Source organism: Phenylobacterium sp. (genome assembly GCF_030680185.1).
In the GTDB taxonomy this organism is placed as follows: Bacteria; Pseudomonadota; Alphaproteobacteria; order Caulobacterales; family Caulobacteraceae; genus Phenylobacterium.
This window is the reverse complement of the sequence record NZ_JAUXVZ010000035.1, coordinates 1-110,017: the sequence shown is the minus strand read 5'-3', so window position 1 is coordinate 110,017 and position 110,017 is coordinate 1. Positions and strand designations below refer to the sequence as shown.

Below are 110,017 nucleotides of genomic sequence, written 5' to 3'. Positions count from 1 at the left end.
AGATTGCGCGACAGGGCCTCGGCGGCCAGCAGCTTCTGGTCGATCACCTCGTCCAGCACCCGGCGGAAAAGATCGGAGGAAATGTCCAGGGGCTCGCCCTCGCCGATCAGGCCCTGGGCCACCGCCTCGCGCTTGACGTCAGAGGCCCAGACGGCTTTGCCATCGACCCGGGCGACGGCTTCATCCCCAGGCTGGGGCGGGCGATCGTCGCCCCCGCGATCGCCACAGGCGGCCAGGCTCAGGCCGACGACCATCATAAGGGCCGCCAAGCCTCCGAAACGAGAGGGCTTTTCAACGATCATAGGCTGCATCCCATGGGCCCGGGACGAGACCGCGGGCGCAGTCCGTCCCTAGCCATTTCCCTCGCGGGATGCAAAGGTTGCCGCGATCATCGCCAGGCGCCCGCATCACAAGTGGGCCGCCGGATCGCATTCATTTGGGAGAATTTTGTATGCGCGAAGCCGTTATCGTTTCCTATGCCCGCACGGGGCTCGCCAAATCGGGCCGCGGGGGCTTCAACATGACCCCGACCATGAGCATGGGCGCGCATGCGGTGAAACACGCCGTCGAGCGCTCGGGAATCGACGCTTCTGAGATTGAAGACTGCATTATGGGCAATGTGTCCCATGGCGCGGGCAATCTCGGGCGCCAGGTGGCCCTCCTCGCCGGCCTGCCGATCACCACCTCGGGCTCCACCGTCAACCGTTTCTGCTCCTCGGGCCTGAACACCATCGCCACGGCGGCCAACTATGTGCGCAACGACGGCGCCGACGCGGTCGTCGCCGGCGGCGTCGAGTCGCTGTCGATCCCCGGCGGCGGCGGCGGTCGCGACAACATCGACCCGGCCCTGGTGAAGCAGTACCCGGCCATCTTCATGCCGATGATCGACACCGCCGACATCGTCGCCGAGCGCTACAACATCAGCCGTGAGTACCAGGACCAGTACTCGCTGGAATCGCAGCAGCGTATGGCTGCCGCCCAGCAGGCGCAGAAGTTCAAGGACGAAATCGTCCCGATGAAGACCAAGATGAAGCAGGTCAACAAGGAGACGAAGGAAGAGACCATCGTCGACTACACGGTCGATCGCGATGAGTGCAATCGTCCCGACACCACCCTGGAAGGCCTGGCCAAGCTTCAGCCGGTCCGCGGCGAAGGCAAGTTCATCACCGCCGGCAACGCCAGCCAGCTGTCGGACGGCGCCGCCGCCGTGGTGATCATGGAAGCCAAGGCCGCCGAGAAGAAGGGCCTGAGCCCCATGGGCGCCTTCAAGGGTTGGGTCGTCGCCGGTTGCGAGCCCGACGAGATGGGCATCGGCCCGGTCTTCGCCATTCCGCGCCTGCTCGAGCGTCACGGCCTGAAGGTCGACGACATCGACCTGTGGGAGCTGAACGAAGCCTTCGCGTCGCAGTGCCTCTATTCCCGCGACCAGCTGGGCATCGACCCTGAGAAGTACAACGTCAATGGCGGCTCCATCGCCATCGGCCACCCCTACGGCATGACCGGCGCGCGCCTCGCGGGCCACATCCTGCAGGAAGGCAAGCGTCGCGGCGCCAAGAACGTCGTGGTGTCCATGTGCATCGGCGGCGGCATGGGCGCGGCCGGCCTGTTCGAAGTTTACTAAGACCTGACCACCGGATCCTCGGGGCGACAGCTGCGGCTTTCGCCCCGAGGACTTCCTTTACCGGTCCTGCGGTAGTTTTCCGTCTTCGTTCGTCTGTCCCGAACGCACCAGGCGCTTGGGATGACGATCTCGTCGATAGAACGCCACGAGGCCGTCATGAAGATCGCCACCGCCTTCAGCCTCGCCGATTGCGCCGAGCAGGCCGCATTCGAGACGTCCCGCGACCTGCACGGTCAGCTTGGGGGCGCGCCCCAACTCCTTGTTCTCTACGCCACCGAACACCGCGCCGAGCCCGCCCTCATCGCGGCGCTGAGCGCGCATCTGCCCGGCGTCCAGATCGTCGGCGGCACCTCCTGCGGGGGGGTGATGACCCAACAGGGCTTTCATAGCGGGCCGGATGGCGCAGTGGGCGTTCTGGGCCTCATCGACGCCGAGGGCGCCTATGGCGTCGGATCGGCGGCCCTGGGCGAGGACGCCCATGTCGCGGGCGCCGCGGCGGTGGAGCGCGCCCTGGTCGCCGCCGGGCGGGACTTCGAGATTCCCACCCTGGTCTGGTGCTGTCAGCCGCCGGGCTGCGAAGAAGGCGTGCTGGCCGGCGTTCAGTCCGTCATTGGCGCCCAGACGCCGATCATTGGCGGAAGCTCCGCCGACGAGGCGATCGCCGGCGCCTGGCGCCAGTTTTCCAGCGATGGCGTGCTGCAGGACCATGTGGTGATCGCCGTCCTCTTCCCCAGCAGGGCACATGGCGCCGCTTTCCAGAGCGGCTACGCCCCCACGGGCAAGTTTGGCGTGGTCACCCGCGCCCATGATCGCCAGGTTCTGGAGATCGACCATCGGCCCGCGGGCGAGGTCTATGGCGGCTGGACCTGCGGCGCGGTCGGCGGCGCCGGCGCCATCCTGGCCAAGAGCACCCCGACCCCGCTGGGACGGGTCGCCGCCGAGGTCCAGGGCGTGCCCATGTTCGTCCTGTCCCACCCGGCCCTGCTGGGCGTGGCCGGCGACCTTTCCCTGTTCACCGACATCAGCGAGGGCGACGTCGTGCACCTGATGCGCGGCTCTCCGGAATCCCTGGTCAAACGGGCCGGCCTGGTGGTCGAGGACGCCTGCGCCATGGGCGGATGGGCCGGCGCCGAAAGTCTGGGCGGCCTGATCATCTATTGCGGCGGCTGCATGCTGCATGTTCGCGACCAGATGGATGCGGTGGTCGAAGAGGTACGCCGCGCCATGCCCGGCGCGCCGTTCCTCGGCGCCTTCACCTTCGGCGAGCAGGGCGCGATCGTCGACAGCTGCAACCGGCACGGCAACCTGATGGTCTCGGCCCTGACCTTCGGCTGATGATGCTCGACCTGGATAAAGAACAGCTCCGCGAGGCTCTGGCCTCGGCCAAGCAGATCGAGGCGTCCCTGCGTGAGCGCCTGCGCGAGCAGGACCTGGTGCTCAGCGGGCTCGAGGCGCTCCAGGGCGAGGAGGATCCGGCTGTCTTGCAGGCGCGGGTCTTCGACCTGCTGAGCCGCAGCGTGGCGTTCAATCTGGCCCTGGTGCTTGAACCCGAGGGCGAAGGCTTCGTCTGCACCGCCGCCACCGATCAGGCCGCCGTGGGCGCGCGCTGGCCCGGCGGCGGCTTCTTCAGCCGCGTGGCCCACGGCCGGGCCGCCGTGACGCCCGACAATCGCCGCGTTCCCGAATGGGGCCAGTGCGACGGCCTCTCGCCCCTGCCCGGGGCCGGCATCTACGCGCCCATCCTGGCGGCGTCCGGTCCCGGCCTGCTGGTGCTCTGCTCTCACCAGCCCGGAGCCTACAGCGCCCGGGACGGCGCGCTGGTCTCACGGCTGAGCCTGCTGGTCTCCCAGACCCTGGCGGCGGCCCAGCGCCGACGTCTTTCCGACGCCGCGCGCTCGGCCGACATCGCCCGCAAGGCCGCCGTCGAGGCCAGCGAGGCCAAGTCCCGCTTCCTGGCCAATATGAGCCATGAGATCCGCACGCCGCTCAATGGCGTCACGGCGGTGGCCGACCTGCTCGCCATGACCGAACTCGCCCCGCGGCAGCAGGAGATGGCCCAGCTGATCGCCCAGTCGGGGCGGATGCTGGAGCGGCTACTGAACGACGTGCTGGACTTCGCCAAGATCGAGGCCGGCCAACTGGACATCGAGCGCGAGCCCTTCGATCTCGGGCCTGCGCTGCACGCCATGATCGATCTCTTCGCCGCCAAGGCCGACGCCAAGGGCCTGGGATTCCGCGCGCATATTGATCCAAACGCAGCCGGCGTGTTCGAGGGCGACAGCCTGCGGGTGCGCCAGATCCTCGGCAATCTGCTCAGCAATGCGGTGAAGTTCACCGAGGCCGGCGAGGTGGCGCTCCATGTCTCGGCCGAGGATGGCCCTGAGGATGCGCTGATCACCCTGCGGGTCACCGACACGGGCTGCGGCTTCACGCCAGAGCGCGGCGCGCGGCTGTTCGACCGGTTCGAGCAGGGGGACGACTCGATCACCCGGCAGTTCGGCGGCACGGGTCTGGGCCTGGCGATTTCCCGTTCGCTCGCCGAGATGATGGACGGCGCCATCACCTGGCGCTCGACGCCCGGCCAGGGCTCAACCTTCGAGGCGACCTTCCGCGCTCGGCGGGCGCCAGACGCCGGACGGGCGGGGCCTGAGCCCGCAGCCCCCCGCCATGACCCGGACCTGAAGGTGCTGGTGGTCGAGGACAATCCCAATAATCGCCGGATCGTCGCCATGATCCTCGAACTGGTCCAGGCCCAGGCGACCTATGCCGAGAACGGCCAGGAGGGCCTGGACGCCTTCGCCCCTGGACGGTTCGACATCGTCCTGATGGATCTGCAGATGCCGGTCCTGGACGGTCTGAGCGCCATTCGGCGGATTCGGGCGCTGGAGCGGGTCGCCGCGGCGCCCCCGGTCCCCATCATCGCCCTGTCGGCCAACGCCATGACCCATCACGTGGCCGAGTCTCTGGCCGCCGGCGCCACCGCCCATGTGGCCAAGCCGATCCTGCCGGCCCGCCTGATCCAGACCATGGTCGGCCTGGTCCAGGATGGCGCCGGTCACAGGCCTGCCCAAGCCGCAGGCTGAGGCCCCTGTTCTGCGCTGTATGGCGCGCCTGCGTTGACACTGGGAGGGCCGCTGCTTAAGTCTCGGCCTCGCTCAAAGAGCGGGACTCCGGGCAGGCGAAGGTCAGACGGCGCGCCGTGCGAAACGCCCGCGACCCCGCATCGACTGCATTCTCGGACGCCCCCACACATGTTCTTCCAACGGCTCTTCGGCTCCGCACCCGACCGCAAGGTCAAGGCCTTCCAGGCCCGGGTCGCCAAGATCAACGCCTTCGAATCCCAGCTGGAGGCCCTCTCCGACGAGGCGCTGCGCGGCAAGACCGAAGAGTTCCGCGCCCGACTGGCCAAGGGCGAGACCCTCGACCAGCTCCTGGAAGAAGCCTTCGCCGTCGTGCGCGAAGCCTCCAAGCGCACCATCGGCCTGCGGCATTTCGACGTGCAGATGGTCGGCGGCATGGTTCTGCACCGAGGGGGCATCGCCGAGATGCGCACGGGCGAGGGCAAGACCCTGGTCGCCACCCTGCCGGTCTATCTCAACGCCCTTGAGGGCAAGGGCGTCCACGCGATCACGGTCAACGACTATCTCGCCCAGCGCGACGCCGAGTGGATGGGTCAGATCTACCGGTTCCTGGGCATGAGCGTGGGCGTGATCGTCCACGGTCTGTCGCAGGGCCAGCGTCAGGCCGCCTATCAGGCCGACATCACCTACGGCACCAACAACGAGTTCGGCTTCGACTATCTGCGCGACAACCTCGCCTATGAGATGAGCGAGATGGTCCAGCGGGGCCATAACTTCGTGATCGTCGACGAGGTGGACTCCATCCTGATCGACGAGGCCCGCACGCCGCTGATCATTTCCGGCCCCACCGAGGATCGGAGCGAGTTCTACAAAACCATCGATGTCCTAGTTAAGGAGCTGATCAAGGACCCCGAGAACTTCGACCTCGACGAGAAGCAGCGGCAGGTCCTGCTGACCGAGGCCGGTTCCGAACGCATCGAAGAGATGCTCGAGCAGAGCGGCCATCTGGTGGAGGATTCCGCCGGCCTCTACGACCCGGCCAACGTCTCGGCGGTTCACCATGTGAACCAGGCCCTGCGCGCCAACGTCCTCTACACCCGCGACAAGGACTATATCATCCGCGCCGGCGAGGTGGTCCTGATCGACGAGTTCACCGGCCGCATGATGCAGGGCCGCCGCCTGTCCGAAGGCCTGCACCAGGCCATCGAGGCCAAGGAGGGCGCCCGGGTTCAGCCCGAGAACCAGACCCTGGCCTCGGTGACCATCCAGAACTACTTCCGCCTCTACAAGAAGCTGTCGGGCATGACCGGCACCGCCTCGACCGAGGCCCAGGAATTCGGCGACATCTACAAGATGGAAGTCGTCGAGATCCCCACCAACCGGCCGGTCAGCCGGGAGGACGAGGACGACGAGGTTTATCGCACCGCCGCCGAGAAGAACCAGGCGATCCTCAAGCAGGTCGAGGAATGCTACGTCCGCGGCCAGCCGATCCTGGTGGGCACGGTCTCGATCGAGAAGTCCGAACTGCTGTCGGAAATGCTCAAGACCCACGTGTTCGAATACCAGGGCAAGAGCCAGACCGGCATTCCGCACAACGTCCTGAACGCCCGCTATCACGAGCAGGAGGCCCTGATCGTGGCCGACGCCGGCGTGCCGGGCGCGGTGACCATCGCCACCAACATGGCCGGCCGCGGCACCGACATCCAGCTGGGCGGCAGCATCGACCTGCGCCTGGCCAAGTGGCGCGATGAGCAGCGCGGTTTGGGCATCGAGCCCGACGCCGAGGCCGCCCAGGCCCGCCGCGACGAGATCGAGGCCGACATCGCCGATCTGAAGGCGAAATCCCTGGCCGCCGGCGGCCTCTATGTGCTGGGCACCGAGCGCCACGAGAGCCGGCGGATCGACAACCAGCTCCGCGGCCGGACGGGCCGCCAGGGGGACCCGGGCCGCTCGAAGTTCTTCCTCTCCTGCGAGGACGACCTGCTGCGCATCTTCGCCGGCGACCGGCTGGACTCGATCATGCGCACCTTCGGCGTCCAGGAAGGCGAGGCGATCACCCACAAGTGGCTGAACGGCGCCATCGCCACGGCCCAGAAGCGCGTCGAGCAGCGTAACTACGAAATCCGCAAGAACCTGCTCAAGTACGACGACGTGGTGAACGACCAGCGCAAGGCCGTGTTCGAGCAGCGCCAGGAGTTCATGGAGGCCGAGGACCTTACCGAGGTCATCGCCGAGATGCGCGCCGACACCATCGAGGACATGGTCAACCGCCATATGCCGCCCAAGGCCTATGCCGAGCAGTGGGATGTGGAAGGCCTGGACGAGCGGGTCCGCGAACTGCTGGGCCTGGAGCTGCCGGTCCGCGAATGGGCGGCCGAAGAGGGCATCGCCAACGAGGAGATCCACGAGCGGATCACCGCCGCCGCCGAGGCCCGGGCGGCCGAGCGCGAGGTGACGTTGAGCCCCGAGCGGATGCGGGTGCTGGAAAAGAGCTTCCTACTGCAGACCATCGACCTGCAGTGGCGCGAGCACCTGATGCACCTCGATCACCTGCGCAACGTCATCGGCCTGCGCGGCTACGGCCAGCGCGATCCGCTGAACGAGTACAAGACCGAGGCCTTCTCCCTGTTTGAGAAGCTGCTGACCGACCTGCGCCACAACGTCACCAAGTGGATGATGACCGTGGAGATCCAGGTGGAGGTTCCTGCGCCGCCCGCCCCGCCCGAGCGCCTGACCGAGGTTCACCTCGATCCTCTGACCGGCGAGAATGCGGCCACGGCCGGGGCCCTGCCCTCGGGCCTGGCGCGGGATCAGCGCGAGGCCCTGCCGATCTCGTCCCTGCCTGCAGGCTGGGAGCAGACGGGCCGCAACGCCCCCTGCCCCTGCGGCTCCGGCAAGAAGTTCAAGCACTGCCACGGGGCGCTGGTCTAGATGAACGCCCCCTTCCTGGAATGCCGGGGCCGGTGCCCCGTGTGTGAAGAGGAGGTCGTTTTTTCGTCGCCCGATTCCTGGCTGCGCGACGGGCTGAAGTGTTCGGCGTGCGGCTCCATCCCGCGGGAGCGCGCGCTGATGCGCGTGCTGGCGGAACTCGCCCCCGACTGGCGCCAGCTGGCGATTCACGAGAGCTCCGGGTGCTCGGTGTCCAGCAACCGCCTGCGCGAACAGTGTCCCGGCTATGTGGCGACCCAGTACGACCCGGCCACGCCCTGGGGCCAGACCCATCCGCACGGCTATCGCAGCGAGGACCTGGAGGCGCAGACCTTCGCCGACGAGACCTTTGACATCGTCGTCACCCAGGACGTGTTCGAACACATGTTCGCGCCGGACCGGGCCATTTCCGAGATCGGCCGGACCCTGAAGCCCGGGGGCTTCCACATCTGCACCGTGCCCATCGTCCGCAAGGCCGCCCCCTCGGTTCGTCGGGCGCGCCGGCGTGAAGACGGCTCAATCGAGCACTTGGCGTCCCCCGAGTATCACGGCAATCCCATGGACCCGGACGGCTCTCTGGTCACGGTCGACTGGGGCTATGACATCGCCGACTACCTGGATCAGGCGAGTGGCCTGTCGACCACGATCCACACCATTGACGACCTGAGCCATGGCATCCGGGCGGCCTATATCGAGGTGCTGGTTTCGCGGAAGGCATTCGCCTCCCAAGTCACCCTCGACGGCAGGATTGACGCCCGGCCGAGATCCCGTCCTGGGGCGTTCAAACGCTTGGTCCACCGCCTGCGGGGCTGAGCCCCCGACCCAACGGCGAGTTGCAATTGTAGTTACAATGTAACACTGTGCGCATAAGCCGGGGGGACGCCAATGCTGCAGCTCGAATTCTGGACGGGGCGGATGCGCCTGCTGGGCCTGATCGCGGTGGCGATCAGCATCCTGACCTGGACGGCGGAGCTGACCGGCATGGTCTATGTCTGTCCCTATTGCCGGACCCAGCGGACGGTGATCGGCCTGCTTGGCCTGCTGATGCTGACCCCCAATCCCGGCTTCTGGATCACCCGATATCTGGGCTCGATCCTGGCGGTGTTCGGCCTGGTGGTGGGATCGACCCAGCACTTCAACGGCTGGCGCAAGGTGATGAAAGGCGAGTTCGTCCTCTCGCCCAAGGTCTATGACGACGCCTTCCTGCTGTCGGGCGCCGCCATCTTCATCATCGTCGCCCAGATCCTGCTGCTCTACGCCTATCGCAAGCCGGCGACGGCGGAGAACCTCACCCCCGCAGGGTGACGAAGGTCTCGCTCTCGATCAGCCATTGACCACGAACCTTGGTCCAGGCGGCCAGGTACCAGCCGGCGATGTGCTCACCCTGGCTGCGGGAGACCGCCACCCAGGTCCCGCGCTCGGCCGCGCGCTCGCCGGCGGCGTCCAGTTCCACCGCCTCAGGCGTGCGGACGAAGGCTGTGAAGTCCGGGTCGGCGAACTGGGCGGCGAAGGCGGCGATCACCGCCTCGACGCCGCTGATCACCCCGCCATCGCCGACGATCACCGTCACGCCGGGATCGAAGAAGGGCCGCAGGCGGGCGGCGTCCCTGGCGGCGATCAGCTTGTTGGTCAGGCGGCGGCGGGCAAGGATGGCGTCCTTGGGCGTCGTCACGGCTCGACCACCACCGTGCCGACCTTGGTCCCGGCCTCCACGGCCTCGTGGGCCGCGGCGCAATCCTCCAGCGAATAGGTCCCGGCGACCGACAGGATGGCCTGGCCCGTGCCGATCCAGGCGGTGATATCGGCCTGGGCGCGGCGCCGCGCTTCGTGCGGGCTGACCGGCAGGTAGACCCCGTGGATCGAGAGGTTCAGCCCCATCAGCACGCCAGCGGGGATCGCCGGCTCGCGGGACCCCTTGGTGGCGTAATAGGCCACCGAGCCATTCAGGCTAACGCTGGCCAGGGTGGCCGCGGCGTTGCCGCCGAAATCCACCTCGACCACGTGATGCACGCCCTGGCCGCCGGTCAGGTCGCGCACCCGGGCGGCCACATCCTCGCGGCGATAATCGATGGTGTGGTCGGCGCCCCCGGCCCGGGCCCGCTCGGCCTTGTCGGCGTTGAACACCGTCGCGATCACCGTCGCGCCGGCCCATTTGGCCAGCTGCACCGCATAGTGGCCTACGGCTCCGGCCCCGCCGGTCACCAGCACGGTGCGGCCCTGGACCGGACCTGCGAGGAACAGGGCGCGGTGGGCGGTCATGCAGGGGATGCCCAGGGTGGCGCCCTGCGCAAACGACACCTCGTCAGGCAGGGTCCGAACCAGGTCCACGTCCAGCTCGATATATTCCGCCGCCGCCCCGAAGGCCCGGCCGTTGCGCTGGCCGTTATAGAACCAGACGCGGCGCCCGACCCAGGCCGGCGACACGCCCGGCCCCACCGCCTCGACGACGCCGGCGCCGTCGCTATGGGGGATGATCTTCGGATAGGCCATGGGCGCGCCGGACGCGCCGCCCCGCATGCCCACATCGGACGGATTGACCCCTGAGGCCTTCACCGCGATCAGCACCTGGCCCTGGCCAGCCTGGGGCTTGGGCTGTTCGCCCAGTTGCAGCACCTCGCGGGCGGGGCCGGTTCTGTCATACCAGACGGCGCGCATGTGACCTCCAGGATTGCTGTTGGCCCCTGGATGGCCCGCGGTGGCGAGGGATACAAGCCGGGCCTTCCGCCACGGCGCCCCTTCGTGGGGACGGCGGGCTCGTCTATGAACAGGGTTCACCTGCCGACGGAGACGAGACCATGGCCCAGCCCGACCTCTTTGCGCCCCTCAGCTTCGCCCACGGCCCGGCCATGCCGAACCGCTTCATGCTGGCGCCGCTGACCAACACTCAGAGCCACGAGGACGGAACCCTCTCGGATGAGGAGTTCCACTGGCTGACGATGCGGGCCAAGGGCGGCTTTGGCCTGACCATGACCTGCGCGGCTCACGTCCAGAAGATCGGCCAGGGCTTTCCCGGCCAGCTGGGCGTCTTCTCTGACGACCATCTTCCTGGCCTGACGCGCCTGGCCGCGGCCATCAAGGCGCAGGGCAGCGTGGCGGTTCTGCAGCTGCATCACGCCGGCAACCGCTCACCCCAGGAGCTGATCGGCCAGGCGCCGGTCTGTCCTTCGGACGATCCCGAGACCGGCGCGCGGGCGCTGACGGAGGCCGAGGTCGCCGAGCTGATCGCGGCCTTCATCGCCGGCGCCGAGCGCTCCAAGGCGGCCGGCTTCGACGGGGTCGAGGTGCATGGCGCCCATGGCTACATCCTCTGCCAGTTCCTCTCGCCCGAGCTCAATCGCCGCACCGACGCCTATGGCGGCTCGGCCGAAAACCGCGCCCGGATCATCGTCGAGATCGTCGAGGGCATACGCGCCCGCTGCGGCGAGGACTTCCTGCTCGGCCTGCGCCTGTCGCCTGAACGCTTTGGCCTGGAACTGGCCGAGATCCGCGACCTGGCCGCCCAGATGCTGGTTCATCCGGCCCTGGACTTCCTCGACATGTCGCTGTGGGACGTGCGCAAGGAGCCGACGGAAGCCGCCTTTAAGGGCCGCAGCCTGATGTCCTATTTCGCCGACCTGCCCCGGGGCGAGGTGCGCCTGGGCGTGGCTGGCAAGATCATGACCGCCGCCCAGGCCCGCGAGGCCCTGGCCGCCGGCGCCGACTATGTGCTGATCGGCCGGGCCGCCATTCTGCACCACGACTATCCGCAGAAGGTCCAGGCCGACCCGGATTTTGCGCCCATCGCCCTGCCGGTGACCCGCGCCCATCTGGCGGCCGAGGGCCTGAGCCCGCGCTTCATCACCTATATGAACAACTGGCCGGGCTTCGTGGCCCAGGACCAGACGGAGGACGCCCTGTGAGACAAGACGCCGAGTTCGACATCATCGTCTATGGCGCCACCGGCTTCACCGGCCGGCTGGTGGCCGAGCACCTGGCCAAACGCTACGGCGTGGACGGCGACGTAAAGTGGGCCATGGCCGGACGCAGCGCCGACAAGCTGGCCGCCGTCCGCGACGAGATCGGCGCGCCAGCCGACACCCCCCTGGTGGTCGCCGACGCCGACGACAAGGCGTCGCTCAAGGCGATGGTCGAGCGGACCAAGGCGGTGATCACCACCGTCGGTCCCTATCAGCTCTACGGAAACGACCTGGTCGCGGCCTGTGTGGAGGCCGGAACCGACTATCTCGATCTCTGCGGCGAGCCGGTGTGGATGCGCCACATGATCGACGCCCATGAGGCGAAGGCGAAAGAGACCGGCGCGCGGATCGTCTTCTCCTGCGGCTTCGACTCCATTCCCTTTGAGCTCGGCGTCTTCTATCTGGCGCAGGAGGCCAAGGCGAAGTTCGGCCATGCCCTGCCGCGGGTGAAGGGGCGCGTGCGCAAGATGAAGGGCGGCTTCTCGGGCGGCACCGCCGCCAGCCTGAAGGCGACCATGGCGGCCCTGTCCAAGGACCCCAGCCTGCTGGCCCTGATGATCGACCCCTTCGCCCTGACGCCGGGCTTCAAGGGGCCTGAGCAGCCCCGGGGCGACAAGGTGGAGGAGGACGGCGACCTGGGCGCCACGGTCGGCCCGTTCGTCATGGCGGCGATCAACACCCGCAATGTCCATCGCTCCAACCTGCTGACCGGCCACGCCTATGGCCAAGACCTCGTCTATGACGAGATGGTGGTGGTCGATCCCAACGCCCCGCCGGCTCCGGCCCTGGGCGCCGAGGGCGGCCCCAAGCCCGGCGAAGGCCCCAGCAAGGAAGAGCGGGAGACCGGCTTCTTCGACGTGCTGTTCATCGGCCTGGGCGAGGGCGGCGAGCAGATGCGCGTGGCCGTCACCGGCGACAAGGACCCCGGCTATGGCTGCACCTCCAAGATGATCGGCGAGGCGGCCATCTGCCTGATCAATGAGGCGACCGACACCCCGGGCGGTGTCTGGACGCCGGGCGCGGCCATGGGGATGAAGCTGGTCGAGCGCCTGCGGGCCAATGCGGGCATGACCTTCGAGGTGGAGGCCTAAGCGGCGGCCACGACACGGCGCGGCGGCGGGCCGCAGGCGATGCAGGTTGATTTTACGACGTAAATGTAACAGTGAGGGGGTCACACCCCTGCTGATCAGCCAGTCCTGCGAGCCCGATGCCCCGCATCCTTTCCGAGTCCGACGTCGCCGATTTCCGTGACCGGCTGTGCGAGGTGGCCGAGCAGCTGTTCGCGCAAAAGGGGCCAGAAGCGGTGACCATGCGCCAGCTGGCCTCGGCGCTCGGGGTCAGCCCCATGACCCCCTATCGCTATTTCAAGGACAAGGACGACATCCTGGCCGCGGTGCGCACCGCCGGCTTCGACCGGTTCGCCGAGGCCCTGGAGGCGGCCTACGCCCAGCCCGGCGACGCCCGGGCCAAGGGGGCTGCGGTGGGCGAGGCCTATGTCACCTTCGCCTTCGAACATCCTCAGACCTACAAGCTGATGTTCGACATGTATCAGCCCAACGAGGTCGACTATCCGGAGCTGGCCCGCGCGGCTGGCCGGGCGCGGCAGACCATGAGCCAATATGTGCGCAGCCTGGTGGAGTCCGGCCATCTGGCGGGCGACCCGGTGCGGATCGGCGAGATGTTCTGGGCTTCGACCCACGGCTGCATCGTGCTGGAAATGGTCGGCAAGCTGCCGTCTGGCGGCGCACGCAAGCTGATCGCCGAGGTCATTCCGGCCATATCGCGGGGGCTGCGCCCGGCCGCCTGATCGGCCTTGACGCGCCCAAGGTCAAGCCGGGCACCCTCGCCCCATAAGAAGCCATGAGGGAGCGCGCCGTGAGCCAGGTGAAACCGTTCGAAGTCCGTTGGGACGAGGCCCGCGTCGGCGCCGTGCTGGACAAGGTGGCCAACTATGAGTGGCCGCCGATCCCCGAGGTCCCCGACGGCTGGGCCTATGGCTGCGACGGGGCCTGGCTGAAGGGCCTCTGCGACCACTGGACAGGCGCCTATGACTGGCGCGCCGCGGTGGCCGAACTCAACCGCTTCCCGCAGTTCACCGCCCGGGTGGAGGATTTCGACCTGCACTTCGTCCATGTGGTGGGCGAGGCTGGCGGCAAGCGCCCGCTGCTGATGTCCCACGGCTGGCCGGGCTCGCACTACGAGTTCTGGGGCGTGATCGAGAAGCTGGCCTTCCCGTCGCGGTTTGGAGGCGATCCGGCCGACGCCTTTGATCTCGTCATCCCCTCCCTGCCGGGCTTCGGATTCTCATCCAAGCCCTCGCGCCCCATGGGCCAGCGGAGCACGGCGCGGCTGTTCAACACCCTGATGACCGATGTGCTTGGCTATTCGACCTATCTGGCGCAGGGCGGCGACTGGGGGTCGATGATCACCTCCTGGCTGGGGCTCGATCACGCCGCCCACGCCCGAGCCATCCACCTGAACATGATGGCCTTCCGCGCGCCGGGCGGACCGCAGACGCCGGAAGAGACCGCCTGGATGACCCGTCAGGCCGGCATGATGGACGTCATGGGCGCCTATTTCCGGCTGCAGGCCTCCAAGCCCCAGTCCCTGGCCTGGCTGGGCGCCTCGAACCCGGTGGGCCAGGCCGCCTGGATCGCCGAGCGGTTCCACGACTGGTCGGACCTGCGGACCAAGCCCTTCGACGCGGTCTATTCCCGCGACCAGCTGCTGACCAACATCATGCTCTATGTGATGACCGACAGCTTCGCGACCGGCGCCTGGTACTATCGCGGCATGCTGGAGGAGGGCGGTGTCGCCCTGCAGCCGGGCCAGCGGTGCGAGACGCCGACCGCCTTCGCCAACTTCCCCGGCGAGGCCCTCTACCCCGCCCCGCCCCGCTCCTTCGCCGACCGCGGCTACAATATCGTGCGCTGGACCGACATGCCGAGCGGCGGCCATTTCGCCGCCATGGAAGAACCTGATCTCTTTGTGGACGACGTGCGGGCGTGGGGTAGAACGGCGGGATGATCGCCCGCTACGACTTCGCCTCCGACAACACCGCGCCGGCTGCGCCAGAGGCCATGGCCGCAATGACCGCCGCCAATTCGGGCTTCGCCGCCAGCTATGGCTCGGACGAGACCACGGCCCGGGCCGCCGACCTGATCCGGGCGATGCTGGACGCCGACGCCGAGGTCCGCTTCGTCACCTCCGGCACGGCCGCCAACTCCATCTGCCTGGCGGCGCTGGCGCGGCCCTTCGAAGGGGTCCTGGCCCACCGGGACTCCCATGTCGCCACCGACGAGACCGGCGCCCCGGGCTTCTTCGGCCACGGCCTGGCGATCCAGGGCCTGGAGGGGCCTTCAGGGCGGATCGAGCCGGAGGCGCTGCACACCGCCCTGGCGCGGGCCGAAAGCGCCCACGCCCAGCCGCCTGCAGCCCTGTCGCTGACCAACGCCACCGAGTACGGCACGGTCTATGCGGCCGCCGACCTTGCGGCGCTCACCGGGCCTGTCCGTGAGCGCGGCTATGGCGTCCATCTGGACGGCGCGCGGCTGGCCAACGCCGCGGCGGCCGGCTTCGACCTCAAGACCATCGCCGGCCTCGGCGTGGATCTGCTGGTGATCGGCGGGACCAAGGCGGGCATGACGCCGGCCGAGGCGATCGTCATCTTCCGCAAGGACCTCATTCCCCGCTTCGACGCGCGCCTGAAGCAGTCGGGCCAGTTGCCGTCCAAGAGCCGCTTCTACGCCGCCCCCTTCGTCGGCATGCTGGAGAGCGGCGCCTTTGTGGACCGCGCCGCCCACGCCAACGCCATGGCCAGGCGCCTGGCCGAGCTCATGCCGCTGCCCCTGCGCCACCCGGTCGAGGCCAACGCCGTCTTCGTGGAGATGGACGAGCCGACCCTGAAGCGGCTGCAGGCCAGTGGCTGGTTCGTCTATCGCTTCATCGACGGCTCGGTGCGGTTCATGTGCTCCTGGGCCACGACGCCTGAGGCCATTGAAACCCTGATCGCAGCCCTCAAGGACGTCCTTCCCTAAGAGACGTCATCGGCCGCCAGCCAGGCCAGGATGTCGGGCCAGTGCTTGTGGGCGAGATAGTGTCCCACCCCTGGGACCACGCGCACCTCCGCACAGGGGCGGCCCAGCCAGGCCAGCATGCGCTCGGGCGAGCCGCCGGGATCGTCGGCGCCGTACCAGACGCTGATCGGCGCGGTCAGGCGCTGCAGGTCCAGACGCTGGGTGTGGGTGCAGAGCATCAGTTCGCGCGCCGCCCCTTTGGAGCTGCGGCTCAGGCACTCGCTCATATAGTCGTAGACGTAGGTCATCACGTCGGGATGACTGCGCAGATAGGCGCCGTCGCTGGGCGCCGAGGCCGCCGTGCGCACCATGGTCTCCACCTGCCGGAACGAGAGCCTGCGACGCAGCAGGGCATAGAGCGGCCCGACCGCCCAGGCTGACCGCGCCATGCGTCGGCGCAGCAGGATGACGGGATGGCTTCGGTCACGCTCTGTCTCGGGCTCGACGCCGGTCGGGCGACCCGAGGCCAGCAGAAGACGCTCGGCCCGCGGCCCCAGCGCGTCGGCATAGGCCAGGGCGAACGCCACGCCGTTCATGAACGCCGCGATGCGCACCCGCTTCAGGCCAAGCGCGTTCGTCAGGTCGACGAGATCCTCGGCGATGGTGGCGAAGCTGGGCTCCGGCTGGGGATCGGAACGGCCCGTGCCCGGGCGTTCGGCGCAGATGATGTGGAGGCCCAGGTCACGGGCGAGCCGGTCGGTGCCCCGCGGCAGGAGACTGGAGCCCAGGCCCTGGTGGACCATCATGCAGGCCTGCCCCCCGGGATCTCCATAGGCCCGGTAGGCGAGCGCGCGGCCGTCGGCCAGGCGGTGGGTCAGCACAGGTGGCGCAGACGCCAGGGCGCCGGCCTCGGTGGCGGCGATGGTGGCCGGCGCCGCCGACTGCAGCGAGGACGACAGCGCGCTGAGTTGAGCCAGGGCCCGGACCAGGTCGCTCTGGCGGTTGAGGCCCATCTTCTCGAACACCGCGCGCAGCTGGTTGCGCACGGTGTTGAGCGAGACGTTCAGGTCCTCCGCCGACTCCTTCAGCGTCAGGCCGTCCTTCAACCGCGCCGCCAGCCGCGTCTCGGCCGGGGTGAGGCCAAAGCTTTCCCGGATCGTGCGCCAGAGGTGGTCGGTGGCCTCCACCGCCGGGAAGATCAGGGCCGCCGAGGCGCGATCGGCGCCTGGAATATCGATGATCATCTCGGCCGGCGTCGCCGACAGCGGCGCCATATAGGCGAAGTGCGGATCGTCGTCCTCGGCCTGGACGAACTTGACGATCACCTGATTGGCGCGGGACTCCGCCAGCCGCGCCCGGGCATGGGCCAGAGCCTCATGGTTGGACGGATTGAAGAAGCGCAGGCCCCGGCTTTCGACCACCCCCAGGCGATCGCGAAACACCGCCTCGCCCGCGCTGTTCCAGCCGACCACCCCGCCCGTCGGCGACAGCAGGATCACGCCGAGGTCCGGCTTGCCCCCAGGCTGAGCGTCTTCCAGGCCCCGGAGATTGGCCAGGGCCGCGTCGGCCTCCGGCCCGCCCTCCGGCGCGGCCCCCACGGCGGCGATGATCTCCTCCCACCGCTCCGGCCGCGCGGCTACGGCGTAGATGGTCTCGATCAGCTGAGCAGCGTCAGCTTTCGGCGCGGCGGAAGGGGACAAGGGCGATCAGACTATGGCTTGGGGGCCGTCCAGATTACACGGGTCGGCCTGGCGGCCAAGCTTGTGATCGCCCTCGGCTTGGAACGGCGGGCGTCAGGCCGGCGTCGGCGTCCGGTGACCCATCATCCGCGCAAGGCGCGCCTCGATGATCTCTTCAGCTTCATGCACGATCCGGCTGACCAGTTCCTGGCAGGTGGGGATGTCGTGGATCAGGCCTTGGATCATGCCGGCCGACCAGATGCCGTGATCGGGATCGCCGGTCTCGTAGACCACCCGACCGCGGGTCCCGGCCACAAGTTCGCGCACGTCCTCGAACTTGGCGCCAGAGCGCTCCAGCTCGACCACCTGGCGGCTGATGTCATTGCGCGCCACCCGGCTGGTGTTGTGCATGGTGCGGAAGATGAGGTCGGTGGCGCGCTCGTCGTTCTCGACGATCTGACGCTTCACGTTCTCATGGATCGGGCTTTCGACGGTGCACATGAAGCGCGTGCCCATATTGATGCCCTCGGCCCCTAGGGCCAGGGCGGCGGCCAGGCCGCGCCCGTCGCCAAAGCCGCCCGAGGCGATCATCGGGATCTTCACCTTGTCGGCGGCGGCCGGGATCAGGATGAGGCCGGGAATGTCATCCTCGCCCGGGTGGCCGGCGCACTCGAAACCGTCGATGGAGATCGCGTCCACGCCCATCCGCTCGGCCGACAGGGCGTGGCGGACGGCGGTGCACTTATGGATCACCAGGATGCCGTGCTTCTTGAATTCCTCGACGTGCTCGGCGGGCTTGTTGCCGGCCGTCTCGACGATCTTGATCCCCGAATCGATAATCGCCTGGCGGTACTCGGCATAGGGCGGCGGGTTGATGGCCGGCAGGATGGTCAGGTTCACGCCGAAGGGCTTGTCCGTCAGGGCCCGACAGCGCTCGATCTCCTTGACTAGGTCCTTAGGCGTCGGCTGTGTCAGCGCGGTGATGAAGCCCAGGCCGCCGGCGTTGGCCACGGCGGCCACCAGCTCGGCGCGGCCGACCCACTGCATGCCGCCCTGCACGACCGGATGCTCGACGCCGAACATCTCGGTGAAACGGGTCTTCAAGGCCATTACGTCCTCCCAAACATTTGTTTGAGACACTCAAGCCGCTGAACGCCGTTCAGGCAAGCCGTGCCGTGAGACGCCTTCGCAATCGGCCGTGGGCGGGCGCCCCGCGCCTCAGAGACCCGAGCGGCCGATGGCGTAGAAGCGCTCGGAGCGGGCCGCCCGCAGCTGGTCCGGGGTCAGGCCTTCGAGGGCGTCGAGTTCCTCTTCCAGCACGTCGCCCGCGATCTGCAACATCGCGGCCGGGTCGGAATGGGCGCCGCCGGGGGGTTCGGGCACGATGCGGTCGACGATCTTGCGCTTCAGCAGGTCGTGGGCGGTGATCTTCATCGCCTTGGCCGCTTCCTCGGCGGTGCGCGAGCCGCGCCAGAGGATGGAGTTGGCGCCCTCCGGGGAGATCACCGAATAGACGGCGTGCTCCAGGATCAGCACCCGGTTGCCCGCCGCGATGGCGATGGCGCCGCCGGACATGCCTTCGCCCGTGATCAGGCACACCATCGGCACGCTGAGGGTCAGGCACCGCTGGGTCGAACGGGCGATCGCCTCGGCCACGCCGCGCTCTTCGCTGCCCACGCCAGGATATGCGCCGGCCGAATCGATGATGCTGATGACCGGCATGTTGAAGTTCTCGGCCATGTCCATCAGGCGGATGGCCTTGCGGTAGCCTTCGGGCCGAGCCGAGCCGAAATTGTGCTTCACCCGGCTGGCGGTGTCGTGACCCTTTTCGTGACCCATGATCACCACGGGCCGGCCGCGGAACCGGCCGACGCCGCCGACCAGCGCCTGGTCGTCGGCGTACTTGCGGTCGCCCCGCAGCTCGACAAAGGCCTCGATCAGGCCTTCGGCATAGTTGACGAAGTGCGGTCGCTCAGGGTGTCGAGCCACCTGCATTTTCTGCCAGGGGTCGAGATTGGCGTAGGCCTTGACGCGAAACTCCGCCGCCCGCGCCCGCAGAGCGGCGATCTCGGCGTCCATGGCGCCGCCTTCCGCCGTCTCGGAAAGGCGCTGGAGTTCCTCGATCTTGGCTTCGAGCTCGGCGATGGGGCGCTCAAACTCGAGATAATGGGCTGCCATCGAGGTGTCTTGTCCTTGGCTGTGCGCGAAGCGCCGGAAGTTAGGCGGGAACCACCCCCGTCACAAGGGCGCCCGCGTCCCAGGGGAATGGGCGGCGCCTATAGGGCGTTCCAGCGGAGGGTCAGGGCGGGCCGGCCACGTCCGGCGGCGCGGTAGTGGGCTGGGCCTCGGTATCGGGTTCGGGCTCAGGCTCCGGTAGCGGCCGGGACACATCCTCGGCCGCGTCATTGACGGAGGCCGGTGGCGGCTCGACCGGGACCGCAGCGTGCGGCGTCTTGAGGCCCAGGGATTCCAGGGCGCCCTCGCCTTCGTGGCCGAAGAAGCTGCGGATGCGGAGGTCCTGTTGCGGATAGGGGATTTCGATGTTGGCGGCCCGCAGGGCGTCGTCGATAGCCCAGGTATAGGCCGCCAGCATGCCGTTCGGACGCTTGGCCGCGTTGAGGTCGGGCCAGACCAGCAGTTCGAAGTTCAGGGCCGAATCGCCGAAGCCCACCAGCCACACCTGCGACTTGTGCGCGTCGCTCTCGGGCAGGGTGAACGGCAAGGCCCGGGCGGCGGCCAGCACGGCGTCGCGCACCTTGTCCTTGTCCGCCCCATAGGCGACCGCAAAGGGAATGTGGATCCGGCGGGTCGCCCCGTGCAGGGTCCAGTTCACCAGCGTCCCTTCGATCAGATGCGAATTGGGGACTATGATGTCGACATTGTCGTTGTTGCGGATGCGGGTGGCCCGGGGGCCGATCTCCTGCACCTGACCGCGCTGGCCGCCTTCCAGTTCCACATAGTCGCCGATGTTGACCACCCGGTCGAAGATCAGGACCAGACCGGAGACGAACTCCTTCACCACCCCCTGCAGACCCAGGCCGACCCCTACGCCGATAGCGCCGGCGAAGATGGCCAGGGACGAGAAGTCCAGGCCCACGGTCGACAGGCCGGCGATCATGCCGACAATGACCACGCCGTAGGTGACCAGCTTCTCGACGATGAACAGGGCCGAGCTGCCATAGCGGGCCCGGGCGCGAACCCGCCGAAGGCCCTGGCCCGCGGCCCAGGCCAGGATGAAGGCGACGATGATCACGACGGCGCCTGCGATCACCCCGCCCAGGGTCACCGGCGTCCGGCCGATCGTGAAGAGGATGAAGGTCTCAAGACCCGCGAGGTCGGACTGCATTCAGCTTACGCCCCAATGGGTGTTTGGTTTCCACCACCTCGCGCAGGTGATCGCTGGCGAGGTGGGTATAGATCTGGGTCGTGGCGATATCGGCATGGCCGAGCAAGGTCTGGACCACCCGCAGATCGGCCCCGCCCTCCAGCAGGTGCGTAGCGAAGGCGTGGCGCAGGACGTGGGGGCTGACCCGCGCCGGATCGACGCCGGCGTCCCGGGCGGCCTCGTCCAGCAACTGGCCCAACCGCCGCGGCGTCAGCCGGCCGCCCTTGCCGCGGGAGGGAAAGAGCCAGGGATTGGCCAAGTCGCCCTTGGGCAGGAAGGTCTTGCGGACCTCCAGATAGGCCTTCACCGCCGTGCGCGCGGCGGCGTTCAAAGGCGCCAGCCGCTCCTTGCCGCCCTTGCCCTTGACGATCAGATAGGCCGGATCGCGGGCCAGGATCGCCAGAGGCAGCGCGGTCAACTCCGAGACTCGCAGGCCCGAGGCGTAGAGCAGCTCGACCATGCAGGCCAGGCGCAGGCCCTGGGCGCCGTCCCGGGCTGCGGCCGCAGCGATCAGGGCGTCCACCTCGGCCCGGCTGAGCACCCGGGGCAAGGGTCGGCCTTTGCGGGGCGCGTCTACCCGACGGGACGGATCATCGGCCCGCCAGCCCTCCCCCAGGACGAAGCGGTAGAACTGACGCACGCTGGCCCGGCGGCGGGCCGCCGTCGCGGGCGCCAGGCCCCGGGCGCCGAGCTCAGCGAAATAGGCTTCGATATCTTCGGCTGCGGCGTCGGCGAGGCTGGTCCCCTGCCCGGCCAGGAAGCCCTGGGCGTCGGTCAGGTCCTTGCCATAGGCCGTCAGGGTGTTGCGCGCCGCCGCCCGCTCGACGGCCATCATCTCCAGAAAGGCCTCCACCCAGCCCTCGGCGGTGTGCGCGCTCATCGCAGGGCCAGCAGGCCTTCCACCGCATAGGCCTGCGCATGATCGGCGAGACCGGCCGCGCTCAGGGCGGCGATGATGCGCGCCCGGTCGGCGGGCGCAGGCCCGCCGAGGCCGGCCTCGGCGCTGGTCCACAGGGCCAGCAAGGCGGTCTCGCCCTTGAGTCCTGCGCGCGCCGCCTGCTCCATGACGAAAATCCGGGCGGGCGGCGCCTTGGGCGCAGCGACGGAAAAGGCCGCAAACTCCCCCCGCGCCTCAGGGTCGAGCGGCGTGCCCAGGGCGCTCAGGATCAGGGCCGCGTCCTGGGCGCGGCGGCGGTCGCGGGCCTCGCCGACGCCGCCGCGCTCGACCAGGCGATCCAGGGTCGGCCGGTCGTGGCGGCCGGACGCTGCGGCGATCAGGGCGTCCAGCAAGGCGAGATCGAGCACCTCGGCCTGGGGGATCTCGTCCTGGATCAGGGTCGCCCGCACGTTTTCGGCCAGGGCCAGATCGCCCTGGGCCAGGACGGCGATGGCTGCGGCCACAGGTCCCTCAGTGGCGATCACCGGCCAGCGGGCCATGGGCTGTGGCGCCTCGCCCGACAGGGCCCCCGCGATGGGGGCGGCGGGTTCGACCTCGGACAGGTCGAGGCTGAGATTGCGCGACAGGGCGTAGTCCAGGCTGTTGCGCAGGGACGGCGCGCCGGGGTCTCCCGAGCCGGCCAGTCGGGCGCCCAGCAGGCGGCCGAACACGGCGTCGCGCTCCACATTCTGGGCCAGGTCCAGGGTGAGCTGGGCGGCGGGCGCGCCGGCCAGGGCCTGGCAGTAGGCGCGCAGCCGCAGCCAATAGATCTGGTCGCGATCGACGCTGAGCCCCTGGGCCACCTGGCAGGCGCCGGCGTCATCGTCCGCCAGCAGGGCCGCATCGGCGGCAGCCCGCGACAGGCCCTCATGGCGTTCGACCCCCGCCGTGCGGCCCAGGATGCTACGGGCGGCGGAGACCTCTCCCAACGCGATCAGGGTCCGGAGCCTCGCCGCCGCCGCATCCGGATCATCGCCCGCGCCCTGCGGTCCCCGCGCGCCGGTGGCCAGAACCGCCCGGGCCAGGGCCGAGGCCGCGGGGCTGAGGGGGCGCTCGGCCAGCAACGGGATCACCGTCCTGGCGGTGCTCGCCGAGGCGTCCAGCCAGAGATCGGGACCCAGGCCGGTGTCGCGCCCGCCGGCCGAGAACAGGTCCGGCGCCTGCAGGGTGGTGGCCGTCACCGTCTCGCTCGAAATCTCAGCGGGGGCCTGGGCCAGGGCGGAGAACGGCAGGACCAGGGCGCAGGCGGTCAGAACGGCGCGAATCCGGAAGCGGGCGGTTTGCATGGGACCACCTTAGGGCAGCCTGCGCGGGCGTCATGATCCTTCACGCAGAATTTTGGGTGACGGCCCCGGCGTAAACCGAGCTTCACTGGATTTGAGGAACTCAGGAGAGCCGCCGATGACCGCGTCCGTCGAACCGACCCGTGAAGACATGCAGCGCGTTCTCGCCCGCCAGAAGGCCGCGCAACTGGCCGAAGGCCCGCCCTCGGCCGAGCTGCGCGCCGCGCGTCTGGACCGCTGCATCGATCTGCTGATCGATCATGCCGACGCCATCGCCCAGGCGGTCAACGACGACTTCGGCTCGCGATCCAAGGCGGTCACGGGCCTGACCGATGTCGCCGCCTCCATCGGCCCGCTCAAACACGCCAAGGCCAATCTGCGCAAATGGATGGCCCCGGAGAAGCGCAAGACGACCCCGGCCATTCTCGGCCTGTTCGGCGCCAAGGCGCACCTGCAGTTCCAGCCCAAGGGCGTGGTCGGCGTGATCAGCCCCTGGAACTTCCCGGTCAATCTGACCTTCGGGCCCCTGGCCGGCATCCTGGCGGCCGGCAACCGGGTCATGATCAAGCCCTCGGAGTTCACGCCCAAGACGTCCGAACTGATGAAGGCCATGTTCGCCAAGGCCTTCAGCGAGGACGAGATCGCCGTCTTTACGGGCGGCCCGGATGTGGGTCGGGCCTTCTCGGGCCTGGCCTTCGACCACATGATCTATACCGGCGGCACGGCGGTGGCGCGCCACGTGATGCGCGCGGCGGCCGACAACCTGGTGCCGCTGACCCTGGAACTCGGCGGCAAGAGCCCGGTGATCCTGTCGGAAGGCGCCGATATCGGCCTCGCCGCGGCCCGGATCATGGCCGGAAAGACCTTGAACGCCGGCCAAATCTGCCTGGCGCCCGACTATGTGCTGACGCCCGAGACCAAGATCGGCGAGTTCATCGAGGAAGCCCGACAATCGGTGACGCGGATGTTCCCGACCCTGCGCGACAACCCCGACTACACCGCCATCATCGCCCAGAACCACTATGAGCGGATCACGGGCTATATCGAAGACGCCAAGGCCAAGGGCGCCCAGGTGGTCGAGCTGAATCCCGCCGGCGAGGACTTCAGCCAGCAGCCCTATCGCAAGATCCCGCCCACCCTGATCCTCAATCCCACCGACGACATGGCGGTGATGCAGGAGGAGATCTTCGGTCCTGTCCTGCCGGTGAAGACCTATCGAAAAACCCAGGAGGCCATCGACTATGTGAACAGTCGCGAGCGGCCCCTGGCGCTCTACTGGTTCGGAACCGACGAGGCCGAGAAGGGGCGGGTGCTGACCCAGACGACGTCAGGCGGCGCCACGGTCAACGACGTCATCTTCCATGTGGCGCAGGAAGAGCTGCCGTTCGGCGGGGTCGGCCCATCGGGCATGGGCTCCTACCACGGTCACGACGGCTTCAAGGAGTTCAGCCACCGCAAGTCGGTCTACACCCAGCTGAAGAAGGACATCGGTCCCCTGCAGCGGATGCGGCCGCCCTATGGTCCGGGCATCACGAGCTATTTGAAGGGCGCCATCAAGCGCTGATCTCCAGGGCCTTCGCCGCTCCGAGATCGAGGATCGGATGGGAGTCGTCCTCAGACAGGGGGATGTGGATGATGCAGCGGACACCCTCCGGCGCAAACGCGATCTGAGTGCGCCCATCGCCGTCCTGACCAAAGCTGCGGGCGATCAGGCGCATGCCGAAGCCCTCGCGGCCCGGGGGCGCGGCGGCGAGGACGGGTCCCCCGCGCTCTTGCCACAGCAGGGTCATGCGCCTCTGGCCCATGCCGTCGTGGGCGAGATTCCAGGTCAGGCTCACCTGACCGCCGCCCACCGACAGGGCGCCATGCTTGATGGCGTTGGTGGTCAACTCATGCAGCACCAGCGAAAGCGGCACCGCCTGCTGCGGGCTGAGCATGACGCACGGGCCGTCGAGGTGGAATCGCCCGTCTCTGGGCTGGAGATGGGCGCCGAGCGCCCGCTCGACGATGGTATGCAGGTCCGCCCCGGCCCAGCTGTCATTGACCAGGACGTTGTGGGCCTCGGCCAGGGCGATCAGGCGGTCGGTCAGGACCTGGCGCGTGCCCAGGGCGACCCCCTCGGCGCGGAGGGTCTGCTCGACGATGGACTGGACCGTCACCAGGGTGTTCTTGATCCGGTGGTTGAGCTCGTTGAGCAGCAGGATCCGCTGCTCCTCCGCCAGCTTGGCGGCGGTCTCGTCCCGCAGGACCTTGATCAGTTCGGATCGATCCCCAAGGCGCATGGTCACGCCATTCGCCCAGAAGCGCTGGCCGTTCTTGCGGCGGTGCCAGCGGGTGTCCTCGGCCCGGCCGGCGCTGAGCGCCAGGCTAAGCTCATCCTGAGGCACGCCAGCAGCGACGTCGGACTCCACGAACAGCTCCTGAAAGCTGTGGCCCACCACCTCATCGGCCGAAAAGCCAAAGATATGCTCGGCGCCTCTCGACCAGGCGACGATGCGCCCCTCCGGCGTGAGGGTGAGCACGGCGTAGTCGCGGGCGTTCTTGATGATCAGATAGGCGAGATCAGGATCGATCATGGGGTCCGGGGGGCTGAGGCGGCGCGCCGACAGGAACGTTCGAGTTCGCGAAAGGTGACGGCCGCGGCCCCTCTTCCCCTCACCGGTTGGCGTGGAGCGGGCGGCTCGTGTAAAGCCTTGCCTTTCATGGATCGCTACGCCCCCCTCCGCACCCGCACCATCGCTCTCGTCGGCCTGATGGGAGTCGGCAAGTCCAGCGTGGGCCGCCGGCTCGCCAACGCCCTTGAACTGCCCTTCCGGGACGCCGACGCCGAGGTCGAGGCCGCCGCCGGCCGCTCGATCAAGGAAATCTTCTCCGAACTCGGCGAGGCCGCCTTCCGCGATGGCGAGCGCCGGGTGATCCAGCGCCTGCTGGAGGAGCCGCCCCATGTGCTGGCCACCGGCGGCGGCGCCTTCATGAACGACGACACCCGCGCCCTGCTGAAGTCCCAGGCCCTGGTGGTCTGGCTGAAGGCCGACCTGGAACTCCTGGCCCGGCGGGTGGGCCGCAAGGACACCCGACCCCTGCTGCAGGACTCCGATCCCCTGAGCGTGCTCAAAAGCCAGGCCGAGACGCGCTATCCTGTCTATGCGCAGGCCCATGTGACCGTAGAGACCGGCGACACCGCCCACCATGTGACGGTGGGCCAGGTCATTGAGGCCCTGACCCGCTATCTGGAGGGCGACAAAGCATGAGCGCGTCGGTGAATGTCGGCCTGGGCGATCGGGCGTATGAGGTCGTGATCGGCCCGGGTCTCGTCGCCGGCGCCGGCGCCCATATCGCGCCGCTGCTCAAGCGCGGCCGCGTGGCGGTGATCAGCGATGAGACGGTCTGGGGTCTGCATGGGGCCAGTCTGACTCAGGCCCTCAGCACGGCCGGCGTCGCCGCCATGCCGATCCTTGTCCCGCCTGGCGAAGGCTCCAAGAGCTTCGAGATGCTGGCCAGGGTCAGCGACGACCTGCTGGTCCTGGAGCTGGACCGTGGCGACCTGATCGTGGCCTTTGGCGGCGGCGTCGTGGGCGATCTCGCGGGGTTCGCCGCGGCCATCTACAAACGCGGCATCGACTTCGTTCAGATCCCCACCACCCTGCTGGCCCAGGTGGATTCGTCGGTTGGCGGCAAGACGGCCATCGACACGCCACGCGGCAAGAACCTGATCGGCGCCTTCCATCAGCCCCGGCTGGTGCTGGCCGACCTGGACGTGCTGGGGACGCTTCCCTCGCGGGAGATGGGGGCGGGCTATGCCGAGATCATCAAGTACGGCCTGCTGGGAGACTTCGCCTTTTTCGAATGGCTCGAGGCCCATGGCCGTTCGGTCATCGCCCAGGAGCAGGCCGCCCTGGACCGTGCGGTTCGCCGCTCGGTGGAGATGAAGGCCGAGATCGTCGCCCAGGACGAGCGTGAGGCCGGCCGCCGCGCCTTGCTCAATCTCGGCCATACCTTCGGCCACGCCCTGGAATCCGAGACCGGCTACGGCGACGCCCTTCTGCATGGCGAGGCGGTGGCCATCGGCATGGCCATGGCCTTCCGCTTCTCAGCCCGACAGGGCCTGTGCGCTGGCCAGGACGCCGAGCGCGCCCAGGCGGCGATCGCCGCCGTGGGTCTGCCGGTGCGCCTTGACCAGTTGGCTGGCCATCCGTTCGACGCCTCACGCCTGCTGGCCCACATGGGGCAGGACAAGAAGGCCGAGGGCGGCCAGCTGACCTTCATTCTCGCCCGGCGCCTGGGCGAGGCCTTCGTGGCCCGCGACGTCGATCCTGCGGCCATCCATGAATTCCTGATTGCGGAGGGCGCCGGCGCCGCCGGCGCGGCGGCATGATCACAGCCATTCTGATCGGCCTGGCGCCGGCCCTTATCATCCTGCTGTTCTTCTCGGCGGTGATCTCGGCCACCGAAACCTCGATGACCGCCGCCAGCCGCAGCCGCATGCACAAGCTGGAACGGGACGGCGACAAGGCGGCCGCCCGGGTCAACAAGCTGATCGGCAATCAGGAGAAGATGATCGGCGCGATCCTCCTCTCCAACAACGCCATCAATATCGGCGCCTCGGCGCTCGCCACCACGGTGCTGACCGCCGCCATCCCCGGCGCTACGGGACCGCTGATCGCCACGGTGCTGATGACCGCCCTGGTGGTCATCTTCGCCGAGATCCTGCCCAAGACCCTGGCCATCGCCCAGCCCGACAGGGCCGCGCGCCTGCTGTCCATCCCGGCGACCTGGGTGGTGAAGCTGTTCGGCCCGCTGGCCAATGGCGCCCAGTGGGTGGTGCGCTTGACCCTGCGCCCCTTCGGCATCCGCCTGGACATGGCCACCGACGTCCTGGCCGCCCATGAGGAGATCCGCGGGGCCGTGGACTACCACCATTCCGAAGGCCTGGTGGAGAACCGCGACCGCCTGATGCTGGGCGGGGTGCTGGACCTGGCCGACATGGATGTGGGCCAGGTGATGGTCCACCGGAAGTCGATCTCCATGATCGACATCAGCATGCCGGTCCGCGAATTCGTGGCCGCGGTGCTGGGCAGCGCCCACACCCGCATGCCGGTCTATCGGGACGAGCCGGAAAATATCGTCGGCATCCTGCACGCCAAGGACCTGTTGCGGGCCATGGCCGAGACGGATGGTCGGATCGAGAGCCTGGATATCGCCAGCTTCCTGCGCGAGCCGTGGTTCATTCCCGACACGACCAACCTGAAGGATCAGCTTAACGCCTTCCTCAAGCGCCACACCCACTTCGCCCTGGTGGTGGACGAATATGGCGGCCTGAAGGGTCTGATCACCCTGGAGGACATCCTCGAGGAGATCGTCGGCGAGATCGAGGACGAGTACGATGTCGCCGTGCCCGGCGTCCGGCCCCAGCCCGACGGCTCGGTCAATGTGGACGGCTCCGTGCCGATCCGTGACCTGAACCGCGCCATGGACTGGGAATTGCCCGACGAGGACGCCGTCACTGTGGCGGGCCTGGTGATCCATGAGGCTCAGACCATTCCGCGGGTGGGCCAGACCTTCATCTTTCACCGGCACCGCTTCCAGATCGTCCGCCGAGAGCGCAACCAGATCACCGCCCTGCGGGTGTCTCCCCCCATAGAGGCGCCGGTCGAGGACTAAAAAATCTCCGCCGACGGAACCCGGCGGCCGATGCGGCGTTTCCTGCGACTTGTCTGAGGGGGGAGATCGTCAGCGCATGAGTCCTGCTCGACGCCAGGCGCCCAAGCTGCTCGCCCCTGCGGCGACGTCGCCCCGCGCCCTTTGCCTTTCTTCCAGCTATGCTGCAACACTCGCCGGCCGCACCGGCGTTCTGGAGCCTATTCAATGACCGATATCGCCAAGCTCGCCGGTCTTCGGGTTCTCGTGGTCGAAGACGAGATGATGGTCTCGATGCTGATCGAGGACATGCTGAGCGACCTGGGCTGCAAGGTGATCGGTCCGGCGTCCCGGCTGGAGGAGGCCATCGAACTCGTCGGCTCAAGCGAGCTGGATTGCGCGGTGCTCGACGTCAATCTGGGCGGCCAGCCGATCTTTCCCCTGGCCGACATCCTGCGAGAGAAGGGCGCGCCCTTCGCCTTCGCCACCGGCTATGGCGACGCGGGCCTGCGCGACGTCGACAAGGGCACGCCCGTCCTGCAGAAGCCCTTCCGCGAGAGCGACCTCGCCCGCATCCTGGGCGAACTTCACGCCCGCGTCTGAGGCCGGCCCAGCCGACGCTCCTCAGGGGAGCGCGGCCAGCACCTTTTCCGGCTTCAGGGGATATTCGCGGATCCGCGCCCCACAGGCGTTGTAAACCGCGTTGGCGATCGCCGCGCCTGCGCCGGCGATGCCCAGTTCCCCCACGCCCTTGATCCCCATGGGATTGGCCTTGTCGTCCACCTCGTCGAGGAACATGGCCGAGAGATCGGCGATGTCGGCATGGGCCGGCACGTGGTAGCCGGCCAGGTCCTGGGCGATGAAGGAGCCGTAGCGGGGATCGACCTCGTTGTACTCGTGCAGGGCCGTGCCGACGCCCCAGATCATGCCGCCGGTAATCTGGCTCATGGCCGTCTTGGCGTTCAGGATGCGGCCAGCGGCGAACACCCCGAACATGCGGCGCAGGCGGACCTCGCCGGTGTCGGGATCGACGCCCACCTCGGCGAAGTGGGCGCCATAGGTGTGCTGGGAATAGTCGCGGGCGTCGGCGGCGGGCGTGATCGAACCCTCCACATAGACGCCGTCGGGCGCGGCGCGGGCCACCAGGCGGTCCAGGGGCTCGGCGCGATTGTCCACCGCAATATTGCCGCCGCCGAAGGTGACCAGCTCGGGATCATCGCCATACAGCGGCGAATTCGGATCGCCGGTAGCGAGCTCGGCCAGGGCCTTGCGCAGGTTCATGCCGGCGGCGAACGCCGCAGAGCCCGCGGTCGCCGCGCCGAACTGTCCGCCAGAGCCTGGGGCCGGCGGGAAGTCTGAGTCCCCCAGCTCCACCTTCACCTGCGCCAGGGGCACGCCCAGCGTCTCGGCCGTGATCTGGGCCAGGATCGTATAGGTGCCGGTGCCGATGTCGGTCATGCCCTGGCGCAGGGTGATGGTTCCGTCCGCATCGATCCGCACGCCCGCCTTGGCCGGCAGCAGGAAGTTACCGCGGATGGCTGCGGCCATGCCCAGCCCAACGAGCCAACGTCCGTCCCGGACCTGGCCCGGCGTCGGATTGCGCCGGTCCCAGCCGAATCGCTGGGCGCCCTCGGTCATGCAGCGGACGAGCTGGCGGGTGCTGAAGGGCTTGCCGGTCTCGGGGTCGGTCTCGGGCTCGTTGCGCAGGCGCAGCTCGATGGGATCGAGGCCGAGTTGCTCGGCCAGTTCATCCATGGCGCATTCCAGGCTGAGCATGCCCGAGGCCTCGCCCGGCGCCCGCATGGGCCCCGCCGCAGGGATGTCCAGCTTGACCAGCCGGTGGCCGGTCAGCCGGTTGGGGGCGGCATAGAGGCTGCGGGCGAAGTTGGCGGCGTGCTCCGTAAACGGGGCCTCACGACGACAGTGGGTCACCACCTCCAGGGCGAAGGCGTCGAGGCGGCCATCGGGCTGGGCGCCCAGGCGAACCCGCATATGGACGGCCGGGCGGTGGATCGTCGCCTGGAACATCTGCTGTCGCGTGTAGGCGACCTTGACCGGCTGGCCGAGCTCGCGGGCCGCAAGCGCCGCCAGCGTCAGGTCGTCATAGGCCTGGCCCTTGCCGCCGAAGCCGCCGCCGATATAGCGGGTCACCAGGCGGACCTGGGTCGAGGGGATCATCAGGGTCTCGGCCAGGGTGTGCTGGCCGCCCTTCACCATCTGGATCGAGGTGTGGACCGTGACATGGTCGCCCTCCCACCAGGCCGTGGTGGCGCAGGGCTCCATCTGGGCGTGGTTCTGAAGCGGGCTGACATAGGTCTCGTCCAGGCGAACCGGGGAGCCCGCAAACGCCCCCTCGAAGTCGCCGATGCGGACGTCTTCCTCGCCCTCCGGCTGCTCGGCCGCACCGAAACGATCCTCGAAGATCAGATCCGCCGGCTCGGCCGCATATTCGAAGCGCACCAGGGTCGCTGCAGCCTTGGCGTTCTCCAGGGTGTCGGCGACGACGAAGCCCACATGCTGGCCAAAGTGCTCGACCCGCTCGGCCAGGGCCGGGTTGGAGCCGCGCTGGCTGCGGGGATTGATCTTGGCGCCACGCTCCCCCTGGGCCGGGACATTGTGCGGGGTCCAGACCAGCCGGACGCCCGGCGCCACGCGAGCCTCGGAGATATCTGCCAGGGTGACCCTGCCCTTGGCGATCGGTGAGGCGATCAGCACCCCATAGGCGGGCGGCGAAGGCGCCTCGACCTCATAGGCGAACGGGGCCGTGCCGGTCACCTTCAGCCGGCCTTCGTAGCGATCGACGCCCTTGCCGATCAGGCCGCTGCGGTTTTCGCTGATGGGGGTCGGCGCCGCCCAATCCTTGACCGAGCTCATTGGCCGTCTCCTGCGCCGGTGGTGGTGAGGCAGGCCGCGCCCAGGCGGGCCATCAGCTTCAGCTTGAAGTCGTTGTGACCGTCGGGCCGCGCAGCCTCGAGCTCTGCGGCCATGGCCTCGGCCGGACTGGCCCCCTGCTCCAGGGCCAGCTCCGCGGCTTCTGCGCGCCAGGGCTTGTGGGCCACAGCGCCCAGGGCGACCCGGTCGCCGGCCACCGCCACGCTGCCGATGGCGAAGGCGTAGGAGGCCCGCTCGCGCGCCTTGCGATAGATCTGCCTGCCGGCCGGCGGCGGGGGAAGCACGACGGCGGTGATCATCTCGGCCGGCTGCAGCTCGGTCTCGATGTGCGGTGTGTCGCCGGGCAGGCGGTGGAAGCTCTCCAGAGCCAGAACCCGGGCCTCGCCCGAGCCAGACTTCGTCTCGACCCTGGCGTCCAGGGCGGTCAGGGCGACCGCCATGTCCGAGGGATGGGTGGCGATGCAGGCCTCGCTGGCCCCGAAGATGGCCGTGTTGGTGTGGATGCCCCCGATGGCGGCGCAGCCGGCGCCCGGCGCGCGCTTATTGCAGGGCTTGGTGGTGTCGTAGAAGTAGGGGCAGCGGGTCCGTTGCAGCAGGTTGCCGGCCGTCGTGGCCTTGTTGCGCAACTGGCCGGACGCCCCCGACAGGATGGCCTGGGCCAGCGCCGGATAGCGGGCGCGGACGCGGGCGTCAGCGGCCACCTGGCTGTTGGTGGTCATGGCGCCCAGGCGCAGGCCGCCTTCAGGCGTATCCTCGATCTCGGCCAGGGGCAGCCGGCTGACATCCACCAGGTGGGTCGGCTGCTCGATCTGCAGCTTCATCAGGTCAACGAGATTGGTGCCGCCGGCCAGGAAGCGCGCGCCGGGGATTTTGGCCACCAGGGTCAGGGCCGACGCCACGTCGGCGGGCCGCTCATAGGTGAAGGGCTTCATGCCAGGCCTCCGGCGGTGCGGATCGCCGCCAGGATCTGCGGATAGGCCGAGCAGCGGCAGAGATTGCCGCTCATGCGTTCGCGGATTTCCTCGTCGGTCAGGACCACGTCGGCGGTGAGGTCTTCCGTCACCAGGCTCGCCCAGCCGTCGGCCGCCTCTTTCAGCATACCGATCGTGGAGCAGATCTGGCCTGGCGTGCAGTAGCCGCACTGGAAGGCGTCGTGGGCCAGGAAGGCCTGCTGCACCGGGTGCAGGGTCTCGTCCTGGGCCAGACCTTCGATGGTGGTGATGGCGTCGCCCTCGTGGGTGACGGCGAGCGAGAGGCAGGAGTTGATCCGCTGGCCATTGACCAGGACCGTGCAGGCGCCGCACTGGCCGTGATCGCAACCCTTCTTGGAGCCCTTCAGGTCGAGCCGCTCGCGCAGGGCGTCGAGCAGGGTCGTGCGCGGATCAAGGTCCAGGCTGGCGGCCTGGCCATTGACGGTGAAACTGGTCTTCAACGGGCGTCTCCCCAAACGCCGGGCGGAAAATGACGCCCGAACAGACTTCTATGTTTTTTGACCGGCCTCAGGTCTCGCCTGGGGCCAGGGCCTTGAGCGACAGGGCATGGACCGGGCCGGCCATCTCGTCGGACAGGGCGCGGTAGATCATGCGCTGACGGGCGACCTTCGGCGCGCCGGCGAAGGCCTGAGCCTCGATCAAGACGTTGAAATGGCTCTCTCCGCCGGGCCGCGCGCCAGCGTGACCGGCATGGCGCGACGACTCATCCTCGATCTCCAGGCGGGTCGGCGAAAAGGCCTCGGTCAGCTTTTGGTGAATGGCATCGAATATGGCGCCCATTGCTCACATCTTCAATTCTTCAAAAGTGCGGGCCTAGGCCCCATACTTGGGGCATGCCCGGCGCGTTTCAATACAAGCCCAAGTTCGTCGACATCCGCGTTCGCCCCCCCAAGCCCGGGGAGGCGGAGCAGGCCGACGACGTTTTCGCCCTGAAGCCCGGTGAACGCCGTTGCGATCACCCCGGTTGCTCCATGCCCGCGGCGGCCCGGGCGCCGAAGTCCCGGGAGATGATGAACGAGCACTATTGGTTCTGCCAGCCGCACGCGGCGGAATACAATCGCAACTGGAACTTCTTCGCCGGCATGAGCGAGGGCGAGATCAAGGCCCGCCAGGAGCAGGAGCAGACCACCGGCGGCCGGCCGACCTGGGACTTCAAGGCCAGCCGTAACTCGCGAGAGTCGGCTACGTTCGCCAACAACTTCGCCCGCGGCAAAGGTGGCTACCAGGACCCGTTCAACATGTTCGGCCACGGCGGCGCCCACAGCCCCGGGCCGCAAGCCGCGCCGGCGCGCAGGCTGGGCAAGATCGAGCGCAACGCCCTGGCCGATCTGGATCTGGACGACAACGCCGAGGGGCCGGCCATCCGCGCGCGCTATACCGAACTGGTCAAGCGCTGCCACCCCGACGCCAATGGCGGCGACCGCTCGGCCGAGCATAAGCTGCAACGGGTGATCAAGGCCTATCAGGCCCTGCGCAAGGCGGGCATGGTCTAGCCAGGCACGGGGGGCGAGGCGTTGAGCGGCGAACCGACCATCGTTGAGGCCAGGGCCGCCCGGGATGCGGCGCAAGGGCGGGGGGCGCTGGCGCAGCGCCGTCTCGCCGTGCGCATGATGGCTGGAACCCTCGGTCTGATGGCTCTGGGCGCCGCCCTCCTGATCCCGCCGCCGGCCGCCCCCGGCGCCGGGGAACAGGCCATGGCCAGCTGGTCTTCCCTACGCTTCCCGGAGCCGCCGCCCCAGGCCCCGTCGCCCCTCGTTCAACGGATCGCCGAGCTTGGCGTGAGTTTCAACGGCCGGGCCGGCATCGCCGTGCGCGATCTCGAATCGGGCTGGACCGCCGCCCACGACGGCGACGCCCTCTATCCGCAGCAGAGCGTCAGCAAGCTGTGGGTGGCGATCAGCGTGCTGAACGCCGTCGATCAGGGTGCCCTCACCCTGGACGACCCCGTCATCGTCCGGCGGGACGACCTGTCCATCTTCCACCAGCCGATCCGCGAGCATGTGGGGCGGCAAGGCTATCAGACCACCGTCGGCGCCCTGCTGGAGAGCGCGGCCACCCGCAGCGACAATGCCGCCAATGACGTGCTGATGCGGCTGGTGGGTGGCCCTGACCAGGTGCGTGCGGTCATGACGGAGAAGGCCCTGGGCGCCATCAGCCTCGGGGATGAGGAGCGCTATTTCCAGACCCGGATCGCCGGCCTCGACTGGCGGCCGGAATTCTCCTTCGGCCGCAGCTTCTGGGACGCGCGGGCGGCCATGCCGCAGGAGGTCCGACGCCAGGCCCTGGAGGCCTATCTGCAGGACCCGGCCGACGGCGCGAGCCCGCAGGCCGTGGTGGCCGCCCTGCATCGCCTGCAGGCGGGCGAGCTGCTGTCGCCGCAGTCCACCGGCCATCTCCTGGGCCTCATGGGCGCCAGCCAGACCGGTCCCAAACGCCTGGGCGGCGGCCTGGCCGAGGGTTGGCGTCTGGCCCACAAGACCGGCACCGGCCAGGTCATGGGCGCCCGCGCGACGGGCTATAACGATGTCGGCCTGCTGACGGCGCCGGACGGACGGACCTATGCGGTCGCGGTGCTGATCGCCGACACCGAAGCGCCGATCCCTGAGCGCCAGGCCCTGATGCAGGCCGTCACCCGGGCGGTGATCGAACAGCATCAGGCCGCAAGCCCCCTGCTCCCTCCCGACGACGACTTCGCGCTGGAGGCCTTGGAGACAGCCGATGTGGGCGCCGATCTTAGCCTGAGATCGGGTTTCCCGGCGCCTTCGCCTCGCCCTTGACCATGGCCTCGAAGTCGAGCCGGTCGCGGGGCAGCACATGGGGCAGCTCGGCCTGCAGGAAGGCGATCATCTTTTCCCGCACCTCGCAGCGCAGGTCGAAGGTGGTCGGCGCATTGCGGGCGCTGATCAGGCAGCGGACCTGCATGGTGCGTTCCGACAGGTCGGTGACCGCCAGATTGACCACCTGGCCGTCCCACAGGGGCGAGGCCTTGGCGATCTCCTCCAGCTTGGCGCGCAGCACGTCGATGGGGGCGGTGTAATCCACATAGAGCATGGTCGTGCCGATCAGGGAGGCGGTTTCCCGCGTCCAGTTCTGGAACGGCTGCTGGATGAAGTAGGTGAGCGGCAGGACCATACGCCGCCAGTCCCAGAGGCGGACGACCACATAGGTCGAGGTGATCTCCTCGATCCAACCCCACTCGTTCTCGACGATCACCGCGTCGTCGATGCGGATCGGCTGGGTGGTGGCGATCTGCACGCCGGCGATCAGATTGGTCAGGAAGGGCTGCAGGGCGAGGCCGGCGATGATGCCCGCGGCGCCCGCTGAGGCCAGGAGGCTGATCCCGTACTGACGAACCCCGGGGAAGGTCATCAGGGCGACGCCGATGGTCAGGACCACGATCAGGGTGCCGGCCGTTCGGGTCAGGATCCTGGTCTGGGTGACATGCTTTCGGGCCAGGAGGTTGTCTTCGGCGTCAAGCTTCAGACCCCGCACATAGAGCATGCTCCAGATGTCGAGGGCGGTCAGCGCGCTCCAGCCGACCAGGGCCACGAAGCTCAGCGCCAGGACGCGCCGCAGGGCCTCGACACCCCCCTCCCCCAGGTGGGCGAGGCTGGCGGCGGCGGCGACGCCGATGATCAGAGCCGCCAGGCGGGTCGGCCTGCGGAGCTTGGCGACCAGGGTGGACCAGTAGACGTCCTTGCTGCGCAGGCTGCGGCGGATCATCCGCGCCACGAGTTCATGCAGCAGAAGCCCGACGGCGGCCCCGACCGTCAGAATGGTCAGGTTCACCAGCCAGAGCGGCGCCCAATCGGGCCGGTAGGAAAAGATCAGATCCGCCATGGGGAGACTCTCAGGGCGCCGCGGGGGCCGGAACAAGGCCCCAACGCCAAAGACGCCCGAGAGATCGCAGCTTCAGGGCCAAATCCCGACCGAAACGCCTCGGCGCACGCCTCGCAGGCGCCGACGGTCGGTCAGATTGTCAGGGGGCGAAGCTGGAGCGGGCCTTGATCCCCCAATGGCCGTCCTCGCAGGTGACCACATAGATGGAGTCAAAGCCGCCGATCACGCTCCCGTCCTTCCGATAGCGGGTGAAGCGGGTGTTGATATGCACCTTGTCCGGCCCCGAATGGATGATCTCGCGCTTTTCCCAGGCCGAATGATCCCAGTCCTTGAGTGAGGCGTGGTCGAAGGTGGCCTGGGTCTGGTCGCCCTTGTTGATGATCCGCATCGTGTTCGACGCCAGGCGGATCGAGGGAAAGTTGAAGGTCTGTTCGAAGGCTTTCATGTCACGGGCGTTAAACGCGGTCATGAAGGCGTCGAGGCAGGCCATGGCGGCGGCCTCGGATGGTTCGTTGCGGCTCATCGGCTCCTCCCGTCGGCCTGTGATCGGCCGTGCGGGAGGAGCTTAAGCGCGCGAAGGCGGCGATGAGAAGGCGTTCAGGACTCGGCCTGAGACCAGCCGCCGCCCAGGGCCTTGAACAAGACAATCTGAGCATCGGCCACCTGGGCCTGAGACAGGGCCAGCTGCGCCTGAAGCCCCGCCAGGGTCCGCTCGGCGTCAAGGACGCCCAGGAAGCTGTCGACGCCCGCGTCATAGCGCATGCGAGAGAGCCGGGCGGCGCGTTCGCCCTGGTCGCGGGCCCGCTGCAGGGCCGCGCGGCGGTCGAGAGCCTTGGCGTATTGGGTCAAGGCGACCTCGGTCTCCTGCAGGGCCGTGAGGTTGACCTGCTCGAAGCTCGCGAGGGCCGCATCGGCCGCCGCCCCCGCCTGGCTGATGCGCGAGCGCGCCGCCAGGATATTGGGGAAGCTCCAGGAGATCAGGGGACCAACGCTGAACTGGTAGTCGTCGCCCAGGTCCGAAGCGTCCGCCCCCAGGGTCGAGATGCTGCCGCCCAGGGTCACGCTGGGATAGAGGCTGGCCGTGGCCACGCCGATGCGGGCGGTGGCGGCCGCCAGCCGACGCTCGGCGGCGCGGACGTCGGGGCGCCTGGCCAGCAGGGCGGCGCCGTCGCCGACGGGAATGGCCGTGGTGACCTCGGGCACGACGTTGCAGGCCAGGGCGGCGATCGGCGCCTGGGCCGGCGGCCGGCCGGTCAGCACCGCCAGGCGGAACAGGGCGCTGTCACGCTGCGCCTCGAGCGGCGGCAGGGTGGCGCGGGTGGACTCCAGCTCGGTCTGGGCGCGGGCCACATCGAGGCCGCCGCCGCGGCCAAGCTCGAACTGGCGGCCGGTGAGGTCGGCGGTCTCCTGCTGAAGATCAAGGGTCTGCTGGGCCGTGGCGATCTGAAGATTGGCCGCGCAGAGATCGGCATAGGCCCGGGCGGTTTCGGCCGCCACAGTGACCCTGGCGGAGTCCAGGAGAGCCTCGGCTGCGCCGGCGTCGGCCCGTGCAGCCTCTACCGAGCGGCGGACCCGGCCAAAGAAATCGACCTCATAGGCGGCCTCGAAACCGGCCTGGAAGCTGTCGCTTTCGCCATAGGCGCCGGTCACCGGATCCTGCTGGCGAACCCGCGCGGCGCCCGCCGTCGTGGTGGTCGAGGGCAGGAAACCGACGCGGGCTTCGCCCAGGGCCGCACGAACCTGAGCCAGGTTGGCGGCCGCCACGGCGATGTCGCGGTTGGCGCTCAGCGCCTCGGCCACCAGGTCGTCCAGCAGCGGGTCCTGATAGAGCCGCCACCAGTCGTCGGGCGCCTGGGCGCCGGTGAACGGACCATCGGCCGCGGCGATGAAGGGGCCGGCCTCGGCGGTCCCCGCCGGCGGGACCTGGTAGTCGGGGCCAGCCGCACAGGCTGACAGGAGAGCCGCGCCGGCGAACAGGGCGGCCAGACGGGACGGGATCACGGACGCGCCTCCGGGGCTTGGTAGGTGATGACGCCGGGTTCGGCGCCCAGGTCGGGGGTCGGCTGCGGGCCGGTCTTGCGCCCAGGCAGGCGCTCGGCGAGACGGCGGCAGACCACATAGAAGACCGGCGTGAAGATCAGGCCGAAGATGGTCACCCCGATCATCCCGAACACCACCGAGGTGCCGAGCGCTTGGCGCATTTCCTGGCCGGGGCCCGAGGCGATGGCCAGGGGCAGCACCCCGAAGATGAAGGCGAACGAGGTCATCAGGATCGGCCGCAGTCGGGTCTTGGCCGCATGCACCGCCGCATCGAAGCGGTTCATGCCCATCTGGTCCTCGGCCTGCTTGGCGAATTCCACGATCAGGATCGCGTTCTTCGCGGCCATGGCCACCAGGACGATGAGGCCGACCTGGGTGAGGATGTTGTTGTCCATGCCGCGCATCCAGACCCCGAGCATGGCCGCCAGAATGCTGAGCGGCACGATCAGGATGATGGCCAGCGGCAGGGTGAAGGCTTCGTACTGGGCCGCCAGCACCAGGAAAACGAAGACCACCGCCATGGCGAAGACCAGCAGGGTCGTGTCCCCGGCCGCCTGCTCCTGATAGGCGAGCTCGGTCCACTGGAAGCTGACGCCGGCCGGCAGGGTCTCGGCGGCCAGACGCTCCATCTCAGCCAGGGCCTCGCCGGACGAAACGCCGGGCGCAGCCCCGCCGATGATCTCGGCGGACGGGGCGAGGTTGAACCGCACCACACGGGCCGGACCGGAGTCGTCGCGCAGGGTGGCGATGGAGCCCAGGGGCGCCATGCCGCCGGACGTGGTCCGGACCTTCAGATTGGCGATGTCCGAGACCTGAGAGCGGCCCGACGGTTCGGCCTGGGCCGTCACCCGGAAGGTCCGGCCCAGCATGTTGAAGTCGTTCACATAGGTCGAGCCCAGATAGGTCCCCAGGGTCTGGAAGACTTCCGAGGGCTGCACCCCCAGCAACAGGGCGCGGTCACGATCCACATCGGCGGTCACCCGGGGGGCGCCGGTGTTGAACTGGTTGAACACCCCGACGAGCTTCGGATTCTGGGCCGCAGCCCCGGCCAGTTGATTGGCCGCCTGCTCCAGGGCGGCATAGCCGACCCCGCCGGTGTCCTGGACCATCATCTTGAAGCCGCCGGCGTTGCCGAGGCCTTCGACCGGCGGCGGCGCCAGGACGAAGATATTGGCCTCTTCGATGGCGCCCATGCGCTGCATGATCATGCCGGCCATGTTCTGGGCGGTAAGTTCGGACCCCCGCTCGCCCCAGTCGGTCAGGCGGATGAAGATGGTGGCGCTGTTGGAGGCCATGCTGAAGCTGGCGCCGTCGAGGCCGACGAAGGCCGCGATGTTCTGCACGCCGTCCATGGCGCCGATCTCTGTGGTCGCCCGCTGCACCACCGCATCGGTGCGCTCCAGCGAGGCGCCAGGCGGCAGTTGCACGACGCCGATCAGCACGCCCTGGTCCTGCTCGGGGATGAAGCCCGTGGGCGTGTCGGTCAGCCGCCAGCCCGTGGCGACCAGCAGGACCACATAGGCGATCAGCATGATGAAGCTCACCCGAACCAGGCGCGCCGTCAGCCGCCCGAAACGGTCGCTGAGCCAGTCAAAGCCCTTGTTGAAGCGGTTGGCTGCGCCGGTGAGCGGCGCCATCCAGCGCGGCCCGTGCGGCGCATCGCCTTCCCGATGCGGCTTGAGCAGCAGGGCGGCCAGGGCCGGCGACAGGGTCAGGGAGACCAGCAGGGAGATCACCGTCGCCGCCGCGATGGTCACGGCGAACTGGCGGTAGAACATCCCAGGGATGCCCGAGACGAAGGCCGTGGGCACGAACACCGCGACCAGCACCAGGCTGATGGCGACCAGGGCCCCGGAGACTTCCTTCATGGACCTGTGGGCCGCCTCCCGGGGCGAAAGCCCCTCCCGTATGTTCCGCTCTACGTTCTCGACCACGACGATGGCGTCATCGACGACGATGCCGACGGCCAGAACCAGGGCGAACAGCGACAGGGAGTTCAGCGAATAGCCCAGCGCCAGCTGCACGGCGAAGGTGCCGACCAGAGCGATCGGGATCGCCAGGATGGGAATGATCGCCGCACGCCAGGTGTGCAGGAACACCACCACCACCAGGACGACGAGCAGCACGGCCTCGATCAGGGTGTGCTGCACCGCGCTGACCGAGGCGGCCACGTATTCGGTGGGGTTGTAGGGGATCTGGTAGCTCAGGCCGTTCGGGAAGTTGGGCTCGAGGTCATCCATGGCCTCGATGATGCCTTCGGCGGTCGAGAGCGCATTGGAGCCCGGCTGCTGCAGGACGGCCATGGCCACCCCCCGCTCGCCGGAGAAATAGCCGCGCACCCCATAGTCCTGGGCCCCGATCTCCACCCGCGCCACATCGCGCAGACGGATGGTGCGGCCTTCGGCGTCGCGGCGCAGGACCACGTCGCCAAAGGCTTCAGGGGTCGAGAGACGGCCCTGGACCTCGACGGGCAGCTCGCTGGCGACAGCCGCGCCGAAGGGCGGCTGGCCGACGGTGCCGCCGGCGGCCTGCAGGTTCTGGGCGCGCAGGGCTTCGACGATCTCGTTGGGCGTCAGGTTGCGTTCGGCCGCCTTGCCGGGATCGATCCAGATCCGCATCGAATAAAGGCCGCCGCCGAAGATCTGGACCTCGCCGACCCCCTCGACCCGCAACAGCCGGTCACGGACGGTGGAATTGGCGTAGTTGCCCACATAGTCGGCGTTCAGATTGTCCGCATCGGCGGTCAGGCCGACCACCATCAGGAAGCCGGTGGACTGCTTGTTGACCACCACGCCGACCTGCCGCACCTGCTCGGGCAGCCTCGGTTCGGCCAGGCTGACCCGGTTCTGGACCAGCACCTGGGCGGAATCCAGGTCCGTGCCGGGCTGGAAGGTGACCGTGATCTGCACCATCCCGTTGGACGAGGACGAGGTCATGTAGATCATGTCCTCGACGCCGTTGATCTCCTGCTCAAGCGGCGCGGCGACCGTCTCGGCCAGGGTCTCGGCCGAGGCGCCCGGATAGTTGGCGATGACCGCGACGGTCGGCGGCGCGATATCCGGGAACTGGGACAGGGCCAGCAGCGGATAGGCGAAGATGCCGACGAGGGTGATGAACACCGACAGCACCCCGGCGAAGATCGGGCGCTCGATGAAGAAGTGCGACAGACGCATGAAATGCGGTCCCGGAAATGCAGTCGGAAGGGGTGTGGATCAGTTAGCCGGGGTGGCCGAGGCTGGCGGGGCCGAGGTCAGGCGCGGCTGCTCGGCGCCGCCGGCTTCCTGCCGGGCGATCTTGCCCGGCTGAACCTCGACCTTTTGGCCCGGCATGGCCCGTTGAAGGCCGCCGACGATCACGCGGTCGTCGGGCCGAAGGCCGGTGCGCACGACCCGCAGGCCGCCGCTGGCGGGCCCAAGCTCAAGCGCCTTGACCTGCACCGTGCCCTCGCCATCGACCACATAGGCCACCCGGCGGACCCCGTCGGTGACGACGGCGGTCTCGGGGATCAGCAGGGCGGGATAGGCGTCGGCGCCGACCATGCGGCCCTGGCCAAACATGCCGGGCTTCAGGAAACCGTTGGGGTTGGCGATCGTGGCGCGCAGGCGCACCGCGCCGGTGTCCTGGTCCACCAGGGCGTCGACGAAGTCCATGCGACCGGTCCAGCGGTACTCGGTCTCGTCCTGCAGACGCACCTGCACCTGAGCCCCCTGGCGCTGCGCGGTCTGCCGCTGATACTTCAAAAGCTGAGCTTCGGAGGCGTCGAAGGCGAAGTGGATCGGGCTGATCGACACGATGGTGGTGAGGATGTCGCCCGAAGAGGCGCCGCCGCTGACCACATTGCCGGGGTCAACCTGGCGTTGGGACACGATCCCGGAGACCGGCGCGGTGACCCGGGTGAACTCAAGGTCAAGACGGCGCGCCCGCAGGGTCGCCTGAGCCACCTGGGCCTGAGCCCGGCGACTGTCGAATTCTTCCTGCGAAATGGCCTGGGCTTCGAGCAGCCCCTCGGCGCGGGCGAGGTCGGCGCCGGCCAGATCGGCCTGGGCCTGGGCGGCGGCGAGCGCGGCCTGAGCCGGCCGCGGGTCGAGGGTGAAGAGCAGCTGGCCCTTGCGAACGCTCTGACCGTCCGTGAAATGGACGCCCTGGAGGTAGCCGCCCACTCGGGCGCGGACCTCGACGCGCTCTGGCGCCTCGAAGCGGCCGGTGAAGTCGTCCCAATCGACGACCTCCTCCTGCAACGGAACCGACACCGACACCGTTGGCGTCGGCATGCCCTGTCCCGCATTTGGGTCCCCGCCGCAGGCGGCAAGACCAAGGAAGCTTGCTGCGAAAACCGCAGCCACAAAGAGTCGTCGCATGCCCTATCCCCGAGGCTAGCGCACCCGGTGGAGAGCCGGGCCATGTCATCAGTTGGTGACTTCTAGGTGGGAATGCGTTTCTATGTCTACAAGTGATGACAAAAAAATATTGGAGGAAAATTTTTGAGCCCGCCGATGACCCCCGCCCGGACCCGGAACGCCGCCGCCACGCGCACCGCCATTCTGGAAGCCGCGCGAAAGCGTTTCGCCCACGAGGGCTACGATCAGACCGGGGTCCGTGAAATCGCCAGCGACACCGGCGTCGATGCGGCTCTGATTTCCCGCTATTTCGGCGGCAAGGAAGAGCTGTTCGCCGAGGTCCTCTCCTGCGCCCCCAACATCGCCGAGTTCCTGGAGGGCGACCGGGAGTCCTTCGGCGAGCGCGTGGCCCAGATGCTGGCGGTCGAACCCATGCGCGAGGAAAAGTTCGAACTCTTCCTGATCATGTTGCGGTCAGCCTCCTCGCCCAAGGCCGCTGAAGCCATCCGGCGCCATTCGCACGACGCCTTCTATCAACCCCTGGAGACCTGGCTCGGGGGCGACGACGCCGCGGTGCGCGCGCGCCTGTTGTCCTGCGTTATGATGGGGGCGACGATGAACCGGGTGATCTACGAGGACTACCTGCTGGACGGTCAGCAGCGGCAGGAGCTCTGCGAGGCCCTGGCGCGCACCCTCGACAACTATGTGAGCGGACCGGTCTGAGGCGAACCATCGCGCCCCGGCTAGCCGGAGGCGGGAACAGGAAGCTTGGCTTATCCGCTACAGGGGCTGGCCTTAAGGGAGCCGCCCATGTTTCCCAACCTTCATAGTCTGGTGGTGGCTGTCGCCACGCTGCTCCAGTATTTTTCCGTCCTGGTCCTGGTGCTGGCCGTGATCGGCGCGACGGCGGTCTTCGCGGCTCAGGGCGTGAAGCGCCATGACTGGCGCGACGCCTTCGACCAGTACCGCGCCAATCTGGGTCGCGGCATCCTGCTGGGGCTCGAACTTCTGGTGGCCGCCGACATCATCGCCACGGTGACCGAGCCGCTAAGCTTCGACCGCGTCGGCCCCCTGGCGGCCATCGTCCTGATCCGGACCTTCCTCAGTTTCGCCCTGGAGACGGAGATTCAGGGCCGCTGGCCCTGGCGCCGGGCGGACGCCGAACCAGGCGAGGCCAAGCGCTAATCCGCCGTCCACGCTTCGGCCACCTGAAACATCTCCCGCCAGTCGAATACGTCGAGCTTGCAGCAGAGCAGCCCCGTAGAGACGGTCTCCAGATAGCCCCACCGCCAGATGGCCTCGGCGTCCACGCCCGTACGGGCGGCCAGCCGGGCGCAGCGCGCCCGTCCCGCCGCCAGCGGGTCGCCCCCCTCCAGCAGAACCTCTGGCCACTCACGCATGATGACGCCCAAGTCGTAGGCTGGCTCGATCAGGAGCCCGTCGGGATCTATGAACTTGAACCCGCCGCCGTCCGGGGCCTGCAGGGCGTTGGCCGGATGGGCGTCCCCGTGGGCCAGGACGGCGCGCGCAGGATCATGCGCCAGCGCCCTGTCTGCGGCATACTCATCGGCGCGAGCCAGCACCGCAGGCGACAGGGGCGCGCCCAGGGCCTGGGCGGTTTCTGCGATGAACCGGCCCAGGCGGCGCGCCTTCTCTGCGCCGTCCATCAAGCCGCCCGACGGAACCGGCGCCCGCCACACCGCCATCAACGCCTCGCACAGGGCGTCCATCTGCGCCTCAGGGGTCCAGCCCAACAGGTCGAGGCGCGTCCCGAGCCGCTCCAGCAACAGGGCATGGGCCGCCTCGTCGACGGCGTAGAGTTCCGCAAAGCCGACCCCGCCGGCGGCCTCCAGCACCCGACGTTCGGCGCCGAGAAGATCGGCCCAGGGCGGCGCGATCTTGAGAACCGCCGGCCGGGCGCCTGGCAGCGTCACCGCTATGGCCACGGCTTCGCTGCCGCCATCCAGGATGTGGACGCTCTCCAGGCGCCACAGCGACTCTAGCCGCTCCAGGATCTGCGGCAGGGCCGCCAGCCAGGCCCGCCCCCGTTCCCCCTCGTCCAGGGCCCGTCGCTGAACCGCCTCCGGCAGGCGGCCTAAACCGCAGACCCGCTCAGACCGGGACCTCCCCGGCCACGGTGGTGCGGTGCATGACCCGCAGATGGCCGTCATAGCCGCCTTCGGCCAGGTGCACGGTGCGGCGGTTGTCCCAGATCAGCAGGGTGTCCCTGGCCCAGCGGTGGCGGAAGATGAACTCATCCTTCGTCATGTGCGCAAACAGGAAGCCCAGGATCGCCTGGCTTTCGGCAGGCGTCAGGCCCTCGATCCCCACGGTATAGACCGGGCTGACGAACAGGGCCTTGGCGCCGGTGACAGGGTGGGTGCGCACCAGCGGATGGGTGTGGGTCTTGTCGGCCTCCTCGGAGACGATGATCTGCATGGTCCGCTTCTCGGTCTCCCGGGCGAAGACGCCCTTCGTCCCATAGGCGCGGCCGGCGCTGTGGATGGCGCGCAGGGGCGCCAGCATGTCCTGGAAGGTCGGCGACAGGGCGGCGTAGGCGGCCGTGCAGTCGGCGAACAGGGTGTCGCCGCCGACGGGCGGGATCACCTGGCCATGCAGCAGGGTGGCCGCCGGCGGCGTGGGCTGAAAGCTCCAGTCGGAGTGCCAGCCGGCGCCGAAATTGGTCGCCTTCTCGTCAGGCTCCCGCCGCAGCTCCAGCACATTGGGCCGGCCCGGCATCGGCGCGATGAACGGATCGACCCCGAAGGGGCCGAACTGAAGGGTCACCGCCTCCAGCTGGTCGAGGCTCAGCGGCTGGCTTGGAAAGCTCAGCACCCCATGGTCGGCCCAGGCCTGGCGCACTGCGTCCATCACCCCGTCGGGCAGCGGCGCGGCGAGGTTGAGGCCCGTGACGACGGCGCCGAAACCCGAGGCCGTCGGGGTCACTTCAATGTTCGAATTTGGCGTACGAACCCTGTCGAGCATGGCGCCGGCGTCTCCTCATTGTTTTTGATCGGCCGCCCATGAAACACACGTTTGCTTTGCGAGCGTAACCCTGTATGCGAACCTCGTCATGAGCACGATTTCCCAGACCCACGACGACGACCTGTTGACCCTCGTCCCTGACAAGAAGGTCTCCGTACGCGAGACTTTCGGCGTCGATATGGACATGACGGTGCCGGCGTTTTCGCATCGCGACAGCCACGTGCCGGAGATCGACGACACCTACCGGTTCGATCCCGAGACCACCAAGGCCATCTGCGCGGGTTTCGCGTATGACCGCCGGGTGATGATCCAGGGCTATCACGGCACGGGCAAGTCGACCCACATCGAACAGGTCGCCGCCCGCCTCAACTGGCCGCTGATCCGGGTGAACCTGGACAGCCATGTCAGCCGCATCGACCTGGTGGGCAAGGACGCCATCGTCCTGAAGGACGGCAAGCAGGTCACCGAATTCCGCGAGGGCATCCTGCCCTGGGCGCTGCAGCGCCCGATCGCCCTGGTCTTCGACGAGTACGACGCCGGTCGCCCGGACGTGATGTTCGTCATCCAGCGCATCCTGGAGGCCCAGGGCAAGCTGACCCTGCTCGACCAGAACCGCGTGATCCGCCCGAACCCCTTCTTCCGCCTGTTCTCGACGACCAATACGATTGGCCTGGGGGACACGACGGGGCTCTATCACGGCACCCAGCAGATCAATCAGGGCCAGATGGACCGGTGGTCCATCGTCACCACGCTGAACTATCTCGACCACGACGCCGAGACCGAGATCGTGCTGGCCAAGTCGCCCAACTACGACACCGCAGAGGGCCGCCGGACGATCAACGCCATGGTCCGCGTGGCCGACATGACCCGCAACGCCTTCATGAACGGGGACATCTCCACGGTCATGAGCCCGCGGACGGTGATCACCTGGGCGCAGAACACCGAGATCTTCGGCGGCGACGTGGCCCTGGCCTTCCGCATGACCTTCCTGAACAAGTGCGACGAACTGGAGCGCGGCACCGTGGCCGAATTCTTCCAGCGCGCCTTCGGCCAGGACCTGCCCGAGAGCACGGCGCGGGTGCGGGTGGCCTAAAGCCGCTCAGCCTCATCCAGACATGGAAACGGCGGCCTTTGCGGGCCGCCGTTTTTCGTTTCAGGAGATGCTGGCGCCGCTTAGCGGGTCAGCATGGCGCTGAGCTTGGCCGCCTCCACCTCGCTGACGCAGCGCGGCGCCGACCAGTCGTCGGCCGCGCCGGTGAGCGCCTGCTCGGCGGTGACGAACTTCACCTCGCCATGCTCACGGGCGAAGGCCTTGCGGGTGAGTTCGGAGCGGTCGCAGACATAGACCACGCGCTCGGCCTGAGCTCTGGCGCGCTCCTGGGCGGCGGCGTCCTGGGCCGCGGCCTGGGCGTTGGGGGCTTCCTTGGCCTGGACAGCGCCGGCGCACAGCGCCAGGGCGGCTGCGGAGATGACGAGAATCCTCATGAATTTCCTCCACTTTTCGCGGGATCGATCTCCCGGCTTGCGGAAAGCGTCTCATGGCCAAGCCCCGTTGTGAAGGATTTATGACGGTTGAGCGTCGTATTTGCGACAATTGACCGCCACCGTCAGCCATCCCCGCAAGTGCGGCCGGCATGATCCTTGGACGGACGCTTTTCTAGGATCCGCCTTGCCGAAAATCCTTGGTATGGCTCTGGACGAAGCCAAACCTCCAGGCGATGGTCCGGCCCATTGATGCAAGCCAATTTGCACGTGGGGAAAATATGACCAGGAAGATGTTCGCCGGCCTGACGGCCACCGCCGGGGCGCTGGCCCTGGCCGCCGGGGTCTGGCAGGCCCAGGCCCAGGACGCTGCGCCCGCGCCGAACGACTATGCCGACAAATCAAGCTGGCTGTGCTGGCCCGGTCGTGACGACGCCTGCGCCGGCGACAACACCACCACCGTGATCCAGGCCGACGGCTCGGTCGCCACCGAGACCTGGGCGGTCAATCCGGCCGCGCCGGTGGACTGCTTCTATGTCTATCCCACCGTGTCCAACGATCCCGGCGTCATCAGCGACATGACCGCCAATGACGAAGAGCGGCGCGTGGTGGAGCAGCAGCTCTCACGCCTGGGCGCACAATGCCGCGTCTATGCGCCCCTCTATCGCCAGTTCACCCTGACGGCCCTGCGCGCCGCGGTGATGGGCGGGACCCCGCCCGGCGGATCGGCGCGCCCCAACACCGGCTATCAGGATGTGGTCGCCGCCTGGAACCACTATCTGGAGCATGAGAACAACGGCCGCGGCGTGGTCCTGATCGGCCACAGCCAGGGCGCAGGCGTCCTGACCCAGCTGATCGCCAATGAGATCGACGGCAAGCCCGTACAGGACAAGCTGGTCTCGGCCATGCTGCTGGGGTCGAACCTGGCCGTGGACAAGGGCGGCAAGACCGGAACGTTCAAGTCCATTCCCCTGTGCGAGGCCGCGGACCAGACCGGCTGCGCCATCTCCTATGTGAGCTTCCGGGCCGATTCTCCGCCCCCGGCCAATTCCCGCTTCGGCGTGCCGCGGGAGCCGAACTCCCCCATGGAGGCGGCCTGCGTGAACCCCGCCGCCCTGGTGAACAACAAGCCTGAGGGCCAGGTCGATCTGCACGCCTATCTGGCCAGTTCGGGCAATCTGCTGGGCTCGTCGGAAGAGCCGGCGCCCTGGGTGAGGGGCGGGCCTGAGGTGACGACGCCTTTCGTCTCGGTCCCCGGTCTGCTCAGCGGCGAATGCGTGCGCAAGGACGGCTTCCACTATCTGGCCGTCACCGTGGACGCCGATCCGGCCGACCCGCGGGTCGACACCATCGCCGGCGATGTGGTCCAGAACGGCGTGATCGCCAAGGACTGGGGCCTGCACCTGATCGACGTCAATCTGGTGATGGGCGACCTGGTCAAGCTGGTCGAACGCCAGGGCGCGGCCTGGATGGCGAAGTCCGGCGACCACAGCCACCACTAGGCGCCGCCGCCGGCCAGACACGAAAACGCCCGCCGCTCATCCCGAGCGGCGGGCGTCTTTGCGTTCTGATCTCCGGGCGCTAGCCGCCCGTGATCTTCTTGCCGGCCATGACCCCCAGGACGAGGAAGATCACGAAGCCGATCAGGAAGAGGAAGAACAGAATCTTGGCGACGCCGGCGGCCGCGCCAGCCACGCCGCCGAAGCCGAGGGCGCCGGCCACCAGGGCGACAAGCGCGAAGATAAGGGCCCATTTGAGCATTGGAGTGTCTCCTAAAACAGCCATCGAGTGTTGCGGAGACAACGCGGGCGCCCGCGCCGACGTTCCATGAGGGCCTCGGGGGCGCCATCTTCCCCTTCCCCCAGAGGCTTGCGGCGCCTTATCTAGTGAGCGATGGCCAAGTCCCCTCCCGAAAGTCCTGTCGAACCGTTCAAGCGCGCCCTGGCCAATGCGGCCCGGTCGCTCGCCGAGTCCGCAGATCTGGAGATCGTCTATTCGGGCGAGGGCCCGCAGCTTCAGGGCAATCGCGCCATTCTGCCCCACCCGCCCCGGGATCTGGGTCCGGAGGACGCCTCGCGCATCCGCGGCCTGGCTGACCAGATGGCGCTGCGCCTGGCCCACCACGACACCGCCGCCCATGCCCGCGGCCGGCCGCAGTCGGCCCAGGGGGGGCCGATCTATGACGCCATCGAGCAGGCGCGAACCGAGGCCATCGGCGCCAACGCCCTGGGCGGGGTGCGCGTAAACCTGCGCGCGGTCCATGACCAGGCCTGGGCCAAGAAGGCCTTCAACCCCATCGAGGCCCAGGCCAATCCGCCCATGGACGAGATCGTCTCGCTCATGGTGCGCGAACGCCTGACCGGCGAGCCGCCGCCGCCGGCGGCCCGGCCCCTGGTGGACCTGTTCCGCGCCGAGATCGAGGCCAAGGCGGGACCCGACCTCGACAAGCTGGCCGCCAGCCTCGAGGACCAGAAGGCCTTCGGCAAGGTGGCCAAGGCGATCCTGCGCGACCTGTCCATGGGCGATGACCTGTCCGATGCGCCGGAACAGCCGGACGAGGACGAAGACGGCGGCGAGGAAGCCGATTCGGAGTCCAAGGAGGACCAGGAGGGCGGCGAGGGCGAGGAGCAGTCCCCCCAGCAGTCGGCCATGGATGACAACGAGGCCACCCATCGCGAAAGCGAAGAGACCGACAGCCAGATGATGTCGGCCGAGGACGACCCCGACGCCGAGGACACCGACGAGCAGCCCGACATGGGCGAGGGTGAGCAGCCCTCGCGCCCCGACCCGCGCGGCGAGGCCAAGACGCCGACCTATAAGGTCTTCTCCAGCGCCCATGACGAGATCGTCGCAGCCGAAGAGCTGTGCGATCCTGAAGAGCTCGGCCGCCTGCGGGCCTATCTGGACCAGCAGCTGGCCAGCCTGTCGTCGGTGGTGTCGCGGCTGGCCAACAAGCTGCAGCGCAAGCTGATGGCCCAGCAGAACCGCTCCTGGACCTTCGACCTCGAAGAAGGGATGCTCGACGTCGCCCGCCTGACCCGGGTGATCATCGATCCCACCGCCCCCCTCTCCTTCAAGGAGGAGAAGGACACCGAGTTTCGCGACACGGTCGTCACCATACTGATCGACAATTCCGGCTCCATGCGCGGTCGCCCGATCATGGTCGCCGCCGTCTGCGCCGACATCCTGGCCCGCACGCTCGAGCGCTGCGGGGTGAAGACCGAGATTCTCGGCTTCACCACCCGGGCCTGGAAGGGCGGGACCAGCCGCGAGGACTGGCTGAAGGCGGGCAAGCCGCCCCAGCCTGGCCGGCTGAACGACCTGCGTCACATCATCTACAAGGCCGCCGACGCCCCCTGGCGCCGGGCCCGGCGCAATCTCGGCCTGATGATGCGCGAGGGGCTGCTGAAGGAGAACATCGACGGTGAGGCCCTGATGTGGGCGCACCAGCGCCTGATGGGCCGGCCCGAGCAGCGGCGCATCCTGATGGTGATCTCCGACGGCGCGCCGGTGGACGATTCCACCCTGTCGGTGAACTCCGGCCACTATCTCGAACGCCACCTGCGCGAGGTGATCGAGGAGATCGAAACCAAGAGCCCGGTGCAACTGATCGCCATCGGCATCGGCCACGACGTCACCCGCTACTATCGCCGGGCCGTGACCATCGTCGATGTGGAGCAGCTGGCCGGCGTCATCGTCGACCAGCTGGCCGAACTGTTCGACGAGGATATCCGCAAGACCACCCGGGCCACCGCCAACCTGCTGCAGCCTCCGCCCAGCACGCAAGGACCCTCCGGTCCTGGCCGCGGCTCCACCTTCAAGGAAGTCCGGAGAGCTCTGGCATGACCCCCCTCCCCCGTCTTGGCGCCCTGATCGTCCTGGCGGGGCTCGCCGCCTGCGCCCCGGCGCCCAGCGCCCTGCCCGCAGCCCCGGTGGCCGCGGGATCGTCGATCGCCGTCCAGGCGGTTTCCGTGCCGCTCAATCCCGAGGCGCCTGGCCAGACCGCCATTGGCGCCTTCGTATACGCTGGGGGGCTGCAGCTTTCGTCGACCGAGAGCTCCCGCTTCCATGGCCTTTCGGATCTGGTGGTGGACGCCGAGGGACGGCTGACCGCCATCAGCGATGAGGGCGACCTGATCGAAGGCCAGCTTCTGTTCGAAGACGACCGACTGGCCGGCGTCGCCGATGTCACCCTGCGCCCCCTGAGCGGCCTGGACGGACAACCCCTGCCCAACAAGGAGCTGTCCGACGCCGAAGGCCTGGCGATTCTGGCCAGCGGCGACATGTTGGTGAGCTTCGAGCGACAGGCCCGCGTCTGGCTCTATCCCGCGGACGGCGGCCCGCCGCGGGCGGTTCCTTCGCCTGAGGCCGAGTTCCCGCTCAATGGCGGCCTGGAGGCCCTGGCGCCGGACCCCGAGCGCGGCCCGGACGCCTATGTGGTCGGGGGCGAGGCCTCTGGCGAGACGTGGTCGTGCCGGATCGCCACGGCCTGCGTCCCGGGACCCCGCGTAGCCAAGGGCGCCGATTTCGGCCTGGTGGCCATGCGGCGATTGCCCGGCGATCAGAGCGCCTATCTCCTTCGCGCCTGGGATCCTCTGCGGGGCAACCGCATCGTGCTGACGATTACGGGCGCAAACGGCGAGGTTGGCCGGATGGAGATGGCCCGGCCGCTCACGGTCGACAATTTCGAGGGCGTCGACTTCGTGCCGCGGCCTGGCGGCGGTTATCGGATCTATCTGCTGGCCGACGACAATTTCAGCGCCAGCCAACGGACGTTGCTGCTGGCCTTTGACTGGCGCCCCGCCAACTGAATCCTGGACACGAAAAAGGCCGGCCCCGAGGGACCGGCCTTTTCATTGTCGTCGTCAGATCGACCGTGCCCTTAGGCGGCGGTCTTGGCTTCGGCGAGCTTGGCCTTGAGCTGACGCTTGATCTTCAGCGCGCGCGGCGAGAGTTGCTCGTCGCGGGCCTTGACCAGGAAGGTGTCGAGACCACCCCGGAAGTCGAGGGTCCGCAGGGCCGAGTTGCTGATACGCAGTCGGAAGGACTGGCCCAGCGCGTCGGACTGCAGGGTGGCCGGAGACAAGGCCGGCAGGAACCGGCGCTTGGTCTTGATATTCGAGTGACTGACATTGTGCCCGACCATCGGACCAACGCCAGTGAGTTCGCAGCGGCGCGACATGGTGTTCAACCTTCGCGTGGAAACCAAAATGTGCGCGGAACGGGTCCGCACAAGAGAGCGGGCGATATAGGCGAAAGCTGCGGGCGCCGTCAAGGCGAAGCGGTCGCCGCCCCGGCCCATTCTCGCCGCCGCCGCGCCCTGGCTCGCGGAAAGCCGTCAGACTTGTGGGCCCGACCGCCAAGCTCTACAATATCTGGTAGGGAACGAAGGCTGAATCCGGCGCTGTCGCCGATTCGGTCCCGGTTTGTTTTGGCCGCGTTCCAAACCCCCTTAAGGCTTCCGCGGCAGACTGGCCAGGAAGGCGCGCAGGTCTTCGACTGTGCGGTCGGGGAGCTGTTCCATGGGCACGTGGCCGCCGTCGGCATAGGTGATCAGCCGCGCCCCGGGAATCGCCTGGACGAAGCCCGCGCCGCGCTCGGCCGGAATCACCTGATCCAGGGCGCCGACCATCACCAGCGTCGGGACGGTGATGGCGGCGAAGGTCTCGGCCGTCACAGGCGCTCCGCCGCTGCGGCGACGGGGATCGGTCAGAATCGCGCGGTGACCCGGCGCCCGCGCCAGCTCGACGTAGCGATCGACAAGCTCAGGGGTGACCAGGGCCTCGTCCCCATAGGCCTGCCGCAGACCACGGCCCGCCAGGGGACGCGGATCGAGGTTGCGCAGCACGCTGCGCCCGACGGGGTTTTCCAGCAGCTTGAACACCAGGGGCCGGCTGTCGTTCTCGTCCTCCGCCGCCTCCGGCCATCCCGCGGCGTTGACCAGGACCAGGCCGCGCACCTTCTCGGGATGGGCGAGCGCGTAGCGCCAGGCCACCCCGCCGCCCATGGAGTTTCCGGCCAGCACGAAGGACGGCAGGCCGAGTTGCGTGGCGACCGCATCGACCACCGCCACCTGCGCCTCGGGGCTTGACTGATAACCCGCAGGCGCCCGGGTCAGGCCATGACCGGGCAGGTCCAGGCTGACCAGCCGATAGTCCCCCTCCAGTCGCTCCACCCAGGGCTCCCAGGCGTGCAGGGAGGCGGCGAAGCCATGGACCATGACCAGGGTGATCGCTGCGTCGGGATTTCCCTGGTCGCGGTAATGGATGCGCAGGTCGCCGGGCAGATCCATGTAGCGCGAGGCCTCGCCCCCGTGGCGGGCCTCCAGTTCGGCATAGGGAATATCGCCGGCGCAGGCCGACAGGCAGAGCCCGGCCAGGCCGATGACCATAAGTCTCAGGGATCGAAGCATGGCGGAATTCCCCTTCGGCTCGACCGCCCGCACGGTCGCCAGGGACCGTCCGGCAAGACCGGCGTTCGGTCAATCCTGTCCCAAGGTCACCTTTGAGGCCGCTTCGGCGGCGATCAGCACGAGGCTGACATTGTCGGGCGCGCCGCGCTCCAGGGCTGCGGCCAGCAGGGCTTCGGCGGCGGCGTCGAGGTCGGGCTGATCGATGAGACTGGCCAGTTCCTCGTCCTCCACGCAGGCGGTCAGGCCATCGGAGCAGAGCAGGAAGACATCCCCCGGCAAGATCGGCGCGAACCGACGCTCCAGGTCGATCTCGGCGGCCGCGCCCACGGCTCGGGTGATGATGTGGGCCTCAGGGTGGCTGCGGCGCGCATCGGCGGCGATCTGTCCGTTGTCGATAAGGCTCTGGACCAGGCTGTGGTCTCGGGTGATCGGGGCCGCGCCCCCGTCCCGCAGCAGATAGGCGCGGCTGTCGCCGGCCCAGACGCAGGCGAAGTGGCGCTCATGAGCCAGCAGGGCCACCACGGTCGCGCCGCTGGGGGAGGCGCCGGGGCCGTCGGCTGATTGAGCGAACAGCTCGGCGTTCACCTCCGAAATGGCCCGCACGAGGTCGTTCAGACGGCCAAAGCCGGACTCCGAGGCGTCCAGGCCGCCCAGGGCCTCCACCACCCGCGCGGCGGCCACATCCCCGGAACGATGCCCGCCCATGCCGTCGGCCACGGCCCACAGCCCCTCTGCGGGACGATCCAGCAGCCGGTCCTCATTGCAGGCGCGACGCAGGCCCGCGTGGCTGCGCGTCGCCGAGCGAAACCTCAGACGCTCCAGATCTTGCCCAGGCCCCATGGGTTCAGGCTTCCGACTTGCTGGCCGCCTGGCGATAGGCCTCTACGAAGGCGTGCCGGAGCGGGCCGCCGGCCGGGTCCTCGGCGGCCGTCAGGGCGGCGTGGCGCTGGTTGTGGATTTCCCATCGCAAGGCGTGCTGACTTTTCAACAGGCCGCCCTGCCGGCGCGCCTCGGCATCGATGACCTCGGGCGACAGGGTCTGGACCGCCAGATTGGCCGCAGCGTTGGCGCCCTGAGCCATGGCCGCCATGTGCTGGCCAAGATCCTCGAATGAAGCCCGCACGGCCTCGGAGTCGGCGAGGAAGCCGGCCGGCGCGCCGCAGAGCAGATCCTGGGCGAGCCTGCGGGTCGGGGTCCATTTGAACGGATTATTGGCCTGGGCGCCCAGGGTCGTGCGGTCGAGCTGGGCCTCGCTCTTCACGCGGGCGCGGTCGGCCATGAGGGTGGCGAGGCCAAGGACCGTCTGCTGGTAGATGGCCCCGATGCGGGTCATCAGTTCATGCGGCTCCTGGCCCGACAGGGCCGAGGCGTCCAGGCCCGCCCCTGCGCAGAAGGCCTCGATCAGCGAGGCGTCGCGGTGTGGCCGGGCGGCAGGCTGGGCGTCGGACCAGTCCCGGGGCACCGGAGTCGGCGCAAGGTCCAGGGCGCCGTGCAGGGTGGTCGCCTCGGCCGCCGTCCCCTGCGGCTGATCGACCAGGATGCTGAGGTCTCCCAGCCGGATGCTCTGGCGCGGATGAAGCTCGACCGGCTCCCGGGTCGGGGCGCGAACGCCCCCCTCGAGGAAGGTGCCATTGGTGCTGCTATCGACGAGGAACAGACGGCCATCTTCGACCGCCAGGGTGCAGTGGATGCGCGAGAGCACGCCCTGAGGATCGTTGAGCGACCAGTCGGCGGCAGGATCGCGCCCTACCGTCGTCTGGCCCTCGGCGATCAGCCGGGCCTCGATCTGCTCGAAGGGTCGGTCGTGATGGAACAGGCGGCAGATGAACATGGGTCAGCCGCTCGCCCGCCAGCTGGGATCAAAGGGCGTGCCCTGGGCCTGGGCGACCGGGCGAGCGGCCGCCGGCTCGCGGGCAGGGGCTGGCGCTGGGGCGGGCATGATCTGGGTGGCGTCCACCGCCTGAGGGCGTCCTGCGGGACGCTCGGCCGCCAGCAGGCGTTCCTGCAGCGCCGTCGCCAGACGATTGAAGCCGTCGAACAGCTCGCCGAACTCGTCGCGACGGCGGTGCGATATGCGGAAGTCCAGGTCGCCCATGGCGGCGTCGCGCAGGCCCTGCTTGAGCCGGCGCAGCGGCAGGGTCATCAGGCGGGCCATGGTGAAGCTGAGGCCGGCCACCACCGCCAGAATGAGCGCCGCCAGGCCGATCATCAGATTGCGCGAGGTCGCCGCGGCGGCCTCAAGCTCAGCCTTGCTGATGCTGACCTCGATCAGGCCAAAGGGCTGGTCGGCATAGAGGATGGGGTGGACGAAGCGGAAGCCCGGCTGGTCGGTGTCCAGCCGGATGTCGGTGACCACCACGTCGCGGCCCTCATGGACCACGGTTTCGCCCTCTGGCGCGGTGTAGCGCCGCCCGAGAAGCGCCGGATCGCTGGCGCCGCGGATATAGCCTTCCGAATCCACCATGGTCATCCAGCGGACGGACTGATCCTTGGCCGCCGCGGCGATGAAGGCCTGGATCGGCGTCCAGTCCCGCTCGGCCGGCGGGGCGGCCGAATTCTCCACCGCCGGCAGGGCGGCGTTGCTGGCGACGAAGGCGGCGATGGAAGAGCCCGACGCCAGGGCGATCTGCTCCATGGCGCGATACTGACGGTCCAGGACGGCGTTGATGCTGAACACCAGTGCGATGGCCGTGACCGCCACCATGGCCAGAGTCAGGCGGACCTGAAGCGGCAGATAGCGACCCCGGGCCGCGTCGTCGGCGTTGACCGCCTCGTGGGCCTTGATCTCCCGATCGATGGCGCGCTTCAGGTCGGCGCCGTCCACGAAGCGCCGCTCCGGCCGCTTGGCCAGGAGCTTTTCAATGATGAAGCGAAGGCCGCCGGCGCAGCCCGGTGTCAGGTCGGTGATCGGGGTGGGGTTCTGCTGGGTGATCTGCAGGGCTAGGGTCGCGGCGCTGGAGCCTGAGAAGGCCGCCTTGCCGGTCACCAGTTCATAGAGCACCACGCCGACGGAAAAGAGGTCCGAGCGCCCATCGACCACCTGCCCCAGAGCCTGTTCAGGACTCATGTAGCGCGGCGTGCCGAGGACCTGGCCGATCTGGGTCTTCAGGTGTTCCCGATCGGTCTCCTGGCGGCTGGCCTCAGCGACCCGGGCGATGCCGAAGTCGAGGATCTTGATCGAGCGCCCATCGGCCGAGAGCATGATGTTGGAAGGCTTGATGTCCCGGTGCACCACGCCCGACAGGTGGGCGTAGCTCAGGGCGCCGGCCAGCTGGGCTCCGATGGCCAGGACCCGCTCGTCGTCCAGCGGCCCATCACGGGAGAGAACCACGTCGAGGGGATCGCCGTCGAGCAGCTCCATGGCGATGTAGGGATAGCCGTCCACCTCGCCCACATCATAGATGGTGACGATGGAGGGGTGGGCCAGCGCCCCGGCCGCCTTGGCTTCGCGCAGGAAGCGGGCGGCGTATTCCGGGATGCGTCGGAACTCGGGCTTCAGGATCTTGATGGCCAGGACGCGGTCGATGCCAGGGTCGTGGGCGCGCCAGACCTCGGCCATGGCGCCTTCGCCGATCCGCTCCACCAGCTCATAACGACCGACCAGCGTCATCGCCCGATTCCCACTCATCCTGTCGCCGCCCTGGCGTTGCTTCACCGCCTGGGCGGGTTAACCTTGGACCAGACCTAGCGTGACCAGGTTAAGATGAGGTTGGGCGCGAGGGGGTTAAGTCACTTCCGGTTGGTTACAGCGCTCTGAATCCGCACCGCCCGCTGCAGGTCTCGGGCGATCAGGGTGTTGTCCGGATCGAGCTGCTGAGCCTGGCGCAACAGACTGACGGCTTTCTGGACCTCGCCACGGTTAAGCTCCACCAGACCTTGCGCCCGGAGCTGGCCCGCCCGGGCCTTGTCCACCGACGGCTTGGCGGGCGCGGGCGCAGCCGCCGGAGCCGCCGGTGTCGGCGTGGCGCGGCGGGGGGTCTGGGCCGGCGCAGCGGCGCCGGCGGACGAGGCTGGCTGCGCGTCCGTCGGGTTGGGGATCGGTTTCATCTCGCCCCAGGACCGACCGTCGGAAGGAGTCGGGGTCGTCACAGGCTCGGTGGGCGCAGTGGCGCAGCCGGCCAGGGCGGCCGACAGAATGGCGGCGACCGCCAGGGCCCGCCCATGGCGAGGAAGGGGAAGCGCGGTCATAGGGTCAGCTCTTCTGCATGACGGTTTGCGGTATGGAGGTTGGGCGGCCGCTGGGCGGCGACATTCAGCCGGCTTCGCCAGCTCGGGTCCGCCGCCAGGGCGAGGAAGTCCCGGCCGCTCAGGGGCTTGGAGAAGTGGTAGCCCTGGAACACGTGACAGCCGAGGGCGCGCAAACAGGCCACCTCGGCCTCAGTCTCGACCCCTTCGGCCAGCACCAGCAGGTCGAGCCCGCGGCCTAGCTCGATCAGGGCGCGGCAGATGGCGCGGCTGTCGCGGCGCTGGTCGATCTGGGCGACGAATTCCCGGTCGATCTTCAGTTTGTCGAAGGGCAGATTCTTCAGATAGCTCAGGCTCGAATAGCCGCTGCCGAAGTCGTCCACCGCCAGGCTGACCCCCATGGCGCGCAGGTCGCCAAACAGCTGATAGGTCCGCTCGGCGTCGGCCATGGTCGCCGTCTCGGTCAGCTCCAGCTCCAGGGCCTCGGCGCCCAGGCCGTGGCGGGCGAGCGTGCGCTCGATCTTGGTCTTGAGGCCGGGATCGAGAAGCTGGCGGGCCGAAAGATTGACCGCCACGCGCATGCCGCCGAACCCCTCGTCGGCCCAACGCCGGGCCTCGCGGCAGGCGGTGTTCAGGACCCAGAGGCCATAGCGCTCGCTCAGGCCCAGGGCCTCGACCACGGGAATGAACCGCGCCGGCGACACCGGCCCCAGGATCGGGTGATCCCATCGCAGCAGGGCTTCGGCGCCCATCATCCGCCCGGCCGCCAGGTCGACCACCGGCTGGAAGACCATGGTCAGCTGGTCCTCGGCGATGGCCTGGGCCAGGTCCTGTTCCAGCATGAACTGTTCGCGGGCCGCCTCGACCGGCTGCAGCGCCTGCAGCCGGATTTCGCCCCCCTCGCCGCCTTCGGGACGCGCAAGGGCGGCGGTCGCCCGCAGCAGCAGCGCCAGGCCGTCCTGGCCTTCCTGAGGAAGGGAGACCGCGCTGATCTCGATGGTTGGCGTCAACCGGCCGCCGTCGATCTCCATCTCGTGGCCCGCCACATAGGCGATGGCCTGGAATTCCGCCCGGGCGGCTTCGAGATCGGCGGCGCCGAACCAGACGGCGAAGCAGTCGCGGTCGACCTGGGCGACCATGCGGCCAGCCTGGGTGACGGCGACCAGGCGGCGGGCGAACTGCTCAAGCGCGCAATTGGCCAGGGCATGGTCGAAGCCGGCCAGACGGTCGAAGTCCACAAAGCGGATGGCGCCCAGCAGACGCGGCGAGGCGCTGCTCGCCCGCTCTGCGGCCACGTCGGCGGCGATGGTCTCGCACAGAGGCTCGCGGGTGGGCAGGCCCGTGACGGGGTGAGCATGGGCGGCGCGGTGATCGAGGGCCTCCAGGCGCGCGGCCGCAAGGGTCATGACCTCGCGCAGGCTTCCGGCCGGGCGGCCAAGCATCCGCTCCGCCAGCCGCGCCAGGACGACCTGCTCGCCAAGGATGACGCCCAGCAGGGCCAGGGCGGCGGTCATGATCACCACGCCTGCGAAGGAATCCCGCGCGACGAGCCAGCCCCCCAAGCCGCAACCGATGGCCATGGCGGGCAGCCGAGCAGCGCGCAGGAGGTCGCCCAGGCGAAACGCCACAGCCCTCCTGGCGCGCGCAAACCCCGCGATCGGCTCAACCCTCGTCATGGGCTGACCCTAACAAACGGAAGTTAATCGACTTCTTCCCGAAATGGGTTTCTCAACCCCTGGGCGAGCCAGCGGAACGCCAGGCTTGGGACCCGCCAAATGGCCGTGCGCTGCCGCTTGCCGCGCGCCGATTCGCGCCCCACCTTTCAGGTCATGAGCGACCGCCCCTCAGGTGCGGCCCCGTCCCGCCTCGTCGCGGTGCTGGGACCGACCAACACCGGCAAGACGCATCTGGCTGTCGAGCGCATGCTGGGCCACGCCTCGGGCATGATCGGCCTGCCGCTGCGGCTGCTGGCCCGCGAAATCTATGACCGGATCGTCAAGCTGCGCGGCGCCCGCTCCGTCGCCCTGATCACCGGTGAGGAAAAGATCGTTCCGCCCCGGGCGGTCTATTTCGTCTGCACCGTCGAGGCCATGCCCCTGTCGCGGGAGGTGGAGTTCCTGGCCGTCGACGAAATCCAGCTCTGCGCCGACCCGGAACGCGGCCACGTCTTCACCCATCGCCTGCTGCACGCCCGGGGCAAGTACGAGACCATGCTGCTGGGCGCCTCGACCATGGCGCCCCTGGTCCGCCGCATGCTGCCCGACGCCGAGATCGTCAGCCGGGAGCGGTTCTCGAACCTGACCTATGCGGGCTCCAAGAAGCTGACCCGCCTGCCCCGGCGCAGCGCCATCGTCGCCTTCTCCGCCGACCAGGTCTACGCCATCGCTGAGCTGATCCGCCGCCAGCGCGGCGGGGCCGCCGTGGTCATGGGCTCGCTCAGCCCCCGCACCCGCAACGCCCAGGTGGCGCTCTATCAGTCGGGCGAGGTGGACTTCCTGGTGGCCACCGACGCCATCGGCATGGGCCTGAACATGGATGTCGACCATGTGGCCTTCGCCGGACTTCGCAAGTTCGACGGCCGGCGCAACCGCTGGCTGACGCCGCAGGAGATCGGCCAGATCGCCGGCCGCGCCGGCCGCTTCCGCACCGATGGGACCTTCGGCGTCACCGGCGACTGCGACGAGATGGACGAGGATCTGGTCGAGGCCGTCGAGAACCACCAGTTCGAGGCTGTCACAGGCGCGGAGTGGCGCAACGCCCGGCTCGACTTCGACTCCCTGCCCGACCTGCTGCGCTCGTTGGCCCGCAGCCCGGACCGCTCGGGCCTGCGCCTGGCCCAGGAGGCGCTGGACGAGATCACCCTGCGCAAGCTGGCGGCCGATCCGGATGTGGTCGCCCGCGTCCGCGACCGCGCCGCCCTGTTCAAGCTGTGGGACGTCTGCCAGACGCCGGACTTCCGCAAGGTCTCGCCCGAGGAGCATGTGCGCCTGGTCCGCGACCTGTTCGACAATCTGACCACCGGCCGCCGCCGCATCCCCGACGACTGGATCGCCCGTCAGCACAAGCAGCTGGACCGGCCAGAGGGCGAGATCGATGCTCTGGCCCAACGGCTGTCCTCGGTGCGGACGCTGTCCTATGTGGCCCACCGCCCAGACTGGCTGGTCGATCCCACCGGCTGGCAGGGCAAGCTGCGCCAGCTGGAAGACCGGCTGTCGGACACCCTGCACGAACGGCTGATGGCCCGGTTCGTGGACCGCCGCACCAGCGCCCTGATGCGGGGCCTGCGGGTGCGTCACGAGATGCTGGCCGGGGTCGGCGGCGATGGGGCCGTGACGGTGGAGGGCCAGTATGTGGGCCGGCTGCTGGGGGTCAGCTTCGAGGCTGACCAGGGCGCCTCGATCCTGGAGACCAAGGCCCTGCGCGCCGCCGCCGTCGCCGCGGTGGGGCCGGAGATCGCGCGGCGGCTGGGCAAGCTGGCGGCCGAGGGCGACGAGGCCTTCGCGCTCAATCCCGACGGGGTGGTCCTGTGGCGGGGCGAGGCGGTCGGCGCCCTGTCTGGCGGACGGCCCTTTGCGCCACGGGTGCGGCTGTTTGGCGAACTGGGCGAGGCCGCGGCCCGGGAGCGGGCCCAGCGGCGGCTGGAGGCCTTCCTCGCCGCCGAGGCCGGGCGCCGGCTCAGCCCTCTGCGCAAGCTGGACGCCGCGGTGACAGAAGGGCGGATCAAGGGCCTGCCACGGGGCATCGCCTATCGCCTGCTGGAGCAGGGCGGCGTTCTGGACCGCGCCCTGGTCCGCGACGAGGTCAAGGCGCTGAGCCAGGTGGAGCGCCGGGCGCTGAAGGCGCTGGGCGTGCGCATCGGCGCCTTCAGCCTGTTCATGCCGGGCCTGTTGAAGCCCGACGCCCTGGCCTTCACCCAGGCCTTCGCCGCCGAGGCCGGGTGGCGCCCCGCGATGACCGGCGCCTCTCCCCTGCCGGCCGAGATGCCCGCGCCCTGGCGGCTGGCCGCCCATGGCCACAGGGCGGTGGCGGGCCTGTCGGTTTCGGTGGCGGCCCTGGAAGACCTGGACGAACGCCTGCGGGCCGCGCCCAGCCAAGGGGGCGGCGCCCTGCTGGAGCCGCAAATCTGGCCCGACCTGGGCTGGGGCGAGGCCGAGGGCGAGGCGATCCTGCGCGCGCTGGGCTATGCGCCGACGACCCGGGCGGCGCCCGGCGCGGCCAAGGCCTGGCGCCGTCGCAATCCGCCCAAGCCGAAGGACGCGTCGAGCCCGCCGCGCGCCGCCTCGCCCTTCGCCGCCCTGGCCGCCCTGAAGACGCCCCCGCCGAGGCCGACGCCGGCCCCGAGCCCTGCCCGCTCGCCCAAGCGCCGGCCCCGCCGCCGCAAGCGCGCCACGTCCCCCGGAACCTCCGCATGAACGCCCAGCCGAGCAGCGAGGGCGCCGAGACCTGCCGCATCGACGTCTGGCTGTGGCGGGCGCGGTTCTTCAAGACCCGGTCGCTGGCCGCCGCCTTCGTGGAGGGCAAGCGCGTGCGCCTGACGCGCACCGGCCAGGAGACCCGCCTGGACAAGCCCTCGCGCACCGTGCGGGCCGGCGATCAGCTGGTCTTCGCCATCGGCGGGCGGGTCACCGCCGTGACCGTCGAGGCCATGGGCGAACGGCGCGGCCCGCCGGCCGAGGCCCGCACCCTCTATTCGCCCTTGCAGATATACTGAGCAGCATCGCAAGCGCAGACGCGCTATGGCCTCAGGTTGACAAGGCGCCCCCGCGCCGTGAAAAACCCGCGCCTCTAACACCCCCGCGTCCCCGTTGGCCGCGACCGGAGCCTATGTCCCGATGACCTATATCGTCATGGATCCCTGCATCAAATGTAAGTTCATGGATTGCGTGGAGGTGTGTCCGGTGGACTGCTTCTATGAGGGCGAGAACTTCCTGGCCATCAATCCGGACGAGTGCATCGACTGTGGCGTGTGCGAGCCGGAATGCCCGGTGGACGCCATCAAGCCCGACACCGAGGACGATCCGGACGGCAAGTGGCTGAAGCTGAATTCCGAATATTCCCGGATCTGGCCGAACATCACGGTCAAGGGCGATCCCCCCGCCGACGCCGAAGCCTTCGAGCGCGAAACCGGCAAGCTGGAGAAGTACTTCAGCGAGAAGCCTGGCCGCGGCTCCTGACCCTGGCGGCGCCTGAGCTTGCAGGTTCGGCGCCAAGCCTTTCTTTCGGCTCGATTTTATGGTATCGTCATACTCGACGTGGAGGTAAGCGGCTGTCGCTTGCCCCGTCGATGAACAGAAGAGCCGTCGCCGGCCGATAACGCCCGACCAGGGCGAGGGTGTCTAAAGAGGTCTACTCCGTTCCCAGGCTCGCCGTCCTTCGCGCACCCGCCGCGTCGTGGATTGGTTCGTCCCTGTGAGCGCGTTTTCCTGACTCCGGATCGGCATTGCGGCGCATTTTGAAGGGTCTCGCAATGAGCAAGAACGGTCTGGACTTCCAGGTTGGCGATCATGTCGTCTATCCGGCGCACGGCGTCGGCCAGGTGCAGGCGATCGAGACCCAGGACGTCGCCGGTCTTTCGCTTGAAGTCTATGTGATCACCTTCGACCACGAGAAGATGACCCTGCGCGTGCCCACCGGCAAGGCGCGCAGCTCGGGCCTCCGCTCCCTGGCCGAAGGCGATGTGGTCAGCCAGGCGCTGAACACGCTCAAGGGCCGCGCCCGCTTCAAGCGCACCATGTGGAGCCGCCGCGCCCAGGAATACGAAGCCAAGATCAATTCCGGCGACCTGATCTCCATCGCCGAGGTGGTACGCGACCTGCACCGCGCCGAGAACCAGCCGGAGCAGTCCTATTCCGAGCGCCAGCTCTATGAATCGGCCCTGGACCGCATGGCCCGGGAAGTCGCCGCCATCGAGCAGATCGACCGCGACGCGGCCATCGTCATGCTCAACAAGTCCCTGCTGGTGAAGGCCTCGGCCGCCGCCTGAGCCACCACGCTCCCGACGATCAAGACGCCCGGCTCCAGCGCCGGGCGTTTTTCGTTTCGGCCCGCCCACCCCCTCGGCCAGCCAAGGGGGCTTGGCGCCGCCCCCTGCCCCATGGCATCGCTCAAGCCAGCCGGCCCGGTAGCTCAGCAGGACAGAGCAGCGGTTTCCTAAACCGAAGGTCAGGGGTTCGAGTCCCTTCCGGGCCGCCAGGGGTGGTTAACCCCGTGAAATGCCTCCCATGGGGTCGCTGATTCACTTGACCGCGGTGATGAAAGCGAAGGTCAGCAATTCTCCGCCATCGGCTTCAAGCATGGCGATTACGCCATCTTCCGTCGGCGCGTTCTTGGCCCGCTCCCAACGCAACCAATCCGCCCAGCCGCGCTCCTGAAACCTCGCCGACGTCACCGTGACGAGCTCGGTGATCGCCCACTGGAACCTCCACCAGTCAGCGGTGTGCCAGGCCATCGCCTCCCATCCGACACAGGTCCTGATGTGGTGCGGGATGTGGCCGATTTCCCGGACCTCCCGCCGCATCGCAGGCGTGGCGACACCGAGCTGCCCGCCAGGCTTCAGGAACCTGGTGATGTAGGCCAGATAGCCGTCCGCCGTGCCGAAATATTCATACGCATCAATGCTGATGATGGCGTCGAAGGACGCACGGTCAAAGGGAAGCGAGTGCGCTTCGGCCCGCACTGCCTCGACCCGGTCAGCTACGCCCGCGTCCTCGAACACGGCGGTGGCCGTTGCCGGATCAACCCAGAGGTCGACGGCCACCACATCGACATCGAACTCCCGGGCCAGGAACACGGACGTCGCGCCGCGACCGGAACCGAGGTCCAACACCCGCATGCCGGGCTCCAGCCGCAGGTCGCGGAGGAGATTCTCCATCAGCCAAAGCGGGTTCGGCCCCATGTCCAGAGCCAACAGCCACCCTGCATCGTACTTGGACGTGAGCGGGTAGAGGTCCGGCTGGTGGAGCTGATCTCTCATGGCATTGTCTCCCGCCAGGCCGCTGCCGCCCCTCCCAAAGGAGGATAGGCTCAGGCGTCAGGCCCCGTCCAAAGCGTAACGAATGTGCATGACGCAGGCGCCACGGGACCGGCAGGGCGCGGCGTCTTCACCCGTGGCTTTGAAGTCCACGCGGCGGAGGACGATGCCTGAGGCCGGATTGTCCGCCGCGCGGCCAGAAAGCAACCGCCGAACGCCGGCCTGCTCGAAGGCGAAGCTTGTGCTGGCGGCGGGGGCCGCCAGCCGGCGCCCTTCAGTCGAAGATGTCGAAGATCGAGGGGCGCTTCTTGCCATAGCCGCGGTGGCCGTATTCGCCGCGCTCGCCGTACTCCCCGCGTTCCCCACGCTCTCCGTATTCGCCGCGTTCGCCATAGCCGCCGGCCCATGGCTGCGGCGGGGCCTGGGGCGGCGGGGGCCGGTGCTGGGGCGCGGCCTGCTGCTGCGGCGGCGGGGCGGCGGCCTGGGCGCTGGCCTCCATCAGCTTTTCCAGTTCGCCGCGGTCGAGCCAGACGCCGCGGCAGGTGGGGCACATGTCGAACTGCACGCCCGCGCGGTCCACGGTCTGCATGGGGCTGTTGTCGTTGGGGCATAGGAGCAGGGGCATCGAGACTTCCTTCTGAACGACGGAGGCGCGACGGCGACTTAGGACCCTGCGACCTCACGTGCTGACGTGATGCGTCCGACATCGTGAGCGCCGGCCCTGGGGCGGCGCGTCACCAGAGGGGCCCGGTCCGCAGTGCAGAGATGGGCGAAGCCGCGGCCCTCGGCAAGGGCCTTGCCCTCGGCGCAGGCGATGCGAAAAAGGGGGCCGCCGCCGGCGGCAGGAGGCCAAGCGTGATCGTGTTGCCAGACGTCCTTGGCCCCGAAGACATCATGGCCGTCCGCCAGGGCCTGGAGGCCGCCCCCTTCCGTGACGGGCGGGCGACGGCTGGCGCAGCGGCCGAACAGGTGAAGTCCAACGCTCAGGCCCGGGGCGACGACCCCGGCGTCGCCGCCCTGGCCCGCCGGGTGCGGCTGGCGCTGGAAGCCCATCCCACCCTGCGGAGCCTGGTGCGGCCCACCCGCTGGTCGAGCCTGATCTTCTCGCGCTATGGGCCGGGCCAGCAGTACGGCCTGCATGTGGACAACGCCGGCATGTTCGACGCCTACGGCGCGCCGCTGCGCACCGATTTCAGCTTCACCCTGTTCCTCTCCGACCCGGAGACCTATGCCGGCGGCGACCTGATCATCCAGGATCTGTCGGGAGAGCGGGCGTTTCGGCCGGCGGCGGGCGCCGCCGTGGTCTATCCGACGGGCCATCTGCACCGGGTCGCGCCGGTGACCCAAGGCGAACGGCTGGCCTGCGTCGGCTGGGTGCAGAGCCTGATCCGGCGGGCCGATCAGCGGGAGCTGCTCTATGATCTGGAGCGCGCCCGAGCGGGCCTGGCGCCCGGCGGGGCGTCCCTGCTGATCGACAAGTCGATCGGCGGCCTGCTGCGCCTGTGGGGCGAGAACTAGGCGACCCCGCCTTGACGCCACGGCACACATTGGCTTGGCGACCAAAAACTGACAGGTCTTCCCCGTCGCATCGCCAATGTCTCCAAAGGTCCTCTCATGCAGTTTGACGACGTCATCCTCGGTCGCCGCAGCATCCGGGGCTACAAGCCCGATCCGGTGCCGAAGGCGCTGATCGAAGAGATCCTGCGCCTGGCCATGCGGGCGCCGTCGTCGATGAACACCCAGCCCTGGAACTTCTACGTCATCACCGGCGAGCCGCTGAACAGGATCCGGGCCGGCAATACCGAGCGGATGGTCGCCGGCGTCCCCCAGTCGCGGGAGTTTCGCACCGGCGAGGCCTTTGCAGGCCACCACCGCGACCGCCAGGTGGGCGTCGCCAAGCAGTTGTTCGCCGCCATGGGAATCGCCCGCGAGGACAAGGAGATGCGCCAGGACTGGGTGCTGCGCGGCTTCCGCCAGTTCGACGCGCCGGTCTGCATCATCGTCACCTATGACCGGGTGCTGGACGGCAGCGACGACACCCCCTTCGACTGCGGCGCGGTGACCACCGCCCTGGTCAACGCGGCCTGGTCCCGCGGCCTGGGCGCGGTGATCAACAGCCAGGGCATCATGCAGTCACCGGTGGTGCGCGAACACGCCGGCATCGCCGATGATCAGATCATCATGAAGAGCATCGCGCTCGGCTGGCCCGACGACACCTTCCCGGCCAATGCGGTGGTGTCGGAACGCAAGTCGGTGGAAGAGGCGACCACCTTCGTGGGCTTCGACGACTAGGCCTTGCCCGTACCCTGTCGGATCGCCCTGAGCTTCGACGTCCTTGGGCGCGAGGCGCCGCCGCATCGGCAGGCCAGAGCAGGATAGAACGAGCCATGGGCGAACTGATCCTCACGACCTTCGACTGGGCGCCGGAAGGTCCCCGGGGCTATGTGCGCGATCTGCGCATCCGATGGGCGCTGGAGGAGGCGCAGGCGCCCTATCGGGTCGAGGGCGTGCCGTTCAACGGACGCGACGCGGCGCATTTCGCCCACCAGCCGTTCGGACAGGTGCCTTGGCTGACCGACGGCGATCTCTCGATCTTCGAGAGCGGCGCGATCCTGATCCATCTGGGCGAGCAGAGCGCGGCGCTGATGCCGACGGACCTGGCCGGTCGGCGCAGCGTGCTGGAATGGACCTTTGCGGCGCTGAACTCCGTCGAGATGGCGAGCCTGCCCTGGACGATCTTCCAGTTTTCCGGCGAGACGGGGGACGCACCCGGCTGGAAGCGCCTGGACGCCTTTCTGACGGCGCGCCTGGACCATCTCGAGCCCGTCCTCGCCGGGCGCGAATGGCTCGCGGACGACTTCTCCATCGCCGACATCCTGATGGCCGACGTCCTGCGTCTGGTCGATCGCTTTGATGGGCTGGCCAAGCATCAGGCGTGCCGGGACTATGTCGCCCGGGCCACCCGCCGTCCGGCCTTCGTCAAGGCCCACGCCGACCAGATGGCGCACTTCGCCGCCGCCGACTGAGCCAGGTCAAACTGGCCGGGCGTAAGGGCCATCGCGCAGCCGATGACCTGGCAGGTCGTTGCGGGCGAGGGCTGGCGGGCTGAGCCTGGGGGTCTCGCAAGACCCCAGGAGAGCCCCATGACCCAACCCTCGCCCCTTCAGATCGTCCGCCCGTTCCTCAAGGCGCTGGAACAGCTGGACTATGAGGCTGCGATGATCTTCGTGGCCGACCGCTGTGAGTATGTGAATCCGCCGCCCCTGCCCGTGGCGCACGGGCCGGACGGCATGCGCAGCCTGTTGGAGCCCTTCTTTGCGCCGACCCTGCACAATGAGTTCAGGGTGTTGCGCGAGGCCGAGCACGGATCCAGCGTATTCATCGAGCGCCTGGACCGCCACCAGCTGGCCGACAGGTGGGTCGAGCTGCCGGTCACCGGCGTGTTCGAAATCCAGGACGGCAAGATCGTCTATTGGCGGGACTATTTCGACGCCGCAACCATCCTTTCGGTCTGGCCGGCCAGCTAGGCATCCTTCGCCTTGTGGAATCCCGCGGCATGTCGGAAAATTTCGGCTGCCGCGGGCGAGCGCCGCCTGCGCTCTTTTCAAAGAGCTTCCGCCCCATGACTTCGACGGACGACGCCCAAGAGGACGGTGGCGGTTTCGATGTGGACGACTGGGGACGCCTGACGGCGTTCACCGGCGCGGTGGCGACGCTGGACGACGTCCAGGCCAGGCGGGCGGTGTTTGCGCTGGGCGAGACCCGCGATCCCGCCGTCATCGACATGGAGCTGCCCCAGCCGGTCATCTGGTGGGAGGACGACGGGGCGCAGGCCGCCGTGGCCGTGCAGGCGGAGTCCCATGTGGGATCTGACGGCGAGACCATGGAGGTGCTGGGCCTGATCCTGCCGGATGGGGACTCGGCCGTCGCCCTGCTCGATGATGTGGACCTGGTGGACGACACCGACCCCACCTGGCGCGACCTGGTGGAAAACGCCGTCAGCCTCGATGAGGCGCAGGACCACTGAAAAATCTCGCCGCCAAAATTGTCGGCCCAGCAAGACGCGGATCGTCCTTCGAGAGACCAGCCGGAAACCTCCGGCCAGGATGTGCAGTCCAAAGGATGGGAGACGAGCGATGCGGGTGATGGTGTTTGTGAAGGCGACGGACGACAGCGAGGCTGGCGTCATGCCCCCCAGCGAACTGCTGGAAGAGATGGGCCGATTCAACGAGGCCCTGGCCGACGCCGGCATCCTGGTCTCGGGCGATGGCCTGAAGCCGACCTCCAAGGGCAAGCGGGTCAGGTTCGACGGGACCAGCCGCATCGTCATGGACGGCCCCTTCGCCGAGACCAACGAGGTGGTCGCCGGCTACTGGCTCTGGGAGGTCAAGGACATGGACGAGGCCGTGGCCTGGGTGAAGCGGTGCCCCAATCCGATGCCGGGGCCGAGCGAGATCGAAATCCGCCCCCTCTATGAGATGTCCGACTTCGACGAGATCATGACGCCAGAGGCCGCCGACGTGCATGGCCGCGTGGCGGCGAAGCTGGTGGGGGACTGAACAAGAGGCCGGCGCGGATCGGGCGGGCGAGGCCTCAGCTAGTTTGGGCGGCGGGGCTGAACCCGACCATCTGGGTGACGCCGTCTTCGAGCATCTCATAGCATTCGCAGACGATGCGCTTGAGACCCTCCCGGTCGGTGATCTTGATCCGGCCGCGCCCATTGGCGATCAGCCCCCGGGCCTGCAGGTCCTTGGCGATCGCCGTGACGGTGGTCCGCTGCACGCCCAGCATGATCGACAGGTGTTCCTGGGTCAGGGGCAGGATGTTCGATCCCAGGCGATCCTGCGACATCAGCAGCCAGCGGCACATGCGCTGCTCCGCGCCGTGGATGGCGTTGCAGGCCGTGGTCTGGGCCGACTGTATCAGCGAGGCCTGGGCGAAGCTGACAATATGGTTGACCAGGCTTGGGCTGCTCTGCGCCGCCTGGGCCAGAGCCGCGAGGGGCAGCTCATAGGCGTCGCCGGGCACCTGGGCGATCACACGCTCGTAGGACACGGGCGAGCCGAGGGCGTGCAAGAGGCCATAGCCGCCTTCGAAGCCGATGGTCCGGGTCTCCACCTCGCGGCCATCGCGCATGACGGCGATGACCGAGAGAATGCAATTCACCGGCAGAACGACCCGCTCGACCGGTCGGCCCTCGCAGGCCACGAGATCGTCCCGCGCCAAGCTTCTGGCGCGCAGCGCCGGCCCCAGAAGGGCGGCGTCGGCGCGACCCAGCGTGCTGAGAAAGCGGTTTTCGGGCATGGGTAGTCCTCCGGTCGTGAACCGGAACGCGTAGCTTCAAGCTTAAGTTCAGCCGTTCAGGACCTCAGGGCTTGAGCACCACCTTCACACAGCCGTCCGCCTTCCTGGAAAACAGGTCATACATCTCCGGCCCGCGACCGAGCGGCTCGGTGTGCGTGATCAGGAAGGTCGGGTCGATCTCGCCTTCATCCAGCCGACGCAGCAGGTCGTCGCTCCACCGGCGCACATGGGTCTGGCCGGTCCGCAGGGTCAGGCCCTTGTTCATCAACGCGCCCATGGGGATCATGTTGGACATGCCGCCGTAGACGCCGGGCACCGACACCGTGCCGGCGGCCTTGCAGGCCATGATCGCCTCACGCAGGGCGACCGGCCGTTCGGTCTCCAGCTTCAGGGCCGTCTGCGCCCGGTCGATCAGCTCCAGCAGGGGCGTGGGGCCGTGGGCCTCGATACCGACGGCGTCGATGCACTTTTCGGGACCATGGCCGCCGGTCATCTCCTTCAGGGTCGGCAGCACCTTCACCTGGCTGCGATCGATCATCTCGGCGCCCAGCTTGGCGGCCATGGCCAGCCGCTCGGGCACATCGTCGATGGCGATGACGCGGCGGGCGCCCTGGATGATGGCCGAAAGGATGGTGAACAGGCCTACGGGGCCACAGCCCCAGACCGCCACGGTATCGGTGGGCTGGATGTCGGCGAAGGCGGCCGCCTGCCAGCCCGTGGGCAGGATGTCGCTGAGGAACAGGTACTTCTCGTCGACACCGGCCTTGGGGATCTTGATCAGCGAGGTGGCCGCAAAGGGCGTTCGCAGATACTCCGCCTGGCCACCGGCATAGCCGCCGGTGATGTGCGAATAGCCGAACAGGCCAGCGGTCGTGTCGCCGAAGAAGGCCTTGGCCAGGTCGGCGTTGCGGTTGGTGGTCTGGCAGACCGAGTAGTTGCCAGCCTGGCATTGCTCGCAGACGCCGCAGGTCATCTGGAAGGGCACGACGACCCGGTCGCCGACCGAAAGGCCCTGGGCGCGGGCCTCGACGCCGACCTCCACCACCTCGCCCATGGACTCGTGGCCCATGACGTCGCCAGCGCACATGGTGGGCACAAAGCCGTTCATCAGGTGCAGGTCCGATCCACAGATGCAGGTGGACGTCACCCGGATCACCGCATCCCTGGGATCTTCGATGATCGGATCGGGGACCTCCTCGCAACGGAGGTCCTTCTTGCCTTGCCAGCAGATGGCTTTCATCGGCCGCCTCCAGAAACGCTGTTGCGTTGGACGTTGGACAGCCGCGCGGCGGCGATGGCGTCGAGGGCCGTGACCGCAAGGACGACACCCAGGGCCAGCCGGGCGTTGCCCCGCTTGGGGTTGCTGGGCCGGTTCAGCCAGGTCAGGACCCCGATATCGAAGAGGTCGCCGGCCACACGCGCCCAGAGCACGCCTGATCGCGTCGGATTGGAGAACAGGCTCATGCCGGTCGCCATCTCCCGGGTGCCGAACAGCAGTTGGGTCGTCTGATGCGGGGCCTGGACCCCCAGGAACCGGTTCACCGCCTTGGGGAAAAGCAGGCCCCAGACCCCCAGTCCAATGGCGTTCTGGCCGAGCATGAAGGACAGCTGGGGCGTCAGGGCCGGCCGGGCGCGCACCCGATCCGTCGTCAGCCGCATGCGGCCGCCGCCGGGGGTGGAGAATTCTGCGGACGGCGCCTTCGCCAGGGGCTTGCCGCCCATCCAGCGGCCGAAGCTGAGCGCATCGTGGGAGATGTGGCTGGCCTTGCGTCGCCAGTCGGCGGCTGGCGCGGTCGTCTGAGCACTGGGCAAGGAGGCCTCCTGTTGGTCTGCAGCCCCTAAGACCCGCCGCGGAGGGGTTTCGTTCCTTTGGCAGAGGTTGATGGGGCGCGGCGCGCCCTGCGGAACTGTCTGACCGTGGGCGAATTGGGTCATCGGGACCGGCGCCCGGCCCCGCTCAAACCGTGGAACGACCATGACCAAGTCACCGCTTCAGTCCGAAGGCCGCAAGGACAACGCCGCTCAACCCCTGGGCAAGCAGCCAGGTCTCGCCTCCGACCAGGAGGTCAGCCGCAACGGCGAGAAGTCGCGTCGCGCCGCCGGTCCCGATGGCCCCGACGCCACCGCCGTGGGCGACACGTTCAAGAAGAAGCCAAGCTGAGCCGCCGAAGGCTTCAGCCGCTATTTGAACATGCCCTCGCGCAGGTTCACCCCGTATTCCAGATAGGCCTTCAGGGCGCAGAGCATCTGCATCCAGCCCTGGCAATTGCCGTAGGAGGCCGCGAGGCCTTCCGGCGTCTCGCGCCAGCCCGATTCCGAAATGGTCACCAGGGTGCGCCCGTCCTCCAGCGCCTCGAAGGTCATGACCACGGTAGTGGGATAGGCGCCTTCGGCGTCTTCGGCGTCCCAGTTCAGCGTGATGCGGCTGTGGGGCTCGACCGACTTGACCTCCACGGGAAATGCGCCGGGGAAGTCGTGAAAGTCCCAGTAGACCGTAGCCCCCGTTTCGAGCCGCCCCTTGGCGCCGCCCGTGGTGAAATAGCCTGACAGCTTGGCCGGATCGGCCACCGCCTCGAACACTTCGGAGACCGGCCGCGCGATGCGCGCCGAGACCTTGAACTTCAAATCCATGCCTGAACTCCACAGCGCGCGCCATTGCGCGGCTCCAAATAATGTTATAATTTTATAACATGTCAATGGCGAGCGAATCAGACAAGGTTTTCAAGGCCCTGGCCTCTCCCGTCCGGCGAGAATTGCTGGATGCGCTGCGGGACAATCCCCGCACCACGGGGGACCTCTGCGCCCTCTTCCCCGCCCTGGATCGCTGCACCGTCATGCAACACCTCAAGGTGCTGGACGCCGCCGATCTGGTGATCGCCGAACGGCGGGGCCGCGAGCGGTGGAACCATCTCAACCCTATACCGATCAAGCACATCCAAGACCGATGGATCGGCGCCTATGCCGCCCAGGCGGTCGGCCTTCTTGATCGGCTGAAGCAGGATCTGGAAGCCTGAGGCGCGATCCTGCGCCATATGTCCGCCCAGCGAACTCACGGGGAGCGCCATGGACCACAAACCCATCGAAATCTTCATCGACGCTGACGCCTGCCCGGTGAAGGACGAAATCTACAAGGTCGCCCAGCGCTATGGGCTGAAGACCTGGGTGGTCTCCAACGCCTTCATGATGATCCCGACCTCGCCCCTGATCGCACGGGTGATCGTCGATGCAGGCCCCGACGTGGCCGATGACTGGATCGCCGAGCATGTGGCGCCGGGCGACGTGGCCATCACCAACGATATTCCCCTGGCCGAGCGCGTGCTGCAGGCGGGCGCCCACGCCATCGCGCCCAACGGCAAGCCGTTCACTGAGGACTCTATCGGCTCGGCCATCGCCCAGCGGGCCCTGATGGAACAGCTCCGCTCCACTGGCGACATCTATGGCGGCCCCAAGCCCTTCGACCGCAACGACCGCTCGCGCTTCCTCCAGGCCCTCGACACGGTGATCCAGAAGGAGCGCCGGCGGCGGGGGTGAAATCTGCTGGGATCTGTCGGCGAAAGCTCTGCGCGTTCGTCCTGGACCCGAGACCTGAATATGAAAAGGAGAAACCCATGCCCTATGTCGATGGCTTCGTGCTCGCCGTCCCCAAGGCCAATCTGGACGCCTACAAGGCGATGGCCACCCTGGCCGCCGAGGTCTGGATGGACCATGGCGCCCTGACCTATGTGGAATGCGTGGGCGAGGATGTGCCCATAGGCGAACTCACCTCGTTTCCCCGGGCGGTTCAGGCCACCGAGGACGAGGTCGTGATCTTTTCCTGGATCACCTATGAGTCCCGCGCCAGCCGCGACGCGGTCCTCGCCAAGGTCATGGCCGACCCGCGGATGGACCACGACCCGGCCAAGACGCCCTTCGACGGCAAGCGCATGATCTTCGGCGGCTTCGACTCGATAATCGTCCGCTAGCTGGACGCCTCAGGGCGACGGGTTCAGCACCGACTTCAGAAACTGGACCTCGGTGGTGCGCACGGCCTCCTGGTTGGACTTCTTGTGCACGCCGTGGCCCTCGTCCTTGGCCAGCACGTACCAGACCTCGGTGCCCTGGGCCCGAAGTCTGGCGACCATCTGCTCGGACTCCGAGGCCGGCACCCGGGGGTCGTTGGCGCCCTGATAGATCATCATCGGCTTCTTCATCCGATCGCTCATATTGATCGGGGCGATCTTCTCGAACACCGCGCGCATGGCGGGGTCGCGCTCATCGCCATATTCGGCCCGGCGCAGGTCGCGGCGATAGCCCTCGGTGTTCTCCAGGAAGGTGATGAAGTCGGAGATGCCGTAAAGGTCGATGACGCCTACGAGGCGGTCGTTGTAGTGGGCCGCCACAGCCAGCGCCATGTAGCCGCCATAGGACTGGCCGACCACGGCCACGCGGCTGGCGTCCAGGTCTGGCTGGGCGGCCACCCAGTCCAGCAGGGCGCCGATATCCTTGACGGAGTCCTCGCGCTTCTCGGCGTTGTCCAGGGAGAGGTAGGTCTTTCCGTATCCGGTCGAGCCGCGGACATTGGGGATGATCACGGCCGCGCCCAGCTCATTGACCCAGGACTGGCGGCGGGGATTGAAGCTGGGGAGTTCCTGGCCTTCCGGGCCGCCGTGAATCTGGATGACCACCGGCAGTTTCCCGCTGGCCCCTTGCGGGCGATAGATGAACGCCGGAATAGAGCGGTCGTCGAAGGTGGAATAGCGGAACAGCTCCGGCTCGACGAGCCGGGCCGGATCGAGGCCGCCGAGTTCGCTCTGGGTCCACCGGGTCAGGGCGCCGCTCGCCAGCTCATAGTCCCAGACGTCGCCGGACGCCGTGGAGGTCGACAGGCTGAGCCCCAGGCGCGCGCCGTCCTTGGAGAATTTCAGCGCCGTGAGGACGCCCTTGGGAAGGTCTGGCCCCGCCAGCAGGCGGCCGCTGGCCACGTCCCGCAGCAGCACCTTCGAATAGCCCTCCTGGTTGACCACATAGGCGATGGTCGAACCGTCCGGCGACAGATCAAAGCCCTCGGCGCCCCACTCGGCGTCCGGCGCCAGGTCGCGCATGGCGCCCGTGGCCAGGTCGAACACCACAGGTCGGGCGACCTCCGAGCCGTCGTCCGACAGGGTGATCACCGAAGCGCCGGCATTGGCGAATGCGCCGCCCTCGTAGAAGACCTGCCGGTCTGTCGGCCCCACCGGGGTCAGGCGGCCCGAGGCCACATCGAGAACGAACAGCTCCACGAAGGCGATGGAGTTGTAGCGGCTGATGAGGATGCGGCGCCCGTCGGCGGAGATCTCCAGGGGCGCCATGGCCCCCTCGCCTTCCAGGACCACCCGGCGGCCCTCCGGCGCGTTCGGATCGGCAATCATGATGTCGTAGTTCGGATCACCGGGCGTCACCTGGCTCCAGACCACCTGACGTCCATCCTTGGAGAAGACGAAGTCGCTGTTGCGCGTGCCCTCGGCGCTGAGCCGGGTCTCGCGGCCGTCCAGGTCGCGGAGGAAGCCCTGATAGTATTCCGAGCCGCCCTCGTCCCGGCGATAGACGAACCGCGCTGCGCCGGGCTGCACCTTGGCCGCGGTGATCGGCTCGTCGAAGAAGGTCAGCTGGGTGCGCGCCGCCCCGGGGGCGACCAGCCGGTGGATCTGCGAGGTCTCGCCGAACCGCGTCGAGATCAGCATCGAGCCGTCGGCCAGCCAGTCCTCGAATTCGGCCGCACGCACCTCGTAATAGGGCGAGATGATCGCCTGCAGCTCCGGCGAGGCGGCCGGCGCGCCCTCATAGACCAGCTGTCCGACCTCGCGGCGCTCGACCTGGGCCAGGGCGCTGCTCGCCATCAGCAGGGCCAGGCCCGTTCCGAGAAAGACTGTGCGCAACACCATGGCGAGACCCCTGAACAACCGAGGGGGGAGCCTTTCGTCTTGCGGCGGCGTCGTCAATGGCGGCTGAGCGACAAGATCACCGTGCGCGGCGCAGGGCGCATGGATGGCCGGGTCAAGCCCGACCATGACGGTGAGGAGAGGAGACTCACCGCGTCCTTCACCACCGCCGTCATGCTCGCCCTTGTGGCGAGCATCCCTCGTCGAGGCGGGCGCGCGCGTCGCGAGGAATCCTGGGCACAAGGCCCAGGATGAAGGTTGGGGCTGATCCGCCTCACCCCTTGGTGGGCACATAGACCTCGCCGCCGGTGGCGCGGAACTTCTCGCTCATCTCGGCCATGCCCTGGTCAGCCACTGCATTCTGGCCGCGGGCGGCCTCGCGGATGTCCTGGCTGATCTTCATCGAGCAGAATTTCGGGCCGCACATGGAGCAGAAGTGCGCCGTCTTGTGCGCCTCCTTGGGCATGGTCTCGTCGTGATAGAGGCGCGCCGTCTCCGGATCGAGGCCCAGGTTGAACTGGTCCTCCCAGCGGAATTCGAACCGCGCCCGCGACAGGGCGTCGTCCCAGGCCCGGGCCGAGGGGTGGCCCTTGGCCAGGTCGGCGGCGTGGGCGGCGATCTTGTAGGTGATCACCCCGTCCTTCACGTCCTTGCGGTCGGGCAGGCCCAGATGCTCCTTGGGCGTGACGTAGCAGAGCATGGCGGTGCCGAACCAGCCGATCATGGCCGCCCCGATGGCGCTGGTGATGTGGTCATAGCCCGGCGCCACGTCGGTGGTCAGCGGGCCGAGGGTATAGAAGGGCGCCTCGCCGCAGACGGCCAGCTGCTTGTCCATATTGGCCTTGATCTTGTGCATGGGCACGTGGCCCGGCCCCTCGATCATGGTCTGGACGCCGTACTTCCAGGCCACCTGGGTCAGCTCGCCCAGGGTCTCCAGCTCGGCGAACTGGGCCGCATCATTGGCGTCGGCGATGGAGCCGGGGCGCAGACCGTCGCCCAGGCTGAAGCTGATGTCATAGGCCCGCATGATCTCGCAGATGTCTTCAAAGTGCTCGTAGAGGAAGCTCTCGCGGTGGTGGGCCAGGCACCACTTGGCCATGATCGAGCCGCCACGGGAGACGATGCCGGTCACCCGATTGGCGGTGAGCGGCACATAGGGCAGGCGCACGCCGGCATGGATGGTGAAGTAGTCCACCCCCTGCTCGGCCTGCTCGATCAGGGTGTCGCGGAACACCTCCCAGTTCAGGTCCTCGGCGACGCCGTTCACCTTCTCCAGGGCCTGGTAGATGGGGACGGTGCCGATGGGCACGGGGCTGTTGCGGATGATCCAGTCGCGGATGTTGTGGATGTTGCGGCCGGTGGACAGGTCCATGACCGTGTCGGCGCCCCAGCGGATGGCCCACACCATCTTGTCCACCTCGTCGGCGACGGTGGAGAGCACCGCGGAGTTGCCGATATTGGCGTTGATCTTGACCAGGAAGTTGCGGCCGATGGCCATCGGCTCCAGCTCGGTATGGTTGATATTGGCCGGGATGATGGCCCGGCCGCGGGCCACCTCGTCGCGGACGAATTCCGGGGTCACCAGGTCCGGGATCGAGGCGCCGAAGTCCTCGCCGTCCCGGATGAAGGCCTCGCCCTCCTTGCGGCGCAGGTTCTCGCGGATAGCCACATATTCCATCTCCGGCGTGACGATGCCGCGGCGGGCATAGTCCATCTGGGTGACGCTGGCGCCGGGCCGGGCGCGGTAGATCCGGCGGGGCTGGCTGAACTCCGGCGCGAGATGGGCGCCGCGGGCGAAGCCGTTGTCCTCTGGCTTGACGTTGCGCGGCTCGGCGACGATCTCGACATCGCCGCGGGAGACCACCCAGGGCTCGCGGGTGCGCGGCAGGCCTTTGTCGATGTCGATGCTGGCGGCGGGATCGGTATAGGGACCCGACGGGTCATAGAGGGTCACCGGCGGCTCGCCGGCGCTCTCATGCACCGCCACCTCGCGGAACGGCACCCGGATGTCGGGCCAGAGCCGCCCAGCTTCATAGACCTTCTTGGAACCCGGCCGCTCCCCGGTGGGGATGGCGTCGGCTTCGAGGCTGGGGGTCAGGGGCTTGTTCATGGACCGTCTCTGTGAGGATGTCGGAAGTCAGGTTCAGGCGGGGGCCTGGCGGTATCCCACCAGGGTCAGCCAGACCCCGACGCCCACGGCGGCGAGGCCTCCGGCCACCACCAGCGGCGTCGAAGCGATGACGTTGTCGGCCAGGTCGAAGATGACGCTGGGGGCGAAGATCAGAAAAACCCCGCGCAGGGTCAGGAGCCAGATGGTGAGGCTGAGCGCGATCTCGGCGGGCGTGCGCCAGCGTTGATGAACCGCCATCAGGGCCAGGCCCGCCAGCACCAGCAGCATGCCGGTGACGAAGGTCAGGGCCGGATCGCCCTGGAAACCCCCCATCAGCGCCAGCAGATCGTCACGGCGCAGCACCGAGGCCGCGCCGGCCACGGCCAGGAACGGCCCGAGAATCCGGGCGGTCAGTCGTGTCGAATCCAGTACCCGCGCCATGGCGCTCTCCCTTCCCTTCGCCGGCATGACCCGGATCAGGTTCTACGGGTCGCGGGCTCACCCGCCTCTCAGCCGCTCAAGCGCGGCCCCCCGAGGACAGACCGAAGTCTAGTCGCGACCTCGCGTCGCGCCAAGGGGCGAGCCACGGCCCCGCTTTGGCCGCAATGGCTCGCAAAACCGGTATGGAACATCGGAACGGCCGCGGGGGTTGTGGGTGCAAGGAGTCATCATGACCATGAAACTGAACATCGCAGCGCCGGTTGGCGCCCTGGCCGCCCTTGCCCTGGCCGGCTGCGCGGCCAACACGCCGGGTCAACAGGCGGCCACGGGATCTGGCGTCATGGCGTCGGCCACGACGCCCGCGACGGAACGCGCCTGCTTCCGGGTCAGCGGCATTCGGGGCCAGAAGATCGTCGACCGCAGCACGGTCCTGTTCCGCACCAGCGTCGGGCCGCAGGACGTCTTCCGCATGGACATGCGCAACGCCTGCCTGAGCACGGTCAGCTCCGACCCGCTGGTGCTGATCCCCTCCGGCGGTTCCGACATCGTCTGCAATCGTATGGATCTGGACGTGAAGGTCGCCTCGCCGATCGGCGCGACGCCCTGCCTGATCAACGAGGTGCGCAAGCTGACCGTGGCCGAGGTCGCCGCCCTGCCGAACGATCAGCGCCCCTGATCGTCGGCGACCTCTATTCCAGCCGCCTCCAGGGCTGAGCGCAGGGGCGCCAGGCCCGGCCCATATCTGCGCCAGCGGCCGATCGAGCTGGAATAGATCGGGCTGCGCACCTGCACCGAGCTCGCCGTCGCCACCGGGGCGGCGTTCTCGTGGAACGCCAGGCAGCGTGGGTCGAAATCAAGGCCGCAGAAGTCGAGGATGCGCCGCGTCTCGCCCTCCTGATCGGCGACGAGGTCCTCATAGACGAGTTCGGTGAAGCAATCGGCGGGCAGGACGGCGCGCCAGTGGGCCACCAGCCGATCGAAGCCGACATAGTAGGTCCCGGTGTCGGCCAGGTCGTAGGCGTAGTCGTAATAGGAAAAGCCGGTGGCGAAGAGCTGCCGGTAGTTCGACAGGCAGGCGTCCATCGGATGACGCCGCAGGCAGATGATCCGCGCATTGGGCAGGGCCCGATGGATCAAGCCGGCATAGACGAAGTTCAGCGGCATCTTGTCGATGAACCGGGCCCCATCGGCCACCAGCGGCGCCACGCTCTGCAGATAGGCCGCGCCGGCCTTGCGCAGGTCGATCTCACCGGCCGCCTCGAGGGTCGTCTCGTCCAGCACGAAGGCGCCGGGCGAGCCGGTCATGCGCTTGAGGACCAGGCCGAAATTGGTCAGCTCCCCGGCCGAGGTCACTTCGGCGTGGCTCGACAGGATGCGGTCGACCAGGGTTGTGCCGGTGCGGGGCAGGCCGACCACGAAGATCGGCCGGTCCGACGGATCGCCGGCGGCGACATCGCCGGGCGCGAAGGTCGCCCTGGCCGCGGCGAAGAGGTCGGCGTCGGCGCGGGGGTCGTAGCCGATCTGCCGACGCTTGGCGGCCTTGGCCTTGATCAACCAGGCCAGCGCGGTCTCCGGCGCGCCCAGGTCCTCATGGGTCTTGGCCAGGGCGTGCCCCAGGTGCAGTCGCCGATCGGCGTCCTGGCCCGCGGCGGCGAACTGGGCCTCCAGCTCGGAGATGAAGTTGGCCTCAGGCGTCTGGCGGCGCAGCTGCACCCGCGACGACCAGGCCCGGTGCAGACTGGGATCGATGGCGAGCGCCTGGGCGTAGGCCGCCTCAGCGCCGTCGAAGTCGCCGGAAAACTGGCGTGAGGCCGCCAGATTGTAGGCGAAGCTGGCGTTCCGGGGCTCGCGGGCGAAGGCCCGCTCAAAGAAGCCGACGGCGCGCTCATGCAGGCCCGCCCGGCTGTAGACGACGCCCAGGGTGTCGAGGGTCAGGGCGTCGGCCGGGCCGCGTCCGGTGGCGACCTGGGCCTGGGTCAGGGCCTCGTCCCGGCAATTGAGGGCGATCAGGCAACGGGCCAGTTGGGCCGGCGCCCGGGGGTCGTCGAGGTCGAGCGACGCTGCACGTGCGAACAGCTCGGCGGCCTTGCCGGGATTGTCGTGGTCGGCCGCCAGCACCCCCAGCAGGAACCAGGCGCCAGCCGCGGCGGGGTCGATTGAGAGCGCCTCCATGCACAGGGCGTGGGCGGGCTCATAGGCCTTTTCGGCCATCAGGCGCTCGGCTCTGGAAAGCCGTTCGGCATTGGCCGAGGGGGGCGGTTGGCTCATGGGGCGCCGTCAAACCAATGCATACGCGCTCATATTTTCGTCATACTGAATAATTGCGTTCTGCGGCGCAACAACACGCTTGAGGCCCCGTCGCGGGCGTCCCCAGCCTGCCTATCAGCAAAGCCGAGGGGAACAATCATGCGTCTCAACCTTTCTCCGCGAGCCGCTCTGCTGACATCGATCAGCGTGCTCGCCGTCACTGTCGCCACCCCCACCATCGCCTCCGCTCAAGTCGAGGTCGAAGAGCTGATCATCACCGCCACCCGGCGGAACTCCACCGTCCAGGACGCCCCCATCAACATCGCCGCCGTCGGCGCGGTGGAGATGCAGAAGCAGGGCCTGACCGACCTTTCCGACGTCGCCAAATGGGTGCCCGGGATCCACATCGTCGACCAGGGCTCGCGCTCGGACAACCGCATCATCGTGCGCGGCCTGAACGCCGACCCCCTGGGCTCGGATGAGGGCGTCACCGCAGGCGGCGGCACGGTCGCCACCTATGTGGGGGAAATTCCGCTCTATGTAGACCTGAGGACCAACGACCTCGAGCGGGTGGAAATCCTGCTGGGCCCGCAGGGCACGCTCTATGGCGCCGGCACCCTGGGGGGCGCCATCCGCTACATCCCCAACAGGCCGGACTTCACCGCTCCGATGATGGAGGTCCGCGCCGACGCCTATCAGTACAGCGAGGCCGCCTCGCTCTCGGGCGATTTCGGCGTCACCTTCAATGCGCCGCTCAGCGACACCTTCGCCCTGCGGGCCTCCTTTGACCGGCTGCAGGACAGCGGCTTCGTCGACTACAATTTCCTGGTTCAGCGGCCGGGCATCTCCGATCCCGATCCGGATTTCAGCGACCCCAGCGCCGTGGCGCAGAACCTGAAACACGAGAAGGACGCGAACTACGAAGACGTCACCTCGGGGCGTCTGGCGGCACGTTGGGCCCCGACCGACTGGCTGGACGGCACCCTGACCTATCACTTCCAGGACAAGGACGTCGGCGCCCGCCAGGTCAGCCATCGCCGCAGCACGCTCGCGACGGGAGACTACGAAGCCGCCGGCCGCGTGCTGGAGCCCAACGAGCGCTGGAACGAGCTGCTGGCCCTGGAGGTCACCGCCGACCTGGGCTTCGCTCAGCTGACCTCGTCCACCGGCAAGTCGCGCTATACTGAACGGGGCCAGCGCGACCAGACCGACCTGCTGATCAGCCTGGAATACAGCTACGAAGCCTTCCCGACCTTCACCGCCTATACCCAGGAAGAGGCGGGCCAGCAGGTCCTGAGCCAGGAGGTGCGGCTGGTCTCGGACCACGAGGGCCCATTCAGCTGGATCCTTGGCGGCTTTTACTACGAACTCGACTCCAATTCCTCGAGCAAGGAGTTCACGCCGGGCTATGCCGAGTGGCTGGGTGGCAATCGGCCGGATGCGCTGGAATACTACAACGTCAACCTCAACGACCTGAAAGAGCAGGCCATCTATGGCGAGGTCTCCTACGAGATCACGCCGGCCTGGCAGGTGACGGTCGGAGCGCGTCGCTATTCCTACGAGCTTGAGACCTTCCAGGCCGTCGATTTCCCGCTGCTCAACAGCGTGTTCTTCGGCGCCGGCCCCGACGAGATCAACCTCGCCTTCGAGCCCGGCGGCCAGGAGGACGACGGCTGGCTCTACAAGTTCAACACCTCCTACCAGTTCACCGACGACATTCTCGGCTACCTGACGGTCAGCGAAGGGTATCGGATCGGCAATTCCAACGGCGTCGGTCCCTGCCCTGATCCGCTGCCCACCAACCAGATCAGCTGCGCCCTGCCCAACGAGCTCGCCTATCAGCCCGACAAGACCCTGAACTACGAGGTCGGCCTGAAGACCCAGCTGTTCGACAACCGCCTGACCCTCAACGGCTCGGCCTATTTCATCGAATGGAGCGACCCCCAGGTCTCCTCGGCCACCGAGAACGGTCTGATCCCGATCACCAAGAACGGCTCGGCGGCCGAGTCCAAGGGCGTCGAGATCAATTTCATCGGCCAGGTCACCGGCGATCTGACCGTTCGCGGGAGCTATTCCTACAACACCTCCGAGCTCACCGAGGTGACGCCGAACCTGGTGCCGCGCTTCAATCCGCCGGGCTTCCAGAGCACCATCACCTATGAAGACGGCATGCCGGGCGATCGCCTGCCGGGCTCGCCGGAGCACCAGGGCAGCCTGTTCATCGACTATGAGCGGCCGCTGGCCAATGGCATGAACTTCGGCGTCAATTATGGCGTCACGGCCCTTGGCGACGTCCTGACCCGGACCGGCGGCCGGGCCGAAAGCCTGACCCTGGAGGGCTATCAGGTGCACAACGCCGCGGTGTCGCTCAGCACCGACGCCTGGACCGCCACCCTCTATGTGAAGAACCTGTTCAACGAGTTCGCCGAAACCGGCGCCCGGGCCACCAGCCAGTACAACCAGCCGGTCTTCGACGGGGACGGCGACCCGGTCTATGTGCGCAGCTACTACACCTATGTCCTGCCGCCCCGGGCCATCGGGGTGCGCTTCACCCGCAAGTTCGGCGGCTAACCATGCTGAAAGGCGGTCAAGGCTGACGCTGGGTCGTTGTTGACGGCGCCCTGCACATGAGCGTCCCCTGGGCGAAAGGCCGCAGCCTGCGGCCCGCAAGCCTGGGGGACGTCACTTGACCATCGAACTCGTCATGCTGGCCTGGACACTGGTCCTGGCCTTTGTCCAGATCCTGCTCTTCGACATGGCCCGCACCTCGCAGTACGGGCTGAAGTGGAACACCGGCGCCCGGGACGAGGAGATGCCGCCCCTCAATCCCCGCGCCAACCGGCTTCAGCGGGCCCAGGCCAATCTGTTCGAGACCCTGCCCCTGTTCATCGGCGCGGTGCTGATCGTCCATGTCACCGGGCGGGCCTCGGAGCTGACCGCCATCGGGGCGCAGGGCTATTTCTGGGCGCGGGTCGCCTATGTGCCGCTCTACGCCTTCGGGGTCCGTGGCCTTCGCTCCCTGGCCTGGCTGGTCAGCATCGTCGGGCTCGGGCTGGTGGCCGCGCCGATCCTGATCCCCTGACCCGCGCTCCGGCCGGTTTGACCCGGCGGGGCGCAGACGGACGGGGAGGCCCGTGCTAGGGCAGGCGCCAGTTCATCGAGGAGCCCGATCATGCACTTGGCCCGTTTCCCCCGCGCCCGCTTCGCCCACCTGCCCACCCCGCTGGAGGGCGCGCCCCGCCTGGGCGAGGCGCTGGGGGGCCTGAGCCTTTTCATCAAGCGCGACGACGCCACGGGCCTGGCCGGTGGCGGCAACAAGACCCGCAAGCTGGAGTTCCTGGTCGGCGAGGCCCGCGCCCGCGGCGCCGACACCCTGGTCACCCAGGGCGCCATCCAGTCCAACCACGTCCGCCAGACCGCCGCGGCGGCGGCGCGGATGGGCATGGCCTGCGAGATCATCCTGGAGGCCCGCACGGGCTCCGAGGCCGCCGACTACAACGGCTCGGGCAACGTCCTGCTCGACCGCCTGCTGGGCGCTCAGATCCGCACTGTGCCCGGCGGCAGCGACATGAACGCCGCCCTGGAGGAAACCGCCCAGGCCGTGCGCGACCGCGGCGGCCGGCCCTACGTCATCCCCGGCGGCGGCTCCAACGCCGTGGGCGCGCTGGGCTACGCCGACTGCGCCCGGGAGCTGGTGGTTCAGGCCGACGCCATGGGCCTGAAGATCGACCGCATCGTCACCGCCACCGGCAGCGCCGGCACTCAGGCGGGTCTCGTGGCGGGCCTGGCGGTGATCGGCGCCGACATTCCGGTCCTGGGGATCGGCGTGCGTGCGCCCCAGGCGATGCAGGAGGCCAATGTGTTCAAGCTGGCCCAGGAAACCTGCGTCCTGCTGGGCCAGGAGGGCCGTGTGACCCGTGAGATGGTGGCGGCCAATTGCGACTATGTGGGCGCGGGCTATGGCCTGATCGACCAGGCGGTGATCGACGCCCTGAAGCTGGCCGCCCGCACCGAGGCCCTGATCCTCGACCCCGTCTATAGCGGCAAGGCCATGAAGGGGCTGATCGACCTCTGCGCCCAGGGCGCCTTCAAGGGCGAGACCGTGGTCTTCCTGCACACCGGCGGCGCCCAGGGCCTGTTCGGCTACCAGAGCGAACTGGAAGGCAAGCTGGCATGAGCCTGATCCTCGGCGTGCTCGGCGGCATGGGACCGGCCGCCACCCTGGACTTTCTGGCCAAGCTGCAGGCCTACACCCCGGCCGAACGGGATCAGGATCATATCCGCGTCCTGATGGACCTGAACCCTCAGGTGCCCGACCGCAATGTGCCCGGCGCGGGCGCAGGACCGGTTCTGGCCGAGATGGCCGGCGGCCTGGCCGGCGGCGGGGCCGAGGTGCTGGCCATGCCCTGCAACACCGCCCACGCCCATGCCGACCTGATCGCCCGCGCCAGCGGCCTGCCGCTGATCGACATGATCGGCGGCGCAGCCAAGGCCGCCGCCGACACCGGCGCGCACCGCGTGGGCGTGCTGGGCACCAAGGGGGCGCTGAAGCTCTATCGCGAATATCTGGCCGCCCGCGGCCTGGGCCTGGTGACCCTGGGTGGCGAGCGGCAGGAGGCTTTCATGGCCCTGCTCTATCGCATCAAGGGCGGGGACCTCTCGGCCCGCATCCGGGCCGAGATGGCCGGCATGGCGGGCGAACTGGTGGCCGAGGGCGCCGAAACCCTGATCGCCGGCTGCACAGAGGCGCCCCTGGTGCTCTCACCCGACGACGTCCAGGTGCCGTTTCTCGACGCCGGCGACCTTTTGGCCCGCCGCTGCGTCGACATCTGTCTCGAGTTGGAGCCGCCGCCGCCGATCTGAGGCGACCGCCTACAGCCGGGCGGCGCTGAAGGTATCGCAGGCGTTGGGGTCGCCGGTTTCGGCGCCGGTCCTGAACCAGGCCATGCGCTGGGCGCTGGAGCCATGGGTGAAGGCGTCGGGCACGACCTTGCCCCGGCTCTGCTTCTGCAGGGTGTCGTCGCCGATGGCCGAGGCCGCGGCCAGCCCCTGGGCGATATCGTCGGGCCCCAGCGCCACCGCACCGCCCGAGGCGCGCTCGGCCCGGGCCGCCCACACGCCGGCATAGCAGTCGGCCTGCAGTTCCAGGCGCACCGCCCCGCTTTCGGCGCCTTGCGACCCCAGGCGCTGGGCCTTGTCCATCTGGCCGGTCAGGTTCTGGACATGGTGGGCGATCTCGTGGGCGATCACATAGGCCCGGGCGGCTTCACCCTCGGCGCCGAAGCGGTTCTCCAGATCATCCCAGAAGGACAGGTCGAGATAGACCATGCGGTCGGCCGGGCAATAGAAGGGCCCCATGGCCGCCTGCCCGGTCCCGCACCGGGTGTTTGTGGCCTGTTCGTAGAGGACCACGGCGGCCGGCGGCTCATAGGTCTGGCCCGCCTGGGCGAAGACCTCGGTCCAGACCTCGGCGGTGGAGGTTTCGATGACATCGACGAACTGGCCAGCTTCATCATCGGGCGCGCCGCGTACGCCAGAACTCTTCGCGGCTGGCGCCCCCGCGCCATTCACGACGCTAAGCGTGGTGTTGGGATCGATCCCGAAGACAAAATAGCCGATCAGCGCGAGAACGACGCCGCCAACCCCCAGCCCGCCGGCCACCGGTCCCATGCCCCGGCGATCGCTGATATTTCCAGAACGCCGTCCGCCCCGCCAACGCATGTGATCGTCTCCGAATTGTCTTCAAGCGCGACCATGACCTGATCGCGGACGCGCGCCTACTTGGAACCGTCCAGGATCGCCTTCACCCGCGCATTGGACGCCTCCAGCCGGGCGTCCGGGGTGGTGGGCAGATCCAGGGCGGGTTGTTTGGCGACCTCCTCCGCCGGCCGAGGCAGGATCGCCGGAACAGCCGGCGCCTGGCGCTGGGCGCGCAGGCTGTCGAGCGCCTGGTCTGTCTGGACCTGGGCGCTCAGGGCGTTGAACTCGTTCTCCAGAGCCCCCGCGCGCTGGCGGTCCATCTGCTGCTGAGCCTGAAGAACGCCAAGCTGATGGTCATGATAGGCGTTCTGGGCGCCAGCCGGCGCGGCCGATGCCATGCCGGCGAGCGCGAAGGCGGAGGCGAACGTGGCCATGCGCATGGCGAGAGCTCCGTTGAAGGTCTGAATCCTCAACGCGCGATCGCGCCGACGGCTCCGCCTAGTTCGCCTGGGCGCGGGTGGTGACGGTGAAACGGGCCAACTGCTCGGCAGGCGCCGTCCAGGCCGGCGCAAGCTCCACCGCCTTCTGGTAGTCGAAATAGGCCGACTTGGCGTCTTCCAGGCCCTCATAGGCCAGGGCGCGGTTGTAGTAGGCCTTGGCCGGCTCTTCGACGCCCAACTCCAGGCCTCGGTTGATCTCGACAATGCTGTCGGCGTAGCGCGCCTGGCCGATAAAGGCCGCGCCCCGGTTCACATAGCCTTCGCCCAGGTCAGGCTTCATCTTCACCGCCATGTCGAAGTCCTTCACGGCGTCCACATAGTCGGTCCGCCGCAGGCGCATGACGCCGCGGTTCACATAGGTGCCGGCCCGGTCGCGGGCGTTGAGGAATTCGGTCTCCAGGGCGATGTCGCAGAATTCCTCGTACCTCGCGTCGGACTCACCCTTGACGGCGGCGCGGGAGCAGGCCTCAGCCATCCCGCCGCCGATGATCGTGACGGCCGCCAGCCCCGGGCCAGCAAACAGGGCAAAGGCGGTGGTCGCGGCCAGAATTGAAAGTCCACGGCGCATGGCGGGACCTCCTTGAAAGAGAGTCGCCGACCCAGCGTCGACGAAGGAGGCAGGGTCTTCCCGTATCCACGTTCCGTCAATGTGGCGCGAGCCGCGGACGCGCAACTTCTCGTGTGAAATCAACTTCCGGAAGATCTAGGCCCGAGGTTCGCGACGGCGGATCGTCTCGCGATACAGGATATAGATCCCGCTGGCGGCGACGACGCCGGCCCCCACCAGGGTGAGCGGCCGGGGCAGCTCGTCCCAGACGATGAAGGCGAACAGGCTGGCCCAGATCAGCTGCGTATAGTCGAAGGGGGCCACCACAGTGACGGGCGCCACCCGGATCGCCTCGGTCAGCAGAAGCTGGCCGACCCCGCCCAGCAGGCCCATGACGACCAGCAGGGCGAAGGTCTGCCGATCGGGCATGATCCAGCCAAAGGGCAGGCTGGCCAGTCCCGCCACGGCGCCGGCCAGGGTGAAGTAGAAGACAATCCGCGGGCCAGGCTCGGTCATGCTGATCTGTCGGATGGTGATCATGGCGCCCGCCGAGCCCAGGGCGCCGATCAGGGCGAAGATCACCCCGATATTGGCCATATTGGCGGGGTCTGGCCGGATCATGATCAGCACGCCGACAAAGCCCACGGCCACGGCCGCCCATCGATGTGGCCCCACGGCCTCCTTGAGCAGCGGAACCGAGAGCGCGGTCATGAACAGGGGCGCGGAGAACGACAGCGCGGTCGCTTCGGTCAGGGGCAGGTGCGACACGGCCATGAAGCCGCCGATCATGCCGGTCAGTCCGACCATGGCGCGGGCCGCATGGGCGCCGGGCCGGCTGGTGCGCAGCACGCCGAACCCGCTGGTGCGCAGGATGTAGATGGCGATGGGAATGAAGGCGAAGGCGTTGCGGAAAAACAGCGTCTCAAAGATGGGCACGCCGCGCTCGGACGCCACCTTCACCAGACCAAACAGGCCCGCCAGGCAGGCCATGGCCGCCACACGCAGCAAGACGCCCAGGCCGATCTTGGACGCCGGGCGTTCGGGGGCGGGTTGCGGGGGGGAAGCCATGGTCACGATGGGCAGCCCATGGCCCCTGGCGACCGCCTCGTCAATCGCGCCGATTGCGCAGAGACCACACGGTCGCCAGCAACCGCCGAATGGTCAGTCGAAGGTCACGCCCAGGCGCGCCATGGCCCCGAACACCCGCTGGATGTCGCCCACATTTCCAGTGAGCATCTCGCGCGCCAGGGACGTCTGAAAGGCCTGGGCGGGAACGATGATCCCCTTGGGCGTCCGCACGCAACGCTTGGTGCGGATCAGGACGTTCACATTGCGTCTTGTGGTCTCGAAGGGCTGCTTCAACTGGTTCGACAGGGCGAGGACGCTGATCGGGGCCAGCAGGTCATCAGGCGGCGGGTTGCGGCTGGACGCATAGCGACGCGCCGTTTCCAGGTCCTCGCGCAGCGGCTGGTAATTGGCGTCCAGGATGGCGATCAGGATCATGCCCCGGCCGAAGTCGCCGGTGGTGCGGGTCAGGCGTTCGGCGAACCGCAGCACGTATTCGGCGATGAAGCGCGCCGCCAGCCGCTCGGCCGAGGTCGCCGGGGCGAAGCCTGGAATGGGCTTGGCTCCGCCGGTCAGGTCGAAATCCGGCGCAGCGGCGCGGATGTCGGCGGCGAGGTCCTCGACCGTCTTCAGACTGCGCGCAAGCGCCAAGCGGTTGATCTCGGTCTCGAGGGCGACGGCGGGAATATAGACGCCGCGGGTGGTCCGGACGCACAGGCCGCGCGCCTCAAGGTCGGCGACCCGCCGCCGCGCGGCGTCATAGGTGATGCTGAACGAGGCGGCGAGGGCGCGAACACTGATCGGGCGACGGATGTCGTCGGGCGGGGGGTTGTCGACGCCGGCGTAGCGGAGGGCCAGCACCGGATCGCGGACAATATGCCGGACATTGGCTTCGATGATGGACAGGGCCAGGACCCCGGTCAGGGGATCGCCGCCACCGAAGTGCTCCAGAGTGGCCACGCCCCGGACGAAGTGGGGGATGGCGCACTGGGCGATCAGGCGAGACACGTCCGGACGCCCGGTGTCGCCTGCCGCCGTCCCGCTCGTGCCGCGCGTTTCGTCCATATCGCCTCGTAAGGCCGTATCAGAATGACATCGGCCACGGCCCCATCCTAGCACGGCGGCGTTCGCTGGTCGGCCCTGAGCCACGCCCCCTGGCGTCACAGGTGCGGCATAGCTCATATTAGCAGCCATTCTGAGGCCGCCGCGAGCGCGGCCAGACCGGGGGGCGCAGGGTGGATCTTGGGGCGAACGATGACGCGGCGGGCCAGATGCGCCGACGTGCGGCGGGGCTGATCCTGGGGCTCTGCGCCTTCGGCGCGATTCTGATGGCGCCAGATTTCGGCCCTGGACCTGCGGTGCGCCCCGTGGCGGCGGTCACTGTCCTGATGGCCATCCTCTGGATCACCGAGGCCGCGCCCCTGGTGGCGACCGCCCTCCTGCCCATCGTTCTGTTTCCGGCCCTGGGCGTAAGCGACATCCGCGAGGCCGCCGCCCCCTACGCCGATCCGGTGATCTTCCTGTTCCTGGGCGGTTTCGTCCTCGGGGCGGCGATGGAGCGGTGCGGCCTGCACAAGCGGGTGGGTCTCGGTTGCGCCGCCGCCGCCGGGGCCACGCCCCGCCGCCTGGTGGCCGGCATGTTGGGGGCCGCAGCCCTGGTCTCCATGTGGGTCAGCAATTCCGCCGCCGCCGTCCTGATGATGCCGGTGGCCATGGCGGTCCTGGCCCTGGCGGAAGATCATGGCGGGCGAGAAGACCCGGTCTCCTATCGCAATCTCGGCGTCGCCCTGCTGCTGGCGGTGGCCTATGGCGCCAGCATCGGCGGAGTGGCCACCCTGATCGGCACCCCGCCCAACGCCCTGCTCGCTGGCTATATGGCGCGCGAACACGGGGTGGAGATCGGCTTCGGACAGTGGATGATCGTCGGCGTGCCCGTAGCGCTGATCCTGCTGGGCGCGGCCTGGATCGTGCTGACCACCCTCAACCCGGTGAAACTGGTCCTGCCCGAAGCCGGCGTCCTGTTTCATCAGGAACGGATCCGGCTCGGCCAGATGACCGGGCCCGAAAAGCGGGTTTCGATCATTTTCGTCCTGGCCGCCGGCGCCTGGATCTTTCGGCCCCTGCTGGCGCCCTACGCCCCCTGGCTGACCGACACCGGGATCGCCATCGCCGCAGCCGTCGCCCTCGCCTTTACGCCCGCCGCCGGCTTCCGCAGCGAACGCCTGGTCACCGACGCCGAACTCAAGCGTTTGCCCTGGGGAGTGCTGACCCTGTTCGGCGGAGGCCTGAGCCTGGCCGACGCCATTTCGGGCAGCGGCCTGGCCGCCTGGCTGGGGGAACTTCTGGCGGTGCTGGGCGGCTGGCCCGTGGCGGCCCTGGTGGTGATGGTCACCCTGGCGATGATCTTCCTGACCGAACTGACCAGCAACACGGCCTCGGCCGCCACCTTTCTGCCGATCGGCGGGGCGCTGGCCCTGGCGGTCGGCGTCGACCCGCTGCTGTTCGCCATTCCCCTGGCGCTGGCCGCGTCCTGCGCCTTCATGCTGCCGGTGGCCACGCCCCCAAACGCGATCGTCTACGGGGGCGGCCTGATCAGCATCGCTCAGATGAGCCGGGCGGGCCTGTGGCTGAACCTGATCGGCGTGGTCGCCATCTCGGCCATCGCCCTGATCGCCGTGCCGCTGATCTTTGCGGCGGGGCGCTAGCCTGCGGACGCACTTACGACTCAGAGATCAGAGCCTGGTGCCCCCGGTCGGACTCGAACCGACACACCTTGCGGTACCGCATTTTGAGTGCGGCGCGTCTACCAATTCCACCACAGGGGCCCGCGGAGCGCGCAATCTAGCGGCCGCGGGCGGCGCGTCAATGCGGGCGCCGAGCGCGGTGAATCGCCCCGCCGTGGTCACGGGGCTTGCATCGCCGGCGGGTGATCCGTAACTGATAATCGTTCGCAGACGTGGCGCCGTACGCGCCGTCCTTCGCCCAGGCCCTGGAATTGCTTATGGACCACCTCGCACCCGTCACGGCCCCGGCCGTCGATCCCCAGCCCGACCACAGGGAGGTTCGCCTCAGCCAGGCGCGGCTGGGCGACCGCGGGGTGATCAGCCAGGTCCATGTGCGTCCCGATGTCGATCATCACGGCCTGAGCGCAGATGAGCTGGAGCGCCGCTTGCTGGAGCTGGGCTTTGTCGAGGGCGCGGCCATCGAGGTGATCCACGAAGGCGCCATCGGCCGCGACCCGATCGCCGTGCGTCTGGACGACATGCGCGTGGCCCTGCGTCGCCATGACGCCGCCGACATCGTCATTCGCCTGGACGCCCGGGCGGCCGCCCAATGAGCACCGCCAACGCCCGCATCGCCCTGGTCGGAAATCCCAATTCCGGCAAGACCGCCCTCTTTAACGCCCTGACCGGCGGCCGCCAGAAGGTGGCCAACTATGCCGGGGTGACGGTGGAAAAGAAGGAGGGGATGGTCACCACGCCCAGCGGCCGGACGCTGTCGGTGATCGACCTGCCCGGCACCTATTCCCTGCGCGCCCGCAGCCCCGACGAAGAGGTCACCCGTGACGCCGTCCTGGGTCAGCTCAAGGGCGAGACGCCGCCGGACGTGGTGGTCTGCGTCGCCGACGCCACCAATCTGCGCCTGGTGCTGCGCCTGATCCTGGAGCTGCGCCAGGTGGGCCGGCCCATGGTGCTGGCGCTCAACATGTTCGACATCGCCCAGCGCCAGGGGCTGCGCATCGACCTCGAGGGCCTGTCGCGCGACATCGGCGCGCCGATCGTCACGACCGTGGCCACCCGCAAGCGGGGCATCGACGATCTGGTCGCCCAGGTCGAAGCCAAGGTCGAGGCCCTGGCCGCCGCCGGGCAGCTAGACGCGCCCAACACCTGGCACGAGCCGAGCCCGGCCGAGATCCGCCGGGCGCACGCCGAGGCTCAGCGGCTGATGAAGGCCCATGTGCGCCCGGCCGAGCGTCCCGACACCATGACCGGCAAGATCGACGCGGTGCTGCTGCACCCGGTCGCCGGCCTGGCCATCCTGCTGGCCCTGCTGTTCGTCATGTTCCAGGCCGTCTTCGCCTGGGCGGGCCCGCTGATGGACGGGATCGAGGGCGGCATCGGCGCCCTGGGCGGCCTGGTGGCGACCGTGCTGCCGGATGGCCTTTTGCAGAGCCTGATCGTCGATGGCCTGATCGCCGGCGTCGGCAGCGTGCTGGTCTTCCTGCCGCAGATTCTGATCCTGTTCTTCTTCATCATCCTGCTGGAAGACTTCGGCTATATGGCCCGGGCCGCCTTCCTGATGGACAAGATCATGGGCGGGGCCGGCCTGCACGGGCGCGCCTTCATCCCGCTGCTGTCGTCCTTCGCCTGCGCCATTCCCGGCGTCATGGCCACCCGGGTGATCGACTCCAAGCGCGACCGGCTGACCACCATCATGGTGGCGCCGTTGATGACCTGCTCGGCGCGGATTCCCGTCTACACCCTGATCATCGCCGCCTTCATTCCCAACCAGACGGTGTGGGGCTTCGCCAACCTGCAAGGGGTCGTGATGTTCGGCCTCTATGTGGCCGGCATCGCCAGCGCGCTCACCATCTCGTTCATCGCCCGGCGGCTCTTCTGGCGCGGTCAGGTCGAGCCCTTCCTGATGGAGCTGCCGACCTACAAGACGCCGGACCCCAAGAGCGTGCTGCGCAATCTGTGGCAGCGGGCCGAGATCTTCATCAATCGCGCCGGGCGGATCATCCTGCCGCTGATGGTGCTGATCTGGGTCCTGTCGACCTTCCCCTACCCGCCCGAGGGGGCCACGGGGCCGGCCATCGACTACAGCTTCGCCGGCCGGCTCGGGCATCTGCTGCACCCCTTGTTCGCCCCCATCGGCTTCAACTGGCAGATGACCGTGGCCCTGATCCCCGGCATGGCCGCCCGCGAGGTCGCCGTCGGCGCGCTCGGCACGGTCTACGCGGTGGCCAACGCCGAGGAACAGGTCGGCACCCTGGCCGGCGCCCTGTCTGCGGACTGGTCCCTGGCCATGGGGCTGGCCTTCCTGACCTGGTACGTCTTTGCGCCCCAGTGCGCGCCGACCCTGGCGGTGGTGAAGCGCGAGACCAACAGCTGGCTCTGGCCGACCGTGATGTTCGTCTACATGGTCACCCTGGCCTACTTGGCGGCCATGGCCATGTATCATGGCGCCGTGGCGCTGGGCTGGGGCTAGGCTAAGGCCTGGCTTGGGCTCGGCGTCTCGCCCGCCAGCACGCCCGCAGCGCCCTGCAATCGCAGCAGCAGGCGCTTGAGCAGGGCCACCTCGTGCGGGTCCAGGCCCGAGATCAGGGCCGCCTCATAGGCCAGGGCCAGGGGGGCGATTTCGGCGTGGAGGCGCACGCCTTCCAGGCTCAGCGCCACCACATGGGAGCGGCCGTCCAGGTCGTTCTCCGAACGCTCCAGAAGGTGGCGCCTGGTCAGGCCCTGGGCGGCCCGGCTGACGGTCACCTTGTCCATGCCGGTGCGGCTCACCAGGGCGCTCTGGTTCATCGGGCCGTCCTCGGCCAACACGCAGATCAGCCGCCATTGGGGAATGGTGAGCCCGAAACGGTCCTCATAGGCCCGCGCGATCAGCCGGCTGACGGCGTTGGACGCCACCGACAGGCGGTAGGGTAGATAGGCGTCCAGCTGCAGACTGGCGGCGTCGGCCGGCTCTGGCCGGGACTGGAGGGTCATAGGGCTTGGACTTCCTGTTCGATGGCGCCGAATATCGAGTGTCGGCGCCCATCGCGCATTTCAATCCGCACCGTATCGCTGACCTTAAGGAAGGGCGTTCTGGCCTCTCCATGGGCCAGGGTCTCCACGGTCCGCACCTCGGCGAGGCAGGAATAGCCGACGCCGCCCTCGGCGACCGATTTCCCTGGACCCCCGTCAGGACCGCGATTCGACACCGTGCCCGAACCGATGATCGTGCCGGCGCCCAAGGCCCTCGTCTTGGCGGCATGGGCGATCAGGGTCCCAAAGTCGAAGGTCATATCGACGCCCGCGTCGGCGCAGCCCAGCACCTTTCCGTTCAGCTCCACCTCCATGGCGCCGTGCAAGCGACCCTCGCGCCAGGCCTCGCCCAGGGCGTCGGGCGTCACCGCTACGGGGGAAAAGGCCGAGGCCGGCTTGGACTGGAAGAAGCCGAAGTTCTTGGCCAGTTCGTTGGGGATCAGGTTGCGCAGGGAGACATCGTTGACCAGCAGCACCAGGCGCACATGGTCCAGGGCGTCCGCCGGGCTCACCCCCTGAGGCACATCGCCGGTGATGACCGCCACCTCGGCCTCCAGGTCGCAGCCCCAGGCCTCATTGGCCAGCGGGATCGGGTCGCGAGGGCCGAGAAACCCGTCCGAGCCGCCCTGGTACATCAGGGGATCGGTCCAGAAGCTCTGCGGCATCTCCGCGCCGCGGGCCCGGCGCACCAGCTGCACATGGTTCACATAGGCCGAGCCGTCCGCCCACTGATAGGCCCGCGGCAGGGGGCTGGCGGCCTCATGCTCATGGAAGCGCTCCCTGGGCACCCCGCCATGTTCCAGGCTCTCGGCCAGGGCCCGCAGCATGGGTTGGCAGCGGTCCCAGTCGTCCAGAGCGGCCTGCAGGGTCGGCGCCACGGTGGCCGCATCGGTGAACCAGGCGAGATCGTTGGAGACCACCACAAGCCGGCCGTCACGGCCGGACTTCAGCGAGGCGAGCTTCATCTTGGGGTCTCCGCTTTGGGGCTTATGATTTTTGTTGGATCAGGGTCTCGACCAGACGAACGCCGGCCTCGAAGGCCTTGGGCTCATAGACATGCACCTCGACGCGGATGTCGCCGCCCGGGGCGTCCTCCCACATATAGTTGCGCTCGAAGCAGACGGGCCGGCCCTGGGGGCTGAAGCCCTCGAAGGTGTCGCCCCAAGGGGTGCAGGGCGCGAGCGCCCGCCAGCCCAGATCGCAGGCCTGGACCAGCTCTTCCCGGGCTGCGGCCTCGAGGTCATCGCGGACGGCGGCGTTCATCGGGCCTTCCAGCTGTCGACATAGGCGGGATTCTCCACCGGGCCGGCGGCCTCGCCAACCTCCAGCGGGTCTCGGGTGTCGATCATCACCGCATATTCGTCAGTGGCGGGCTTGGGTTGGGACAGCATGTTCTTCAAGGCCTTGGGATGAGGGCCATGGGTGAACCCGGACGGATGAAACGTCATCATTCCCGCATCGATGCCGTCGCGGCTGAAGAAGTCGCCGGCATGGTAGAAGAGCACCTCGTCATAGTCGTCGTTGTTGTGGAAGAACGGCACCTTCAGCGCGCCGGGATCGGTCTCGAACGGCCGTGGCGCAAAGGTGCAGACCACGAACCGATCGGCCAGGAAGGTCGTGTGGGCGCTGGGCGGCAGGTGGTAGCGATGACTGGCCACCGGCCGGATGTCGGCCACGTTCAGGCGCACCGGCGCCAGTTCCCCATGCCAGCCGACGGCGTCCAAAGGGTTGTAGGGATAGGTCACGGTCGAGACCTGGCCGCGCTTCTTGATGGCGACGGTCGTCTCATCGTCCTGCGCCTGGTGGTCGCGGAAAGCCTGATCCATCACAGGGGTGTCCAGCAGGGCCGGATCGAAGATGGCGTGGGGGCCGAGCAAGCCCTTATCGGGCAGGGCGAAGTGGCTGTTGGTCGCCTGGATCGTCAGAAGCGCGCAGGGCTGCGCCGGCGCCAGGCGCCACATGGTCCCCCGCGGCAGGTAGAGATAGTCGCCGGCCGCAAAGCCGATGCGGCCATAGTCGCAGAAGAGATCGCCGGCGCCCTGGTGGACGAACAACAGCTGGTCGCCGTCGGCGTTGCGGACCAGCCCCGGCATGGGGGCGTCCAGCTTCCAGAAGCGGATTTCGGTGGCGGCGTTGTGCAGCACCACCGGCGCGCTCCAGGGCGAGGCCTGGGGTTGGTTCAGCCGGGCCAGATCAAAGGCCCGCGGCCGCAGTGGCCCCTCGAAGCTGGTCCAGCCGGTGGGTGGCCGCGGGTGGTGCAGGAAGGCGGCAGGGCCGGAAAAGCCTTCCTTGGAGATCTCGCGCTCATAGGTGCCGGCGGGCATGTCGGCGTGCGCCTGGCGGGAATGCGTCCCCTGCGCGCCGCGCACCGGGATCCAGTTGCGGGTCGCCATCAGGGCTCGTCCTTGTAGATCCCCACGCTCAGGGGCTCGCCGTCGGCCAGCCGGGCGCGATACATGCCCGAGGTGTTGTAGCTCCAGGCCATCTGGCCGTCGGGCGCCACGGCGATGACGCCGCCGTCGCCACCCAGCGCGGTCAGCTTCTGCTGGATCACCTCGTCGGCGGCGGCCTGCAGGGAGAGGCCCTTGTGCTCCACCAAGGCGCAGACTTCGCGGGCCACCGTCAGGCGGATGAAGTACTCGCCGGTCCCGGTGGCCGAGACCGCGCAGGACGCGTCCGAGGCGTAGTTGCCGGCGCCGATGATCGGGCTGTCGCCCACCCGGCCCCAGCGCTTGCCCGTCGTGCCGCCAGTGGAGGTGCCGGCCGCCACATGGCCCGCCTGATCGAGCGCCACGACGCCGACCGTGCCGTACTTGCCCTCGTCATGGGCCAGGCCCGCCGCTTCGTCGGGGGCCGCGGCGCCCTCCGGCCGCGCCGGCACCGGCAGGTTGTTGTCGGTCAGGAACCGTTCCAGGGACCGCCAGCGGCGCTCGGTATAGAAGTAGGCCGGCTCCACCTGCTCCAGGCCGGCTTCGCGGGAAAAGGTGTCGGCGCCGGCGCCCATCAGCATGACGTGGGGAGACTTCTCCATCACCGCCCGGGCGAGCGAGATCGGGTGGCGGGTGCGGGTGACTCCGGCCACAGCCCCGGCCTTCAGGGTCGCCCCATCCATGATCGAGGCATCCAGTTCGTTGCGGCCTTCGGCGGTGAAGACCGCCCCGCGCCCGGAATTGAACAGGGGGTCATCCTCAAGCAGATGGATCGCGGTCTCGATGGCGTCGAGGGCCGAACCGCCGCCCGCCAGGACCTCGCCGCCGGCCTGCGTCACCCGGGTCATGGCCGCCCGATAGGCGGCCTCCTGCTCGGGCGTCAGGTCTGCGCGTTCGATCACGCCTGCGCCCCCATGCACCACGATCGCCCATTTCGGCTGCGCCATCGCATTCCCCGCCATCAGGCTCGCCAGCACCAAAGCCAGACCGACTCTCCGCATACCCAAACGTCCCTAGTCCTTCTTCGGCAGCACGCCCCGGCGGATCTGGTCGAGTTCGATGGACTCAAACAGCGCCTTGAAGTTGCCCTCGCCGAAACCCTCATTGCCCTTGCGCTGGATCATCTCGAAGAAGATCGGCCCGACCATGTTCTCGGTGAAGATCTGCAGCAGCAGACCTTGGCCCTCGGTGGGAGCGCCGTCCACCAGGATGCGGTCGGCCCGCAGGCGCTGCAGGTCCTCGCCGTGGCCAGGGACGCGGGCGTCAAGCTGGTCGTAATAGGTGTCCGGCGTATCCTGGAAGCGCACGCCGCGGGCGCGCATGGTCTCGACGGCGGCGTAGATGTCGTCGGTTCCCAGGGCCAGATGCTGGATGCCCTCGCCTTTGTAGTCCTTGAGAAACTCCTCGATCTGGGAGTGGTCATCCCGGCTCTCGTTGAGCGGGATGCGGATCTTGCCGCAGGGGCTGGTCATGGCCTTGGACAACAGGCCGGTCTGGGCGCCCTCGATGTCGAAGTAGCGGATCTCGCGGAAATTGAAGATCCGCTCATAAAAGTCGGCCCATTTGGCCATGTTTCCGCGAAACACATTGTGGGTCAGGTGGTCGAGATAGGTCAGGCCGACGCCCTTGCCGGCCTCGGCCTCCACAGCCCCAGGGATGGGGACGAAATCGACATCGTAGATCTCCTGGGCCCCATAGCGGTCCACCAGATAGAGGTTGGAGCCGCCGATCCCCTCGATGGCCGGGATGTTCAGCTCCATCGGCCCCACCGGCCCTTGAACCGGGGTCGCGCCGCGCTCGACCGCCAGGGCCAGAGCCTTGGCCGCGTCGCGCACCCGGAAGGCCATGGCGTTGGCCGAAGGGCCGTGCGCCTGCCGGAAATCGGCCGGCTGGCCGGAGGGCTCCATGTTGAGCAGGAAGTTGATGTCGCCCTGGCGGTAGCGGACGACATTCTTCGACCTGTGCCGCGAGACCGCCGTGAAGCCCATGAGGTCGAACAGGCCGGCGAGCCGCTCGGGCTCGGGCGAGGTGAACTCGACGAACTCGAAGCCGTCGGTGCCCAGCGGGTTTTCGAACAGGTCGGCGGTGGTCGCCGGCCCGGGCGCAAGCTCAGCCATGGAAGTCTCCTGCCAGCCAGATAGTATCAGATGCAACTATCCACCCCGCAGCGGCGAGAGACAAGCCATCGCGTCCCTGCTAGCAAATGGGCGAGGCGTGCTCGCCAGCCCAGCTTGCGCTCTCCTAAGTCCCCCGTGGCGCACAGGCCGAATATGCAGTTCAATCGGACTCCATGATCAAAGGTCTCGACCCGATCCTTCATCGCTGGCGATTGTCGGCGCTGGTCGCCTCGGCTGGCATGCTGGCCATCGCGCACGGCTTCCAGACCTTTGGCGAGCTCGCGCCCTGCGCCCTATGCCTGCGCCAGCGAGAGGTCTACTGGGTCGCCGTCGCCCTGGCCCTGGCCGGTATGGTGCTCACCCGGCTGCAGGGCGGGGCGAAATTCCGGCCGGCCTTCAATCTGGGTCTGGCCGTGGTGTTCGCCGTGGGCTTTGGCGTCGCGGCCTATCATGCGGGCGCGGAGTGGAAATGGTGGCCGGGCCCCTCGACCTGCGCCTCCACCGGCGCAACCGTCAGCCTTGAGGCGCTGACGGGCCTGCTGGACGGCGCGACGGTCCGTGCTCCGGCCTGCGACCAGGCGCCCTGGGTGTTCGCCGGCCTCTCCATGGCTGGCTGGAACGCCTTGATCTCGCTCGCCCTGGCCGCGCTCAGCCTGGCGGCGGCGTTCTATGAGAGAGGCAAGCGATGAGCGAGAAGCCCGTTCCCGCCCGTCCTGGCGCCGGGACTCTTGAAGCCCGGCTGGCGGAGATCCTGCGGGTCGACCATGCCGGCGAACTGGGCGCGGTCCACATCTATCAAGGCCAACGCGCGGTCCTGGGCGCGGCCAAGGACAAGGCGCGGATTGCAGCCCAACTGGAAGAGATGGAGGGGCACGAGGCCGTCCATCTGGCCCGCTTCGACGCCCTGTTGAACGACCGCGGCGTGCGCCCCACCGTGATGACGCCCCTGTGGCGCCTCGCCGGTTTTGCCCTGGGCGCCGGCACGGCCCTGATGGGAGAGAAGGCGGCCCATGCCTGCACCGAGGCCGTGGAGTCGGTGATCGAGCAACACTACGCCGATCAGGTTGCCGAACTCGCCGAACGCGAGCCGGAGCTGGCCGCAGAGCTTTCGCGGTTCCGGGACGAAGAGCTGGCCCACAAGACCCTCGCCATAGACGAAGGCGCCCATGGCGCGCCGGGATATGGCCTGCTGTCGGCGGTGATCCGCGCCGGCTGCCGCACCGCCATCAAGATCAGCGAGAAGGTCTGAGGCGACCGAAGGCCCAAACAAAAACGGCCCCGCCGAAGCGGGGCCGCATCGCCGTGTGGCGTGATCAGGGGGCCGGCGGGGTGTCGGTCGCCGGCGAGGTGGCGGCAGGGTCCATGGCCGCGGGATCATTGACCGGCGGCGGGGTCATGCCGTCGGCGGGCATGGCCGGATCCGGGGTCATGGGCGGCATCGGTTCGACCGGCGTGGTCGCCATGCTGTCGGCGGGCGCAGGCGTCACTTCGGTGGTGTCGCCCGCGTCATTGTCAGAACAGGCGGCAAGGGTTGCGGCGGCGAGGGCGCCGACGGCGAAGGTGGAAATGGTGCGAATTTTCACGGGCTTTGGCTCCCTGGGGCGAAGTCTCTTTTTCGTGAACGTCGAAGGGCGCAGCCCTGTTCCCAACTCTGTGATCGGTTTGGGGCGAGGGCGCCCGGAACAGGGCGTGTTTCGCCGATCAGAGGTGGATTTCAGCCAGCGCCTCGTCTAGGCGAGTCTGAGAAGGCCCGCCACGGAGGACGAGATGAACACCAAGGTTCGCAAGGCTGTGCTGCCTGTGGCGGGACTGGGGACGCGGGTCCTGCCCGGCGCCAAGACCACGCCGAAGAACATGCTCAATGTGTTCGACCGCCCCATCCTGTCCTACATCGTCGAAGAGGCCCGCGCCGCCGGCATCGAGCACATCGTCTTCATCGTCGGACGGGGCCAGGGGGCCATCGAGGACTATTTCGACGCCGCCCCCGAAATGGAGGGCGCGCTGGAGGCCAAGGGCAAGACCGACATCCTGGCCGAGGTCCGACGGGACCTGCCCCAGCCGGGCCAGATGAGTTTCGTGCGCCAGATGGCGCCGCTGGGCCTAGGCCATGCGGTCTGGTGCGCCCGGGACATCATCGGGAACGAGCCGTTCGCCGTCATGCTGCCCGACATGCTGATGGCCGCCGATACCCCGGCCCTGGCCCAGGCCGTAGCCGCCCATGATCAGGTCGGCGGCAATATCGTCGTCGTCGAGCCGGCGCCGGAGGGCGAGGCCCACAAGTACGGAATCGTCGACCTGGAAAGCCAGAAGGGCCGCATCAACCGCATGCGCGGCATGGTCGAGAAGCCCGCGCCGGGAACCGAGCCCTCGAACCTGTTCATCAGCGGCCGCTACATCCTGCAGCCCGACATCTTCCCGCTGCTGGAAAAGCAGGGGAAGGGCGCCGGCGGCGAGATCCAGCTGACCGACGCCATGGCCGAACTGATGAAGGTCCAGAACTTCCATGCTCTGGAATACGAGGGCGTAACCTATGACTGCGGCGACAAGATCGGTCTCCTGCGGGCCAATGTCGCCTTCGCCCTTCGTCACCCGACGTTTGCCGGCGCCGCACGCGAGGCGATTACGGGCCTGCTCTGACAACCTGCGGACCGTCTGAACCCTGACCTCTTGAACCCGATCCCATTGACGGCGCTTTCCCAAAGCCTTGGCGTTTGTTAGCCCTGGCGCAGGTGAAACCCGTACGGATCGGAGCGGCGATGCGTGTACTCATTCTTGGCGGAGATGGATTCTGCGGGTGGCCTACCGCCCTGCACCTCTCGGCCCGTGGCCATGACGTGGCCATCGTCGACAACCTGTCCCGGCGCCGGATCGACGGGGAGCTGGGCGTCCAGTCCCTGACGCCGGTGCGGGACATCCAGGAGCGGATCGCCGCCTGGAAGGAGGTCTCCGGTCACGAGATCGGCTTCCACGACATCACGGTGGGCAAGGATTACGACGCCCTGCTGGCCCTGCTGACGAGCTGGCGCCCGGACTCCATCGTCCACTTCGCCGAGCAGCGGGCGGCGCCCTATTCCATGAAGTCGGCCAAGCACAAGCGCTACACGGTCGACAACAATCTGAACGCCACCAACGACGTCCTGGCGGCCATCGTCGATTCAGGCCTCGACATCCATCTGGCCCATCTGGGCACCATGGGGGTCTATGGCTATGGCACGGCCGGCGCGGCGATCCCCGAGGGCTATCTGACCGTCAAGATCGAGACCCCCGAAGGCTGGGTCGAGCGCGAGATCCTCTATCCGGCCAATCCGGGGTCGATCTACCACATGACCAAGACGCAGGACGCCCTGCTCTTCCAGTTCTACGCCAAGAACGACCACCTGCGGATCACCGACCTGCACCAGGGCATCGTCTGGGGCACCCAGACCCAGGAAACCCGGCAGGACGAGCGCCTGATCAACCGGTTCGACTATGACGGCGACTACGGCACGGTCCTCAACCGCTTCCTCATGCAGTCGGCGGTGGGCTATCCCCTGACCGTCCATGGGGCCGGCGGCCAGACCCGGGCCTTCATCCACATCCAGGACACCGTGCGCTGCGTCGAGCTGGCGCTCTCCCATCCGCCGGAGCGGGGCGACCGGGTCAAGGTGATGAACCAGATGACCGAGACCTGGCGGGTCCGGGACCTAGCCCAGATGATCGCCAAGCTGACCGAGGCCGAGGTCGCCCACCTGCCCAACCCCCGGGCCGAGGCCGACGAGAACGACCTGGTGGTCGAGAACAAGTGCCTGCTGGACTATGGCCTCAACCCCATCCGGCTGGAGGACGGGCTGCTGATGGAGGTCGCCGAGATCGCCAGGGCCTATTCGGACCGCGCCGACATGAGCAAGATCCCCTGCCACTCCCATTGGAACGCCGAGCGGGCGGCTGCGGCCAGCGCGCCGGGCAAGGCGGTGGCGGCGGAATAGGGCCGTGCGGCTTTTCACCTTCGGCTACGGGTTTTCGGCCGCAGCCCTTGGCGCTCGGCTGAAGACCCAGGGCTGGAGCCTGGCGGCCACCTACCGCCGGGCCGAAGACGCCGAGCGCCTGCGGGGTCTGGGCGTCGAGGCGGTCTCGGTGGGCGATGGGGAGGCTCTGGCCAGCGCGCTCAAGGCCGCCGACGCGGTGCTGGTCACCGCCGCCCCCGATACCGAAGGATGCCCGGGCCTGCGCACCCTGGTCCCGGCCATGGCCCGGGCCGGCGCCTTTCCCGACTGGCTGGGCTATCTCTCCACCACCGGGGTCTATGGCGATCGCCAGGGAGGCTGGGTGTTCGAGACCGGCCGCCTGGCCGCCCAGTCGATGGAGGGCGCCCGGCGGGTGGCCGCCGAGCGCGACTGGCTGGATGTGGGCAAGGGGATGGGCCTGACGACGACCATCTTCCGCCTGCCCGGCATCTACGGCCCCGGCCGCTCCACCTTCGACCGGCTGCGCGCCGGCAAGGCCAAGCGGATCACAGCGCCCGGCCAGGTGTTTTCCCGCATCCATGTGGACGACCTGGCCGCAGGCCTGGCCGCCTCCATCGCCAGGCCCCGGGCGGGCGGGATCTACAATCTCTGCGACGACGCGCCGGCCCCCAACAGCGAGGTGGTGGCCTATGCCGCCGGTCTCCTGGGGATTCCAGCGCCCCCGGAAATCCCGGTCGAGGCGGCCAACCTGGCTGGGCCGGCCCAGCGCTTCTATGCCGAGAGCAAGCGGGTCTCCAACGCCCGCGCCAAGGCCGAACTCGGCTGGCGGCCGACCTATCCCACCTATCGCGAAGGCCTGAGCGCCATCCTTCAGGCGGGCGGGTGAACCAGCTCTTCCACCGCCGCGATCAGGCGGGCGAGGTCCTGGGGCCGCGACAGACGATGGTCGCCATCCTTGACCAGCTGGAAGACCACGTCCGGGCTGTTGATCGCCTGGGCCAGCTCCAGGGCGTGACGCCAGGGGACATCGGGGTCGGCGCCGCCCTGAAGGATACGCACCGGCGCGCTCACGGGAACAGGGCCAGGCAGGATGGACCAGCGGTCGCCATCCTCCAGCAGGGCGCGGGTGATCGGATAGGGATCGCCATAGTCCGATGGCCGCATCCAGACGCCGGTCTCCTCGAGGGATCGCCGGGCCGCCGCATCGATCTCCGGCCCCATCAGCTTTTCGGTGAAATCCGGCGCGGGGGCGACCAGCACCAGGCCCTGCACCTGTTGGGGCCGGACCATGGCCGCGAGGCAGGCGATCCAGCCCCCCATGGACGAGCCGACGGGAATGACCGGGCCTGGCGCGAGTTCATCGAGGATGGCCAGCGCATCCTCCCGCCAGCGGGTGATCGTGCCCTTGGCGAAGTCGCCGTCGGACTCGCCGTGGCCAAAATAGTCGAACCGCACATAGGCCCGACCCGTGGCCTGCGCCCAGTGCGCCAGGGCCTCCGCCTTGGTCCCGGCCATGTCCGAGCGGAAGCCGCCCATCCAGACAACCGTGGGTCCGGCGCCGGCCACGCGGCGCCAGGCCAGGCTGGCCCCATCGGGCCGTTTCAGCATGCCAGTCTCTTCGCCCATGAGGGTCTATAGCGCGGGTCCAGGCGCCTTCCCAGGTGGTGCGGGCTTTACCAAGCCGTGTTGTGCGTTATGCAAGGCGCCGTGACATTACCCCCGGACTTCACGCTTCTGCAGGTCGTGCCCGAGCTCGACACGGGCGGAGCTGAGCAGACGACCATCGATGTCGCCCACGCCGTCGTGCGGGCTGGCGGCAAGGCGCTGGTGGCCACCCGCGGCGGCCGGATGGCTGCGCGGCTGGAGTCCGACGGCGGCCGCCTGGCGCAGATGCCGGTGCAGACCAAGAACCCCCTGGTGATGCTGGGCAACGCCGCCCGGCTGGTGGACCTTATCCGCCGCGAGAGGGTGAGCCTGGTCCACGCCCGGTCCCGCGCCCCGGCCTTCTCGGCCCTGTGGGCGGCCCAGGTCACCGGCACGCCCTTCGTGGCCACCTATCACGGGGTCTACAACGCCCGATCCGGCCTCAAGCGCTGGTACAATGCGGTCATGACGCGGGGCGATCTGGTGATCGCCAATTCCGACTTCACTCGCGACCATGTGCTGGCCGAGCATCATCTCGATCCGGCCAAGATCGTCAGCATTCCGCGCGGGGTCGATCTGGAGCGGTTCAATCCCAACTGGGTCACGCCTGAGCGGATCGAGGCCCTGCGCCAGGCCTGGGGGGTCGCGCCCGATCCCAGCCGCACCACCTTCCTGCTGGCCGCCCGCCTGACACGCATCAAGGGCCATGGTCCGGTGATCGAGGCCTGCGCCCGGCTCAAGGCCCAGGGCCGCAGCGACTTCCGCCTGCTGCTGGTGGGCGACGACCAGGGCCGCGTGGCCTATCGCGCCGAGCTGGAGGCCCAGATCGATGCGGCCGGGCTTGCCGACCAGGTGCGCCTGGTCGGTCATTGCGACGACATGCCGGCGGCCTATCTTCTGGCCGATGTCGCCATCCTGCCCTCCATCGTCCCGGAATCCTTCGGGCGCACGGCTGTGGAGCCGCAGGTCATGGGCCGCCCGGTCCTGGCCTCGGAGTTGGGCGGCATGATCGAGACCGTCATTCCGGGCGAGACCGGCTGGCTCATCCCCCCTGGCGACGTGGACGCCTGGACCGCGGGCCTGGCGCGGGCCATCGAAGCCGGTCCCACCCGCCTGGCCGCCATGGGCGCGACCGCCGCCAACCGGGCGCGGCAGCTCTATTCGGTAGACGCCATGTGCGCCTCTACGCTCGAGGCCTATCGACGGGTTCTGGAGGCGCGCGCCTGATGGCCCCTCGTGAGATCAAGAAGGTTCTGGTCATCAAGCTCTCGGCCATGGGGGACTTCATCCTCGCGCTGGCCGCAGCCAAGAAGATCCGCCAGGCTCACCCGAAGGCTCAGATCACCCTGCTGACCACGCCGCCCTTCGAGGGCCTGGCCAAGCTCTGTCCCTATTTCAACCTGGTCGAGACCGACGGACGGCCGGAGGGCTTCGGCGACTGGCTGGCCCTGGTCGCCCGGCTGCGCAAGGCTCGCTACGACCGGGTCTATGACCTGCAGACCTCGTCCCGGTCGAACATGATCTTCTATGGCCTGTCGCCCTTCGCCCCGGAGTGGTCCGGGATCGCCGCCGGCTGCGCCCTGCCCCATCGCAATCCCCGCCGCGATCAGATGCACACCCTGGAGCGCCAGGCCGACCAGCTGAAGGCGGCCGGCATATGGCCCGACGCGCCCATCGAGCCCGGCTCGGCGCCTGGTCCCGACGTCTCCTGGATCCTGCGCAAGGTCGAGACGCCCCGCCCTGTGGCCGGCGGCATCGAGCCCAGGCCCTATGTGCTGATGGCGCCCGGCGGCTCGGCCCACAGGCCCGAGAAGCGCTGGCCCGTCGAGAGCTACGCCCGGCTGGCCCGCGAGCTCTATGATGTGGGGTTCGATATCGTGGTGATCGGGGGACCCCAGGAAAGCGCCCTGGCCCGGACCATCCAGAAGAGCGTCGGCAAGGCCCGTGACCTGACAGGGCGGACCGACCTGGCCAAGATCGCCATGCTGGGCGCCCGCGCGGCCCTGGTCGTGGGCAATGACACCGGGCCGGTCCACCTGGCCGCCGCGGCGGGCCCGCCGACCATCGTGCTGTTCTCCAAGGCCTCGGACCCGATCCTCTCGGCGCCCCGCGGGCATGTGGCCGCCCTGCAGGCCAAGGACCTGGCCGAGATGCCGGTCGCCCAGGTCATGCAGGCCGCCCGCGCCCTGACACGGTTTCCGGGCGGGGCGAATGCTTGATCGCCTCGGGGCGCATCGTCATATAGTCTAGAGTTGTGTGAGCGCGCCCTGCGCGCCCGACGACGTTCGTCACTGAAACAGACTTAGGAGCTTTGCCTATTCGCCGCCCCATGCAAGCGCCGCCCCAAAAGGAAGGGCCGCGCATCAACGAGGACATCCGTGTTCCGCGCGTCCTGCTGATCGATCAGCAGGGTGAGAAGCAGGGCGTCATGCCCACGTCGTCCGCTCTCGAAGCGGCCGCGGAAGCTGGCCTCGATCTCGTGGAGATCGTGCCCAACGCGGATCCGCCCGTTTGCAAGATCCTGGACTATGGAAAGTTCAAGTTCCAGGAACAGAAGAAGAAGAACGAGGCGCGCAAGCGGCAGAAGGTGGTGGAGATCAAGGAGATCAAGCTCCGCCCCAACATCGACACCCACGACTACGAGGTGAAGTCCCGCTCGATGCACCGCTTCTTCGAAGAGGGCGACAAGGTGAAGGTCACTTTGCGCTTCCGCGGTCGCGAGCTGGCCCACCCGGAACTCGGCATGAAGCTCCTGCAGAAGGTCAAGGCCGACTTCGAGGAAGTGGCCAAGGTGGAGTACGAGCCTCGGATGGAAGGCCGCCAGATGATCATGATCCTGGCGCCGCGCTAGACCCGAGCCTCACGCGATACCCATCAAGGGCCGGCGGCGACGCCGGCCTTTTTTGACGCCCGCATCAAAGGCGTGAGGTTGATTTAGGCGCCCCTCAGAAAATCTGCTGACGAGGGGCCTTGCCGGAATTCGAGGCTGCGCCTAACAACCGCGCCATGTCGAAGACTGCGCGTAGCGCGGCGACTCCGTCCGCTATGGCTGCGCCGTCGCTGATCGCCGTGATCTTTATCAACATGCTGGGCTTCGGAATCATCGTTCCGTTGCTGCCCTTCTACGCCAAGTCGTTCGACGCCCCGGCCTGGCAGATCGCCCTGATTTTTTCGGCCTATTCGGCCGGCGCATTTTTTGGCGAGCCCTTCTGGGGCCGGCTCTCGGACCGCTATGGCCGCAAGCCGATCCTGATCAGCACCATCGCTGGCAACTGCCTCTGCTATCTCGCCCTGGCGTTCGCCCCCAATGTCTGGATCGCGCTGGCCGTCCGGTTCCTGGGGGGGCTGGCGAGCGGCAACGGCTCGGTGATCCAGGGCTATATCGCCGACGTCACCCCGCCGGAGAAGCGCGCGCGGCGGATGTCGCACATGGGCGCAGCCTGGAATGTGGGCCTGATTGTCGGCCCCTCGGTGGGCGGCATCTTCGCCCATCCCGAAGCCGGCCCCCTGGGCTTCCGCCTGCCGCTGCTGATCGCCTCGGGCCTGGCGGCGGCCTCGGCCCTGTCGATCCTGGTCTTCATCCGCGAAAGCCGCGCCCGCCAGGAAGTCTTCGAGCACCAGCCCAGCCGCTGGTCGGCCATTGGCGAGGCGGTCCGTCATCCCGTGGTCGGACGCCTGATGCTGCTGACCTTCATGGTCGGGTTCGCCTTCACCGGCGTCGAATCGATTTTCGGTCTCTGGACGCAGGCCCGCTTCGACTGGGGGCCGCGAGAGATCGGCGTCTGCTTCGCCTTTGTCGGCGTCTGCGCGGCCACCACCCAGATGTTCATCACCGGGCGGCTGTCGGAACGCTATGGCGAGGGCAAGATGCTGGCCATCGGCATGGGCCTGACCATGGTCAGCGCGCTGGCCCAGCCCTTCGCGCCGAACGGCACGGTGGTCATCGCCCTGATGTGCTGCATGGCGGTGGGCCAGTCGGTGGCCTTCCCCAATGTCAGCGCCCTGATCTCGCGGACGGCCGATCCGCATCGCACCGGCCAGATTCTCGGGCTGAACAACGCCATGGGCGCCCTGGCGCGGGTGATCGGTCCCTTCTGCGCAGGCCTGGCCTTTGCGGGCATCTCCATCAGCGGCCCCTTCTTCATCGCCGCCCTCATGCTGGCGCCGGCCATCTGGCTGGCCCTGGCGGCCAGCCGCCGCGCGCCGGCCATCGAGGCGCAGGTCGAACAGCTCACCGAGCCTGAGCCCGAGGCTAGTCGGCCGTGACCTCCCAAGCGCCCAAGGATGATCCGCGGGCGCTGATCGTCCTGCTGTCGGTCATCTTCCTGAACATGGCGGGCTTTGGCCTGGTCATCCCGCTGCTGCCCTTCTTCGGCCAGGCCTTCGACGCCCCGGCCTGGCAGATCACCCTGATGTTCTCCGCCTTCTCGGTGGGCCAGTTCCTGGGCGAGCCCTTCTGGGGCAAGCTGTCGGACCGCATAGGTCGGCGACCGGTGCTGATCCTCACCACCGCTGGCGGGGCCCTGGCCTATGTGGCCCTGGCGTTCGCCCCCGGCATCTGGACGGCGCTCGCCGTGCGCCTGCTCAGCGGCTTTCTGTCTGGCAACATCTCGACCCTGCAGGGCTATCTGGCCGACATCACGCCGCCCCAGCAGCGGGCTGGCCGCATGGGGATCATGGGGTCGGCCTTCTCCCTCGGCTTCATGGTGGGGCCAGCCCTGGGCGGGCTCCTGGCCCGGCCCGAGCTTGGTCCGACCGGCTTCCAGATTCCCCTCTTCGCGGCCGCAGCCTTCGGTCTGACCTCTGCCCTCGGCGTCGTCCTGTTCATGCGCGAGACCATCGTCCCCCGGGCCAAGGATACACCGCGGCCGCCGGCCCAGCCCCGGGGCGCCGCCCTGCGGGCCGCCCTGACCGATCCGGTGATCGCCCGGGTGTTCCTGATCAGCTTCGTCACCATCTCGGGCTTCGCCGGCATCGAGGCCACCTATGGACTCTGGACCGAGGCCCGCTTCGGCTGGGGTCCGCAGGAGATCGGCCTGGCCTTCATGCTGGCCGGCGTGATCGGCGTGGTGGCCCAGGGGTCGCTGACCGGCATGCTGGTGCGCCGCTATGGCGAGGGCCGCGTCCTGTTGGCCGGCCTCTGCCTGATGTTCGTCGGCATGCTCACCCAGTTCACCGCCGTGGGCTGGCCGATGGCGGTCCTGGGCCTGGCCATCGTGGTCTTTGGCCAGTCCCTCACCTTCCCCAACCTGGTGGCGCTGATCTCCATGGCCACGCCGTCCGAGCGCCAAGGCGAGGTGCTGGGCCTGAACATGTCCAACAGCGCGCTGGCCCGGATCGGCGGCCCGGTTCTGGCGGGGCAGCTCTTCTCGCTGGTGGCGCCGGGCGCGCCGTTTGCGCTGACCGCCCTGCTGATCCTGCCGGCCATCTGGCTGTGCCTGCAGATCATGGCCAGGGTGCCTGATCGCAGGGCCTGAATCGCCCGCCCAAGACGCGGCCCGGCCTTGCCTTTTGTCCGGGCTTGGCGTAAGCACCCGCCCCTTCGGAGCCGTCTGGCCAACAGGCATGCCAGGACGGCTCATCAATACGCCAGAGGACGGGGCGCCTGGCGCTCCGCAAGTGAAATGCCGAAACTGAAGACGAAGTCAGGCGCCAAAAAGCG

The 110,017-nt window shown here is 68.5% G+C and carries 109 protein-coding genes, 2 tRNA genes and 1 riboswitch (1 of these 112 cut by a window edge); of the genes, 57 read left to right on the top strand and 54 right to left on the bottom strand.

Features of this window, described 5'->3' with window-relative positions; translation table 11 throughout:
- A protein-coding gene (locus tag Q8L83_RS08855; RefSeq protein ID WP_305286098.1) for a peptidylprolyl isomerase crosses the window boundary here: on the bottom strand, positions 1 to 257 show its start. 685 nt of this gene lie to the left of the window's left edge; 257 of the gene's 942 nt are visible here — the first part of the coding sequence; it begins with the start codon at positions 255 to 257; its stop codon lies off the left edge, out of view.
- A gap of 194 nt (positions 258 to 451) precedes the next feature.
- On the opposite strand from Q8L83_RS08855, the gene Q8L83_RS08850 reads away from it, so the two are divergent.
- The 6 genes from Q8L83_RS08850 (at position 452) to Q8L83_RS08825 (ending at position 8,934) form a co-directional block, all read left to right on the top strand.
- A complete protein-coding gene (locus Q8L83_RS08850) occupies positions 452 to 1,621 on the top strand; it encodes an acetyl-CoA C-acyltransferase (protein WP_305286096.1) in 1,170 nt (389 codons plus the stop codon).
- Positions 1,622 to 1,777: 156 nt separating this feature from the next.
- Positions 1,778 to 2,956, top strand: coding sequence for an FIST signal transduction protein (locus Q8L83_RS08845; RefSeq protein ID WP_305286094.1), 1,179 nt, complete (start codon positions 1,778 to 1,780; stop codon positions 2,954 to 2,956).
- Positions 2,956 to 4,704: an ATP-binding protein gene (locus tag Q8L83_RS08840; RefSeq protein WP_305286092.1), complete on the top strand. Its 1,749-nt coding sequence runs from the start codon at positions 2,956 to 2,958 to the stop codon at positions 4,702 to 4,704. Before Q8L83_RS08845 ends, Q8L83_RS08840 begins: the two co-directional genes overlap by 1 nt.
- Before the next feature lie 168 nt (positions 4,705 to 4,872).
- Positions 4,873 to 7,632 (top strand): preprotein translocase subunit SecA, encoded by a 2,760-nt coding sequence (gene secA / locus Q8L83_RS08835; protein ID WP_305286090.1) that lies wholly within the window; start codon positions 4,873 to 4,875, stop codon positions 7,630 to 7,632.
- Between the two features lie 138 nt (positions 7,633 to 7,770).
- Positions 7,771 to 8,442, top strand: coding sequence for a class I SAM-dependent methyltransferase (locus tag Q8L83_RS08830; protein WP_305286087.1), 672 nt, complete (start codon positions 7,771 to 7,773; stop codon positions 8,440 to 8,442).
- 72 nt (positions 8,443 to 8,514) lie between these two features.
- Positions 8,515 to 8,934, top strand: a complete 420-nt coding sequence (locus Q8L83_RS08825; RefSeq protein ID WP_305286085.1) for a hypothetical protein — start codon at positions 8,515 to 8,517, stop codon at positions 8,932 to 8,934.
- On the opposite strand, the gene Q8L83_RS08820 is transcribed toward Q8L83_RS08825, so the two are convergent.
- Positions 8,918 to 9,301 (bottom strand): nuclear transport factor 2 family protein, encoded by a 384-nt coding sequence (locus tag Q8L83_RS08820; RefSeq protein WP_305286084.1) that lies wholly within the window; start codon positions 9,299 to 9,301, stop codon positions 8,918 to 8,920. The genes Q8L83_RS08825 and Q8L83_RS08820 overlap by 17 nt on opposite strands.
- Positions 9,298 to 10,284, bottom strand: a complete 987-nt coding sequence (locus Q8L83_RS08815) for an NADPH:quinone reductase (protein ID WP_305286082.1) — start codon at positions 10,282 to 10,284, stop codon at positions 9,298 to 9,300. Before Q8L83_RS08815 ends, Q8L83_RS08820 begins: the two co-directional genes overlap by 4 nt.
- 140 nt (positions 10,285 to 10,424) lie before the next feature.
- Between Q8L83_RS08815 and Q8L83_RS08810 the strand changes: the two genes are divergently transcribed.
- The 5 genes from Q8L83_RS08810 (at position 10,425) to Q8L83_RS08790 (ending at position 15,622) form a co-directional block, all read left to right on the top strand.
- The gene (locus tag Q8L83_RS08810) at positions 10,425 to 11,528 is read left to right on the top strand and encodes an NADH:flavin oxidoreductase (RefSeq protein WP_305286080.1); all 1,104 of its coding nucleotides are present in this window, start codon (positions 10,425 to 10,427) and stop codon (positions 11,526 to 11,528) included.
- Positions 11,525 to 12,676, top strand: a complete 1,152-nt coding sequence (locus Q8L83_RS08805; RefSeq protein WP_305286078.1) for a trans-acting enoyl reductase family protein — start codon at positions 11,525 to 11,527, stop codon at positions 12,674 to 12,676. Before Q8L83_RS08810 ends, Q8L83_RS08805 begins: the two co-directional genes overlap by 4 nt.
- A gap of 116 nt (positions 12,677 to 12,792) precedes the next feature.
- Positions 12,793 to 13,392 carry a TetR/AcrR family transcriptional regulator gene (locus tag Q8L83_RS08800; protein WP_305286076.1) on the top strand — a complete coding sequence of 200 codons (600 nt, stop codon included), beginning with the start codon at positions 12,793 to 12,795 and terminating at the stop codon, positions 13,390 to 13,392.
- A gap of 68 nt (positions 13,393 to 13,460) precedes the next feature.
- Positions 13,461 to 14,612: an epoxide hydrolase family protein gene (locus Q8L83_RS08795; protein ID WP_305286074.1), complete on the top strand. Its 1,152-nt coding sequence runs from the start codon at positions 13,461 to 13,463 to the stop codon at positions 14,610 to 14,612.
- Positions 14,609 to 15,622, top strand: coding sequence for a low specificity L-threonine aldolase (locus tag Q8L83_RS08790; RefSeq protein ID WP_305286072.1), 1,014 nt, complete (start codon positions 14,609 to 14,611; stop codon positions 15,620 to 15,622). The genes Q8L83_RS08795 and Q8L83_RS08790 overlap by 4 nt, the downstream gene beginning before the upstream one ends.
- Here Q8L83_RS08790 and Q8L83_RS08785 read toward each other — a convergent pair.
- From Q8L83_RS08785 to Q8L83_RS08760, 6 genes are all read right to left on the bottom strand, one after another.
- Complete coding sequence (locus tag Q8L83_RS08785) at positions 15,619 to 17,301, bottom strand: alpha/beta fold hydrolase (protein ID WP_305286071.1); 1,683 nt, start codon at positions 17,299 to 17,301, stop codon at positions 15,619 to 15,621. The genes Q8L83_RS08790 and Q8L83_RS08785 overlap by 4 nt on opposite strands.
- Before the next feature lie 93 nt (positions 17,302 to 17,394).
- Positions 17,395 to 18,390 (bottom strand): NAD(P)H-dependent flavin oxidoreductase, encoded by a 996-nt coding sequence (locus tag Q8L83_RS08780; protein WP_370868374.1) that lies wholly within the window; start codon positions 18,388 to 18,390, stop codon positions 17,395 to 17,397.
- 108 nt (positions 18,391 to 18,498) lie between these two features.
- Positions 18,499 to 19,458 carry an acetyl-CoA carboxylase carboxyltransferase subunit alpha gene (locus tag Q8L83_RS08775; protein ID WP_305286067.1) on the bottom strand — a complete coding sequence of 320 codons (960 nt, stop codon included), beginning with the start codon at positions 19,456 to 19,458 and terminating at the stop codon, positions 18,499 to 18,501.
- 121 nt (positions 19,459 to 19,579) lie between these two features.
- Positions 19,580 to 20,626, bottom strand: coding sequence for a mechanosensitive ion channel family protein (locus Q8L83_RS08770; RefSeq protein WP_305286065.1), 1,047 nt, complete (start codon positions 20,624 to 20,626; stop codon positions 19,580 to 19,582).
- Positions 20,601 to 21,545 (bottom strand): tyrosine recombinase, encoded by a 945-nt coding sequence (locus Q8L83_RS08765; protein WP_305286063.1) that lies wholly within the window; start codon positions 21,543 to 21,545, stop codon positions 20,601 to 20,603. Before Q8L83_RS08765 ends, Q8L83_RS08770 begins: the two co-directional genes overlap by 26 nt.
- Positions 21,542 to 22,888 carry a hypothetical protein gene (locus Q8L83_RS08760; protein WP_305286061.1) on the bottom strand — a complete coding sequence of 449 codons (1,347 nt, stop codon included), beginning with the start codon at positions 22,886 to 22,888 and terminating at the stop codon, positions 21,542 to 21,544. The genes Q8L83_RS08765 and Q8L83_RS08760 overlap by 4 nt, the downstream gene beginning before the upstream one ends.
- Positions 22,889 to 23,003: 115 nt before the next feature.
- On the opposite strand from Q8L83_RS08760, the gene Q8L83_RS08755 reads away from it, so the two are divergent.
- Positions 23,004 to 24,449, top strand: a complete 1,446-nt coding sequence (locus Q8L83_RS08755) for a coniferyl aldehyde dehydrogenase (RefSeq protein WP_305286059.1) — start codon at positions 23,004 to 23,006, stop codon at positions 24,447 to 24,449.
- Here Q8L83_RS08755 and Q8L83_RS08750 read toward each other — a convergent pair.
- Positions 24,439 to 25,461, bottom strand: a complete 1,023-nt coding sequence (locus Q8L83_RS08750; RefSeq protein WP_305286058.1) for a sensor histidine kinase — start codon at positions 25,459 to 25,461, stop codon at positions 24,439 to 24,441. The two genes, Q8L83_RS08755 and Q8L83_RS08750, sit on opposite strands and share 11 nt — an antisense overlap.
- Before the next feature lie 126 nt (positions 25,462 to 25,587).
- Between Q8L83_RS08750 and Q8L83_RS08745 the strand changes: the two genes are divergently transcribed.
- The 4 genes from Q8L83_RS08745 to Q8L83_RS08730 all read left to right on the top strand — a co-directional run bounded on the left by Q8L83_RS08745 (position 25,588) and on the right by Q8L83_RS08730 (position 29,125).
- The gene (locus tag Q8L83_RS08745) at positions 25,588 to 26,136 is read left to right on the top strand and encodes a shikimate kinase (RefSeq protein WP_305286056.1); all 549 of its coding nucleotides are present in this window, start codon (positions 25,588 to 25,590) and stop codon (positions 26,134 to 26,136) included.
- A complete protein-coding gene (aroB, locus tag Q8L83_RS08740; RefSeq protein WP_305286054.1) occupies positions 26,133 to 27,260 on the top strand; it encodes a 3-dehydroquinate synthase in 1,128 nt (375 codons plus the stop codon). Before Q8L83_RS08745 ends, aroB begins: the two co-directional genes overlap by 4 nt.
- Positions 27,257 to 28,546, top strand: a complete 1,290-nt coding sequence (locus Q8L83_RS08735; RefSeq protein WP_305286052.1) for an HlyC/CorC family transporter — start codon at positions 27,257 to 27,259, stop codon at positions 28,544 to 28,546. Before aroB ends, Q8L83_RS08735 begins: the two co-directional genes overlap by 4 nt.
- Positions 28,547 to 28,750: 204 nt before the next feature.
- Positions 28,751 to 29,125: a response regulator gene (locus Q8L83_RS08730; RefSeq protein ID WP_370868373.1), complete on the top strand. Its 375-nt coding sequence runs from the start codon at positions 28,751 to 28,753 to the stop codon at positions 29,123 to 29,125.
- Positions 29,126 to 29,146: 21 nt separating this feature from the next.
- Here Q8L83_RS08730 and Q8L83_RS08725 read toward each other — a convergent pair whose 3' ends face one another.
- From Q8L83_RS08725 to Q8L83_RS08710, 4 genes are all read right to left on the bottom strand, one after another.
- Complete coding sequence (locus tag Q8L83_RS08725) at positions 29,147 to 31,396, bottom strand: xanthine dehydrogenase family protein molybdopterin-binding subunit (protein ID WP_305286051.1); 2,250 nt, start codon at positions 31,394 to 31,396, stop codon at positions 29,147 to 29,149.
- Positions 31,393 to 32,346 (bottom strand): xanthine dehydrogenase family protein subunit M, encoded by a 954-nt coding sequence (locus Q8L83_RS08720; protein WP_305286050.1) that lies wholly within the window; start codon positions 32,344 to 32,346, stop codon positions 31,393 to 31,395. The genes Q8L83_RS08725 and Q8L83_RS08720 overlap by 4 nt, the downstream gene beginning before the upstream one ends.
- On the bottom strand, positions 32,343 to 32,846 hold the full coding sequence (locus Q8L83_RS08715) for a 2Fe-2S iron-sulfur cluster-binding protein (RefSeq protein WP_305286049.1): 504 nt from the start codon (positions 32,844 to 32,846) through the stop codon (positions 32,343 to 32,345). Before Q8L83_RS08715 ends, Q8L83_RS08720 begins: the two co-directional genes overlap by 4 nt.
- A gap of 67 nt (positions 32,847 to 32,913) precedes the next feature.
- On the bottom strand, positions 32,914 to 33,186 hold the full coding sequence (locus tag Q8L83_RS08710) for a BolA family transcriptional regulator (RefSeq protein WP_305286048.1): 273 nt from the start codon (positions 33,184 to 33,186) through the stop codon (positions 32,914 to 32,916).
- A gap of 53 nt (positions 33,187 to 33,239) precedes the next feature.
- Between Q8L83_RS08710 and Q8L83_RS08705 the strand changes: the two genes are divergently transcribed.
- Both Q8L83_RS08705 and Q8L83_RS08700 read left to right on the top strand, forming a co-directional pair.
- On the top strand, positions 33,240 to 33,899 hold the full coding sequence (locus Q8L83_RS08705) for a J domain-containing protein (RefSeq protein ID WP_305286047.1): 660 nt from the start codon (positions 33,240 to 33,242) through the stop codon (positions 33,897 to 33,899).
- A 21-nt stretch (positions 33,900 to 33,920) separates the two neighbouring features.
- Positions 33,921 to 35,183, top strand: coding sequence for a serine hydrolase (locus tag Q8L83_RS08700; RefSeq protein ID WP_305286046.1), 1,263 nt, complete (start codon positions 33,921 to 33,923; stop codon positions 35,181 to 35,183).
- On the opposite strand, the gene Q8L83_RS08695 is transcribed toward Q8L83_RS08700, so the two are convergent.
- From Q8L83_RS08695 to Q8L83_RS08675, 5 genes are all read right to left on the bottom strand, one after another.
- Positions 35,140 to 36,246: a mechanosensitive ion channel family protein gene (locus Q8L83_RS08695; protein WP_305286045.1), complete on the bottom strand. Its 1,107-nt coding sequence runs from the start codon at positions 36,244 to 36,246 to the stop codon at positions 35,140 to 35,142. The genes Q8L83_RS08700 and Q8L83_RS08695 overlap by 44 nt on opposite strands.
- Before the next feature lie 139 nt (positions 36,247 to 36,385).
- Positions 36,386 to 36,769 (bottom strand): hypothetical protein, encoded by a 384-nt coding sequence (locus Q8L83_RS08690; RefSeq protein WP_305286044.1) that lies wholly within the window; start codon positions 36,767 to 36,769, stop codon positions 36,386 to 36,388.
- Between the two features lie 74 nt (positions 36,770 to 36,843).
- Entirely contained in the window at positions 36,844 to 38,247 is a 1,404-nt protein-coding gene (locus Q8L83_RS08685; RefSeq protein WP_305286043.1) for an efflux transporter outer membrane subunit, read from the bottom strand.
- On the bottom strand, positions 38,244 to 41,459 hold the full coding sequence (locus Q8L83_RS08680) for an efflux RND transporter permease subunit (RefSeq protein ID WP_305286042.1): 3,216 nt from the start codon (positions 41,457 to 41,459) through the stop codon (positions 38,244 to 38,246). Before Q8L83_RS08680 ends, Q8L83_RS08685 begins: the two co-directional genes overlap by 4 nt.
- A gap of 39 nt (positions 41,460 to 41,498) precedes the next feature.
- Positions 41,499 to 42,557: an efflux RND transporter periplasmic adaptor subunit gene (locus Q8L83_RS08675; protein WP_305286041.1), complete on the bottom strand. Its 1,059-nt coding sequence runs from the start codon at positions 42,555 to 42,557 to the stop codon at positions 41,499 to 41,501.
- 222 nt (positions 42,558 to 42,779) lie between these two features.
- Between Q8L83_RS08675 and Q8L83_RS08670 the strand changes: the two genes are divergently transcribed.
- On the top strand, positions 42,780 to 43,346 hold the full coding sequence (locus tag Q8L83_RS08670; RefSeq protein WP_305286040.1) for a TetR/AcrR family transcriptional regulator: 567 nt from the start codon (positions 42,780 to 42,782) through the stop codon (positions 43,344 to 43,346).
- A gap of 87 nt (positions 43,347 to 43,433) precedes the next feature.
- On the top strand, positions 43,434 to 43,808 hold the full coding sequence (locus Q8L83_RS08665) for a DUF1622 domain-containing protein (RefSeq protein ID WP_305286039.1): 375 nt from the start codon (positions 43,434 to 43,436) through the stop codon (positions 43,806 to 43,808).
- Here Q8L83_RS08665 and Q8L83_RS08660 read toward each other — a convergent pair.
- Positions 43,805 to 44,794 carry an aminoglycoside phosphotransferase family protein gene (locus Q8L83_RS08660; RefSeq protein ID WP_305286037.1) on the bottom strand — a complete coding sequence of 330 codons (990 nt, stop codon included), beginning with the start codon at positions 44,792 to 44,794 and terminating at the stop codon, positions 43,805 to 43,807. The genes Q8L83_RS08665 and Q8L83_RS08660 overlap by 4 nt on opposite strands.
- Positions 44,736 to 45,608 carry a TauD/TfdA family dioxygenase gene (locus Q8L83_RS08655; RefSeq protein ID WP_305286035.1) on the bottom strand — a complete coding sequence of 291 codons (873 nt, stop codon included), beginning with the start codon at positions 45,606 to 45,608 and terminating at the stop codon, positions 44,736 to 44,738. The genes Q8L83_RS08660 and Q8L83_RS08655 overlap by 59 nt, the downstream gene beginning before the upstream one ends.
- An 88-nt stretch (positions 45,609 to 45,696) precedes the next feature.
- Here Q8L83_RS08655 and cobS point away from each other — a divergent pair, with 88 nt between their 5' ends.
- Positions 45,697 to 46,701 (top strand): cobaltochelatase subunit CobS, encoded by a 1,005-nt coding sequence (gene cobS / locus Q8L83_RS08650; protein WP_305286033.1) that lies wholly within the window; start codon positions 45,697 to 45,699, stop codon positions 46,699 to 46,701.
- 80 nt (positions 46,702 to 46,781) lie between these two features.
- Here cobS and Q8L83_RS08645 read toward each other — a convergent pair whose 3' ends face one another.
- Positions 46,782 to 47,093, bottom strand: coding sequence for a hypothetical protein (locus tag Q8L83_RS08645; RefSeq protein WP_305286031.1), 312 nt, complete (start codon positions 47,091 to 47,093; stop codon positions 46,782 to 46,784).
- Positions 47,094 to 47,371: 278 nt separating this feature from the next.
- On the opposite strand from Q8L83_RS08645, the gene Q8L83_RS08640 reads away from it, so the two are divergent.
- The gene (locus Q8L83_RS08640) at positions 47,372 to 48,592 is read left to right on the top strand and encodes a DUF3089 domain-containing protein (protein ID WP_305286028.1); all 1,221 of its coding nucleotides are present in this window, start codon (positions 47,372 to 47,374) and stop codon (positions 48,590 to 48,592) included.
- Between the two features lie 79 nt (positions 48,593 to 48,671).
- Here the strand turns inward: Q8L83_RS08640 and Q8L83_RS08635 are convergent, their stop codons facing one another.
- Positions 48,672 to 48,851, bottom strand: coding sequence for a DUF1328 domain-containing protein (locus Q8L83_RS08635; protein WP_300577727.1), 180 nt, complete (start codon positions 48,849 to 48,851; stop codon positions 48,672 to 48,674).
- 132 nt (positions 48,852 to 48,983) lie between these two features.
- Between Q8L83_RS08635 and cobT the strand changes: the two genes are divergently transcribed.
- Both cobT and Q8L83_RS08625 read left to right on the top strand, forming a co-directional pair.
- Positions 48,984 to 50,936 carry a cobaltochelatase subunit CobT gene (cobT, locus tag Q8L83_RS08630; RefSeq protein WP_305286025.1) on the top strand — a complete coding sequence of 651 codons (1,953 nt, stop codon included), beginning with the start codon at positions 48,984 to 48,986 and terminating at the stop codon, positions 50,934 to 50,936.
- Positions 50,933 to 51,901, top strand: a complete 969-nt coding sequence (locus Q8L83_RS08625; protein ID WP_305286023.1) for an esterase-like activity of phytase family protein — start codon at positions 50,933 to 50,935, stop codon at positions 51,899 to 51,901. The genes cobT and Q8L83_RS08625 overlap by 4 nt, the downstream gene beginning before the upstream one ends.
- Before the next feature lie 71 nt (positions 51,902 to 51,972).
- Here the strand turns inward: Q8L83_RS08625 and rpmB are convergent, their stop codons facing one another.
- The 7 genes from rpmB to Q8L83_RS08590 form a co-directional block, all read right to left on the bottom strand.
- Entirely contained in the window at positions 51,973 to 52,272 is a 300-nt protein-coding gene (gene rpmB, locus Q8L83_RS08620) for a 50S ribosomal protein L28 (RefSeq protein WP_305286021.1), read from the bottom strand.
- A 270-nt stretch (positions 52,273 to 52,542) separates the two neighbouring features.
- Positions 52,543 to 53,502 (bottom strand): alpha/beta fold hydrolase, encoded by a 960-nt coding sequence (locus tag Q8L83_RS08615; protein WP_305286019.1) that lies wholly within the window; start codon positions 53,500 to 53,502, stop codon positions 52,543 to 52,545.
- 69 nt (positions 53,503 to 53,571) lie between these two features.
- Positions 53,572 to 54,342: a PP2C family serine/threonine-protein phosphatase gene (locus Q8L83_RS08610; RefSeq protein WP_305286017.1), complete on the bottom strand. Its 771-nt coding sequence runs from the start codon at positions 54,340 to 54,342 to the stop codon at positions 53,572 to 53,574.
- A 4-nt stretch (positions 54,343 to 54,346) separates the two neighbouring features.
- The gene (locus tag Q8L83_RS08605; RefSeq protein ID WP_305286015.1) at positions 54,347 to 55,333 is read right to left on the bottom strand and encodes a type VI secretion system-associated FHA domain protein; all 987 of its coding nucleotides are present in this window, start codon (positions 55,331 to 55,333) and stop codon (positions 54,347 to 54,349) included.
- Positions 55,334 to 55,336: 3 nt separating this feature from the next.
- Entirely contained in the window at positions 55,337 to 57,112 is a 1,776-nt protein-coding gene (locus tag Q8L83_RS08600; RefSeq protein ID WP_305286013.1) for a protein kinase, read from the bottom strand.
- Positions 57,113 to 57,231: 119 nt separating this feature from the next.
- Positions 57,232 to 57,690, bottom strand: a complete 459-nt coding sequence (locus tag Q8L83_RS08595) for a hypothetical protein (protein WP_305286011.1) — start codon at positions 57,688 to 57,690, stop codon at positions 57,232 to 57,234.
- Complete coding sequence (locus Q8L83_RS08590; protein ID WP_305286009.1) at positions 57,687 to 59,315, bottom strand: bifunctional diguanylate cyclase/phosphodiesterase; 1,629 nt, start codon at positions 59,313 to 59,315, stop codon at positions 57,687 to 57,689. The genes Q8L83_RS08595 and Q8L83_RS08590 overlap by 4 nt, the downstream gene beginning before the upstream one ends.
- A 201-nt stretch (positions 59,316 to 59,516) precedes the next feature.
- Here Q8L83_RS08590 and Q8L83_RS08585 point away from each other — a divergent pair, with 201 nt between their 5' ends.
- The 5 genes from Q8L83_RS08585 (at position 59,517) to Q8L83_RS08565 (ending at position 63,879) form a co-directional block, all read left to right on the top strand.
- A complete protein-coding gene (locus tag Q8L83_RS08585; protein ID WP_305286007.1) occupies positions 59,517 to 62,099 on the top strand; it encodes a helicase-related protein in 2,583 nt (860 codons plus the stop codon).
- A complete protein-coding gene (locus Q8L83_RS08580; RefSeq protein ID WP_305286005.1) occupies positions 62,096 to 62,398 on the top strand; it encodes an RNA-binding S4 domain-containing protein in 303 nt (100 codons plus the stop codon). Before Q8L83_RS08585 ends, Q8L83_RS08580 begins: the two co-directional genes overlap by 4 nt.
- Before the next feature lie 121 nt (positions 62,399 to 62,519).
- Complete coding sequence (gene fdxA / locus Q8L83_RS08575; protein WP_304711542.1) at positions 62,520 to 62,861, top strand: ferredoxin FdxA; 342 nt, start codon at positions 62,520 to 62,522, stop codon at positions 62,859 to 62,861.
- Between the two features lie 293 nt (positions 62,862 to 63,154).
- A complete protein-coding gene (locus Q8L83_RS08570; RefSeq protein ID WP_305286002.1) occupies positions 63,155 to 63,670 on the top strand; it encodes a CarD family transcriptional regulator in 516 nt (171 codons plus the stop codon).
- A gap of 132 nt (positions 63,671 to 63,802) precedes the next feature.
- Positions 63,803 to 63,879, top strand: a tRNA-Arg gene (locus tag Q8L83_RS08565).
- Between the two features lie 43 nt (positions 63,880 to 63,922).
- Here Q8L83_RS08565 and Q8L83_RS08560 read toward each other — a convergent pair.
- Together Q8L83_RS08560 and Q8L83_RS08555 are read right to left on the bottom strand one after the other, a co-directional pair.
- The gene (locus Q8L83_RS08560; RefSeq protein WP_305286000.1) at positions 63,923 to 64,660 is read right to left on the bottom strand and encodes a cyclopropane-fatty-acyl-phospholipid synthase family protein; all 738 of its coding nucleotides are present in this window, start codon (positions 64,658 to 64,660) and stop codon (positions 63,923 to 63,925) included.
- 271 nt (positions 64,661 to 64,931) lie between these two features.
- Positions 64,932 to 65,282: a zf-TFIIB domain-containing protein gene (locus Q8L83_RS08555; protein ID WP_305285998.1), complete on the bottom strand. Its 351-nt coding sequence runs from the start codon at positions 65,280 to 65,282 to the stop codon at positions 64,932 to 64,934.
- A 230-nt stretch (positions 65,283 to 65,512) separates the two neighbouring features.
- Between Q8L83_RS08555 and Q8L83_RS08550 the strand changes: the two genes are divergently transcribed.
- The 6 genes from Q8L83_RS08550 (at position 65,513) to Q8L83_RS08525 (ending at position 69,216) form a co-directional block, all read left to right on the top strand.
- Positions 65,513 to 66,175: a Fe2+-dependent dioxygenase gene (locus Q8L83_RS08550; RefSeq protein WP_305285996.1), complete on the top strand. Its 663-nt coding sequence runs from the start codon at positions 65,513 to 65,515 to the stop codon at positions 66,173 to 66,175.
- A gap of 96 nt (positions 66,176 to 66,271) precedes the next feature.
- The gene (locus Q8L83_RS08545; protein ID WP_305285994.1) at positions 66,272 to 66,949 is read left to right on the top strand and encodes a nitroreductase; all 678 of its coding nucleotides are present in this window, start codon (positions 66,272 to 66,274) and stop codon (positions 66,947 to 66,949) included.
- A gap of 95 nt (positions 66,950 to 67,044) precedes the next feature.
- Positions 67,045 to 67,683, top strand: a complete 639-nt coding sequence (locus Q8L83_RS08540) for a glutathione S-transferase family protein (protein ID WP_305285993.1) — start codon at positions 67,045 to 67,047, stop codon at positions 67,681 to 67,683.
- A gap of 117 nt (positions 67,684 to 67,800) precedes the next feature.
- Positions 67,801 to 68,184 (top strand): limonene-1,2-epoxide hydrolase family protein, encoded by a 384-nt coding sequence (locus Q8L83_RS08535; protein ID WP_305285992.1) that lies wholly within the window; start codon positions 67,801 to 67,803, stop codon positions 68,182 to 68,184.
- Between the two features lie 95 nt (positions 68,185 to 68,279).
- Complete coding sequence (locus Q8L83_RS08530) at positions 68,280 to 68,684, top strand: hypothetical protein (RefSeq protein ID WP_305285991.1); 405 nt, start codon at positions 68,280 to 68,282, stop codon at positions 68,682 to 68,684.
- 109 nt (positions 68,685 to 68,793) lie between these two features.
- Positions 68,794 to 69,216: a YciI family protein gene (locus Q8L83_RS08525; RefSeq protein ID WP_305285990.1), complete on the top strand. Its 423-nt coding sequence runs from the start codon at positions 68,794 to 68,796 to the stop codon at positions 69,214 to 69,216.
- A gap of 34 nt (positions 69,217 to 69,250) precedes the next feature.
- On the opposite strand, the gene Q8L83_RS08520 is transcribed toward Q8L83_RS08525, so the two are convergent.
- The 3 genes from Q8L83_RS08520 to Q8L83_RS08510 form a co-directional block, all read right to left on the bottom strand.
- Positions 69,251 to 69,961, bottom strand: a complete 711-nt coding sequence (locus Q8L83_RS08520; RefSeq protein WP_305285989.1) for a Crp/Fnr family transcriptional regulator — start codon at positions 69,959 to 69,961, stop codon at positions 69,251 to 69,253.
- 64 nt (positions 69,962 to 70,025) lie between these two features.
- Positions 70,026 to 71,201: a zinc-dependent alcohol dehydrogenase gene (locus tag Q8L83_RS08515; protein ID WP_305285988.1), complete on the bottom strand. Its 1,176-nt coding sequence runs from the start codon at positions 71,199 to 71,201 to the stop codon at positions 70,026 to 70,028.
- Positions 71,198 to 71,773, bottom strand: a complete 576-nt coding sequence (locus tag Q8L83_RS08510) for a hypothetical protein (RefSeq protein WP_305285987.1) — start codon at positions 71,771 to 71,773, stop codon at positions 71,198 to 71,200. The genes Q8L83_RS08515 and Q8L83_RS08510 overlap by 4 nt, the downstream gene beginning before the upstream one ends.
- A 163-nt stretch (positions 71,774 to 71,936) precedes the next feature.
- Between Q8L83_RS08510 and Q8L83_RS08505 the strand changes: the two genes are divergently transcribed.
- A complete protein-coding gene (locus tag Q8L83_RS08505; RefSeq protein WP_305285986.1) occupies positions 71,937 to 72,122 on the top strand; it encodes a hypothetical protein in 186 nt (61 codons plus the stop codon).
- A 20-nt stretch (positions 72,123 to 72,142) separates the two neighbouring features.
- On the opposite strand, the gene Q8L83_RS08500 is transcribed toward Q8L83_RS08505, so the two are convergent.
- Positions 72,143 to 72,592, bottom strand: a complete 450-nt coding sequence (locus Q8L83_RS08500; RefSeq protein ID WP_305285985.1) for an SRPBCC family protein — start codon at positions 72,590 to 72,592, stop codon at positions 72,143 to 72,145.
- 65 nt (positions 72,593 to 72,657) lie between these two features.
- On the opposite strand from Q8L83_RS08500, the gene Q8L83_RS08495 reads away from it, so the two are divergent.
- The 3 genes from Q8L83_RS08495 to Q8L83_RS08485 all read left to right on the top strand — a co-directional run bounded on the left by Q8L83_RS08495 (position 72,658) and on the right by Q8L83_RS08485 (position 73,923).
- The gene (locus tag Q8L83_RS08495) at positions 72,658 to 72,975 is read left to right on the top strand and encodes a helix-turn-helix transcriptional regulator (protein ID WP_305285984.1); all 318 of its coding nucleotides are present in this window, start codon (positions 72,658 to 72,660) and stop codon (positions 72,973 to 72,975) included.
- A 49-nt stretch (positions 72,976 to 73,024) separates the two neighbouring features.
- Complete coding sequence (locus Q8L83_RS08490; protein WP_305285983.1) at positions 73,025 to 73,492, top strand: YaiI/YqxD family protein; 468 nt, start codon at positions 73,025 to 73,027, stop codon at positions 73,490 to 73,492.
- A gap of 77 nt (positions 73,493 to 73,569) precedes the next feature.
- Positions 73,570 to 73,923 carry a DUF1428 domain-containing protein gene (locus tag Q8L83_RS08485; protein WP_305285981.1) on the top strand — a complete coding sequence of 118 codons (354 nt, stop codon included), beginning with the start codon at positions 73,570 to 73,572 and terminating at the stop codon, positions 73,921 to 73,923.
- A 9-nt stretch (positions 73,924 to 73,932) separates the two neighbouring features.
- Here Q8L83_RS08485 and Q8L83_RS08480 read toward each other — a convergent pair whose 3' ends face one another.
- The 3 genes from Q8L83_RS08480 to Q8L83_RS08470 all read right to left on the bottom strand — a co-directional run bounded on the left by Q8L83_RS08480 (position 73,933) and on the right by Q8L83_RS08470 (position 78,409).
- On the bottom strand, positions 73,933 to 75,861 hold the full coding sequence (locus Q8L83_RS08480) for an alpha/beta fold hydrolase (protein WP_305285979.1): 1,929 nt from the start codon (positions 75,859 to 75,861) through the stop codon (positions 73,933 to 73,935).
- 271 nt (positions 75,862 to 76,132) lie between these two features.
- Positions 76,133 to 77,968 (bottom strand): phosphomethylpyrimidine synthase ThiC, encoded by a 1,836-nt coding sequence (thiC, locus tag Q8L83_RS08475; RefSeq protein ID WP_305285977.1) that lies wholly within the window; start codon positions 77,966 to 77,968, stop codon positions 76,133 to 76,135.
- 33 nt (positions 77,969 to 78,001) lie between these two features.
- Complete coding sequence (locus tag Q8L83_RS08470) at positions 78,002 to 78,409, bottom strand: hypothetical protein (protein WP_305285975.1); 408 nt, start codon at positions 78,407 to 78,409, stop codon at positions 78,002 to 78,004.
- Positions 78,405 to 78,512: riboswitch (TPP riboswitch) on the bottom strand. It overlaps the preceding gene by 5 nt.
- Before the next feature lie 126 nt (positions 78,513 to 78,638).
- On the opposite strand from Q8L83_RS08470, the gene Q8L83_RS08465 reads away from it, so the two are divergent.
- Positions 78,639 to 79,085 carry a DUF6491 family protein gene (locus Q8L83_RS08465; protein ID WP_305285973.1) on the top strand — a complete coding sequence of 149 codons (447 nt, stop codon included), beginning with the start codon at positions 78,639 to 78,641 and terminating at the stop codon, positions 79,083 to 79,085.
- Here Q8L83_RS08465 and Q8L83_RS08460 read toward each other — a convergent pair.
- Positions 79,073 to 80,677, bottom strand: a complete 1,605-nt coding sequence (locus Q8L83_RS08460; protein ID WP_305285971.1) for a tetratricopeptide repeat-containing sulfotransferase family protein — start codon at positions 80,675 to 80,677, stop codon at positions 79,073 to 79,075. The two genes, Q8L83_RS08465 and Q8L83_RS08460, sit on opposite strands and share 13 nt — an antisense overlap.
- A 138-nt stretch (positions 80,678 to 80,815) precedes the next feature.
- Here Q8L83_RS08460 and Q8L83_RS08455 point away from each other — a divergent pair, with 138 nt between their 5' ends.
- The 4 genes from Q8L83_RS08455 (at position 80,816) to Q8L83_RS08440 (ending at position 85,519) form a co-directional block, all read left to right on the top strand.
- Positions 80,816 to 83,227: a TonB-dependent receptor gene (locus Q8L83_RS08455; protein ID WP_305285969.1), complete on the top strand. Its 2,412-nt coding sequence runs from the start codon at positions 80,816 to 80,818 to the stop codon at positions 83,225 to 83,227.
- A 115-nt stretch (positions 83,228 to 83,342) separates the two neighbouring features.
- Entirely contained in the window at positions 83,343 to 83,738 is a 396-nt protein-coding gene (locus Q8L83_RS08450; RefSeq protein ID WP_305285967.1) for an MAPEG family protein, read from the top strand.
- A gap of 90 nt (positions 83,739 to 83,828) precedes the next feature.
- Complete coding sequence (locus Q8L83_RS08445) at positions 83,829 to 84,833, top strand: D-cysteine desulfhydrase (RefSeq protein WP_305285965.1); 1,005 nt, start codon at positions 83,829 to 83,831, stop codon at positions 84,831 to 84,833.
- Entirely contained in the window at positions 84,830 to 85,519 is a 690-nt protein-coding gene (locus Q8L83_RS08440; protein WP_305285963.1) for an aspartate/glutamate racemase family protein, read from the top strand. Before Q8L83_RS08445 ends, Q8L83_RS08440 begins: the two co-directional genes overlap by 4 nt.
- Before the next feature lie 9 nt (positions 85,520 to 85,528).
- On the opposite strand, the gene Q8L83_RS08435 is transcribed toward Q8L83_RS08440, so the two are convergent.
- The 5 genes from Q8L83_RS08435 to Q8L83_RS08415 all read right to left on the bottom strand — a co-directional run bounded on the left by Q8L83_RS08435 (position 85,529) and on the right by Q8L83_RS08415 (position 89,533).
- On the bottom strand, positions 85,529 to 86,377 hold the full coding sequence (locus tag Q8L83_RS08435; protein ID WP_305285962.1) for a neutral zinc metallopeptidase: 849 nt from the start codon (positions 86,375 to 86,377) through the stop codon (positions 85,529 to 85,531).
- 56 nt (positions 86,378 to 86,433) lie between these two features.
- Positions 86,434 to 86,796 (bottom strand): hypothetical protein, encoded by a 363-nt coding sequence (locus Q8L83_RS08430; RefSeq protein WP_305285960.1) that lies wholly within the window; start codon positions 86,794 to 86,796, stop codon positions 86,434 to 86,436.
- A 58-nt stretch (positions 86,797 to 86,854) separates the two neighbouring features.
- Positions 86,855 to 87,424, bottom strand: coding sequence for a tetratricopeptide repeat protein (locus Q8L83_RS08425; protein WP_305285958.1), 570 nt, complete (start codon positions 87,422 to 87,424; stop codon positions 86,855 to 86,857).
- A 135-nt stretch (positions 87,425 to 87,559) separates the two neighbouring features.
- A complete protein-coding gene (locus tag Q8L83_RS08420; protein WP_305286182.1) occupies positions 87,560 to 88,471 on the bottom strand; it encodes a DMT family transporter in 912 nt (303 codons plus the stop codon).
- Positions 88,472 to 88,564: 93 nt separating this feature from the next.
- Entirely contained in the window at positions 88,565 to 89,533 is a 969-nt protein-coding gene (locus Q8L83_RS08415; RefSeq protein WP_305285956.1) for a hypothetical protein, read from the bottom strand.
- Positions 89,534 to 89,739: 206 nt separating this feature from the next.
- Here Q8L83_RS08415 and Q8L83_RS08410 point away from each other — a divergent pair, with 206 nt between their 5' ends.
- Complete coding sequence (locus tag Q8L83_RS08410) at positions 89,740 to 91,173, top strand: DASS family sodium-coupled anion symporter (protein ID WP_305285955.1); 1,434 nt, start codon at positions 89,740 to 89,742, stop codon at positions 91,171 to 91,173.
- Between the two features lie 35 nt (positions 91,174 to 91,208).
- Here the strand turns inward: Q8L83_RS08410 and Q8L83_RS08405 are convergent.
- Positions 91,209 to 91,293: transfer RNA gene (locus tag Q8L83_RS08405), tRNA-Leu, on the bottom strand.
- A gap of 176 nt (positions 91,294 to 91,469) precedes the next feature.
- On the opposite strand from Q8L83_RS08405, the gene Q8L83_RS08400 reads away from it, so the two are divergent.
- Positions 91,470 to 91,805, top strand: a complete 336-nt coding sequence (locus Q8L83_RS08400; RefSeq protein ID WP_305285953.1) for a FeoA family protein — start codon at positions 91,470 to 91,472, stop codon at positions 91,803 to 91,805.
- A complete protein-coding gene (gene feoB / locus Q8L83_RS08395) occupies positions 91,802 to 93,679 on the top strand; it encodes a ferrous iron transport protein B (RefSeq protein ID WP_305285951.1) in 1,878 nt (625 codons plus the stop codon). The genes Q8L83_RS08400 and feoB overlap by 4 nt, the downstream gene beginning before the upstream one ends.
- On the opposite strand, the gene Q8L83_RS08390 is transcribed toward feoB, so the two are convergent.
- From Q8L83_RS08390 to hppD, 6 genes are all read right to left on the bottom strand, one after another.
- On the bottom strand, positions 93,676 to 94,182 hold the full coding sequence (locus Q8L83_RS08390) for a MarR family winged helix-turn-helix transcriptional regulator (protein ID WP_305285949.1): 507 nt from the start codon (positions 94,180 to 94,182) through the stop codon (positions 93,676 to 93,678). The two genes, feoB and Q8L83_RS08390, sit on opposite strands and share 4 nt — an antisense overlap.
- Positions 94,179 to 95,186: a fumarylacetoacetate hydrolase family protein gene (locus Q8L83_RS08385; protein WP_305285947.1), complete on the bottom strand. Its 1,008-nt coding sequence runs from the start codon at positions 95,184 to 95,186 to the stop codon at positions 94,179 to 94,181. The genes Q8L83_RS08390 and Q8L83_RS08385 overlap by 4 nt, the downstream gene beginning before the upstream one ends.
- A gap of 22 nt (positions 95,187 to 95,208) precedes the next feature.
- On the bottom strand, positions 95,209 to 95,484 hold the full coding sequence (locus Q8L83_RS08380) for a hypothetical protein (RefSeq protein WP_305285945.1): 276 nt from the start codon (positions 95,482 to 95,484) through the stop codon (positions 95,209 to 95,211).
- Positions 95,481 to 96,614 (bottom strand): homogentisate 1,2-dioxygenase, encoded by a 1,134-nt coding sequence (locus Q8L83_RS08375; RefSeq protein ID WP_305285943.1) that lies wholly within the window; start codon positions 96,612 to 96,614, stop codon positions 95,481 to 95,483. The genes Q8L83_RS08380 and Q8L83_RS08375 overlap by 4 nt, the downstream gene beginning before the upstream one ends.
- Positions 96,614 to 97,597, bottom strand: a complete 984-nt coding sequence (locus Q8L83_RS08370) for an isoaspartyl peptidase/L-asparaginase family protein (protein WP_305285941.1) — start codon at positions 97,595 to 97,597, stop codon at positions 96,614 to 96,616. Before Q8L83_RS08370 ends, Q8L83_RS08375 begins: the two co-directional genes overlap by 1 nt.
- Positions 97,598 to 97,663: 66 nt before the next feature.
- Positions 97,664 to 98,767, bottom strand: coding sequence for a 4-hydroxyphenylpyruvate dioxygenase (gene hppD, locus Q8L83_RS08365; protein ID WP_305285939.1), 1,104 nt, complete (start codon positions 98,765 to 98,767; stop codon positions 97,664 to 97,666).
- A gap of 173 nt (positions 98,768 to 98,940) precedes the next feature.
- Between hppD and Q8L83_RS08360 the strand changes: the two genes are divergently transcribed.
- Both Q8L83_RS08360 and Q8L83_RS08355 read left to right on the top strand, forming a co-directional pair.
- A complete protein-coding gene (locus Q8L83_RS08360) occupies positions 98,941 to 99,456 on the top strand; it encodes a disulfide bond formation protein B (RefSeq protein ID WP_305285937.1) in 516 nt (171 codons plus the stop codon).
- A complete protein-coding gene (locus Q8L83_RS08355) occupies positions 99,453 to 100,016 on the top strand; it encodes a demethoxyubiquinone hydroxylase family protein (RefSeq protein WP_305285935.1) in 564 nt (187 codons plus the stop codon). The genes Q8L83_RS08360 and Q8L83_RS08355 overlap by 4 nt, the downstream gene beginning before the upstream one ends.
- A 64-nt stretch (positions 100,017 to 100,080) precedes the next feature.
- Here Q8L83_RS08355 and Q8L83_RS08350 read toward each other — a convergent pair whose 3' ends face one another.
- On the bottom strand, positions 100,081 to 100,350 hold the full coding sequence (locus tag Q8L83_RS08350; RefSeq protein WP_305285933.1) for a hypothetical protein: 270 nt from the start codon (positions 100,348 to 100,350) through the stop codon (positions 100,081 to 100,083).
- A 184-nt stretch (positions 100,351 to 100,534) separates the two neighbouring features.
- Between Q8L83_RS08350 and Q8L83_RS08345 the strand changes: the two genes are divergently transcribed.
- The 3 genes from Q8L83_RS08345 (at position 100,535) to Q8L83_RS08335 (ending at position 103,597) form a co-directional block, all read left to right on the top strand.
- Positions 100,535 to 101,404, top strand: a complete 870-nt coding sequence (locus tag Q8L83_RS08345) for a UTP--glucose-1-phosphate uridylyltransferase (RefSeq protein WP_305285931.1) — start codon at positions 100,535 to 100,537, stop codon at positions 101,402 to 101,404.
- Positions 101,405 to 101,523: 119 nt separating this feature from the next.
- Positions 101,524 to 102,732: an NAD-dependent epimerase/dehydratase family protein gene (locus Q8L83_RS08340; protein ID WP_305285930.1), complete on the top strand. Its 1,209-nt coding sequence runs from the start codon at positions 101,524 to 101,526 to the stop codon at positions 102,730 to 102,732.
- 4 nt (positions 102,733 to 102,736) lie between these two features.
- Positions 102,737 to 103,597, top strand: coding sequence for an SDR family oxidoreductase (locus tag Q8L83_RS08335; RefSeq protein WP_305285929.1), 861 nt, complete (start codon positions 102,737 to 102,739; stop codon positions 103,595 to 103,597).
- Here the strand turns inward: Q8L83_RS08335 and Q8L83_RS08330 are convergent.
- On the bottom strand, positions 103,582 to 104,337 hold the full coding sequence (locus Q8L83_RS08330; protein WP_305285927.1) for an alpha/beta fold hydrolase: 756 nt from the start codon (positions 104,335 to 104,337) through the stop codon (positions 103,582 to 103,584). The two genes, Q8L83_RS08335 and Q8L83_RS08330, sit on opposite strands and share 16 nt — an antisense overlap.
- 81 nt (positions 104,338 to 104,418) lie before the next feature.
- On the opposite strand from Q8L83_RS08330, the gene Q8L83_RS08325 reads away from it, so the two are divergent.
- The 5 genes from Q8L83_RS08325 (at position 104,419) to Q8L83_RS08305 (ending at position 109,832) form a co-directional block, all read left to right on the top strand.
- Positions 104,419 to 105,582, top strand: coding sequence for a glycosyltransferase family 4 protein (locus Q8L83_RS08325; RefSeq protein WP_305285925.1), 1,164 nt, complete (start codon positions 104,419 to 104,421; stop codon positions 105,580 to 105,582).
- Positions 105,582 to 106,574, top strand: a complete 993-nt coding sequence (locus tag Q8L83_RS08320) for a glycosyltransferase family 9 protein (RefSeq protein WP_305285923.1) — start codon at positions 105,582 to 105,584, stop codon at positions 106,572 to 106,574. Before Q8L83_RS08325 ends, Q8L83_RS08320 begins: the two co-directional genes overlap by 1 nt.
- Before the next feature lie 110 nt (positions 106,575 to 106,684).
- Positions 106,685 to 107,206: a translation initiation factor IF-3 gene (gene infC / locus Q8L83_RS08315; RefSeq protein WP_304713508.1), complete on the top strand. Its 522-nt coding sequence runs from the start codon at positions 106,685 to 106,687 to the stop codon at positions 107,204 to 107,206.
- 119 nt (positions 107,207 to 107,325) lie between these two features.
- Positions 107,326 to 108,621 carry an MFS transporter gene (locus Q8L83_RS08310; protein WP_370868372.1) on the top strand — a complete coding sequence of 432 codons (1,296 nt, stop codon included), beginning with the start codon at positions 107,326 to 107,328 and terminating at the stop codon, positions 108,619 to 108,621.
- Entirely contained in the window at positions 108,618 to 109,832 is a 1,215-nt protein-coding gene (locus tag Q8L83_RS08305) for an MFS transporter (protein WP_305285918.1), read from the top strand. Before Q8L83_RS08310 ends, Q8L83_RS08305 begins: the two co-directional genes overlap by 4 nt.
- Positions 109,833 to 110,017: the final 185 nt, after the last annotated feature.

Bases quoted from the DNA above. Each gene is read 5' to 3' on its own strand.
- Q8L83_RS08780 (WP_370868374.1), bottom strand. From the start codon at position 18,390: ATGGCCTTGAAGACCCGTTTCACCGAGATGTTCGGCGTCGAGCATCCG.
- Q8L83_RS08705 (WP_305286047.1), top strand. From the start codon at position 33,240: ATGCCCGGCGCGTTTCAATACAAGCCCAAGTTCGTCGACATCCGCGTT.
- cobS (WP_305286033.1), top strand. From the start codon at position 45,697: ATGAGCACGATTTCCCAGACCCACGACGACGACCTGTTGACCCTCGTC.
- Q8L83_RS08535 (WP_305285992.1), top strand. From the start codon at position 67,801: ATGACCCAACCCTCGCCCCTTCAGATCGTCCGCCCGTTCCTCAAGGCG.
- Q8L83_RS08390 (WP_305285949.1), bottom strand. From the start codon at position 94,182: ATGACCCTCCAGTCCCGGCCAGAGCCGGCCGACGCCGCCAGTCTGCAG.
- Q8L83_RS08655 (WP_305286035.1), bottom strand. From the start codon at position 45,608: ATGCTCGACAGGGTTCGTACGCCAAATTCGAACATTGAAGTGACCCCG.
- Q8L83_RS08370 (WP_305285941.1), bottom strand. From the start codon at position 97,597: ATGGCGCAGCCGAAATGGGCGATCGTGGTGCATGGGGGCGCAGGCGTG.
- Q8L83_RS08440 (WP_305285963.1), top strand. From the start codon at position 84,830: ATGAGCCTGATCCTCGGCGTGCTCGGCGGCATGGGACCGGCCGCCACC.
- Q8L83_RS08470 (WP_305285975.1), bottom strand. From the start codon at position 78,409: ATGGCGCGGGTACTGGATTCGACACGACTGACCGCCCGGATTCTCGGG.
- hppD (WP_305285939.1), bottom strand. From the start codon at position 98,767: ATGGCTGAGCTTGCGCCCGGGCCGGCGACCACCGCCGACCTGTTCGAA.
- Q8L83_RS08625 (WP_305286023.1), top strand. From the start codon at position 50,933: ATGACCCCCCTCCCCCGTCTTGGCGCCCTGATCGTCCTGGCGGGGCTC.
- Q8L83_RS08505 (WP_305285986.1), top strand. From the start codon at position 71,937: ATGACCAAGTCACCGCTTCAGTCCGAAGGCCGCAAGGACAACGCCGCT.
- Q8L83_RS08730 (WP_370868373.1), top strand. From the start codon at position 28,751: ATGACCGATATCGCCAAGCTCGCCGGTCTTCGGGTTCTCGTGGTCGAA.
- Q8L83_RS08675 (WP_305286041.1), bottom strand. From the start codon at position 42,557: ATGCCGACGCCAACGGTGTCGGTGTCGGTTCCGTTGCAGGAGGAGGTC.
- Q8L83_RS08415 (WP_305285956.1), bottom strand. From the start codon at position 89,533: ATGGACGAAACGCGCGGCACGAGCGGGACGGCGGCAGGCGACACCGGG.
- Q8L83_RS08680 (WP_305286042.1), bottom strand. From the start codon at position 41,459: ATGCGTCTGTCGCACTTCTTCATCGAGCGCCCGATCTTCGCCGGGGTG.
- Q8L83_RS08690 (WP_305286044.1), bottom strand. From the start codon at position 36,769: ATGAGCCGCAACGAACCATCCGAGGCCGCCGCCATGGCCTGCCTCGAC.
- Q8L83_RS08500 (WP_305285985.1), bottom strand. From the start codon at position 72,592: ATGGATTTGAAGTTCAAGGTCTCGGCGCGCATCGCGCGGCCGGTCTCC.
- Q8L83_RS08775 (WP_305286067.1), bottom strand. From the start codon at position 19,458: ATGGCAGCCCATTATCTCGAGTTTGAGCGCCCCATCGCCGAGCTCGAA.
- Q8L83_RS08800 (WP_305286076.1), top strand. From the start codon at position 12,793: ATGCCCCGCATCCTTTCCGAGTCCGACGTCGCCGATTTCCGTGACCGG.
- Q8L83_RS08495 (WP_305285984.1), top strand. From the start codon at position 72,658: ATGGCGAGCGAATCAGACAAGGTTTTCAAGGCCCTGGCCTCTCCCGTC.
- Q8L83_RS08515 (WP_305285988.1), bottom strand. From the start codon at position 71,201: ATGAAAGCCATCTGCTGGCAAGGCAAGAAGGACCTCCGTTGCGAGGAG.
- Q8L83_RS08355 (WP_305285935.1), top strand. From the start codon at position 99,453: ATGAGCGAGAAGCCCGTTCCCGCCCGTCCTGGCGCCGGGACTCTTGAA.
- Q8L83_RS08845 (WP_305286094.1), top strand. From the start codon at position 1,778: ATGAAGATCGCCACCGCCTTCAGCCTCGCCGATTGCGCCGAGCAGGCC.
- Q8L83_RS08585 (WP_305286007.1), top strand. From the start codon at position 59,517: ATGAGCGACCGCCCCTCAGGTGCGGCCCCGTCCCGCCTCGTCGCGGTG.
- Q8L83_RS08765 (WP_305286063.1), bottom strand. From the start codon at position 21,545: ATGAGCGCGCACACCGCCGAGGGCTGGGTGGAGGCCTTTCTGGAGATG.
- Q8L83_RS08640 (WP_305286028.1), top strand. From the start codon at position 47,372: ATGACCAGGAAGATGTTCGCCGGCCTGACGGCCACCGCCGGGGCGCTG.
- Q8L83_RS08615 (WP_305286019.1), bottom strand. From the start codon at position 53,502: ATGCTTCGATCCCTGAGACTTATGGTCATCGGCCTGGCCGGGCTCTGC.
- aroB (WP_305286054.1), top strand. From the start codon at position 26,133: ATGAGCGCGTCGGTGAATGTCGGCCTGGGCGATCGGGCGTATGAGGTC.
- Q8L83_RS08400 (WP_305285953.1), top strand. From the start codon at position 91,470: ATGGACCACCTCGCACCCGTCACGGCCCCGGCCGTCGATCCCCAGCCC.
- secA (WP_305286090.1), top strand. From the start codon at position 4,873: ATGTTCTTCCAACGGCTCTTCGGCTCCGCACCCGACCGCAAGGTCAAG.
- Q8L83_RS08330 (WP_305285927.1), bottom strand. From the start codon at position 104,337: ATGGGCGAAGAGACTGGCATGCTGAAACGGCCCGATGGGGCCAGCCTG.
- Q8L83_RS08525 (WP_305285990.1), top strand. From the start codon at position 68,794: ATGCGGGTGATGGTGTTTGTGAAGGCGACGGACGACAGCGAGGCTGGC.
- Q8L83_RS08430 (WP_305285960.1), bottom strand. From the start codon at position 86,796: ATGCGCATGGCCACGTTCGCCTCCGCCTTCGCGCTCGCCGGCATGGCA.
- Q8L83_RS08410 (WP_305285955.1), top strand. From the start codon at position 89,740: ATGCGCCGACGTGCGGCGGGGCTGATCCTGGGGCTCTGCGCCTTCGGC.
- Q8L83_RS08340 (WP_305285930.1), top strand. From the start codon at position 101,524: ATGCGTGTACTCATTCTTGGCGGAGATGGATTCTGCGGGTGGCCTACC.
- Q8L83_RS08725 (WP_305286051.1), bottom strand. From the start codon at position 31,396: ATGAGCTCGGTCAAGGATTGGGCGGCGCCGACCCCCATCAGCGAAAAC.
- Q8L83_RS08320 (WP_305285923.1), top strand. From the start codon at position 105,582: ATGGCCCCTCGTGAGATCAAGAAGGTTCTGGTCATCAAGCTCTCGGCC.
- Q8L83_RS08645 (WP_305286031.1), bottom strand. From the start codon at position 47,093: ATGAGGATTCTCGTCATCTCCGCAGCCGCCCTGGCGCTGTGCGCCGGC.
- Q8L83_RS08375 (WP_305285943.1), bottom strand. From the start codon at position 96,614: ATGGCGACCCGCAACTGGATCCCGGTGCGCGGCGCGCAGGGGACGCAT.
- Q8L83_RS08610 (WP_305286017.1), bottom strand. From the start codon at position 54,342: ATGGGGCCTGGGCAAGATCTGGAGCGTCTGAGGTTTCGCTCGGCGACG.
- Q8L83_RS08560 (WP_305286000.1), bottom strand. From the start codon at position 64,660: ATGAGAGATCAGCTCCACCAGCCGGACCTCTACCCGCTCACGTCCAAG.
- Q8L83_RS08595 (WP_305286011.1), bottom strand. From the start codon at position 57,690: ATGACCGCGCTTCCCCTTCCTCGCCATGGGCGGGCCCTGGCGGTCGCC.
- Q8L83_RS08815 (WP_305286082.1), bottom strand. From the start codon at position 10,284: ATGCGCGCCGTCTGGTATGACAGAACCGGCCCCGCCCGCGAGGTGCTG.
- Q8L83_RS08710 (WP_305286048.1), bottom strand. From the start codon at position 33,186: ATGGGCGCCATATTCGATGCCATTCACCAAAAGCTGACCGAGGCCTTT.
- Q8L83_RS08360 (WP_305285937.1), top strand. From the start codon at position 98,941: ATGATCAAAGGTCTCGACCCGATCCTTCATCGCTGGCGATTGTCGGCG.
- Q8L83_RS08850 (WP_305286096.1), top strand. From the start codon at position 452: ATGCGCGAAGCCGTTATCGTTTCCTATGCCCGCACGGGGCTCGCCAAA.
- Q8L83_RS08480 (WP_305285979.1), bottom strand. From the start codon at position 75,861: ATGGTGTTGCGCACAGTCTTTCTCGGAACGGGCCTGGCCCTGCTGATG.
- Q8L83_RS08455 (WP_305285969.1), top strand. From the start codon at position 80,816: ATGCGTCTCAACCTTTCTCCGCGAGCCGCTCTGCTGACATCGATCAGC.
- Q8L83_RS08545 (WP_305285994.1), top strand. From the start codon at position 66,272: ATGCAGTTTGACGACGTCATCCTCGGTCGCCGCAGCATCCGGGGCTAC.
- Q8L83_RS08605 (WP_305286015.1), bottom strand. From the start codon at position 55,333: ATGTTCATCTGCCGCCTGTTCCATCACGACCGACCCTTCGAGCAGATC.
- thiC (WP_305285977.1), bottom strand. From the start codon at position 77,968: ATGAACAAGCCCCTGACCCCCAGCCTCGAAGCCGACGCCATCCCCACC.
- Q8L83_RS08600 (WP_305286013.1), bottom strand. From the start codon at position 57,112: ATGACGCTGGTCGGTCGTTATGAGCTGGTGGAGCGGATCGGCGAAGGC.
- Q8L83_RS08530 (WP_305285991.1), top strand. From the start codon at position 68,280: ATGACTTCGACGGACGACGCCCAAGAGGACGGTGGCGGTTTCGATGTG.
- Q8L83_RS08670 (WP_305286040.1), top strand. From the start codon at position 42,780: ATGACCCCCGCCCGGACCCGGAACGCCGCCGCCACGCGCACCGCCATT.
- Q8L83_RS08735 (WP_305286052.1), top strand. From the start codon at position 27,257: ATGATCACAGCCATTCTGATCGGCCTGGCGCCGGCCCTTATCATCCTG.
- Q8L83_RS08840 (WP_305286092.1), top strand. From the start codon at position 2,956: ATGATGCTCGACCTGGATAAAGAACAGCTCCGCGAGGCTCTGGCCTCG.
- Q8L83_RS08660 (WP_305286037.1), bottom strand. From the start codon at position 44,794: ATGACGGCCATCTGCGGGTCATGCACCGCACCACCGTGGCCGGGGAGG.
- Q8L83_RS08760 (WP_305286061.1), bottom strand. From the start codon at position 22,888: ATGCAAACCGCCCGCTTCCGGATTCGCGCCGTTCTGACCGCCTGCGCC.
- Q8L83_RS08755 (WP_305286059.1), top strand. From the start codon at position 23,004: ATGACCGCGTCCGTCGAACCGACCCGTGAAGACATGCAGCGCGTTCTC.
- Q8L83_RS08345 (WP_305285931.1), top strand. From the start codon at position 100,535: ATGAACACCAAGGTTCGCAAGGCTGTGCTGCCTGTGGCGGGACTGGGG.
- Q8L83_RS08770 (WP_305286065.1), bottom strand. From the start codon at position 20,626: ATGCAGTCCGACCTCGCGGGTCTTGAGACCTTCATCCTCTTCACGATC.
- Q8L83_RS08695 (WP_305286045.1), bottom strand. From the start codon at position 36,246: ATGGCGGATCTGATCTTTTCCTACCGGCCCGATTGGGCGCCGCTCTGG.
- Q8L83_RS08830 (WP_305286087.1), top strand. From the start codon at position 7,771: ATGCGCGTGCTGGCGGAACTCGCCCCCGACTGGCGCCAGCTGGCGATT.
- Q8L83_RS08420 (WP_305286182.1), bottom strand. From the start codon at position 88,471: ATGGCTTCCCCCCCGCAACCCGCCCCCGAACGCCCGGCGTCCAAGATC.
- Q8L83_RS08490 (WP_305285983.1), top strand. From the start codon at position 73,025: ATGGACCACAAACCCATCGAAATCTTCATCGACGCTGACGCCTGCCCG.
- Q8L83_RS08460 (WP_305285971.1), bottom strand. From the start codon at position 80,677: ATGAGCCAACCGCCCCCCTCGGCCAATGCCGAACGGCTTTCCAGAGCC.
- Q8L83_RS08380 (WP_305285945.1), bottom strand. From the start codon at position 95,484: ATGAACGCCGCCGTCCGCGATGACCTCGAGGCCGCAGCCCGGGAAGAG.
- rpmB (WP_305286021.1), bottom strand. From the start codon at position 52,272: ATGTCGCGCCGCTGCGAACTCACTGGCGTTGGTCCGATGGTCGGGCAC.
- Q8L83_RS08385 (WP_305285947.1), bottom strand. From the start codon at position 95,186: ATGAAGCTCGCCTCGCTGAAGTCCGGCCGTGACGGCCGGCTTGTGGTG.
- Q8L83_RS08635 (WP_300577727.1), bottom strand. From the start codon at position 48,851: ATGCTCAAATGGGCCCTTATCTTCGCGCTTGTCGCCCTGGTGGCCGGC.
- Q8L83_RS08540 (WP_305285993.1), top strand. From the start codon at position 67,045: ATGGGCGAACTGATCCTCACGACCTTCGACTGGGCGCCGGAAGGTCCC.
- Q8L83_RS08825 (WP_305286085.1), top strand. From the start codon at position 8,515: ATGCTGCAGCTCGAATTCTGGACGGGGCGGATGCGCCTGCTGGGCCTG.
- Q8L83_RS08555 (WP_305285998.1), bottom strand. From the start codon at position 65,282: ATGCCCCTGCTCCTATGCCCCAACGACAACAGCCCCATGCAGACCGTG.
- Q8L83_RS08425 (WP_305285958.1), bottom strand. From the start codon at position 87,424: ATGCGCCGTGGACTTTCAATTCTGGCCGCGACCACCGCCTTTGCCCTG.
- Q8L83_RS08580 (WP_305286005.1), top strand. From the start codon at position 62,096: ATGAACGCCCAGCCGAGCAGCGAGGGCGCCGAGACCTGCCGCATCGAC.
- Q8L83_RS08810 (WP_305286080.1), top strand. From the start codon at position 10,425: ATGGCCCAGCCCGACCTCTTTGCGCCCCTCAGCTTCGCCCACGGCCCG.
- Q8L83_RS08435 (WP_305285962.1), bottom strand. From the start codon at position 86,377: ATGCGTTGGCGGGGCGGACGGCGTTCTGGAAATATCAGCGATCGCCGG.
- Q8L83_RS08445 (WP_305285965.1), top strand. From the start codon at position 83,829: ATGCACTTGGCCCGTTTCCCCCGCGCCCGCTTCGCCCACCTGCCCACC.
- Q8L83_RS08745 (WP_305286056.1), top strand. From the start codon at position 25,588: ATGGATCGCTACGCCCCCCTCCGCACCCGCACCATCGCTCTCGTCGGC.
- infC (WP_304713508.1), top strand. From the start codon at position 106,685: ATGCAAGCGCCGCCCCAAAAGGAAGGGCCGCGCATCAACGAGGACATC.
- cobT (WP_305286025.1), top strand. From the start codon at position 48,984: ATGGCCAAGTCCCCTCCCGAAAGTCCTGTCGAACCGTTCAAGCGCGCC.
- Q8L83_RS08750 (WP_305286058.1), bottom strand. From the start codon at position 25,461: ATGATCGATCCTGATCTCGCCTATCTGATCATCAAGAACGCCCGCGAC.
- Q8L83_RS08520 (WP_305285989.1), bottom strand. From the start codon at position 69,961: ATGCCCGAAAACCGCTTTCTCAGCACGCTGGGTCGCGCCGACGCCGCC.
- fdxA (WP_304711542.1), top strand. From the start codon at position 62,520: ATGACCTATATCGTCATGGATCCCTGCATCAAATGTAAGTTCATGGAT.
- feoB (WP_305285951.1), top strand. From the start codon at position 91,802: ATGAGCACCGCCAACGCCCGCATCGCCCTGGTCGGAAATCCCAATTCC.
- Q8L83_RS08790 (WP_305286072.1), top strand. From the start codon at position 14,609: ATGATCGCCCGCTACGACTTCGCCTCCGACAACACCGCGCCGGCTGCG.
- Q8L83_RS08570 (WP_305286002.1), top strand. From the start codon at position 63,155: ATGAGCAAGAACGGTCTGGACTTCCAGGTTGGCGATCATGTCGTCTAT.
- Q8L83_RS08465 (WP_305285973.1), top strand. From the start codon at position 78,639: ATGACCATGAAACTGAACATCGCAGCGCCGGTTGGCGCCCTGGCCGCC.
- Q8L83_RS08665 (WP_305286039.1), top strand. From the start codon at position 43,434: ATGTTTCCCAACCTTCATAGTCTGGTGGTGGCTGTCGCCACGCTGCTC.
- Q8L83_RS08485 (WP_305285981.1), top strand. From the start codon at position 73,570: ATGCCCTATGTCGATGGCTTCGTGCTCGCCGTCCCCAAGGCCAATCTG.
- Q8L83_RS08720 (WP_305286050.1), bottom strand. From the start codon at position 32,346: ATGAAGCCCTTCACCTATGAGCGGCCCGCCGACGTGGCGTCGGCCCTG.